General features: G+C 71.0%; 101 protein-coding genes, 2 tRNA genes and 1 pseudogene (1 of these 104 cut by a window edge). 38 read left to right on the top strand and 66 right to left on the bottom strand.

Going from position 1 to position 113,688, the window contains the following annotated elements:
• The 5 genes from folP to ACFVJQ_RS29295 all read left to right on the top strand — a co-directional run.
• On the top strand, positions 1-528 hold the 3' portion of the coding sequence (gene folP, locus ACFVJQ_RS29275; protein WP_385788431.1) for a dihydropteroate synthase. Its footprint begins 333 nt before the window's first position; 528 of the gene's 861 nt are visible here — the last part of the coding sequence; its start codon lies beyond the left edge, outside the window; its stop codon occupies positions 526-528.
• Positions 525-1,028: a nuclear transport factor 2 family protein gene (locus ACFVJQ_RS29280; protein ID WP_129799502.1), complete on the top strand. Its 504-nt coding sequence runs from the start codon at positions 525-527 to the stop codon at positions 1,026-1,028. Before folP ends, ACFVJQ_RS29280 begins: the two co-directional genes overlap by 4 nt.
• A gap of 258 nt (positions 1,029-1,286) precedes the next feature.
• Complete coding sequence (gene folB, locus ACFVJQ_RS29285; RefSeq protein WP_225837660.1) at positions 1,287-1,646, top strand: dihydroneopterin aldolase; 360 nt, start codon at positions 1,287-1,289, stop codon at positions 1,644-1,646.
• Positions 1,643-2,254 (top strand): 2-amino-4-hydroxy-6-hydroxymethyldihydropteridine diphosphokinase, encoded by a 612-nt coding sequence (gene folK / locus ACFVJQ_RS29290; RefSeq protein WP_385788434.1) that lies wholly within the window; start codon positions 1,643-1,645, stop codon positions 2,252-2,254. The genes folB and folK overlap by 4 nt, the downstream gene beginning before the upstream one ends.
• Before the next feature lie 95 nt (positions 2,255-2,349).
• Complete coding sequence (locus ACFVJQ_RS29295) at positions 2,350-2,838, top strand: DUF3180 domain-containing protein (RefSeq protein WP_129799505.1); 489 nt, start codon at positions 2,350-2,352, stop codon at positions 2,836-2,838.
• 60 nt (positions 2,839-2,898) lie between these two features.
• Here the strand turns inward: ACFVJQ_RS29295 and folE are convergent, their stop codons facing one another.
• From folE to dacB, 6 genes are all read right to left on the bottom strand, one after another.
• Complete coding sequence (folE, locus tag ACFVJQ_RS29300) at positions 2,899-3,504, bottom strand: GTP cyclohydrolase I FolE (RefSeq protein WP_129799506.1); 606 nt, start codon at positions 3,502-3,504, stop codon at positions 2,899-2,901.
• A 140-nt stretch (positions 3,505-3,644) separates the two neighbouring features.
• Entirely contained in the window at positions 3,645-5,684 is a 2,040-nt protein-coding gene (gene ftsH / locus ACFVJQ_RS29305; RefSeq protein ID WP_224735565.1) for an ATP-dependent zinc metalloprotease FtsH, read from the bottom strand.
• Positions 5,685-5,870: 186 nt separating this feature from the next.
• Positions 5,871-6,431 (bottom strand): hypoxanthine phosphoribosyltransferase, encoded by a 561-nt coding sequence (hpt, locus tag ACFVJQ_RS29310; RefSeq protein ID WP_094057060.1) that lies wholly within the window; start codon positions 6,429-6,431, stop codon positions 5,871-5,873.
• Between the two features lie 62 nt (positions 6,432-6,493).
• The gene (tilS, locus tag ACFVJQ_RS29315) at positions 6,494-7,519 is read right to left on the bottom strand and encodes a tRNA lysidine(34) synthetase TilS (protein WP_385788439.1); all 1,026 of its coding nucleotides are present in this window, start codon (positions 7,517-7,519) and stop codon (positions 6,494-6,496) included.
• Positions 7,520-7,711: 192 nt separating this feature from the next.
• Complete coding sequence (locus tag ACFVJQ_RS29320) at positions 7,712-8,845, bottom strand: zinc-dependent metalloprotease (protein WP_385513226.1); 1,134 nt, start codon at positions 8,843-8,845, stop codon at positions 7,712-7,714.
• A 98-nt stretch (positions 8,846-8,943) separates the two neighbouring features.
• A complete protein-coding gene (dacB, locus tag ACFVJQ_RS29325) occupies positions 8,944-10,539 on the bottom strand; it encodes a D-alanyl-D-alanine carboxypeptidase/D-alanyl-D-alanine-endopeptidase (protein ID WP_385788442.1) in 1,596 nt (531 codons plus the stop codon).
• 79 nt (positions 10,540-10,618) lie between these two features.
• On the opposite strand from dacB, the gene ACFVJQ_RS29330 reads away from it, so the two are divergent.
• Both ACFVJQ_RS29330 and ACFVJQ_RS29335 read left to right on the top strand, forming a co-directional pair.
• On the top strand, positions 10,619-11,110 hold the full coding sequence (locus ACFVJQ_RS29330) for an inorganic diphosphatase (RefSeq protein WP_053756473.1): 492 nt from the start codon (positions 10,619-10,621) through the stop codon (positions 11,108-11,110).
• A 123-nt stretch (positions 11,111-11,233) separates the two neighbouring features.
• Positions 11,234-12,901 (top strand): threonine/serine exporter ThrE family protein, encoded by a 1,668-nt coding sequence (locus tag ACFVJQ_RS29335; RefSeq protein ID WP_224737358.1) that lies wholly within the window; start codon positions 11,234-11,236, stop codon positions 12,899-12,901.
• Positions 12,902-12,913: 12 nt separating this feature from the next.
• Here ACFVJQ_RS29335 and ACFVJQ_RS29340 read toward each other — a convergent pair whose 3' ends face one another.
• The 9 genes from ACFVJQ_RS29340 to ACFVJQ_RS29380 all read right to left on the bottom strand — a co-directional run bounded on the left by ACFVJQ_RS29340 (position 12,914) and on the right by ACFVJQ_RS29380 (position 21,601).
• Positions 12,914-13,864: a DedA family protein gene (locus ACFVJQ_RS29340; protein ID WP_385788445.1), complete on the bottom strand. Its 951-nt coding sequence runs from the start codon at positions 13,862-13,864 to the stop codon at positions 12,914-12,916.
• A 179-nt stretch (positions 13,865-14,043) separates the two neighbouring features.
• Entirely contained in the window at positions 14,044-14,805 is a 762-nt protein-coding gene (locus tag ACFVJQ_RS29345; RefSeq protein WP_385513229.1) for a MerR family transcriptional regulator, read from the bottom strand.
• A gap of 100 nt (positions 14,806-14,905) precedes the next feature.
• Entirely contained in the window at positions 14,906-16,117 is a 1,212-nt protein-coding gene (locus tag ACFVJQ_RS29350; protein WP_385788449.1) for a WD40/YVTN/BNR-like repeat-containing protein, read from the bottom strand.
• A 113-nt stretch (positions 16,118-16,230) separates the two neighbouring features.
• On the bottom strand, positions 16,231-16,992 hold the full coding sequence (locus ACFVJQ_RS29355) for an ABC transporter permease (protein WP_385513231.1): 762 nt from the start codon (positions 16,990-16,992) through the stop codon (positions 16,231-16,233).
• The gene (locus tag ACFVJQ_RS29360) at positions 16,989-17,939 is read right to left on the bottom strand and encodes an ATP-binding cassette domain-containing protein (protein WP_385788452.1); all 951 of its coding nucleotides are present in this window, start codon (positions 17,937-17,939) and stop codon (positions 16,989-16,991) included. The genes ACFVJQ_RS29355 and ACFVJQ_RS29360 overlap by 4 nt, the downstream gene beginning before the upstream one ends.
• Positions 17,940-18,013: 74 nt before the next feature.
• Positions 18,014-18,655: a PadR family transcriptional regulator gene (locus tag ACFVJQ_RS29365; protein ID WP_385513233.1), complete on the bottom strand. Its 642-nt coding sequence runs from the start codon at positions 18,653-18,655 to the stop codon at positions 18,014-18,016.
• A 235-nt stretch (positions 18,656-18,890) separates the two neighbouring features.
• Complete coding sequence (locus tag ACFVJQ_RS29370) at positions 18,891-19,154, bottom strand: type II toxin-antitoxin system prevent-host-death family antitoxin (protein WP_385788455.1); 264 nt, start codon at positions 19,152-19,154, stop codon at positions 18,891-18,893.
• A 50-nt stretch (positions 19,155-19,204) separates the two neighbouring features.
• A complete protein-coding gene (locus ACFVJQ_RS29375; RefSeq protein WP_385788458.1) occupies positions 19,205-20,665 on the bottom strand; it encodes an aldehyde dehydrogenase family protein in 1,461 nt (486 codons plus the stop codon).
• 111 nt (positions 20,666-20,776) lie between these two features.
• Positions 20,777-21,601, bottom strand: a complete 825-nt coding sequence (locus tag ACFVJQ_RS29380) for a helix-turn-helix domain-containing protein (RefSeq protein ID WP_385788582.1) — start codon at positions 21,599-21,601, stop codon at positions 20,777-20,779.
• Positions 21,602-21,932: 331 nt separating this feature from the next.
• Between ACFVJQ_RS29380 and ACFVJQ_RS29385 the strand changes: the two genes are divergently transcribed.
• Positions 21,933-22,427: an ATP-binding protein gene (locus ACFVJQ_RS29385; RefSeq protein WP_385513237.1), complete on the top strand. Its 495-nt coding sequence runs from the start codon at positions 21,933-21,935 to the stop codon at positions 22,425-22,427.
• Between the two features lie 91 nt (positions 22,428-22,518).
• Here the strand turns inward: ACFVJQ_RS29385 and ACFVJQ_RS29390 are convergent, their stop codons facing one another.
• The 5 genes from ACFVJQ_RS29390 to rpmG all read right to left on the bottom strand — a co-directional run bounded on the left by ACFVJQ_RS29390 (position 22,519) and on the right by rpmG (position 25,009).
• Positions 22,519-22,818 (bottom strand): DUF397 domain-containing protein, encoded by a 300-nt coding sequence (locus tag ACFVJQ_RS29390; protein ID WP_385513238.1) that lies wholly within the window; start codon positions 22,816-22,818, stop codon positions 22,519-22,521.
• A gap of 374 nt (positions 22,819-23,192) precedes the next feature.
• The gene (gene rpsR / locus ACFVJQ_RS29395; protein ID WP_224737353.1) at positions 23,193-23,426 is read right to left on the bottom strand and encodes a 30S ribosomal protein S18; all 234 of its coding nucleotides are present in this window, start codon (positions 23,424-23,426) and stop codon (positions 23,193-23,195) included.
• A 5-nt stretch (positions 23,427-23,431) separates the two neighbouring features.
• Positions 23,432-24,583 carry a CobW family GTP-binding protein gene (locus ACFVJQ_RS29400; protein ID WP_385788462.1) on the bottom strand — a complete coding sequence of 384 codons (1,152 nt, stop codon included), beginning with the start codon at positions 24,581-24,583 and terminating at the stop codon, positions 23,432-23,434.
• Positions 24,584-24,586: 3 nt separating this feature from the next.
• Positions 24,587-24,835, bottom strand: a complete 249-nt coding sequence (locus tag ACFVJQ_RS29405; RefSeq protein ID WP_385513240.1) for a type B 50S ribosomal protein L31 — start codon at positions 24,833-24,835, stop codon at positions 24,587-24,589.
• Between the two features lie 9 nt (positions 24,836-24,844).
• The gene (gene rpmG / locus ACFVJQ_RS29410) at positions 24,845-25,009 is read right to left on the bottom strand and encodes a 50S ribosomal protein L33 (protein ID WP_009192555.1); all 165 of its coding nucleotides are present in this window, start codon (positions 25,007-25,009) and stop codon (positions 24,845-24,847) included.
• Positions 25,010-25,075: 66 nt separating this feature from the next.
• Between rpmG and rpmB the strand changes: the two genes are divergently transcribed.
• From rpmB to ACFVJQ_RS29425, 3 genes are all read left to right on the top strand, one after another.
• Positions 25,076-25,312: a 50S ribosomal protein L28 gene (gene rpmB / locus ACFVJQ_RS29415; protein WP_129799523.1), complete on the top strand. Its 237-nt coding sequence runs from the start codon at positions 25,076-25,078 to the stop codon at positions 25,310-25,312.
• Positions 25,313-25,330: 18 nt separating this feature from the next.
• Positions 25,331-25,636 (top strand): 30S ribosomal protein S14, encoded by a 306-nt coding sequence (gene rpsN / locus ACFVJQ_RS29420; protein ID WP_385513241.1) that lies wholly within the window; start codon positions 25,331-25,333, stop codon positions 25,634-25,636.
• A gap of 72 nt (positions 25,637-25,708) precedes the next feature.
• Entirely contained in the window at positions 25,709-26,224 is a 516-nt protein-coding gene (locus ACFVJQ_RS29425) for a hypothetical protein (RefSeq protein WP_385513242.1), read from the top strand.
• Between the two features lie 49 nt (positions 26,225-26,273).
• Here ACFVJQ_RS29425 and ACFVJQ_RS29430 read toward each other — a convergent pair whose 3' ends face one another.
• A complete protein-coding gene (locus tag ACFVJQ_RS29430) occupies positions 26,274-28,499 on the bottom strand; it encodes an FUSC family protein (protein WP_385788468.1) in 2,226 nt (741 codons plus the stop codon).
• A 76-nt stretch (positions 28,500-28,575) separates the two neighbouring features.
• Entirely contained in the window at positions 28,576-29,709 is a 1,134-nt protein-coding gene (locus tag ACFVJQ_RS29435) for a DUF2786 domain-containing protein (protein WP_385788471.1), read from the bottom strand.
• 85 nt (positions 29,710-29,794) lie between these two features.
• On the opposite strand from ACFVJQ_RS29435, the gene ACFVJQ_RS29440 reads away from it, so the two are divergent.
• Together ACFVJQ_RS29440 and ACFVJQ_RS29445 are read left to right on the top strand one after the other, a co-directional pair.
• A complete protein-coding gene (locus ACFVJQ_RS29440) occupies positions 29,795-30,538 on the top strand; it encodes a Clp protease N-terminal domain-containing protein (RefSeq protein ID WP_385513245.1) in 744 nt (247 codons plus the stop codon).
• Between the two features lie 195 nt (positions 30,539-30,733).
• The gene (locus ACFVJQ_RS29445; RefSeq protein ID WP_385788474.1) at positions 30,734-32,425 is read left to right on the top strand and encodes a bifunctional 3'-5' exonuclease/DNA polymerase; all 1,692 of its coding nucleotides are present in this window, start codon (positions 30,734-30,736) and stop codon (positions 32,423-32,425) included.
• Positions 32,426-32,477: 52 nt separating this feature from the next.
• On the opposite strand, the gene ACFVJQ_RS29450 is transcribed toward ACFVJQ_RS29445, so the two are convergent.
• Entirely contained in the window at positions 32,478-35,873 is a 3,396-nt protein-coding gene (locus tag ACFVJQ_RS29450; protein WP_385788584.1) for a BTAD domain-containing putative transcriptional regulator, read from the bottom strand.
• Between the two features lie 456 nt (positions 35,874-36,329).
• On the opposite strand from ACFVJQ_RS29450, the gene ACFVJQ_RS29455 reads away from it, so the two are divergent.
• Complete coding sequence (locus tag ACFVJQ_RS29455; RefSeq protein ID WP_385788477.1) at positions 36,330-37,289, top strand: D-2-hydroxyacid dehydrogenase family protein; 960 nt, start codon at positions 36,330-36,332, stop codon at positions 37,287-37,289.
• 300 nt (positions 37,290-37,589) lie between these two features.
• Here the strand turns inward: ACFVJQ_RS29455 and ACFVJQ_RS29460 are convergent, their stop codons facing one another.
• The 13 genes from ACFVJQ_RS29460 to bldG all read right to left on the bottom strand — a co-directional run bounded on the left by ACFVJQ_RS29460 (position 37,590) and on the right by bldG (position 56,997).
• Complete coding sequence (locus ACFVJQ_RS29460) at positions 37,590-37,799, bottom strand: hypothetical protein (RefSeq protein ID WP_385788480.1); 210 nt, start codon at positions 37,797-37,799, stop codon at positions 37,590-37,592.
• 596 nt (positions 37,800-38,395) lie between these two features.
• A tRNA-Thr gene (locus ACFVJQ_RS29465) sits at positions 38,396-38,469 on the bottom strand.
• 109 nt (positions 38,470-38,578) lie between these two features.
• The gene (locus ACFVJQ_RS29470) at positions 38,579-40,183 is read right to left on the bottom strand and encodes an alpha/beta hydrolase (RefSeq protein WP_385788483.1); all 1,605 of its coding nucleotides are present in this window, start codon (positions 40,181-40,183) and stop codon (positions 38,579-38,581) included.
• A 198-nt stretch (positions 40,184-40,381) separates the two neighbouring features.
• The gene (locus tag ACFVJQ_RS29475) at positions 40,382-41,587 is read right to left on the bottom strand and encodes a DNA polymerase III subunit delta' (RefSeq protein WP_385513250.1); all 1,206 of its coding nucleotides are present in this window, start codon (positions 41,585-41,587) and stop codon (positions 40,382-40,384) included.
• A 95-nt stretch (positions 41,588-41,682) separates the two neighbouring features.
• Positions 41,683-44,916: a dTMP kinase gene (gene tmk / locus ACFVJQ_RS29480; protein WP_385788486.1), complete on the bottom strand. Its 3,234-nt coding sequence runs from the start codon at positions 44,914-44,916 to the stop codon at positions 41,683-41,685.
• Between the two features lie 137 nt (positions 44,917-45,053).
• Positions 45,054-47,891: a type I DNA topoisomerase gene (gene topA, locus ACFVJQ_RS29485; RefSeq protein WP_385513252.1), complete on the bottom strand. Its 2,838-nt coding sequence runs from the start codon at positions 47,889-47,891 to the stop codon at positions 45,054-45,056.
• A gap of 251 nt (positions 47,892-48,142) precedes the next feature.
• Complete coding sequence (locus ACFVJQ_RS29490) at positions 48,143-48,340, bottom strand: hypothetical protein (protein WP_385513253.1); 198 nt, start codon at positions 48,338-48,340, stop codon at positions 48,143-48,145.
• 164 nt (positions 48,341-48,504) lie between these two features.
• Positions 48,505-50,742, bottom strand: a complete 2,238-nt coding sequence (locus tag ACFVJQ_RS29495; RefSeq protein WP_385788490.1) for a protein kinase — start codon at positions 50,740-50,742, stop codon at positions 48,505-48,507.
• A gap of 255 nt (positions 50,743-50,997) precedes the next feature.
• The gene (locus ACFVJQ_RS29500) at positions 50,998-52,518 is read right to left on the bottom strand and encodes a methyltransferase (protein WP_385513255.1); all 1,521 of its coding nucleotides are present in this window, start codon (positions 52,516-52,518) and stop codon (positions 50,998-51,000) included.
• A gap of 74 nt (positions 52,519-52,592) precedes the next feature.
• Entirely contained in the window at positions 52,593-53,183 is a 591-nt protein-coding gene (locus tag ACFVJQ_RS29505; protein ID WP_385788493.1) for a small secreted protein, read from the bottom strand.
• Positions 53,184-53,375: 192 nt separating this feature from the next.
• Positions 53,376-55,790, bottom strand: a complete 2,415-nt coding sequence (locus ACFVJQ_RS29510) for a sodium-translocating pyrophosphatase (RefSeq protein WP_385513257.1) — start codon at positions 55,788-55,790, stop codon at positions 53,376-53,378.
• A gap of 313 nt (positions 55,791-56,103) precedes the next feature.
• Positions 56,104-56,544 (bottom strand): ATP-binding protein, encoded by a 441-nt coding sequence (locus ACFVJQ_RS29515; RefSeq protein ID WP_385513258.1) that lies wholly within the window; start codon positions 56,542-56,544, stop codon positions 56,104-56,106.
• Between the two features lie 111 nt (positions 56,545-56,655).
• Positions 56,656-56,997, bottom strand: a complete 342-nt coding sequence (bldG, locus tag ACFVJQ_RS29520) for an anti-sigma factor antagonist BldG (RefSeq protein ID WP_024885807.1) — start codon at positions 56,995-56,997, stop codon at positions 56,656-56,658.
• A gap of 79 nt (positions 56,998-57,076) precedes the next feature.
• On the opposite strand from bldG, the gene ACFVJQ_RS29525 reads away from it, so the two are divergent.
• A complete protein-coding gene (locus ACFVJQ_RS29525) occupies positions 57,077-59,590 on the top strand; it encodes a DEAD/DEAH box helicase (protein WP_385513259.1) in 2,514 nt (837 codons plus the stop codon).
• Here ACFVJQ_RS29525 and ACFVJQ_RS29530 read toward each other — a convergent pair.
• The 7 genes from ACFVJQ_RS29530 to ssd form a co-directional block, all read right to left on the bottom strand.
• On the bottom strand, positions 59,496-59,900 hold the full coding sequence (locus ACFVJQ_RS29530; RefSeq protein WP_385513260.1) for an Rv3654c family TadE-like protein: 405 nt from the start codon (positions 59,898-59,900) through the stop codon (positions 59,496-59,498). The two genes, ACFVJQ_RS29525 and ACFVJQ_RS29530, sit on opposite strands and share 95 nt — an antisense overlap.
• A complete protein-coding gene (locus ACFVJQ_RS29535) occupies positions 59,897-60,271 on the bottom strand; it encodes a TadE family type IV pilus minor pilin (RefSeq protein ID WP_385513261.1) in 375 nt (124 codons plus the stop codon). Before ACFVJQ_RS29535 ends, ACFVJQ_RS29530 begins: the two co-directional genes overlap by 4 nt.
• Positions 60,258-60,467, bottom strand: a complete 210-nt coding sequence (locus ACFVJQ_RS29540) for a DUF4244 domain-containing protein (protein WP_385513262.1) — start codon at positions 60,465-60,467, stop codon at positions 60,258-60,260. Before ACFVJQ_RS29540 ends, ACFVJQ_RS29535 begins: the two co-directional genes overlap by 14 nt.
• Positions 60,468-60,593: 126 nt before the next feature.
• Complete coding sequence (locus ACFVJQ_RS29545) at positions 60,594-61,379, bottom strand: type II secretion system F family protein (RefSeq protein ID WP_385513263.1); 786 nt, start codon at positions 61,377-61,379, stop codon at positions 60,594-60,596.
• Positions 61,376-62,236 (bottom strand): type II secretion system F family protein, encoded by an 861-nt coding sequence (locus ACFVJQ_RS29550; protein WP_385513288.1) that lies wholly within the window; start codon positions 62,234-62,236, stop codon positions 61,376-61,378. The genes ACFVJQ_RS29545 and ACFVJQ_RS29550 overlap by 4 nt, the downstream gene beginning before the upstream one ends.
• The gene (locus tag ACFVJQ_RS29555) at positions 62,229-63,593 is read right to left on the bottom strand and encodes a TadA family conjugal transfer-associated ATPase (RefSeq protein WP_385513264.1); all 1,365 of its coding nucleotides are present in this window, start codon (positions 63,591-63,593) and stop codon (positions 62,229-62,231) included. The genes ACFVJQ_RS29550 and ACFVJQ_RS29555 overlap by 8 nt, the downstream gene beginning before the upstream one ends.
• Positions 63,590-64,690 carry a septum site-determining protein Ssd gene (gene ssd / locus ACFVJQ_RS29560; RefSeq protein WP_385788501.1) on the bottom strand — a complete coding sequence of 367 codons (1,101 nt, stop codon included), beginning with the start codon at positions 64,688-64,690 and terminating at the stop codon, positions 63,590-63,592. The genes ACFVJQ_RS29555 and ssd overlap by 4 nt, the downstream gene beginning before the upstream one ends.
• Before the next feature lie 589 nt (positions 64,691-65,279).
• Between ssd and ACFVJQ_RS29565 the strand changes: the two genes are divergently transcribed.
• Positions 65,280-66,113, top strand: a complete 834-nt coding sequence (locus ACFVJQ_RS29565; RefSeq protein ID WP_385513266.1) for an HAD family hydrolase — start codon at positions 65,280-65,282, stop codon at positions 66,111-66,113.
• Positions 66,114-66,468: 355 nt separating this feature from the next.
• On the opposite strand, the gene ACFVJQ_RS29570 is transcribed toward ACFVJQ_RS29565, so the two are convergent.
• Complete coding sequence (locus tag ACFVJQ_RS29570; RefSeq protein WP_385513267.1) at positions 66,469-67,293, bottom strand: oxidoreductase; 825 nt, start codon at positions 67,291-67,293, stop codon at positions 66,469-66,471.
• 101 nt (positions 67,294-67,394) lie between these two features.
• Here ACFVJQ_RS29570 and ACFVJQ_RS29575 point away from each other — a divergent pair, with 101 nt between their 5' ends.
• A complete protein-coding gene (locus ACFVJQ_RS29575; protein WP_385788505.1) occupies positions 67,395-68,375 on the top strand; it encodes an ATP-binding protein in 981 nt (326 codons plus the stop codon).
• Between the two features lie 6 nt (positions 68,376-68,381).
• On the opposite strand, the gene ACFVJQ_RS29580 is transcribed toward ACFVJQ_RS29575, so the two are convergent.
• Positions 68,382-69,644, bottom strand: coding sequence for a hypothetical protein (locus tag ACFVJQ_RS29580; RefSeq protein ID WP_385513269.1), 1,263 nt, complete (start codon positions 69,642-69,644; stop codon positions 68,382-68,384).
• A gap of 295 nt (positions 69,645-69,939) precedes the next feature.
• On the opposite strand from ACFVJQ_RS29580, the gene ACFVJQ_RS29585 reads away from it, so the two are divergent.
• From ACFVJQ_RS29585 to ACFVJQ_RS29610, 6 genes are all read left to right on the top strand, one after another.
• Positions 69,940-72,435: a bifunctional SulP family inorganic anion transporter/carbonic anhydrase gene (locus ACFVJQ_RS29585; protein ID WP_385513270.1), complete on the top strand. Its 2,496-nt coding sequence runs from the start codon at positions 69,940-69,942 to the stop codon at positions 72,433-72,435.
• A 238-nt stretch (positions 72,436-72,673) separates the two neighbouring features.
• Entirely contained in the window at positions 72,674-74,629 is a 1,956-nt protein-coding gene (acs, locus tag ACFVJQ_RS29590; RefSeq protein WP_385788509.1) for an acetate--CoA ligase, read from the top strand.
• 221 nt (positions 74,630-74,850) lie between these two features.
• Positions 74,851-76,281 carry a Na+/H+ antiporter NhaA gene (gene nhaA / locus ACFVJQ_RS29595; protein WP_385788512.1) on the top strand — a complete coding sequence of 477 codons (1,431 nt, stop codon included), beginning with the start codon at positions 74,851-74,853 and terminating at the stop codon, positions 76,279-76,281.
• A 78-nt stretch (positions 76,282-76,359) separates the two neighbouring features.
• A complete protein-coding gene (locus tag ACFVJQ_RS29600; protein WP_385788515.1) occupies positions 76,360-76,866 on the top strand; it encodes a phage holin family protein in 507 nt (168 codons plus the stop codon).
• The gene (locus ACFVJQ_RS29605) at positions 76,863-77,801 is read left to right on the top strand and encodes an alpha/beta fold hydrolase (RefSeq protein ID WP_385513274.1); all 939 of its coding nucleotides are present in this window, start codon (positions 76,863-76,865) and stop codon (positions 77,799-77,801) included. The genes ACFVJQ_RS29600 and ACFVJQ_RS29605 overlap by 4 nt, the downstream gene beginning before the upstream one ends.
• A 127-nt stretch (positions 77,802-77,928) precedes the next feature.
• Entirely contained in the window at positions 77,929-78,108 is a 180-nt protein-coding gene (locus ACFVJQ_RS29610; protein WP_224734534.1) for a hypothetical protein, read from the top strand.
• A gap of 15 nt (positions 78,109-78,123) precedes the next feature.
• Here ACFVJQ_RS29610 and ACFVJQ_RS29615 read toward each other — a convergent pair whose 3' ends face one another.
• From ACFVJQ_RS29615 to nth, 3 genes are all read right to left on the bottom strand, one after another.
• Positions 78,124-79,323 carry a MarP family serine protease gene (locus ACFVJQ_RS29615; protein WP_385788520.1) on the bottom strand — a complete coding sequence of 400 codons (1,200 nt, stop codon included), beginning with the start codon at positions 79,321-79,323 and terminating at the stop codon, positions 78,124-78,126.
• A gap of 78 nt (positions 79,324-79,401) precedes the next feature.
• Positions 79,402-80,097: an NUDIX hydrolase gene (locus ACFVJQ_RS29620; protein WP_385513276.1), complete on the bottom strand. Its 696-nt coding sequence runs from the start codon at positions 80,095-80,097 to the stop codon at positions 79,402-79,404.
• Positions 80,098-80,191: 94 nt separating this feature from the next.
• Complete coding sequence (nth, locus tag ACFVJQ_RS29625; protein ID WP_385788523.1) at positions 80,192-81,265, bottom strand: endonuclease III; 1,074 nt, start codon at positions 81,263-81,265, stop codon at positions 80,192-80,194.
• Positions 81,266-81,543: 278 nt separating this feature from the next.
• Between nth and ACFVJQ_RS29630 the strand changes: the two genes are divergently transcribed.
• The gene (locus ACFVJQ_RS29630) at positions 81,544-82,218 is read left to right on the top strand and encodes a Crp/Fnr family transcriptional regulator (protein WP_133928442.1); all 675 of its coding nucleotides are present in this window, start codon (positions 81,544-81,546) and stop codon (positions 82,216-82,218) included.
• A gap of 130 nt (positions 82,219-82,348) precedes the next feature.
• Positions 82,349-83,170: a nucleotidyltransferase gene (locus ACFVJQ_RS29635; protein ID WP_385513278.1), complete on the top strand. Its 822-nt coding sequence runs from the start codon at positions 82,349-82,351 to the stop codon at positions 83,168-83,170.
• Position 83,171: 1 nt separating this feature from the next.
• Here ACFVJQ_RS29635 and ACFVJQ_RS29640 read toward each other — a convergent pair whose 3' ends face one another.
• The 4 genes from ACFVJQ_RS29640 to ACFVJQ_RS29655 form a co-directional block, all read right to left on the bottom strand.
• On the bottom strand, positions 83,172-84,002 hold the full coding sequence (locus tag ACFVJQ_RS29640; protein ID WP_385788527.1) for an MBL fold metallo-hydrolase: 831 nt from the start codon (positions 84,000-84,002) through the stop codon (positions 83,172-83,174).
• On the bottom strand, positions 83,999-84,868 hold the full coding sequence (locus ACFVJQ_RS29645; RefSeq protein WP_385788530.1) for an NUDIX hydrolase: 870 nt from the start codon (positions 84,866-84,868) through the stop codon (positions 83,999-84,001). The genes ACFVJQ_RS29640 and ACFVJQ_RS29645 overlap by 4 nt, the downstream gene beginning before the upstream one ends.
• Positions 84,869-84,964: 96 nt before the next feature.
• Complete coding sequence (locus ACFVJQ_RS29650; protein ID WP_224734527.1) at positions 84,965-85,432, bottom strand: RidA family protein; 468 nt, start codon at positions 85,430-85,432, stop codon at positions 84,965-84,967.
• Entirely contained in the window at positions 85,429-85,590 is a 162-nt protein-coding gene (locus tag ACFVJQ_RS29655; RefSeq protein WP_003975360.1) for a DUF4177 domain-containing protein, read from the bottom strand. Before ACFVJQ_RS29655 ends, ACFVJQ_RS29650 begins: the two co-directional genes overlap by 4 nt.
• A 105-nt stretch (positions 85,591-85,695) precedes the next feature.
• On the opposite strand from ACFVJQ_RS29655, the gene ACFVJQ_RS29660 reads away from it, so the two are divergent.
• Together ACFVJQ_RS29660 and ACFVJQ_RS29665 are read left to right on the top strand one after the other, a co-directional pair.
• Positions 85,696-86,673, top strand: a complete 978-nt coding sequence (locus ACFVJQ_RS29660) for an ArsA-related P-loop ATPase (protein WP_385788533.1) — start codon at positions 85,696-85,698, stop codon at positions 86,671-86,673.
• Positions 86,670-88,046, top strand: coding sequence for an ArsA family ATPase (locus ACFVJQ_RS29665; protein ID WP_385788536.1), 1,377 nt, complete (start codon positions 86,670-86,672; stop codon positions 88,044-88,046). Before ACFVJQ_RS29660 ends, ACFVJQ_RS29665 begins: the two co-directional genes overlap by 4 nt.
• A gap of 69 nt (positions 88,047-88,115) precedes the next feature.
• Here ACFVJQ_RS29665 and wblA read toward each other — a convergent pair whose 3' ends face one another.
• Positions 88,116-88,454, bottom strand: coding sequence for a transcriptional regulator WblA (gene wblA, locus ACFVJQ_RS29670; protein ID WP_224734524.1), 339 nt, complete (start codon positions 88,452-88,454; stop codon positions 88,116-88,118).
• Between the two features lie 418 nt (positions 88,455-88,872).
• Between wblA and ACFVJQ_RS29675 the strand changes: the two genes are divergently transcribed.
• The gene (locus ACFVJQ_RS29675; protein WP_385513283.1) at positions 88,873-91,152 is read left to right on the top strand and encodes a transglycosylase domain-containing protein; all 2,280 of its coding nucleotides are present in this window, start codon (positions 88,873-88,875) and stop codon (positions 91,150-91,152) included.
• Positions 91,153-91,236: 84 nt separating this feature from the next.
• Here ACFVJQ_RS29675 and ACFVJQ_RS29680 read toward each other — a convergent pair whose 3' ends face one another.
• A complete protein-coding gene (locus ACFVJQ_RS29680) occupies positions 91,237-91,701 on the bottom strand; it encodes a GatB/YqeY domain-containing protein (RefSeq protein WP_224734522.1) in 465 nt (154 codons plus the stop codon).
• A gap of 94 nt (positions 91,702-91,795) precedes the next feature.
• On the opposite strand from ACFVJQ_RS29680, the gene ACFVJQ_RS29685 reads away from it, so the two are divergent.
• The 3 genes from ACFVJQ_RS29685 (at position 91,796) to ACFVJQ_RS29695 (ending at position 93,802) form a co-directional block, all read left to right on the top strand.
• The gene (locus tag ACFVJQ_RS29685) at positions 91,796-92,722 is read left to right on the top strand and encodes a metallophosphoesterase (RefSeq protein ID WP_385788540.1); all 927 of its coding nucleotides are present in this window, start codon (positions 91,796-91,798) and stop codon (positions 92,720-92,722) included.
• A 177-nt stretch (positions 92,723-92,899) separates the two neighbouring features.
• Entirely contained in the window at positions 92,900-93,694 is a 795-nt protein-coding gene (locus ACFVJQ_RS29690; RefSeq protein WP_385788543.1) for a Pr6Pr family membrane protein, read from the top strand.
• A 34-nt stretch (positions 93,695-93,728) separates the two neighbouring features.
• A tRNA-Pro gene (locus tag ACFVJQ_RS29695) sits at positions 93,729-93,802 on the top strand.
• Positions 93,803-94,071: 269 nt separating this feature from the next.
• On the opposite strand, the gene ACFVJQ_RS29700 is transcribed toward ACFVJQ_RS29695, so the two are convergent.
• The 4 genes from ACFVJQ_RS29700 to ACFVJQ_RS29715 form a co-directional block, all read right to left on the bottom strand.
• Positions 94,072-94,479, bottom strand: a complete 408-nt coding sequence (locus ACFVJQ_RS29700) for a PIN domain nuclease (protein ID WP_385788545.1) — start codon at positions 94,477-94,479, stop codon at positions 94,072-94,074.
• Positions 94,476-94,703, bottom strand: a complete 228-nt coding sequence (locus ACFVJQ_RS29705) for a type II toxin-antitoxin system VapB family antitoxin (RefSeq protein WP_151785147.1) — start codon at positions 94,701-94,703, stop codon at positions 94,476-94,478. The genes ACFVJQ_RS29700 and ACFVJQ_RS29705 overlap by 4 nt, the downstream gene beginning before the upstream one ends.
• Positions 94,704-94,954: 251 nt before the next feature.
• Positions 94,955-95,635, bottom strand: a complete 681-nt coding sequence (locus ACFVJQ_RS29710) for a M15 family metallopeptidase (protein WP_385788548.1) — start codon at positions 95,633-95,635, stop codon at positions 94,955-94,957.
• A 131-nt stretch (positions 95,636-95,766) separates the two neighbouring features.
• Positions 95,767-96,273: an ATP-binding protein gene (locus ACFVJQ_RS29715; protein ID WP_385788551.1), complete on the bottom strand. Its 507-nt coding sequence runs from the start codon at positions 96,271-96,273 to the stop codon at positions 95,767-95,769.
• Positions 96,274-96,448: 175 nt separating this feature from the next.
• Here ACFVJQ_RS29715 and ACFVJQ_RS29720 point away from each other — a divergent pair, with 175 nt between their 5' ends.
• From ACFVJQ_RS29720 to ACFVJQ_RS29730, 3 genes are all read left to right on the top strand, one after another.
• Complete coding sequence (locus tag ACFVJQ_RS29720) at positions 96,449-97,363, top strand: Scr1 family TA system antitoxin-like transcriptional regulator (RefSeq protein ID WP_385514768.1); 915 nt, start codon at positions 96,449-96,451, stop codon at positions 97,361-97,363.
• Complete coding sequence (locus ACFVJQ_RS29725) at positions 97,326-97,457, top strand: DUF397 domain-containing protein (RefSeq protein ID WP_385788588.1); 132 nt, start codon at positions 97,326-97,328, stop codon at positions 97,455-97,457. The genes ACFVJQ_RS29720 and ACFVJQ_RS29725 overlap by 38 nt, the downstream gene beginning before the upstream one ends.
• A 284-nt stretch (positions 97,458-97,741) precedes the next feature.
• Entirely contained in the window at positions 97,742-98,602 is an 861-nt protein-coding gene (locus ACFVJQ_RS29730) for a hypothetical protein (RefSeq protein ID WP_385788554.1), read from the top strand.
• Positions 98,603-98,681: 79 nt separating this feature from the next.
• On the opposite strand, the gene ACFVJQ_RS29735 is transcribed toward ACFVJQ_RS29730, so the two are convergent.
• A complete protein-coding gene (locus ACFVJQ_RS29735) occupies positions 98,682-99,731 on the bottom strand; it encodes an aldo/keto reductase (RefSeq protein WP_385788557.1) in 1,050 nt (349 codons plus the stop codon).
• Between the two features lie 133 nt (positions 99,732-99,864).
• Here ACFVJQ_RS29735 and ACFVJQ_RS29740 point away from each other — a divergent pair, with 133 nt between their 5' ends.
• Positions 99,865-103,020: an ATP-binding protein gene (locus tag ACFVJQ_RS29740; protein WP_385788560.1), complete on the top strand. Its 3,156-nt coding sequence runs from the start codon at positions 99,865-99,867 to the stop codon at positions 103,018-103,020.
• Here ACFVJQ_RS29740 and ACFVJQ_RS29745 read toward each other — a convergent pair.
• From ACFVJQ_RS29745 to ACFVJQ_RS29765, 5 genes are all read right to left on the bottom strand, one after another.
• The gene (locus tag ACFVJQ_RS29745) at positions 102,998-103,792 is read right to left on the bottom strand and encodes an ABC transporter permease (protein ID WP_385788563.1); all 795 of its coding nucleotides are present in this window, start codon (positions 103,790-103,792) and stop codon (positions 102,998-103,000) included. The genes ACFVJQ_RS29740 and ACFVJQ_RS29745 overlap by 23 nt on opposite strands.
• Positions 103,789-104,769 (bottom strand): ATP-binding cassette domain-containing protein, encoded by a 981-nt coding sequence (locus tag ACFVJQ_RS29750; RefSeq protein WP_385788566.1) that lies wholly within the window; start codon positions 104,767-104,769, stop codon positions 103,789-103,791. Before ACFVJQ_RS29750 ends, ACFVJQ_RS29745 begins: the two co-directional genes overlap by 4 nt.
• Before the next feature lie 158 nt (positions 104,770-104,927).
• A complete protein-coding gene (locus ACFVJQ_RS29755; RefSeq protein WP_385788569.1) occupies positions 104,928-105,794 on the bottom strand; it encodes a potassium channel family protein in 867 nt (288 codons plus the stop codon).
• A gap of 258 nt (positions 105,795-106,052) precedes the next feature.
• Complete coding sequence (locus ACFVJQ_RS29760) at positions 106,053-106,751, bottom strand: TIGR03943 family putative permease subunit (RefSeq protein ID WP_385788571.1); 699 nt, start codon at positions 106,749-106,751, stop codon at positions 106,053-106,055.
• Positions 106,748-107,764 carry a permease gene (locus ACFVJQ_RS29765; protein WP_385788573.1) on the bottom strand — a complete coding sequence of 339 codons (1,017 nt, stop codon included), beginning with the start codon at positions 107,762-107,764 and terminating at the stop codon, positions 106,748-106,750. Before ACFVJQ_RS29765 ends, ACFVJQ_RS29760 begins: the two co-directional genes overlap by 4 nt.
• Positions 107,765-107,944: 180 nt before the next feature.
• Here ACFVJQ_RS29765 and ACFVJQ_RS29770 point away from each other — a divergent pair, with 180 nt between their 5' ends.
• A complete protein-coding gene (locus ACFVJQ_RS29770) occupies positions 107,945-109,870 on the top strand; it encodes an NAD-binding protein (RefSeq protein ID WP_385788575.1) in 1,926 nt (641 codons plus the stop codon).
• 78 nt (positions 109,871-109,948) lie between these two features.
• Here ACFVJQ_RS29770 and ACFVJQ_RS29775 read toward each other — a convergent pair whose 3' ends face one another.
• Positions 109,949-111,784 (bottom strand): prolyl oligopeptidase family serine peptidase, encoded by a 1,836-nt coding sequence (locus ACFVJQ_RS29775; RefSeq protein WP_385788577.1) that lies wholly within the window; start codon positions 111,782-111,784, stop codon positions 109,949-109,951.
• 135 nt (positions 111,785-111,919) lie between these two features.
• Between ACFVJQ_RS29775 and ACFVJQ_RS29780 the strand changes: the two genes are divergently transcribed.
• Positions 111,920-112,294, top strand: coding sequence for a nuclear transport factor 2 family protein (locus tag ACFVJQ_RS29780; RefSeq protein WP_385788590.1), 375 nt, complete (start codon positions 111,920-111,922; stop codon positions 112,292-112,294).
• A gap of 54 nt (positions 112,295-112,348) precedes the next feature.
• Positions 112,349-113,143, top strand: coding sequence for an SURF1 family protein (locus tag ACFVJQ_RS29785; protein ID WP_385788579.1), 795 nt, complete (start codon positions 112,349-112,351; stop codon positions 113,141-113,143).
• Between the two features lie 45 nt (positions 113,144-113,188).
• Here the strand turns inward: ACFVJQ_RS29785 and ACFVJQ_RS29790 are convergent.
• Positions 113,189-113,688, bottom strand: a pseudogene (locus ACFVJQ_RS29790) (hypothetical protein); the annotation flags it as partial.

Consider the following 113,688-nt stretch of genomic DNA (forward strand, 5'->3'; position numbering starts at 1 on the left):
GCCGGCGCCGCCCTCGTCAACGACGTCAGCGGCGGCCTCGCCGACCCCGCGATGATCCGTGTCGTCGCGGAGACCGGCGCCCCCTTCGTCGTCATGCACTGGCGCGGCTTCCTGGAGGGCGGCAACGTCAAAGGCGTGTACGACGACGTCGTCACCGAAGTCGTCGACGAGCTGCACGCGCGCGTGGAGGCCGTCCTGGAGGGCGGTGTCGCACCCGACCGCATCGTCGTCGACCCCGGCCTCGGCTTCTCCAAGGAGGCCGAGCACGACCTCACTCTGCTCGCCCACCTGGACCGCCTGCGCGCCCTCGGCCACCCGCTGCTGGTCGCCGCCTCCCGCAAGCGGTTCCTCGGCCGTGTCCTCGCCGGTCCCGAGGGCGCCCCGCCGCCGGCCCGGGAGCGCGATGCCGCAACGGCAGCTGTCTCCGCACTGGCGGCGCACGCCGGCGCCTGGGCGGTGCGGGTGCACGAGGTGCGGGCAACGGCCGACGCGGTACGGATCGCGCGCGCCGTGGAAGGAGTCCGGTGAGCGCCCCCCACACCGACGTCGAACAGGTCGAACTCGCCAACACGGCCTTCTACGAGGCACTGGAGCGGGGCGACTTCGAAGAGGTGTCCTCGCTCTGGCTCACCCCGTCCGACCTGGGCGTCGACGAGACCTACCACGACCCCGCGGACACCGGGGTGGTCTCCTGTGTGCACCCCGGCTGGCCCGTGCTCACCGGCCGCGGCGAGGTCCTCAGGTCGTACGCGCTGATCATGGCGAACACCGACTACATCCAGTTCTTCCTCACCGACGTCCACGTCTCCGTCACCGGCGACACCGCCCTGGTCACCTGCACCGAGAACATCCTCAGCGGCGGCCCCGCCCCCGAGGACGGCGACGGACCCGGCCCGCTCGTCGGCCAGCTGGTGGTCGCCACGAACGTGTTCCGCCGCACACCCGCCGGCTGGAAGCTCTGGTCACACCACGCCTCACCCGTTCTGGCCGAAACCGACGAGGCCGAGGACGACGACACACCCGCCTGAGTGGGTAGGCGCCCCACAAGGGCCCGAAGGGACCAAGGAGTGGTTGGAATCACCTACTCCGGGGTATGCGCGGCTACCACCCCATGAGCTGCCGGGTTCCCCAGGGAAAACGCTCGATGAAACCTCCTGGCCCCGCCCCGGGCCCACGCCCCCGTGGCCCGGAGCTGTCAGCGCCCGCAGGTAGATTCGGTTCAGGCCGGTGTGCCGCCCGCACCCGGTACGAACCGGCCGCAACCGACGATTGCAGGAGTGATTCGCGTGGATCGTGTCGCGCTGCGCGGCCTGAAGGCCCGCGGGCACCACGGTGTGTTCCCCAAGGAGCGCGAGGAGGGCCAGACCTTCATCGTGGACCTCGTCCTGGGCCTGGACACCCGGCCGGCCGCCGCCGACGACGACCTGGCGAAGACCGTGCATTACGGCATCGTGGCGGAGGAGGTCGTGGCCGTCGTCGAGGGCGAGCCCGTGAACCTCATCGAGACGCTCGCCGAGCGCATCGCCCAGACCTGTCTGAAGCACGAAGGGGTCCGGGAGGTCGAGGTCTGCGTCCACAAGCCGGACGCGCCGATCACCGTCCCCTTCGACGACGTGACCGTCACCATCACCCGGAGCCGAGTATGACTGCCTCGTTCACCGAGGGTCACAGCGACCCGACCGTACAGCCGGTACCCGCCTCCGTCGTCGAGAAGGTCGACGCCGCCGACACAACCCTGCACAACCCCAAATGGGCCGTGATCTCCATCGGCTCCAACCTCGGCAACCGCCTGGAGACCCTCCAGGGCGCCATCGACGCCCTCGAGGACACGCCGGGCGTGCGCGTCAAGGCGGTCTCCCCCGTCTACGAGACCGAGCCGTGGGGCGTCGAGCCGGGCAGCCAGCCCTCGTACTTCAACGCGGTCGTGGTCCTGAAGACCACCCTGCCCCCGTCCTCCCTCCTGGAGCGGGCGCACGCGGTCGAGGAGGCCTTCCACCGGGTCCGGGACGAGCACTGGGGCCCGCGCACCCTCGACATCGACATCGTCTCGTACGCGGAGATCGTCTCCGACGACCCGCACCTCACCCTCCCCCACCCGCGCGCCCACGAACGCGCCTTCGTCCTCGCCCCCTGGTACGACCTCGACCCCGATGCCCAGCTCCCCGGTCGCGGCGCCGTCGCCGACCTCCTCGGCACGGTCACCCGCGACGGCGTGGCACCCCGTGCGGACCTGGAACTCCGGCTGCCCGAGTAGTCGTTAAGGTCAAGGCGACCACGTCGCGACGACACAGGGACGACCTGACCGGCCGGGTCACCACAGACCACGGTCCGGGGAGCTGAAGGGACACCGTGAGAGAGCTGCGCATCAGGGTGCTGATCGGCGTGTTCGTCGTCGCGGGGGTGCTGTCCTGGGCGGGCGCCCGCCTGTGGAACTCGATCGGGACGCTCCCCAGCGTCCCTCTTGCCGCCCCCGTCGTCCTGGCGGTGATCGCGGCGATCCTGCTCGCCACGGCGCTCTCACTGCGCGCCCGCCTGAAGGCCCAGCGCGAACGCCGCCCCGGCGCCAAGGGCGTCGACCCCCTGATGGCGGCCCGCGCGGTCGTCTTCGGCCAGGCCAGCGCCCTGGTCGCCGCCCTCGTCGCCGGGATGTACGGCGGCACGGGTGCCTTCCTGCTGGAGTCCCTCGACATCCCCGCCCGCCGCGACCAGGCGTTCTACGCCGGCTTCTCGGTGCTGGCCGGCATCGGTGTCATAGCGGCCGCCATCTTCCTGGAGCGCGTCTGCAAGCTCCCGGAGGACGACGACCACGACAACACGGGAGCGGCACCGGCGGCCTGAGCACTCCGCTGGAAGTGCTTCGCCAAGGCCGCTCGGCGGCGAAGTCGGCGTACGAAACGGTCAGCGGGCCATGATGAGGCTCATGGCCTCGTTCCGCGTCGCAGCGTCCCGCAGCTGACCCCGCACCGCGGACGTGATGGTCATCGCGCCGGGCTTGCGGATGCCCCGCATCGACATGCACATGTGCTCGCACTCCACGACGACGATCACCCCGCGCGGCTCCAGGATCTCCATCAGGGAGTCCGCGATCTGTGTGGTGAGTCGTTCCTGCACCTGCGGCCGACGGGCGTAGACGTCCACGAGACGGGCCAGCTTGGACAGTCCGGTGATCTTGCCGCTGGTGGCCGGAATGTATCCGACGTGGGCGACGCCCCGGAACGGCACCAGATGGTGCTCACAGGTCGAGTACACCTCGATGTCCTTCACGAGGACCATCTCGTCGTGCCCGATGTCGAACGTCGTCGTCAGCACGTCCTCGGGCTTCTGCCACAGCCCCGCGAACATCTCCTTGTACGCCCGCGCCACCCGCCCCGGGGTCTCCCTGAGCCCCTCACGGTCCGGGTCCTCGCCGACCGCGATCAGGAGTTCGCGTATGGCGTTCTCGGCGCGCTTCTCGTCGAACTCGCCGATGATGCCCTCGCCGTCCAGCGTCACGGGGTCGGTCATGTGGTGCCTCGTTCCTGTGCTGTCACGTGTGGGGACACGCGTCCTCTCTGCGGGCATACGACGATGCCGCGCCCCCAGGCTAGAACCTGGGGAACGCGGCATCCATTCCGGGCCTGCGGGACCGCCGGGACGGCCCGGGCTCAGACTTCGGGGCGGTCCTCCGGGGCGGCCGGCTCGGCCGCCGGGGCGGGCTCCGCCGCCGTGGTCTTCGCGGTGATCGCCGCCGTCGCGCCGTTGGCGCCGTTCGTCAGTGCGAGCTCCTTCGGGGAGAGCACCGGCGGACGGGTGGAGGGCGTCCGGCGGGAGGAGCCGGTCCACGCGGGGCGCGGCGGCCGCTTGACGATCGGGGCGAAGATCTCGGCGATCTCCTCCTTGCCCAGGGTCTCCTTCTCGAGGAGGGCCAGGACGAGGTTGTCGAGGACGTCGCGGTTCTCGACCAGGATCTCCCAGGCCTCGTTGTGCGCGGTCTCGATGAGCTTCTTGACCTCTTCGTCGACCAGCGCGGCGACCTCTTCCGAGTAGTCGCGCTGGTGAGCCATCTCACGTCCGAGGAACGGCTCGCTGTTGTCGCCGCCGAACTTGATCGCGCCCAGACGCTCGGTCATGCCGTACTGCGTGACCATCGCGCGGGCCAGGTTGGTGGCCTTCTCGATGTCGTTCGCAGCACCGGTGGTCGGGTCGTGGAAGACCAGCTCCTCGGCCGCGCGGCCGCCCAGCATGTAGGCCAGCTGGTCGAGCATCTCGTTGCGCGTGGTCGAGTACTTGTCCTCGTCGGGCAGCACCATCGTGTAGCCGAGGGCGCGGCCGCGGGACAGGATCGTGATCTTGTGGACCGGGTCGGAGTTCGGAGAGGCCGCCGCGACCAGGGCGTGACCGCCCTCGTGGTACGCGGTGATCTTCTTCTCCTTGTCCGACATGATCCGGGTCCGCTTCTGCGGGCCCGCCACGACGCGGTCGATGGCCTCGTCGAGCATCTTGTTGTCGACCAGCTTCTGGTCGCTGCGGGCCGTCAGCAGCGCGGCCTCGTTCAGCACGTTCGCCAGGTCGGCACCGGTCATGCCGGGCGTGCGCCGGGCGACGGCCGACAGGTCGACGTCGGGTGCGACCGGCTTGCCCTTCTGGTGGACCTTGAGGATCTCCAGACGGCCCTGCATGTCCGGACGGTCGACCGCGATCTGCCGGTCGAAGCGGCCGGGGCGCAGCAGCGCCGGGTCGAGGATGTCGGGCCGGTTGGTGGCGGCGATCAGGATGACGCCGCCCTTCACGTCGAAGCCGTCCATCTCGACGAGCAGCTGGTTCAGGGTCTGCTCGCGCTCGTCGTGACCGCCGCCGAGGCCGGCGCCGCGGTGGCGGCCGACCGCGTCGATCTCGTCGACGAAGACGATCGCGGGGGCGTTCGCCTTGGCCTGCTCGAACAGATCACGGACCCGGGAGGCACCGACACCGACGAACATCTCGACGAAGTCGGAACCGGAGATCGAGTAGAAGGGGACGCCGGCCTCGCCCGCGACGGCACGCGCGAGCAGCGTCTTGCCGGTGCCGGGCGGGCCGTAGAGGAGCACACCCTTGGGGATCTTGGCGCCCACGGCCTGGAACTTCGCCGGCTCCTGCAGGAACTCCTTGATCTCCTGGAGTTCCTCGACGGCCTCGTCGGCACCCGCGACGTCCGAGAACGTCGTCTTCGGGGTGTCCTTGGTGATGAGCTTGGCCTTGGACTTCCCGAAGTTCATCACTCGGGAGCCGCCGCCCTGCATCTGGTTCATCAGGAACAGGAAGACGACCACGATGAGGACGAAGGGGAGCAGGGAGAGCAGGATCCCGACCAACGGGTTCTGCTTGGACGGCGAGACCGTGTAGCCGTCCGGGATCTGCTTCTGCTGGTACTTGTTCTGCAGCGTGTTGGCGATGTCCACGCCCTGGTCGCCGATGTAGCTCGCCTGGATCTTCGAGCTGCCCTCGACCTTTTCGCCGTCCTTGAGCGTGACCTTGATGGTCTGCTCGTCGCCGGTGGTCAGCTTGGCTGCTTCGACCCTGTTGTTATTGATCGCCTGGACGACCTGGCCGGTGTCCACCGTCTTGTAGCCGCCGGACGAGCCGACGACCTGCATCAACACGACCACGGCAAGGACGGCCAGCACGATCCACATGACCGGCCCACGGAAGTATCGCTTCACGTCCATCCATACGGAGCGGTGCCGCCCCGTCCCTCCTGCCACAGTGAGTTTGATAAGACAGTTCTTCTGACGGTACCCCAGCATTGTTGCGCGAAGCCGCACAGGACGGCTGGCGTTCCCGTCTGCATGCTCCAACGGCGCGAGGCCCGCCGGGGTTCCCGATCATCCTGCGGGGCTTCGGCCCGGGTGGGCTCAGCCGCCGTAGACGTGGGGCGCGAGCGTACCGACGAACGGGAGGTTGCGGTACTTCTCGGCGTAGTCGAGGCCGTAGCCCACGACGAACTCGTTGGGGATGTCGAAGCCGACCCACTCCACGTCGATGGCGACCTTGGCGGCCTCGGGCTTGCGCAGCAGCGTGCACACCTTCAGGGAGGCGGGCTCGCGGGAGCCGAGGTTGGACAGCAGCCAGGACAGGGTCAGGCCGGAGTCGATGATGTCCTCGACGATGAGGACGTGCTTGCCCTTGATGTCGGTGTCGAGGTCCTTGAGGATCCGCACCACACCGGAGGACTGGGTGCCCGCGCCGTAGGAGGAGACGGCCATCCAGTCCATGGTGACGGGGGTGGACAGTGCCCGGGCGAGATCGGCCATCACCATCACCGCGCCCTTGAGGACGCCGACGATCAACAGGTCCTTGCCCGCGTACTCCGCGTCGATCTTCGCGGCCAGCTCGGCCAGCTTCGCGTCGATCTCTTCCTTGGTGATGAGCACCTGCTGAAGGTCGGCACCCATGTCTTTCGCGTCCACCCGCATCACTTTCGGTCGTCCCACCGGCTGCCCGATCCCTCGCCCGAGCCGTCGGAGGGGGTCCGGATTCAGCCTTGCCGAATCACCAGTCTGCCACCCTGCCGCTGAGCGATGACTTTGCCCGGGAGATTGATGGCTCCCTGACCGCGCCAACCGGTGATCAGCCGGTCGACTTCCTCGATGTGGCGGGCGAACAGCGAACCGGCCGGGGCACCGGCCTCGATGGCCGCCCGGCGCAGGATCCGGCGGCGTACGGCGGGCGGGAGGACGTACAGCTTGTCGCACTCCAGACGGCCGGCGGCGTCCCGGACGGAGGCCTCGACCTGGCCGGCCCAGGCGTCGAGGGCGTCGGCGTCGTCGCGGGAGAGCTGGGCCGTACGGGCGAGCGCCTCCACGACGCCCTTGCCGAGCGCCTTCTCCAGGGCGGGCAGGCCCTCGTGGCGCAGCCGCGACCGGGTGTACGCCGGGTCCGCGTTGTGGGGGTCGTCCCAGACGGGGAGGGACTGGACCATGCAGGCCTTGCGGGCGGTCTGCCGGTCGAGCTGGAGGAAGGGGCGGCGGTAACGGCCGCCGGCCCCCGAGACCGCGGCCATTCCGGACAGGGAGCGGATGCCGGAGCCACGGGCGAGGCCGAGCAGGACGGTTTCGGCCTGGTCGTCGCGGGTGTGGCCGAGCAGGACGGCGGCGGCGTCGAGGCGCACGGCAGCGGCGTCGAGGGCGGCGTAGCGGGCGTCGCGGGCCGCGGCTTCCGGGCCGCCCTCGCGGCCGACGGTGACGGTGACGGACTCGACGGGGTCCAGGCCGAGTTCGCGCAGGCGCAGGACGACTTCCTCGGCGCGCAGGCTGGAGCCGGGCTGCAGGCCGTGGTCGACGGTGATGCCGCCCGCGCGGATGCCGAGTTTGGGTGCCTCGAACGCGAGAGCGGAGGCGAGCGCCATGGAGTCGGCGCCGCCTGAGCAGGCCACGAGCACGAGCGGCGACGGTGGACGCTCGTGTGCGGTCCGGTCGGTGGTGGGGGTGTGTTCGCTGAGGATGTCGTGGAGTACGCGGCGGACCGCCAGGCGTATCGCCGCGACCGCAGGATGGGGACCCATGTCCGGTTCCCTTCATGAAGTTGTCGGGGGTTGAGCCCGAGTCCGGTCACTCAGAGTGTGTAGATGGTGACAGAACCGGGCCGTTCCCCGAGCATTGCACGCCTACCCATGCCTCACGGTCCCTCGGACGGGTGATTGGAGGGGCGTTTGCCTGCCGTCGGCCGGCTCCGGCTCACGACCTCTCCCCGGGTTTCACGCCTCGCTCCGGCGGTGCACCCGTGCGATCCAGTCCGCCGGTTTGGCGATCTCCGACTTCGTGGGGAGGGTGTTCGGGGAGGTCCATACGCGGTTGAAGCCGTCCGTACCGACCTCGTCGACGACGGCCCGTACGAAGCGTTCGCCGTCCCGGTACTGCCTGAGTTTGGCGTCCAAACCGAGCAGCTTGCGCAGGGCGAGATCCAGCCGGGAGGCGCCCTTGGCGCGGCGCTGCTGGAACTTCTCCCGGATCTCCGCGACGCTCCCCACGACCTCGGGACCGACCCCGTCCATCACGAAGTCGGCGTGGCCCTCCAGGAGGGACATCACCGCGGTGAGACGGCCGAGGATCTCCCGCTGCGACGGCGTCTGCACGAGGTCGACCAGCGACCGGCCGCCGTCGTCCTCCTCGCCCTCGGGACGGCCCCCGACGAGGGACTGGGCGGCCTCCCGGATGCGTTCCAGGACGGTCATGGGATCGACATCGGTCTCCCCCAGGAACGACTGGATTTCGCCCTCCAGGTGATCGCGCAGCCAGGGCACCGCGGAGAACTGCGTGCGGTGGGTCTCCTCGTGCAGGCACACCCACAGGCGGAAGTCGTGGGGCTCCACGTCGAGTTCACGCTCCACGTGCACGATGTTCGGGGCGACGAGCAGCAGCCGGCCGCCGCCGTTCGCGCCGGCCGGGAGCTCGCGGGTGGCCGGGGCGAAGGTCTCGTACTGGCCGAGGACGCGGGAGGCCAGGAAGGACAGCAGCATGCCGAGTTCGACGCCGGTGACCTTGCCGCCGACGGCGCCGAGGACCGCGCCGCCCGGGCTGCTGCCACGGCGCTCCTGCATCTTGTCGAGGAGCGGCCGGAGGATCTCCCGGAACCCGGCGACGTTCGCCCGCACCCAGCCGGGGCGGTCGACGACGAGGACCGGGGTGTCGTGGGTCTCCTCGGTGCCCATCCGGGTGAAGCCCCGGACGTGTTCCTCCGAGGCCTTGGCGTGCCGGCGGAGTTCCGCGACGACGGCCCGGGCCTCGTCACGGCTCACCTCGGGGCCCGGCCGTACGAGCCGGGTCGCGGTCGCCACCGCGAGATTCCAGTCGACCATCCCAGCAGATGCGGCACCACCGATGCTCGTCATGCATCAACGGTACGTGAGCGCTCCCCCTTGGGGCAGGCCGTAGGGGCCGGCAGCGGCTGAGGCTCGTTCCGGCGCTGTGGTGCACGGCCGTGCAGGGCTCAGCGGCAGCCGCATGCCGCCAGGGCCGTCGCTGCGCGGTCCAGGGCTGTCTGGGCCGCCGTCGGGTCCGTGGTGCCGGTGGCCAGGAAGGCGAAGGCGAGCAGGCGGCCGTCCTGGTTCACGACCGTTCCGGCGAGGGCGTTCACGCCCGTGAGGGTGCCGGTCTTGGCGCGGACGATGCCGGCCGCGCCGTCGCCGTAACGGTCGGACAGTGTGCCGGTGAAGCCGGCGACCGGGAGGCCCGTGAGGGTGGGGCGCAGTGCGGGGCGGGCGGGATCCGCCGCCTTCAGCAACAGGGCGGTGATCAGGTCCACGGTCAGCCTGTTGTCGCGGTTCAGACCGCTGCCGTCCCTGAGGACGGTGCCCTTCAGCGGCAGGCCGAGCTTCCTCAGCTGGGCCTGCATCGCCCGGCCCGCTCCGGCGAAGTCGGCGCGTTCGCCGGTCGCGACGGCGGTGTGGCGGGCGAGGGCCTCGGCGATGTCGTTGTCGCTGTTGGTCAGCATCCGCTCGACCAGCGCCGAGAGCGGGGGTGAGGAGACCGTGGCGAGGGCGTCGGCCCGGTCCGTCGCCTTGGACGGGCCCGGGGATGTTGTCCTGATGCCGTGGTCCCGCAGGAAGCCCGCGAACGTCCGGGTCGCCTCCGCCGCCGGGTCCGTCACCCGGGGTGCCGGGCCGCTCGTCGAGCCGTCCGTACGGGCCTCGTCGGCCATCAGGGCGGTGACGGGGGCGAGGTTGTCGTTGACGCCGATGGGGTGACGTTCGGGTCCGGCGTAGAGGGTGGTGTCGTACGAGAGGGTCACCTGGCGTACGTCGCGCTGCTTCAGGGCGGCGGCCGTCTCGCGGGCGAGCGTGCGCAGGTCGGCCAGGCCCCGGCTGCCCTTGCGGGCGGTGAGCGTGGGGTCGCCGCCGCCGACCAGGATGAGTTCCTCGGTGTCGGGTTCGTAGACGGTGCGGGTGGTGAGGCGGTGGTCGGGGCCCAGGGCGGAGAGGGCGGCGACAGCGGTGGCGATCTTCGTGGTGGAGGCGGGGGTGAGCGCGTCGTGGGTGCCGGTGCCGTACAGGTGCTTGCCCGTGGTCACGTCGACGACCGCGGCCGCGTGGCGGGCGCCGAGCGCGGGGTCGTTCAGGAGGGGGTTCAGGACACCGGCCAGGGCCTGGCCGGCGGGGGCCGACTTGACCGTGTTCGCGGCGCCGCCCAGGCCGGTCAGGACGGAGGCCGCACTGGGGGCGGGCTGGGGCGCGCCAGCCGCCGCGTCGGACGTACCCGAACGGCTGCCGTGATCTGCGCCACCCCCGCCCTCCTGGGCGGCGGCCCAGTCCCGCTCCGCCGTACGCTGGCCTGAGGAGTCCCAGGGCCCCGCGGCGGTCACCACAACAACGGCCAGCGCCAGGCCGACGGTGGCGGCGCCCGTGGTGTACTGCCAGGTCTTCGCCGTCGCGACCCGTGTGACCTGCGGTTTCGTGGCGCGTACCAGCCGCGTGACCCGCGGACCGGTCACGGCCGTGACCCGCGCAAAGCAGGGGCGTACGGCGTTCGCGACCCGTGCCAGACGCGGTTTCGCGGCTCGCCAAGGCCTCAGCTCAGGCACGACCACCAGCCCCTTTCGCGATCACACAGCTGCGTGAGGGACACTTAACCACCAGAACTGTGTGCTGATCATGGAGGAGCCACCGGTGGAGTTCGACGTCACGATCGAGATTCCGAAGGGTTCGCGGAACAAGTACGAGGTGGACCACGAGACCGGTCGTATCCGCCTGGACCGCCGCCTGTTCACTTCGACCAGCTACCCGGCCGACTACGGCTTCGTCGAGAACACTCTCGGCGAGGACGGCGACCCGCTGGACGCGCTGGTCATCCTGGACGAGCCGACCTTCCCCGGCTGCCTCATCCAGTGCCGTGCGATCGGCATGTTCCGCATGACGGACGAGGCCGGCGGCGACGACAAGCTGCTGTGCGTGCCCGCCCACGACCCGCGCGTGGAGCACCTGCGGGACATCCACCACGTGTCCGAGTTCGACCGCCTGGAGATCCAGCACTTCTTCGAGGTCTACAAGGACCTGGAGCCCGGCAAGTCCGTCGAGGGCGCCAACTGGGTGGGCCGGACCGAGGCCGAGGCCGAGATCGAGCGGTCGTACAAGCGGTTCAAGGAGCAGGGCGGTCACTGAGCCTCGCATCCCCGTAACGGGCCGCACGCGCACGTGTGCGGCCCGTCCGCGTGTCCGTGCGCATACTGAGGCCTGTTGGGTGTCGTACGCCTGCTGGATGTCGTACAGGGAGCACTGCTTCAAGTGACGGACGCGGAGGACCGCAAGCCGCTGTCGGACGAGGCGCGGACGACGTTCGATCCCGAGGTCACCTCGGAGTTCGCGATCCCCGAGGGCCTGGACGTGCCCAGGCAGGGGACAGAGTCGGAGACCTCGTCCGAGTTCGCCGTACCCGATGGGCTGGACGTCCCGTCGCCGGCCGACGCCGAGCCGGAGGGGTCGGCGTTCAGTCCGCCGAGCACCTACAGCGCCCGCGGTGCGCCGGCCGCGTTCACGCCGGCGACCGGTGTGCCCGTGGTCCGGCTGACCAAGGACGTGCCCTGGCAGGACCGGATGCGCACGATGCTGCGGCTGCCGGTGGCCGAGCGGCCCGCGCCCGAGCCGGGACCGAAGGCGGAAGAGGGCGGTCCCGCCGTTCCGCGTGTGCTCGACCTGACGCTGCGTATCGGCGAGCTGCTGCTCGCGGGCGGTGAGGGCGCCGAGGACGTGGAGGCGGCGATGTTCGCGGTCTGCCGCTCCTACGGGCTGGACCGCTGCGAGCCCAACGTCACCTTCACCCTGCTGTCGATCTCGTACCAGCCGTCCCTCGTCGACGATCCGGTGACGGCGTCGCGGACGGTACGCCGCCGGGGCACCGACTACACCCGGCTGGCGGCCGTGTACCAGCTCGTGGACGACCTGAGCGACCCGGAGAGCCACATCTCCCTGGAGGAGGCCTACCGGCGCCTCGCGGAGATCCGCCGCAACCGGCACCCCTACCCCACCTGGGTGCTGACCGGGGCGAGCGGGCTGCTCGCGGGCGCGGCCTCGGTGCTCGTCGGCGGTGACGCGATCGTGTTCTTCGCGGCCGCGCTCGGCGCGATGCTCGGCGACCGGCTGGCGTGGCTGTGCGCGGGGCGCGGGCTGCCGGAGTTCTACCAGTTCGTGGTCGCCGCGATGCCGCCGGCCGCGATGGGGGTCGCGCTCACGCTGGCGCACGTCGACGTGAAGGCGTCGGCGGTCATCACCGGTGGGCTGTTCGCGCTGCTGCCCGGGCGGGCGCTGGTGGCAGGCGTGCAGGACGGCCTGACCGGCTTCTACATCACCGCGGCGGCACGGCTGCTGGAGGTCATGTACCTCTTCGTCGGCATCGTCGTCGGCGTGCTGGTGATGCTGTACTTCGGCGTCCAGCTGGGCGCCCAGCTCACCCCCGACGCGGCGATGAACATCGCCGAGCGGCCGGTCGTGCAGATCGCCGCGTCGATGCTGCTGTCGCTGACGTTCGCCGTGCTGCTCCAGCAGGAACGGGCCACCGTGCTCGCCGTGACCCTCAACGGGGGTGTCGCGTGGTCGGTGTACGGCGCGATGCACTACGCCGGTGGGCTGTCGCCGGTCGCCTCCACGGCGGTGGCGGCGGGGTTGGTGGGGCTGTTCGGGCAGCTGCTGTCCCGGTATCGGTTCGCGTCCGCGCTGCCGTACACGACGGCGGCGATCGGGCCGCTGCTGCCCGGTTCCGCAACGTACTTCGGTCTGCTGTCGATCGCGCAGAACGAGGTCGACGAAGGGCTGGGGTCGCTCACCAAGGCCGCCGCGCTTGCGATGGCCATCGCCATCGGGGTGAACCTCGGGTCGGAGATCTCGCGGTTGTTCCTCCGCCTGCCGGGCGGCTCCGCCGAGGGGCGGAAGGCCGCCAAGCGGACGCGGGGTTTCTAGGGCCGGGCTCTTTCAGCTCTGCCTGTAGGGGTCGTACGGGTACTGCTGCCGGCCCTGCTGGTAGTCCTGCTGTGCACCGTAGGGCTGCTGCTGGTAGCCCTGCGGGTACTGCGGGGCGTACGGCTGCGGGGTCTGGCCGTATCCGTACTGCTGCTGGTTCTGTCCCTGCTGCGGGTAGCCCTGGTCGCCGTAGGGCTGGTCGCCGTAGGGCTGCTCTCCGTAAGCCTGGTCGCCGTAGGGCTGGTCCTGGTGGTTCGGCTCCACGCGGCGCAGCTGGGTCGTCGCGTCGTCCATCAGGGGCTGCTGCTGGACCGGGGACTGCGGCTGCTGGTGCGGGTTCTTCTTGTTCTTCGAGCGTGCGCGCCAGAACTCGATGATGATCGGGAGCACGGAGACGAAGACGATCAGGATGAGAATCGCTTCGATGTTGCTCTTGACGAAGTCGATGTTGCCCAGCCAGGCGCCGAGCAGTGTGACACCCGCGCCCCACAGGATGCCGCCGACGACGTTGAAGATGAGGAACGAGCGGTACCGCATGCCGCTGACGCCGGCGATGATCGGCGTGAACGTCCGCACGATGGGCACGAAGCGGGCCAGGACGAGGGACTTCGGGCCGTACTTCTCGAAGAATTCGTGCGCCTTGGTGACGTTCTCCTGCTTGAAGAGCCGGGAGTCCGGGCGGGTGAAGAGCGACGGGCCGACCTTCTTGCCGAACATGTAGCCCGCCTGGTCGCCGAGGATCGCGGCGATGCAGATCAGGACGATCGCGGCCCACAGCGGAAAGTCCAGCTGATTCGACGTGATCAGCAGGCCCGCCGTGAACAGCAGCGAGTCACCCGGCAGGAAGAAGCCGATGAGCAGGCCCGACTCGGCGAAGACGATGAGGAGCAGGCCCCAGATCCCGAAGTTGTCCAGCAGATAGTTCGGATCCAGCCAGCTCGGTCCGAGGGCAAGCGTCGTCACGGTTCCGGGCTCCTGTGGGGTGAGGGAAGTACGGCGTTCGGTTCGGCCGGACAAAGCTATCAACGCAAGATGTCCACCCCAGGTTCCACCGGTGTCTCCGGGATCCGCTGTGCACCGGCCAGGACACAGCTGTGGGTCGGCGGTGGTCCTGGCCGGGAGCGGGGCTCCCGGCCAGGGTCTTACGAGGTGTGCCGGGCCGCGTTGGCGAGAATCGCGTTGCGCAGGTACGCCGCCAGGCCGGGCCGGATCTTCTCGTACGTCGCGGTGAACCGGGCGTCGGCGACGTACATCTCGCCGAGACAGCTGTGCATCTCGTGCGAGCAGTCGTAGTACGAGCGGGAGATGAACCGGCGGTGTTCCTCCGCCGTGTCCATGGCCGCCTCGGAGTCGGCCGGCGTGCCGGAGGCCATCAGGTCGGCCATGCGCCGGTGGATGGCGTCGAACTCCTCGGTGACGCGCTTCCAGTCCTCCTTGGTGTAGGAGGCCGTGCGCCGCTGCGACTCCCGGTAGGCGTCGGTACTGCCCCAGCGCTCCTGCACCTCGTCCTCGTACTGGTCCGGGTCGAAGTCCCCGAACACCTCGAACTTCTCCTCGGGCGTGAGGTTGATGCCCATCTTGCGTGCCTCCATGGCGTGCTCCACGGCCGCCGCCATCTTCTGCAGCTTCTCGATCCGGGCGGTCAGCAGCTCGTGCTGGCGGCGCAGATGCGCGCGCGGGTCCGCGTCCGGGTCGTCGAGCAGGGCGGCGACCTCGTCGAGCGGGAAGCCGAGCTCGCGGTAGAACAGGATCTGCTGCAGCCGGTCGAGGTCGGCGTCGTTGTAGCGCCGGTGGCCCGCGTGGCTGCGCTCGCTCGGGACGAGCAGGCCGATGTCGTCGTAGTGGTGCAGGGTGCGCACCGTGACTCCGGCGTACCCGGCGACCTGTCCCACGGAGTAGCTCACTTCCGCTCCCTTCTCGGTACGCCCTCCACGGTCCGCCCTCACGCCACGTGAGGTGCAAGTCGTTTGTGCCGGGCGGGTTCGGCACACCGAGGACCGGTGCTCAATCCTCGCCGAGGTGGAAGATGTGCCAGGTGAGGCCGTCGGACGATATGCGGTAGGTGCCCTTGCCGTAGCTGTCGGCCCACAGCCAGCCGATCGGGGTCTTGTGTACCGAACCCGCCGGGCCGCGCGTGGGACTGTCGGCTCGGAAGGTGCGGGCCTGATCGGTGCTGCGCCATACGCCGGTCTCGCCGTACACGACGAGGCTGTTGTCGTCGGCCACCAGAAGGTCGCCGAGGATGGAGAGCGGCTCGACTCCCTCCCGGTAGCGCCATATCCGGGTCCAGGTGGTGCCGCCGTCGGTGCTGACGTGGAGGGCCCTCAGGCCGTTCTTCACTTCCTCGTGGCTGGGCAACTGGCCCGGCTGGACCGCGTACAGCGCGCTCCGGCCGGCGACCACCTTCAGGGCCCACGCCCGCTCGGCGACGCCGGTCATCTGTGTGGAGCGCCAGGTGCGGCCACGGTCCTCGCTGAGGACCAGGGTGGGCAGGCCGGAGTCGGGATCCAGGCCCGTTGCGAACAGGGCGTTCTCGGCGATGTCGCCGGCCGGTGCCAAGGTCCCCTTGAGCGGCGGCTGATGCGCCAGGATCCGGTGCTCTCCGGTGTCCGGCATGACGACGAGCAGTCTGTTGCGGGCGCATTCGTTGCCGTCGGCCGCCAGTGCCAGGCATTCGGTGACGAGGGGGGCGCTCTCGGGCACGGTCGGCGTGGTGCCCGTCGGCTTCGCCGTGCCGCGTTTCCAGGTGTGGCCGTTGTCGCGGGTGAACCAGGTGCGGCTGGGAACGCCGGTCCGCTCGGAACTGTCGGTGATCAGGACGCGGCCCGGGCCGAGCACGGTGAGACCGGCGGTGAGGCCCCGGTCGCCCGTGACGTCCGGCAGCGGGGACTCGGCCAGGCGCCACAGCCCGGCGTTCGCCTCGAGCACGGCGACGTACTGACGGCAGCGGTCATCGCCGCAGTCTGCGCGGAGGGTGAAACCGCTGCCGTCCGCGGCGAAGGCGACGTCGTAGGACGCACCCGGCAGGTCGGTGGCCGACGGTATGTTCGGGGGCGCGGCGAAGGGGGACCCCGACGACGCAGGCGCGTGCGTGTTCTTCTTCGCGGGTGCCCCCGCCGGCTCCTCGTCCACGCTCTCCGTGCCGACACTGCACGCTGCCAGAAGGCAGACGAGCAGGGCTCCCACAAGGAGCAGCCGCCATCGACGTACATCCATGGATCCTCCGATCCGCGGTGACCGGTATCTGCTTCTGGTACACCGCGGACCGGCTTCGGGTTCCACTCCCCGGCGAACTTTCTGCCGGACGCGCTGTGCCGGGGCGCGGCGCCCTACTTGCTCAGGCGGGCGAACCGGCGCAGGGCCAGCGGGAAGAACACCGCGAGCAGCGCCAGCGGCCAGACGACCGCGGGCCAGACGTGCCCCGCCTCCCCGCCCTGGTTGCCGAACAGATCGCGGACGGCCGTCGCCGTGTGGGACATCGGGTTCCACTGGACGACCGTGCCGAGCCAGTCCGGCATGGCCCCGGGTGTGGCGAAGGCGTTGGACAGGAAGCCGACCGGCCAGACCAGGATCTGCACGGCCTGCACCAGCTCCGGCTTCCCGGCCACCAGGGCCAGCTGGATGCCGATCCACAGCATCGCGAAGCGGAACAGCAGCAGCAGGCCCAGCGCCCCCAGGAAGGTCGCCGCCCCGCCGTGCGCACGCCAGCCGAGCGCGAGCCCGACGCCGATGAGGACGGTCAGGGCGAGCGCCGACTGGAGCATGTCGGCCACCGAACGGCCCACCAGGATGGCGCCGTTGGCCATGGGCATGGACCGGAAGCGGTCGATCACGCCTTTGTTGAGGTCCTGGGTGACGGCGATCATCGTGCCCTCCAGGCCGAAGGCCATGGTGAGCGCGAGCATGCCGGGGACGAGGTAGTCGACATACTCGCCGCTGACGCCGCGGCCGCCGCCGACCAGGTAACCGAACATCAGCAGCAGCATCACGGGGAACGCCACGTTGACGACGACCTGGACCGGTTGCCGTGCCCAGTGGGCGAGTTCACGGCGGGTCATCGTCCAGGAGTCGGTCAGTGCGTACGTGGTCACGCGGCCTCCTTCACACGGTCTGCGGTGAGATGCAGGAACACCTCGTCGAGCGTGGGCCGGCGCAGGGCGACGTCCTCTGCCTCGATACCGGCCTCCTCCAGGGCTCGTACGACGCCGGAGAGTGCCGCCATCCGGTCGGTGACCGGTGCGCTGAGCAGCCGCCGGTCGGTGTCGACCGTGACGTCGTCCTTGGGCATCGGCAGCACGGCCACTGCGGCGCCGAGGTGGCCGGCGTCGCGCAGGACGACGTCGATGCGGTCGCCGCCGGTCAGCGCCTTCAGGGCGTCGGCCGTGCCGTCGGCGACGACCCGGCCGCGGTCGACGACCGAGATGCGGTCGGCGAGCTGGTCGGCCTCCTCCAGGTACTGGGTGGTGAGCAGGACCGTCGTGCCGCCGCCGGCCAGGGAGCGGACGGAGGCCCACACCTCGGCGCGGCCGCGTGGGTCGAGGCCGGTCGTCGGTTCGTCCAGGAAGAGCACCTCCGGTTCGGTGATCAGAGAGGCGGCGAGGTCGAGGCGGCGCCGCATGCCGCCGCTGTACTGCTTGACCGCCTTGCGGCCGGTGTCCGTGAGGCCGAAACGCTCCAGGAGTTCACCGGCCCGCACGCGCGCGTGGCGGGCGCCCAGGTGGTACAGGCGGCCGAACATCTCCAGGTTCTGGTAGCCGCTCAACTCCTCGTCGACGGCGGCGTGCTGGCCGAGCAGGCCGATCCGCAACCGTACGTCGTACGCCTCCGTGACGACGTCGTGGCCCGCAACCACGATGCGGCCCGCGTCGGGGCGCAGCAGTGTGGACAGGATGCGGACCAGGGTGGTCTTGCCGGCGCCGTTCGGGCCGAGCACTCCGTGCACCGCGCCGCGCGCGACCGTGAGGTCGAGCCCGTCCAGTGCGGGTTTGTCGCCGTACTTCTTGCGTGCCCCTTCGACGGTGATCGCCGTGTCGGCCACTGAGACTCCCTCGCTAGTCAAGTTTGACTACCAGCGGGAGGCTAATGCCCGGCTCACCCTCTAGTCAAACTTGATTAACGGTTGTCCTCGGGATGCCGGTCCGCCGTCGCAAAGGGGTTCTCCTGACCCTCGGCCAGGACGCCGACGAAAGGGTCGCCTTCCCCGGCGAAGGTGTACGCGCCGCCCTCGATCCGACCGATCAGGCCCAGGGTCCATTCGGCTTCGGCATCCGCGGTGTGGATCCAGAGGTTCATGATCTCGCCGATGTGGCCGAGCTGTTCGGGGCCGTCCTCGGGGACGTAGTGCTCGGTGACGGCGGCGCGCCACTCCTCGATCCGCCGGGTCCGCTCCTTCAGGAGCGCCACCGCCTCCGCCCTCGGCAGGTCGACGATGAACCCGATGGCCGCCGACTTCATGTCCATCTTCTGGTCGTACGAGGTCAGCGCCTCGCGCAGGAGCCGGAAGTACTCCTCGGTGCCCCGGTCGGTGATCTCGTACTCGGTGCGCGGCGGGCCGCCCGCGGTGGACGGGGCGATCTCGTGCGCGTGGAGCAGGCCCTGCTTAGCCATCTGCTTCAGGGCGTGGTAGATCGAGCCGGGCTTGGCGTTGGACCACTCGTGCGCGCCCCAGTACTCCAGGTCGTTGCGCACCTGGTAGCCGTGGGCCCGCCCGTGCTGGCGGACGGCACCCAGCACGAGGAGACGGATCGCTGACATGCCGTCCAGGTTATGACCTCAGGTTCCGGCGAGGGCAACCAGCTCGAAGGCGGTCTTGCCGTCCAGGGACTCACGGTCACGTCATATGGCCGTGCGGCCTACGTGCTCGATGCTGGCCGCCCGTTTTCGGCGAGTTGGTCGGTGACCTGCAGAAGTGCGTCGACGCTGAGCGGGTCATCCTTGAGGTGACCCGCGGCGGCATCGAGGGCCGCGGGCTCCCAGACGACCTGCCAGGTCACTCACTCCTCCCCGCCGCTTCGAGCAGCGCGCGCCGCGCCTCATCATGCGGAATGGGCGCCTTGGCGCGCCCCAGGGCCCTGTCCCGCTCCAGGCGGGCAAGCGCGAGGGCGTCCTCCAGATCTTCCAGCTCGGCGGGGGAGATCAGCACTGCAGCCGGGACACCTCGGTCAGTCAGGGTGATGTGCTCGTGCTGCGCAGCCCGGCGAGCCAGCTCGCCGAGTTTGCCCCGCGCCTCCCCAATGGGATACGTAGCAGACATGCATCTACTGTGCACCTGGATGCATGCCTGCTGTGCCCGGAACCGCCTCCCTAGAACGGAAACCCGCTCCGCCCCCGCTGCACCGAGATCCACTTCAGCGTCGTGAACGCATCCAGCGTCGTCTCGCCGTTCAGGCGGCCCACGCCGGAGTTCTTCTCGCCGCCGAAGGGGACGAGCGGCTCGTCGTGGACAGTGCCGTCGTTGACGTGAAACATGCCGGTGTCGATGCGCTGGGCGAAGCGGATGCCGCGTTCGACGTCACCGGTGTGGACGGCGCCGCTGAGGCCGTACGGGGTGTCGTTGACGAGGCGTACGGCCTCCTCCTCGCCGTCGAAGGGGATGAGGAAGGCGACCGGGCCGAAGACCTCCTGACGCAGCAGACCGGAGTCGGCGGGGATGTCCGTCAGGACCGACGGCTCGACCAGGTTGCCGCTCGTCGTGCCCCGCACCAGGGCCGTGGCGCCCTCGGCGAGCGCCTGCTCGACCGTGCCCGAGATCGACTCCGCCTGGGAGGCGTTGATGACCGGGCCGATGACCGTCTGCGGGTCGCGCGGGTCGCCCGCCTTGAGGGACTTCACCTTGGCGACGAACTTCGCCGTGAACGTGTCGGCGATCGAGCGGTCCACCAGCACGCGGTTGGCGGCCATACAGACCTGCCCCTGATGGACGTACCGGCTGAAGACGGCGGCGTCGACCGCGTAGTCGATGTCGGCGTCGTCGAGGACCACCAGCGCGCTGTTGCCGCCCAGTTCGAGGACCGACCGCTTGAAGTGCTGCGCGCAGACGGTGGCGACGTGGCGGCCGACCTTGTCGGAGCCCGTGAAGGAGATGACCTTGGGGACCGGGTGCGCGAGGAAGGCGTCGCCGATCTCCGCGATGTCCGTGATGACGACGTTGAGCAGACCGGCCGGGAGTCCCGCGTCCTCGAAGAGCTTCGCGATGGCGGAGCCGCCGGCGACGGGCGTGTCCTGGTGGGGCTTGAGCACGACGGCGTTGCCCAGGGCGAGGGCCGGGGCGACCGACTTCAGCGACAGCAGGAACGGGAAGTTGAACGGGCTGATGACACCGACGACGCCGACCGGGAGGCGATAGAGGCGGTTCTCCTTGCCGGGGTCCGGGGAGGGGATGAGGCGGTCCTCGGGGCGCATCGTGAGGCTCGCGGCCTCGCGCAGGAACTCCTTGGCGAGGTGGAGTTCGAAGCCCGCCTTCACATGAGTACCGCCCAGCTCGGCGATGATCACCTCGGTGAGCTCCTGCTCGCGCTCCTCGAGCAGGCGCAGCGCCTTCTCCAGGACGGCACGCCGGGCGAACGGGCCGGCCTCGGCCCACTCCTTCTGGGCCCGGGCGGCCGCACGGTAGGCCTGATCTATCTCGTCGACCGTGGCTATGGTGATCGCCGCGAGCTTCTCACCGTCGTACGGGTTGAAGTCGATGATCTCCCAGGAGCCGGTGCCCGGACGCCACTCGCCGTCGATGTACTGCTGAGCCAGGTCGGTGAAGTAGGACGACATGTGATCCCTCAATCCCCTGCCGCAGGACCAGTCGGAGGCGGCCCGGACGGCACGGCCGTCGTGGACACCCGATCGACTTGTGATCTGATCTCACGTCATCGTACTGATGTCTTACGACAGTTGGAGCAGACCTCGGAGAAGATCCCGGCTCTCGGCCGGACCCGGGCTGTCCCGCTGCAGCTCCTTGAGGGCCTTCTCGTACTGGGCGACGTCCTCGGCCTTGTCGAGGTACAGCGCGCTGGTGAGCTGTTCCAGATACACGACGTCCGACAGGTCGGACTCCGGGAAACCGAGGATGGTGAAGGCGCCGGACTCGCCGGCGTGGCCGCCGAAGCTGAACGGCATGATCTGCAGCCGTACGTTGGGCCGCTCGGAGAACTCGATGAGGTGCTGGAGCTGCCCGCGCATCACCTCGCGGTCGCCGTAGGGGCGGCGCAGGGCGGCCTCGTCCAGGACGATGTGGAAGTCGGGGGCGTTCTCGGAGACGAGGTGCTTCTGCCGCTCCAGGCGCAGCGCCACCCGCTTCTCGACGTCGGACTCGCTCGCGCCCTTCATGCCGCGCCGGACGACCGCGCGCGCGTACGCCTCGGTCTGCAGCAGTCCGTGCACGAACTGCACCTCGTAGGCGCGGATCAGGGAGGCCGCGCCCTCCAGGCCGACATACGTCGGGAACCAGCTCGGCAGGACGTCCGAGTAACTGTGCCACCAGCCCGCGACATTGGCCTCGCGGGCGAGCGAGACCAACGAGGTGCGCTCCGTCTCGTCATTGATCCCGTACAGCGTCAGCAGGTCCTCGACGTCCCTCGTCTTGAAGCTCACCCGGCCCAACTCCATCCGGCTGATCTTCGACTCGGAGGCGCGGATGTGGTATCCCGCCGCCTCGCGCGTGATGCCGCGCGCCTCACGCAGTCGCCTGAGTTGCGAGCCGAGCAGCATCCGCCGCACCACCGATCCGGGCTCTCCCGCGCTCACGTTCGCCAGCCTCCCCAACCGTCTTCAGGGCCCGCAGTCTGCCACTAAAACACTCCGAGCAGTACTCGTCCGATTACACAGACGGAAAGAAGCCGAAGATTCCGCGACCGTCGGGGGAAGGAGAGGGCAAGCGGACGGCCCGAAGTTGGCGGAAAAAATGGCCAACAAGCGGTACGGGAGGGGCCAATTCGGTCGCGTGCACGTGCATCTGCCCTTGCATCTGCTGTACGCATCCGAAACCATGGTCCCGCGCCACCGCTGCATCGCTGACCGCGAATTCCCGGGAGTGCCTCGCATGGGGACGAATGGATCGACCATGCTCGAGCCGTTACGGCAGGGCCTTCCGCCGCTGGATCCCGCGGCCGTGTCCAACGCCGCCTCCTGCGCCCTGCCCGGCCGCTACGAAGCGGTCCGCGAGGCACGGCGGTTCACGCGCGGAACACTCGACCAGTGGGACATCGGGGAACGCTTCGACGACGTCTGCCTGGTGGTCTCCGAACTCGTCACCAACGCCCTGCGCCACGCGCTGCCGACGGCGGGCCCGCGGGCAGCGGAGGAGCCGGCCGTACGGCTGCACCTGATGCGGTGGACCGAGCGGCTGGTGTGCGCGGTGCGCGACCCCAGCAACGACAGTCCGGTCGCGCGCGAGGCCGACGACTTCTCGGCGGAGTCGGGGCGCGGACTGTTCCTGGTCGACTCCTTCTGCGACAGCTGGGGCTGGCATCCGCTCGCGGGCACGCTCAGCGGCAAGGTCGTCTGGGCGCTGTTCCGGCTTCAGCCCGACGGGTGACGAACCGCGGCACTTCTTCGTGCCGCGGTTCTACGCGCGTTACGGAGCGCTGCGTACCGATACGTGTGAGTTGCCCCGGTGGTGGGGCGGGTCAGCCCGCTATCAGGTGATCGAACTCGCCGTCCTTGATGCCGAGGAGCATCGCCTCGATCTCCGCGCGCGTGTAGACGAGGGCAGGGCCGTCCGGGAAGTTCGAGTTGCGCACGGCCACCCGTCCGCCCGGCAGCCGCGCGAACTCCACGCAGGAACCCTGCGAGTTGCTGTGCCGGCTCTTCTGCCAGGCCACGCCGTGCAGCCTCGTGGCGGCCATGCCGTTGTACACGCCGGACGCCGCGGCGCCGTGGTGCACGTCAGCGTCGTACACGTCACCGTCGTACACGTCGTGATCCACAGGTCGCTCCCCGGTGGTGCACTGGCTGGTATGGCCATGGATGCAATGGTCAACTGTGCCGGATCATAACCCTGTTCACGTGCAGATGCATGGGCAGATGCACGTGCACGGGGGGTGTTCCTGCGGTTACAGCTTTGACGACCGCTTTACCGAAACCGTTCCAGCGTCTGCCCCAGGGATCGCAGGACATGCGACCACCGCCCCCCGTCCATGACCTTCGCGCCATCAACTGCGCCGGATCGTCCGGATCGAATCCTTCGTGCACCGGAAGAGACGCGTTCCGCGGCCTTCCTGTTCCAAGACGGCCGACAGAAGAGAGATAGGCGATTCCCTGCGCGTCGGACGCGGGGAATCGCCTACCTGTACGGGTGTGCTCAGCGGCTGGAGTACGGCAGCAGCGCCATCTCCCGTGCGTTCTTGATCGCACGGGCCAGCAGCCGCTGCTGCTGGGCGGTAACGCGCGTGACGCGGCGGCTGCGGATCTTGCCTCGGTCGGAGATGAACTTCCGCAGCAGGTCGGTGTCCTTGTAGTCGATGTACGTGATCTTGGCCTGGTCGAGCGGGTTGGGCCGGTTCTTGGCCGGCTTGCGCTCGGGCTTGCGGGGCATCGGAGTCAGACCTCCAGGAGGGTGTCGAAGGCGGGCGGCAGCCGCTTCCAGGCGTCGCGCCCGGCGGCGTACTCGGCATCGGTCAGCAGGCAGGACTCCAGCAACTGCTCGAGTCCCTCGCGGTCGAGGCCGGGGGACGTGAAGACCAGGTGCTGGCAGCAGTCGCCGTGCTCGGGGTGCCAGTCCAGCGCTGCGGCGGCACGGCGCACCGGCGGCACCATCTCCCAGGCCGCGTCGGGCAGGGAGGCCAGCCATGGGCCCGCGCTCTCCACGCACAGGGCACCGCCGGCCGCGTCCCAGTGCAGCAGCGTGTCCGGTCTGTCGGCGAGCCAGAACCGGCCCCGGCTGCGGGCGGCGGCGCAGGTCAGGTCCTCCAGCGCCTGATAGAGCCGCTCCGGGTGGAAGGGGCGGCGCCGGTGCCATACGAGCGTGGAGACGCCGTGCGCGTCCGCCTCGGCGGGCAGCAGGGCGCACGCCGGGTGCTGGGCCGCGGCGGCCGCCTCGACGTCGAAGCCGGCGAGGGCGGCGTGCGCCAGCAGGGAGCGCGCGCCCGTCAGGTCGCCGTGGCCGATCGGGACCTGACGGGCCGTCGGGTGGAGTTGGGCGAGCAGCTCGCGGTCCTCGTCGTCGGCCTCCGGGGAGTCCAGGACGGCGAGGACGGGGGCGTACTCCAACTGCCGCGCGAAGGTGTCGGCGACGGTGCGCTGGTCGGTGGCCGCGGCGGCGAGGCCGCGCTCGGCGAGGTCGTCGCCGTTGCCGAGGTACGGCAGCAGCAGCGCCGGGTCGACGGCGGTGATCACGCCGGTGACCGTGAGCCCGCCGGACGTGACCACCTCGGCCATGGCCTTCGGTTCGACGGAGTCCCACAGCTCGACGACCGCGAGCGGGGTGCCGCCGGCGTCCGCGAGCCGCCGCAGCTCGGGCACCAGGTCCTCGCGCAGCGCGCAGCACGCGCAGTCGTTGACGAGCGGGGCTTCGCCGGCGTCCCGGATGCCGATGGCGTCGCGGACGGTCCGTACGACCGTGCCGGCCGCGGCCGTCGCCAGGTCGTGGTGGAGTACGACGCTGCCGGACACGTCGGCGAGCAGTTGCTCGACGGCCGCCTTGCGGGCGTCGGCGTGCAGCCCGCCGACGATCACGACGGAGAGCTCGGGCATGGGCTAGCCCTGCTTCCCGTACCGGCGTTCGAAGCGCTCGACGCGTCCGGCGGTGTCCAGGACCCGGGCGGTGCCGGTGTAGAAGGGGTGGCTGACGTTCGAGATCTCGACGTCGACGACCGGGTAGATGTTGCCGTCCTCCCACTCGATCGTCTTGTCGCTCGTCATCGTCGAGCGGGTCAGGAAGGCGTAGTTCGCGGCACGGTCACGGAAGACGACGGGACCGTAGTCCGGGTGGATTCCCTTGCGCATGGCGGCTGGTCAGCGCTCCTCTCGGAAGTCGACGTGGCGGCCGACGACCGGGTCGTACTTGCGCAGGGTCAGGCGGTCCGGGTCGTTGCGGCGGTTCTTGCGGGTGACGTACGTGTAGCCCGTGCCGGCTGTGGACCGGAGCTTGATGACCGGGCGGAGTTCGTTGCGTGCCATGCTGGTACCTTACTGAAAATGAATTCCATTTACACACCCTGAGAGCAGAGAGGTACGTCACCACCGATGTCCGCCCACTGCATGCTGACCGGCGCACAGCCCGGCTTCGGCAACCGCATCTCCCACTCGCACCGGCGCACTTCGCGCCGCTTCGACCCCAACATCCAGACCAAGCGCTACTGGCTGCCCACCGAGGGCCGGTACGTACGCCTGCGGCTGAGCGCCAGGGCGATCAAGACGGTCGACACGATCGGCGTCGAGGCGGCGGTGGCCCGCATCCGCGCGCGCGGAGTGAAGGTCTGAGAGGGCGAGGGAACCGAGATGGCGAAGAAGAGCAAGATCGCGAAGAACGAGCGGCGGCAGGAGATCGTCGCGCGGTACGCCGCACGACGGGCCGAGCTGAAGGAGATCATCCGGCGGCCGTCCTCCACGGAGACCGAACGGCTCGCCGCACAGCGCGAGTTGCGCAAGCAGCCGCGGGACGCCAGCGCCACGCGCGTACGCAACCGGGACCAGGTGGACGGCCGTCCGCGCGGCTACTTCCGAGCGTTCGGGCTGTCCCGGGTGAGTCTGCGGGAGCAGGCGCACGCGGGGTATCTGCCGGGGGTGCGGAAGTCGTCCTGGTAGGGACCGATCCGGTTACGGGCTGGTAGCTTGCTGCGGTCGTACGGCTAACCGGCTCACCACTGGGGGCATGCAGTGACTTCGGCGACCTACGCGCGCGTGCTGGTGCGTCGGCGGGTGCGGATTGCGGCCGCTGCGCTGACGGGCGTGCTCGCGCTGACCGCGTTGACCGCGTGCAGCGACGACGGCTCCACGGACGACTCCGCGCCCAGCCCCAGCGCCTCGTCGGCCGACACCGGCGGTGGTACGGGCGGTGGCGGCAGCAGCGGGTCGCCGTCCGCGGCCGGCGACCTGCAGGGCAGCTGGCTCGCCACGACCGACGGCGAGGCGGTGGCGCTGGTGGTCACCGGTGGCGACGCCGGGCTGTTCGCCACCGGCGGGACCGTGTGCAGCGGGCGCGTGGGCAAGGCCTCGGGCACGCCGACCATCCGTCTCACCTGCCCGGACGGGAGTGATGAGCGCGGGACCGGCACGGTTGACTCCGTCGACGCCACGACTCTGAAGGTGACGTGGGAGGGCGGTCTCGGCGCGGAGACCTACACCAAGGCAGAGGGCGGAAAGCTGCCGTCGGGTCTGCCGACGGCAGGCTGACGCCCGGACCGCTGCGGCGGTCTGCCACGGCCGGATCCGGGTCGTGAGGTCACGTCCCCGACCGCTGCGGTGGGCCGCGGTCGTCCGACGAGGGCGGCGTCGGGTCCAGGGCCTCGGACAGTTCCGTGAGGCAGCGGTGCAGCATGCGGGAGCCGTGGCGTACGACGGGGTCGTCGGCGATGCTCCACATCGGGTCGTCGAGGGCGTCGCGTACGGCGTCCCAGCGTGGGACCCGGCGCTCGCGGACGGCCTTCGCGCCCTTTTCCGTGGCCGTACGCAGAGCGTCGGCGAGGCGGGCGGCAGGTGGGACGGGGCGGGCGTCGCGCTCCGGGAGATGGGCCTCCATCAGCATCGTCACGCGGCCCATCTGCATCAGGGCGTCTTCCGCGTCGTCGGCGGCGACCCGGGACAGGCCGCGCTGGCGTACGGGCTCGTCCGCGGCCCGGGCCACCGCCGCGTGCCAGGCCGCGCGGGCATCGCGCGCGGACAGGAGGGCCTCGCGGACGTCGGGGGCTGCCTTGCCGACGGGTTCGGCGTAGTGCCGTACGACCGCGGCGGTGTACCGGCCCTGCGCGGCCAGCCAGTCGGCGAGGAGGGTGCGCAGGCGCGGTGTCTCCCAGGCCGGGTAGACGGCGTACGCGACCATCGCGAGGAGACCGCCGACAACGGTGAGCAGGATGCGTTCGGGGGCGGTCTGGGTCCATTGCTCGCCGGCCGTGCCGAGCAGGAACACGACGTACGCGGCGATGCAGGCCTGGGCCACGAACTGGGCGGAGCTCATCAGGAGGTACATCAGCCCGGCGCTCGCCACGGCCAGCGCGGCGGAGAGGTGCGGGCCGGCGTGAGTGGCCTGGAGTGCGCCGGTGGCCACGCCCACGCCGATGACCGTACCGGCCAGGCGGGCGACCGCACGGCTGTAGGTCTGGGAGAAGTCCGGGCGCATGATCATGACCGCGGCGAGCGGCGCCCAGTAGCCGTGGCCGAGCGGGAGGGCGGCGCCGAGGAGGTAGCCGGTGGCGGTGACGGCAGTGGAGCGGGTGGCGTGGCGGGTGACCGGTGAGTTCGGGCGGAGTTCCTTGCGGATGGACCTGAGGGCAGCGGGGATCAGTTCCGGGAAGGTGGGGCGGAGGAGGGTCTTCGGGGAGGAGGAAGGGCCGGTCGACGCCTGGGGCGTCGACACGGGTGGGCGTTGCCGGGTGCCTCTGCCGCTCTCGGATGTCGCTACGGGCGGGCGTTGCCTGGTGCCTCCGCCGCCCTTGAGCGTCGATACCTGCTGGAGTCGCCCGGCGCCTCCCCCGCTCGCCGTCTCCACCACGTCCCCCAGCAGACGGCCCAGTCGCGACGCCGCGCGGCGGGCCGGGCCCGTCAGGACGGCGCCCGTGGCCGCGGTGCCGAACGCGGTCACCGCGGCCGGGGGGAGCTCGACCGGGTCGCCGCGGCGGATGGCACCGGCGGCGGCGTCGAGGATGGTGGCCGCCGCACCGAGGAGTTCGCGGACGAGGTCGCGCGCCCGGCCCTTCTCGGGTACGCCGACGGCCGGGTCGGCGAGGGAGGCGAGGACCGGGCGGATACGCTCGGCCAGGCCGCGGGCGCCGTGCAGTTCGGCGGGGCGGCGGCGGGCCTGGCGGGGGGTCACGGCGGCCGCTTCGCGGGCCACCATCAGGGGCAGCGGATCGAAGGGCGCGACGGGGTCGTGGCGCAGCCGACGCGCGTAGTCGGCCTCGGCGGCCAGGGCGTCCGCGAGCGCGTCGCGATGGCGGCCCCAGCGTCGTACCGGAACAAGCACGATCAGTGCCGCCTGCACCAGACCACCGAAGATCATCATGGCCGCATGCCCCGCGGCCTGGGCGACCGAGGTCGGCAGGGTGACCGTCACCAGCATCATCGCCACGTTGGACGAGGCGATCAGGCCGGCCGTCGGGCCCGCGGCCCAGGTCAGGCCGGCCGCGAAGGTCCACAGCACCAGCAGGGCCACGAAGAGGGCGAGGTGGCTGATGGTGAGGTAGCCGAGGAAGGTCGAGACGGCCAGGCTGGTGCCGGAGGCCAGGGCCAGCTCGGGGCGCGGGCGCCAGCTGCGCTGGAAGGTGGCGATCGCCGCCTGGAACGCCCCAAAGGCCGAACTGACCGCCGCCTCGGGCCCCAGCGCCCACATGCTCACCCAGACGGTGATCGCGAGTCCGGCAGCGCCGCGCAGCGCGAGCAGCGGTTCCAGCCGGGTCCGCTGCACACTGAGCCCCGAGCGCGCGGTCTCCCTCAGCGCCCGAAACCAGCTCATTCCGTCAGCGTACGGGACATATTGCGCATGTCAGACGGAACATGTGGGGGTGCCCTCCGGGTGCGCGATCGACGAGTCAGTCCAGGCGGCGGCGCGACCTGACCTCCGCCCGGTCCGCGGCGTGTGCCCCCTCCGTCCAGCCGACCGCGTCACTGACTCCGCGCAGCCGGGTCGTGGTCGTCTCCGGGAACATGCTCTCCAGACGACCGGTGACCGCGACCTCGCGGGAGGCCAGAACCGGGAGCAGGTCGTCGGTCACCTGGGTCTCGGCGGCGACCTCGAGACGGGTGCCGATGCGGTGGGCGTAGGCGGCGAGGAAGGACTGCCGGAACGTTTTCGTGCGCTTGCGGCCGCCCTTACGCTGGGCCGCCTCCGCCTTCGTCATCGCCGTCGTGGCCTGCACGAGGAGCGAGGTGTAGAGGAGGTCGACCACCTCCAGGTCGGGTTCGAAGCCGACGACGGTGGAGAAGCCGAGGGGCTCGTTCCACACCGCCCGGCAGTGGTTTGCGGCGGCGACCGCGTCGAGGAGGACCGCCTTGGCCTGCTCGTACGGCGGGTCGACACCGATCCGGCAGGCGGCGGGCTCGTCGGCGGCCGGCGCGCCCGCGGCGAGCAGCGCCTCGTCGATGCTGTGCCGGGCCATCAGCTCCTGCGCCTTCGCGCTGAGCGCCTCCGCCTCGTCCGGGTAGCCGGTCGCCTCCGCCTTGGCGAGCAGGGCGCGGATGCGGGTCAGCGCGCGTGACTCGGGCCTGGACCGTCGCGGCTCGTCGAGAACTTCCAGGGTGGGCAGGCGGAGCAGCAGGCGGTACAGCTCCAGGACGGCGGTGGCGTACGTGAAGCGGTCCGAGCCGGGCGGGGTGACGGTGGGCCGGTCGGTACGCCGGCCCTCCGGCTCGGCCAGCCGGGCGAGCTGGGCGGCCCAGCGGGGGCCGCGCGGGCGGTCGTGCGGTGCCTGCTGGAGGATCAGCGCCGATACGAGTCGTACGTGCACGTCGTCCAATTCGCGGCGGACGATCCGCACGACGTCGGCGGGCTGCCATCCGCGCCGCCAGGCCGCCGCGACGAACTCCGCCCCGCGCCGGGCCAGTTCCGCGTCCGCCGCCGGGTCGGCCGCGAGCAGCGACGCGCCGGTGTCGAGGGCGGTGTCGTCGTCCGTACGGGCGTACAGGGCGGCCTCGAAGGCGCGATCGACGGTGCTGCTCTTGTCCACGCGCCTGATCGTGTCACGCGCGTGGGGTTCCCTATGATGTCAACTCGGGGTTGACGCCCGAGAGGCGTCAACCTACGGTTGACACATGGCGACGAACCCCAACATCACGTCATCCATTCGTCTCGACGATCTGATCGCGGCCATCAAGAAGGTCCACGACGAACCCCTCGACCAGCTCCAGGACGCCGTGATCGCCGGGGAACACCTGGGCGACGTGGCCGACCACCTGATCGGCCACTTCGTCGACCAGGCCCGGCGTTCCGGGGCGTCCTGGACGGACATCGGCAAGAGCATGGGCGTCACCCGGCAGGCCGCGCAGAAGCGCTTTGTACCCAAGGAGTCGACCGACCTCGACCCCAGCCAGGGCTTCAGCCGCTACACCCCCCGGGCCCGCCAGGTGGTCGTGGCCTCGCACACCGAGGCCAAGGTCGCGCAGCACGCCGAGGGCCTGCCCGCCCATCTGATCCTGGGCCTGCTCACGGAACCGGAAGGGCTGGGCGCACAGGCGATCACCGCGCTGGGCGTCTCTCTGGACACCGTCCGCGACGCGGCCAGGGCGACACTCCCGCCCGCCGTCGAGAACGCCCCCGAGCTCGTCCCGTACGGCTCGGACTCCAAGAAGGTCCTGGAACTCACCTTCCGCGAGGCCCTCCGCCTCGGCCACAACTACGTCGGCACCGAGCACCTCCTGCTGGCCCTCCTGGAGTTCGAGAACGGCGAGGGCGTCCTCTCCGGCCTCGGCATCACCAAGCCGGCGGTGGAGACGTACGTCACCGAGGCCCTCGCGAAGCTGGTGAGGGAGCGGCAGGGGGGTGGCGAAGCGGAGTGAGGCCCGGGGCCGGCGCGCGAAGGCCGTCCGGCTCCCGAGCCCCGAGGGCCGGCGGCCGATACCGAGGGCCGGCGCCCCGCTGCCAGACCCGTGCCCAAAAGCCCTCCTGCCGCCAAGCCCCGAAGGCCGGTGTCCGAAAGCCGTCCGATCGCCGGGGCGGCCGCGTTGTCAGACCCTGCTGCCACACTCGCAAGCATGGCCGAACGTTGGGCGCTCGCTCCGGCCGAGGACGGCGGTGTGGAGCTCGCCTCCCTCGGTCCGGACGGGCTGCCCGTCGGGGCGGTGCGGCGGGAGCCGGACCTCGTGGCGGCGGTGCGGACCCGGCCGGACGTCACGCGGTGGGTGTGGCGGTCCACCGCCGAGGTCTATCCGCGTCTGCTCGCCGCGGGGGTGCGAGTGGAGCGGTGCTACGACATCGAGGACGCCGAGACCCTCCTCCTCGGCCATGAGGGGCGGTACGGCGAGCCACGCTCGGCCGCCGCGGCCCTGGCCCGCCTGCGCGGCGGCCCCGTACCGCCCGATCCGCCCCTGCGGTCCGCCGAACCGGGCGCGCAGTCCCCGCTGTTCGAGCCACAGGGCGTCCGGCTGCCGCTCGACGACCTCCTCGCCGTGTACGCCGAGCAGCAGCGGCGGCATGACGCAGCCGCGCATCCGGACCGGATGCGGCTGCTCACGGCAGCCGAGTCGGCGGGCATGCTGGTGGCGGCCGAGATGAACCGCGCGGGGCTGCCGTGGAGCGCGCAGGTGCACCGCGAGGTGCTGCACGACCTGCTCGGCGAGCGGTACGCGGGCGGTGGCGAACCCCGCCGGCTGGCCGAGCTCGCGGACGAGGTGTCCGCCGCCTTCGGCCGCCGGGTGCGCCCCGATCTGCCCGCCGACGTGGTCAGGGCCTTCGCACAGGCCGGGATCAAGGTCGGTTCCACGCGGCGCTGGGAGATCGAGTCCCTCGACCACCCGGCGGTGAAACCGCTGGTCGAGTACAAGAAGCTGTACCGCATCTGGGTCGCCCACGGCTGGTCCTGGCTCCAGGACTGGGTGCGCGACGGGCGCTTCCGGCCGGAGTTCCTCGCGGGCGGCACCGTCACCGGACGCTGGGTCACCAACGGCGGGGGCGGGCTCCAGATCCCCAAGGTCATCCGCCGTGCCGTCGTCGCCGACCCCGACTGGCGGCTCGTCGTCGCAGACGCCGACCAGATGGAGCCGCGCGTGCTGGCGGCGATCTCGCGCGACCCCGGCCTCATGGAGGTGGCCGGCCGGGAGACCGACCTGTACCAGTCCGTCTCCGACCGCGCCTTCTCCGGCGACCGCGCCCAGGCCAAGCTCGCCGTGCTCGGCGCCATCTACGGCCAGACCTCCGGCGACGGCCTGAAGAACCTCGCCGCCCTCAGACGCCGCTTCCCCAAGGCGGTGGCGTACGTCGACGAGGCTGCCCGGGCGGGCGAGGAGGGCCGACTGGTGCGGACGTGGCTGGGGCGGACCTGCCCGCCGGCCGCCGGGGCGAGCGACGCCGCCGAGGAGGCGGGCATCCCCCAGGACGACCCGGGCGAGGCCGTCGCCGGCGGCCAGGAATGGGTCCCCGGCTACGCCTCCACCAACGCCCGCGCCCGCGGTCGCTTCGCCCGCAACTTCGTCGTCCAGGGCAGCGCCGCCGACTGGACCCTGCTGCTGCTCGCCGCACTGCGGCGAACCTGCGCGGACCTGGCCGCCGAACTGGTCTTCTTCCAGCATGACGAGGTGATCGTGCACTGCCCTCAGGAGGAGGCCGAGGCGGTCGTGGCGGCGATCCGGGAGGCGGCGGAGCTGGCCGCGCGGCTCACCTTCGGGGAGACACCGGTGCGGTTTCCGTTCACGACGGCGGTGGTGGAGTGCTACGCGGACGCGAAGTGACGTCAGGTGGCAAAACTCGAATGCGCCGGGCGCTTCGGCAGACTCGGCCTGCTCACTCGACCGGGTCCGCTCCTGCGCCTGAGGAGATCAGCTCCCTGAGCTCCCCGACGATCGCCCGTTCGTCCGTTCCGTCCAGGGCGGCAAGGGCCGAGCGCCACTCCTCGTACGCCTCCTCGGCCCGCCCCTGGTCACGCAGCAGCAGACCGTGCTGGTGGCGGGCGAGGCCGCCGGTGTAGCAGTCGGCGCGGGCCTCCGCGCGGCGCAGCAGCTCCGCGCACTCGCGACCGGCGCGTTCGGCGTGACCGAGCAGCCGCAGGGCGCGGACCAGGCCGAGCCGGGTCTGGGACTCGCCGTGCCAGTCGCCGTGACCGCCGAGGATGCGCAGGCTCTCCTCGAAGTGCTCCGCGGCGGCGGCCGGTTCACCGAGCGTGAGGTGGGCGTAGCCGATGTTGCAGTGCGCGGAGTGCTGCACGATGACGGCGCCGACCTCGACGCCGATGGCGAGCGAGCGCCGGTGCTGTTCAATGGCGGCGCGGGGGTCTGTGTGCTCGTACAGGTTGCCGAGATGGCTGTAGGTGACGGCCTCGCCGTACGGGTCGTCCAGCTGCCGGGAGTACTCCAGGCTCTGCCGCAGCGCGTCCTCGGACTCGGCGTACCGGCCCAGCCCCTCCAGCAGCAGCCCGCGGTTGTTGAGGCAGCGCCGGATCCAGGAGACGGTACCGAGCCGCCGCCAGATCTCCAGCGCCCGGTCGTTGAGCGCGAGCGCCTCGCTCTGACGTCCGGTCAAGAAGTGCAGCCCGGCGAGGTCGCCCAGCGCATACGCCTCGGCCGCCGCGTCCTCGAGCCGCCGCGCCAGATCGAGCGCGGCCCGCCCGAGCAACTCCATCTCGGCGACGCGACCGCTGCGCTGGACGTAAGGGAAGAGCAGACGGAGGAGGGTGGAGAGCCAGGCCGGTCGGTTGTCCGGGCGTCGGCTGCGGTCCGGGCCGCGGTCGCCCGAGCCTCGACGCCGCGCGTCCAGCCGCCGATCAGCCGGCCGTCGGCCATCCAGGCGTCCGTCGTCCGCGCCCGGGTCAGCCCCCGCGTGCGCATGGCGCTCGACCAGCGCGACGACATTGGCGAGCTCGGCATCCCCCCAGGCGAAGGCCGTTTCCGGGCTGTCGAACGGAGGAACCGTTCCCACCTGGGAGGCGTGTTCGGCGGGCTGGGCCGCGGTCGGGCGGCGGCGGTCGTCCTGGTCGAGGCCAGGTTCGACGATGGCGGTGAGGATGCGCTCGGCGACGGCGGCGTACCAGCGCAGGGCGGTCTCGGCCATGTCGTCGCCCTGGTCCGCCGCCGCAAGCTCACGGGCGAAGTCCCGGACGAGGTCGTGGGGTGCGTAGCGGCCGTACGCCGTCTCCTCCAGGAGCGCCACGTCGACCAGCCGGTCCAGCGCGGCCTCGGCACGCCGCTCGTCGGTGCCGGTGAGCCGGGCGAGCAGCGGCGCACCGTAGGCGGGCAGATCCAGCGCGCCGATGCGCCGCAGCGCCAGCGCCGCGTCCCGGTCGGCTTCTCGGTCGGAGGCGGCGAGCGCGTCGTGCGCGACGGCGAGGGAGCGGCGCACGCTCAGGTCGTCGTACTCCAGATGGTGCAACCGCCCTTTGGTGGCGGCCAGTTGCCCGGCGAGCACGTCCGGGGTGAGCGCCCGGCGGGCGGCGAGCCGGGCCGCGACGACGCGCAGGGCGAGCGGGAGCCGTCCGGTGAGTTCGACGAGCGGGTGGGCGGCGTCGAGGCCGTCCCGTCCGGAGACTGCGCGCAGCAGCTCCGCGCTCTCCGCGTCGGTCAGCGGCGCGAGCGGGAAGCGGCGGGCACCGTCGAGGGCGGTCAGCGGGGACCGGCTGGTGACGATCACCGCGCAGCCGGCGCCGGCCGGCAGCAGCGGCCGTACCTGCGCAGCGCTCGCGGCGTCGTCCAGCACCATCAGCGTGCGCGTCGGCGCGAGCAGGGAGCGCAGCAACGCTGCTGCCGCATCGGGGTGTTCGGGGATACGGCGGGGCTCGGTACCGAGGTCGCGGAGCAGGGCGGTGAGCGCCTGGCCGGGGGGAAGGGGGGTCATGCCCGGAGTGGCGCCGTGCAGGTTGACGTAGAGCTGCCCATCGGCGAAACGTTCCGCCAGCCCATGCGCCACATGCAGCGCGAGCGCACTCTTGCCGACACCGGCCATACCGCTGACGACGGCCACGGCGGCCGGCGCAGCGAGAGCTCGACGCAGTGCGTCCCGTACGCCGTGTCGGCCGGTGAAATGCCCGGGAAGGGGCGGGAGTTGGGAGGGACGGGGAACGCGAGGCCCGGCGTCGGCCACCGGCCCGTCCCCCACGGACGGATCACCGGCACCGGCGGAACCACCGTCGCACACCCCGCCGCCGTGCCGCTCCTCACCACCCACGGCCGTACCCCCCGTAACCTCGTCGGACGGCCCCCGCGAACCGCCCTCCGCAGCCCCCCGCAACACCTCCATATGCGCCTCCCGCACCCCTGCCCCCGGCTCGACCCCCAGCTCCTCGACGAGCCGGGCGCGAAGATCGCGATGGACGGCCAGCGCCTCCGCACGGCGGCCGGTGCGGTGCAGGGCGAGCATCAGCTGGCGGTGGTACGCCTCCCGCAGCGGATACTCGGCGGCCAGTGCCGCCAACTCCGGTACGACACCGGCGAGTCGCTCACCCCCGAGGGCCAGCTCGGCGTCGTACCGCCACTCCAGCAGGAGCAGCCGCGCCTCGATCAGCCGCTGCACGAAGGCGTACCCGCCCACCTCGGGCGGCAGCCCGCTCAGCGGCGCACCCCGCCACAGCGCGAGCGCCCCCGCGCACTCGTGCACCGTGCGCTCCCAGTCCCGCCCGGCGTGCGCGGCGCGCGCCGCGGCGACATGCGCCTCGAAGACATGGACGTCCAGCTCGCCCTGTTCGACCCGCAGCAGGTACCCCGGCTGCACTGCGCGCAACCGTTCGGGATCGTCGAGCAGCCGGCGCAGCCGGGCGACATGGTTGTGCAGGGAGGCGTGCGCGGAGGCAGGGGGCGCCCCGCCCCACAACGCGTCCTTCAGCGACTCGACCGGAACGACCCGACCGGCTTCCAACAGCAGCGCGGCGAGCAGAACACGCACCTTGGCACTACGGACGGCGCGCACCGCGAGCGCCGGCCGCCCGGCGCCCACACCCGCGCTCCGCGCTCGTGCCCCACCTGCGCTCGCACCCCGCGCACCCACGCGCCGAGCAGCAACCGCACTCCCCGCGGCCCTGGCGCTGCCGACACCACCAGCGGCTCCAGCTGCTCCAAGCTCCCCAGCGCCTGCGGCGTCGTCCGCCCCACAGGGCTCGCAGTACTCCGCCTCACAGGGCTCGTACAGCACAGGCGGCCCCAGCAAACCGAACCGCAGTCCGAACCGAGGCCCGCACCGCAGTTCGTCCCGCATCACACCGCCCACAGCCTTCCCGCGCGCCCGCGCCGCCCGACCGCGCTCCACGACGGAGGACCACCATTCCTGGCGGATTTCCGCCCTCGTCACGGCGGTTTCCCGCCACCCGCACCATGACGGCCTCCGCCGGAGTCCGCTACCGTTCCGGCCGTTTCCCGGTACCGATCCCGGCACCGCCTGGCGACTTCACGCCAATTGGCCGACAACGACATGGAGAACCGTTGGCCATATGTTAGCGATCCGTTGGTGGGGCCTGATGTGATCACTACAACGGATCTGGCCCGACGGTGCGCGCGTCACGCGCCGCTCGGGGGAGTGTCGCCGCCGCGGCCGGATCCGGGGACGCCCGTGGGCTCCGGTCGGCTGAGGTGAACGACCGGGGCCCGCGTCCCTCCACGCGGGATCGCCCGCCACCCTTGGGTGAGACACCGAAAACCCGGGGAGAGAACCGACATGCGATTCCGCTGCGCCGTGCTCGACGACCACCAGAACGTCGCGACCTCCGTCGCCGACTGGTCACCGGTGAGCGACCAGGTGGAGGTCGTCGCCTTCTCCGATCACTTCGCCACCGAGGACGAACTCGCCACGGCCCTCGCGGACTTCGACTTCGTGGTGACCCTGCGCGAACGCGTCCCCTTCCTGGCCACGCTCCTGAACCGCCTCCCCCGGCTGAAGCTGCTGATCGCCTCCGGCATGCGCAACTCGGTGATCGACTACGCCGCCGCCCGCGCAGGCGGCGTCACCGTGTGCGGCACGGAGAGCTCCTCCACTCCCCCGGTCGAACTCACCTGGGCCCTGCTGCTGGGCCTGGCCCGCGGAATCGTCCAGGAGAGCAACGCCCTGCGCGCCGGCGGCCCCTGGCAGTCGACGGTCGGCGCCGACCTGCACGGCCGCCGGCTCGGCCTGCTGGGCCTCGGCAAGATCGGCAGCCGGGTCGCCCGGATCGGCCTCGCCTTCGGCATGGAGATCACCGCCTGGAGTCAGAACCTCACCAAGGAGCGGGCGGACGAGGTCGGAGTGCACCGGTCCGCCACCAAGGAGGACCTCCTGGCGACCAGCGACTTCGTCTCCGTCCACCTGGCCCTCGGTGACCGCACCCGCGGCCTGCTCGGCTCCGCCGAACTCGCCCTCCTGAAGCCGACCGCCTACCTGATCAACACCTCCCGCGCGGCGATCGTCGACCAGGACGCCCTTCTCACCGCCCTGCACGAGGGCCGCATCGCCGGCGCGGCCGTCGACGTCTTCGACACGGAACCCCTCCCCACCGACCACCCGATGCGCACGGCCCCCCGCCTCCTGGCCACCCCGCACCTCGGCTACGTCACCCGGGCCAACTACGAGCGCTACTACGGCCAGGCCGTCGACAACATCCGTGCCTACCTCGCCGGAACCCCGGTACGCCTCCTCGGCTGACCCGCCCCGGCCATCTGACACAGCCAGGGCTCGAGGACAAGGCCATCCGTTCGATGCCTGTGCGCGGGCAGATCAGGTGGTGCAGGGCCGTGCCACGCAGGACCGCCCCGCAGATGGCCGGTCGCACCCTTGTACGCCGACGGGCAGACGAGCACACGAAGCTCCTGGCGGGCGCCGGTGCTCTCAGTCAAGAGCCCGTTGCCGCCAGGAGCTTCGTCGTTCGTACAGCCTGCGTCCGCCAACGCCCCGACCACACCGTTGGGCAGGAAGGGGCTCACCGAGTGGCGTTCAGGCCGCCGGTCAGAGGGAGACGCTGACGCTGGCGTGCTGGAACTGGCCGACGGTGCCGAGGACCTCGTTCTGGGCGGCGGCGGCCTGGGCCAGGAGAGACGAGTCGCTGACCGCCACGGAGCCGACGACGACGCTGGCGTGCGGGTTCAGGCCGCCGGAGACGTTGTCGAGCTCGGCGTCGGAGATCTCGACGGTCTCAACCTGGTGAGCGGAGTTCATGTTGATTTCCCTTCGTATGGATGATCCACAAGGGGGGTGGCCCCGCTGGGGACTGCTGGCGGGCCTCGACCGCAGGCACGCGGCGCCCGTTTCCGGAAACCGGTCGCGCGACCTCGCGGCGCAAAGGATCAAAGCACGGAGAGCGCCGGGCATCCAATCAACCGATGCTCTCATCAGGACAGTTGAACGTGCGGACTACGGCATCCGTGCAGGCATCCACACGAGTTGGGGACGGCTTCTCCACATGCTGCGCGACACCGGGACGTCACCGGTATTGCCACCGTGATCCGGAACGGGACACTCCACACGAACGGAGCGCCGTCCGGCAGGGGCATGTGCAGATTTCTCGCACACTGTGCCGCGGTAGCGCATTCGATGTGCAGATCCACAGAACCCGGAGTGGCACCGGCGTGGGCGACACCTTCATGCCCCGCCCGGAAGCCAGCGCGGAGCGTCAGCCGGACCCCGGTCCCGAACCGTCAATCGAGACCAGAATTGAGACCACGGACAGCCGAGCGGCCCGCGCCCGCCGCCGTCGCCGTATCCGCTGAACGAAAAAGCCCAGCTCAGACCGTGTCTGAGCTGGGCTTCACCGGAGCCGCCTTCGGGATTCGAACCCGAGACCTACGCATTACGAGTGCGTTGCTCTGGCCATCTGAGCTAAGGCGGCGCGCTGTCCGCACTATGGTGCGATCAGCAACGTCGGTAAGTCTACACAGATTCCGGCGGTGCTCCGTACCAGCCCCGGAGCCCGAGGATGCCGGGGCTGGTGACGTGCGTTATGAGCAGCGCTTTCCCTCCGCCGGAGGGGTGCCGCGCAGAAGGTACGCGTTGATCGTGCGGTCGATGCAGTCGCTGCCGCGGCCGTAGGCGGTGTGTCCGTCGCCCTGGTAGGAGAGGAGGCGGCCGGAGGAGAGCTGGCGGGACAGGGACTGGGCCCAGCGGTACGGAGTCGCCGGGTCCCGGGTGGTGCCGACCACGACGATCGGGGCGGCGCCCTTCGCCTCGATGCGCCTCGGCTCGCCGGTGGCCGCGACCGGCCAGTACGCGCAGTTCAGGGCGGCCCAGGCGAGGGTCTCGCCGAAGACCGGGGACGCCTTCTCGAAGGCGGGGAGCGCCGCACGGACCTGGTCCGGGGTGTCGAAGGCGGGCGGAAGGTCCAGACAGTTCACGGCGGCGTTGGCGAACATCAGGTTCGAGTATTCGCCGTCGGGGTCCCGCTCGTAGTACGTGTCGGACAGGGCCAGCAGACCCGCGCCGTCGTTCTCCTTCATCGCCGAGGTCAGCGCCTCGCGCAACTGCTGCCAGGCCCCCTCGTCGTACATCGCCGTGATCACGCCGGTGGTGCCGAGGGACTCGGTGAGCCTGCGGCCGTCCGCGTCGCCGGTGGGCAGCGGCCTCGCGTCGAGCTTGTCGAAGAACGCCTTCAGGTTGCGTCCGATCTGCTCCGGTGGCGTCCCCGGCCTGCCGAGAGGACAGTCGGTGTGCCGTACGCAGTCCTTCGCGAACGCGGTCAGCGCCGTCTCGAAGCCCGCCGTCTGGTCGAGGTTCAGCCGGCGTGCGGGCAGCGACGGGTCGATCGCGCCGTCCAGGACGAGCCGCCCCGCCCGCTGTGGGAAGAGCCCGGCGTACGTCGCTCCGAGGAACGTGCCGTACGACGCCCCCACATACGTCAGCTTCTCGTCCCCGAGGGCCGCCCGCAGGACGTCCATGTCCCGGGCCGCCTCGACTGTCGAAATGTGCCGCAGCAGCTCGGGCGACTGCTTGCCGCACCCTTCCGCGAACTCCTTGTAGGCGTCCACGAGTCCGTCGACCTCCCGCTTGTCGTCGGGCGTGACGTCGGTCTGCGTGTACCTGTCCATCTCTCGCGCGTCGAGACACTCGACGGGCTCGCTGCGGGCGACGCCGCGCGGATCGACCGCGACCAGGTCGTAGCGGGCGCGGACCTCCGCCGGGTAGCCGACACCGGCGTACGACTGGAGGTAGGTGATCGCGGAGCCGCCCGGTCCGCCCGGGTTCACCAGCAGCGAGCCCAGCCGTTTGCCCGGGCCTGTGGCCTTCTTGCGGGCCACGGCCAGCCGCACGTCGCCCTCGGCCGGCTCGGCGTAGTCGAGTGGCGCGCGCAGGGTGGCGCACTCGAAGCCGGAGACACCGCAGGCACGCCATTTCAGTTTCTGCCCGTAGTACGGAGCCAGGTCGGACGGGGTGGCCCGGGGCAGCGCGGTCAGCTCCGCCGCCCCGGCCGCGGAGGTCGCCGAACTCGTCGAGCTCCCGGAGGAACAGGCGGAGAGGAGCAGCGCCGCGACGGCGACGAGGGTGACTCCGGTACGGGACCTGGCACTGGACATGGTCCTTGACCAGCGGTGGGTGCGCCTTGTGTACATTTAGCGAGCGTAACGCTGTGCGATGAATTGGGCACGGCGTGTGCAGCTTGCGCCACGGACGAGTGCAGGCTGTCCCTCGAACGAGGTACGCCGTCAACACGACGCCCACGGCAAAGGGCTTCCCTCGTCGTGACCGGCACGCGGCAGGTGCGCCACCGCGGCCGGCCCACGCGGCCCACGGCAGGGCGGCCCACCCCGTCACCCCGATCTGAGCGCCAGCGTCATCGCCTCCACGGCCAGCAGAGGCGCCACATTGCGGTCGAGGGCGTCGCGGCAGGCGGCGATCGCCTCGATGCGGCGCAGGGTGGACTCCGGGGAGCTGCCGCGGGCGAGCCGCTCCAGGGTGTCCTCGGCGTCCGTGTTGGCGAGCGCGATCCGGGAGCCGAGCTGGAGGGCGAGGACATCGCGGTAGAAGGCGGTGAGGTCGGTGAGCGCGAGGTCGAGGCTGTCGCGCTGGGTACGCGTTCTGCGGCGCTTCTGCTTGTCCTCCAGCTCCTTCATCACGCCCGCCGTACCGCGCGGCATCCGGCCGCCCTGAGCCGCGCCCAGCGCTGCCCTCAGCTCCTCGGTCTCCTTGACGTCGATCTCCTCGGCGAGCTGTTTGGCGTCCTCCGCGGCCGCGTCGACCAGCTCCTGGGCGGCCTTGAGGCAGCCGCCGATGTCATCGATGCGGAGCGGCAGCTTCAGCACAGTGGCCCGGCGTTCTCGGGCAGCCGGGTCGGTGGCGAGTCGGCGGGCCCGGTCCACGTGCCCCTGCGTCGCACGGGCCGCCGCGGCCGCGACGTCCGGCTCGACGCCCTCGCGTCGTACGAGCATGTCGGCGACGGCGTCGACGGAGGGCGTGCGCAGGTTCAGGTGGCGGCAGCGGGAGCGGATGGTGGGCAGGACGTCTTCGAGCGAGGGGGCGCACAGCAGCCAGACCGTGCGGGGGGCGGGCTCCTCGACGGCCTTGAGGACGGCGTTGGCGGACTTCTCGTTCAGCCGCTCGGCGTCCTCGACGAGGATCACCTGCCAGCGGCCGTTCGCCGGTGAGGTGAACGACTTGCGCACCGTGTCCCGCATGTCGTCGACGAGGATCTGAGCGCCCACGGCCACGACGGTGGTGACATCGGCGTGGGTGCCGACCAGCGCCGTGTGACACCCGTCGCAGAAGCCGCAGCCGGGGGCGCCGCCCAGCGCGCGGTCGGGGCTCACGCACTGCAACGCGGCGGCGAACGCCCGCGCCACCTGCGTCCGCCCCGCCCCGGGCGGCCCGGTGAACAGCCAGGCGTGCGTCATTCTGGACGCCTCGGGCAGCGGGGCGTCGGCCGCGGCCGCAGTGACCAGGGCATCGGCGTCCCGGGCAGCGGCGGTGAGCTGCTCGCTCACCTTCTCCTGCCCGACGAGGTCGTCCCACACGCTCATGGGTCACGCCGCCCTTCCGTCACACTCCGCGGTACGCCATCCATTGTGGCGGCGACCACTGACAACGGAGCCCGCGCCGGCCGCCACCCCGCAGTTCAGCGGTCCCTGCCCCGCCCTCGACGGCCCTGCTCGTCGTCGTACGCGTCCTCGCGGGGCCCGAGCAGCTCGTCCGCCAGGGTGGGCAGATCGTCCAGCGGGGTCTCCTCGGCCCAGTCCGGCCGCGGGCGCCGCTGCGGCGTCCCCTCGGCGTCGACCTGGGGCAGCTCCCGCGTACGGTCCTCACCGCCGTCCGGTCCGGCCCCCGGCCGCTCGTCCCGGAAGAATCCCGGCGGAACCCGGTCCACGGGGTTCTCGCCCGGCACGGGAGGCAGCACCGCGGTCTCGTCCTCGGCGCCGGGCGCCACCGGCGGCAGCACAGCCGTCTCATCCGCCGAACCGACCGGCGGCAGCACAGCCGTCTCGTCCGCGGCACCCACCGGCGGCAGTACGGCCGTCTCGTCCGCCGCACCCTGAGGCGTGGACGGCTGCGGCAGTTCGGCAGTCACCTCGGAGTCACCGGAGGGCTCGTCAGCGCCCGGCGTTTCGTCCCGTACCGGCCGCAGGACCGTCGTCTCCTCCAGCGGTCCGCCCGTGGGCTTCACGACCGGCGTCGGGACGGTCGCCGCCTCCGGCGGGACCGATGGCGCGGCCGGAACCGTCGGCGGCCGGGGGCCCGCCGCGGCCGCCGCAGCAGCCTGCTCGGCCGCCCGCCGGGCCTCCTCGGCCCGCAACAGCGCATCCTCGGCCTTGCGCTGCTTCTCCAGTCGGCGTTCCTCAGCCTCGGCCCGCAGCCGGGCCTCCTCCTCGGCCTGCCTGCGGCGCCGTTCCTCCTCGGCCTTGCGCCGGGCCTCTTCCTCGGCCCGCGCCTTCTCCTCGGCCAGGAGCCGCACCCGCTCCTCCTCCGCCCGGCGGCGCGCTTCCTCGGCCCGCTGCCGGGCCTCCTCCGCCTGCCGTTCGGCCTCGCGCCGCTGCGCCTCCTCCAGCTCGCGCCGCTTGCGCTCCTCCTCCTCGGCGCGCAACCGCTCGAGCTGCTCCTGGCGCTCGCGCTCCAGGCGCTCCTCCTCAGCCTTGCGGGCGGCTTCTTCCTCGGCCTTGCGGCGGGCCTCCTCCTCGGCCTTCTTCCGCGCCTCCTCCTGGGCCTTCACCTCGGCCTCGGACAGGGGCAGCATCTGGTCCAGCCGGGCCCGGATCACCGTCGTCACGGCCTCGGGCTCCTGCCCGGCGTCGACGACCAGGTACCGCCCGGGGTCGGACGAGGCCAGCGTCAGGAAACCGGACCGCACGCGCGTGTGGAACTCGGCCGGCTCCGACTCCAGCCGGTCCGGCGCCTCCGTGAACCGCTCCCGCGCGGCCTCCGGCGAAACATCCAGCAGAACGGTCAGGTGCGGTACGAGCCCGTGCGTCGCCCACCGGTTGATGCGGGCGATTTCGGTCGGGGACAGGTCACGGCCCGCGCCCTGGTATGCCACCGAGGAATCGATATAGCGGTCGGAGATGACGACCGCGCCGCGCTCCAGCGCAGGCCGCACCACCGTGTCCACGTGTTCGGCGCGGTCCGCCGCATACAGCAGCGCTTCCGCCCGGTGCGAGAGCCCGGCGCTCGACACGTCCAGCAGGATCGACCGCAGCCGCTTGCCCACCGGGGTCGCCCCGGGCTCGCGGGTCAGCACGACCTCGTGGCCCTTGGCCCTTATCCACTCGGCGAGCGCCTCGGCCTGGGTGGACTTTCCGGCGCCGTCGCCGCCTTCCAGGGCGATGAAGAAACCGGAGGGCGTCGGAGCCTGCACCGGGTCGTCGCCGCCGAGCAGGGCGTCCCGCAGGTCGTGCCGCAGCGGTACGCCGGAGCGGTCGTCGAGCTTGGCCAGCACCAGCGCGGCCACCGGCAGCAGCAGCGCGCCGACCAGCATCAGCGTGAACGCCGCCCCGCCGTGCGCGAACACGAACTTGCCGTTCTCCAGCCGGTGCGGCCCGATCAGCGCCGCCACCAGGGGCGCGATCAGCGCGCCGAGCGCCACACAGACCCGTACCACCGCGTGCAGGTGCTCAGTGGTCCGGGCCCGCCGGAAGTCCTCGGTCTCCTGGTCGAGGAGCGCATGCCCGGTGTTGGCGGCCATGCCCGCGCCGATGCCGGCCAGCGCGGCGATCAGCAGCACAGTGGTGACGTCCGGGACGAGCCCGGCGGCCAGCAGCGCCACGCCGGTGAAGGCGATCGCCAGCGCGAGCATCCGACGCCGCGACAGTGACGTCAGCACCTTCGGTGCTGTACGGATGCCGACGGCGACACCGCCGGTCAGCGCGAGCACCAGCAGCCCGTACGTCACCGGGCCGCCGCCCAGGTCCTTGGCGTGCAGCACGGCGACGGCCACAGCGGCGGCGACCGCTCCGGCAACAGCGGCGCAGGCGAGCACCAGCAGCGGGATCGCGCCGGTGCGGCCCTTGTCGGCACCCGTGCCCGTCCTCGGGCGGCGCAGTCCCTCGAGCGGCGACCGCGCGCGCGGGGTACGCGTGCCGGGCAGCTCCAGGAAGGTCAGGACGGACAGGGACGCGGCGAACAGACCGGCCGCGACGTACGAACCGAGGGCCGCCTGGTGCTGGCCGAACCAGTCGATCCCCGCACCCAGCAGATTGTTGAACAATCCCGCGACCACGAGTGCGGCACCCGCCAGGGGGACCGTCACGAAGGTGGTGCGCAGCGACAGGCGGCGCAGCGCGTCCATGTGGTCCGGCAGCGGTCGTACGGTCGCGCCCTCCGGGGGCGGGGCCGGCAGCAGCGCGGGGGCGGCGCTTTCGCGGCAGACCGTCCAGAAGCGCTCGGCGACACCGGTGACGAAGACGGTCACCAGGAGCACGGCGAGAGCGTCCTGGGGCATCCAGTCGATCCACAGCGGCGCGACGATCAGCAGCGCGGCCCGCAGACCGTCCGCGCCGACCATGGTCCAGCGCCGGTCCAGCGGGCCGTCCTGGGAGGTGAGCGCGGTGAGCGGGCCGAGGAGCACGGCTCCGAAGAGCAGCGTCGCAAGGATGCGCACCCCGAACACGGTCGCCACTGCGAACGCCACGCCCCGGTAGCCCCCGCCGAACGACCCCTCGGCGATCGCCGCCTGGAGGACGAGGACGACCAGCACGAGAAGCGCGAGGACGTCACCGACCCCGCTCACCAGCTGCGCGCTCCACAACCGCTTCAGTTGCGGTCGGCGCAGCAGCGCACGGACGGCACGCTCGCGGGAGTCCGCGACCAGCGTGTCGTCGGGGGCGGGGTGATGGGCCGTTGGCTGCTCGGCTCGCGTCATGCGTTCAGCCTATCGGGCCGCGCCGACACTCCAGTGCGCATGCCCGAACGTCCGCACGCCCCGACACCGAAGTGATGCCGGGGCGTTCGTTTCGCGAATCCGCGGTGAGGGGCGGCCCGTTGCCGGCCGGCCTCGGTTCAGTCGTCCGACGCCGTCTTGGAAGCCGTCGCCTTCTTGACGGCCGTCTTCTTGGCCGTCGTGGTCTTCTTCGCGGCGGTCGTCTTCGCCGCGGTCGCCTTCTTGGCGGCGGTCTTCTTCGCGGCCGTCGCCTTCTTCGCAGGAGCCTTCTTGGCGGCCGCCTTCTTGGCCGTCTTCTTGGCGGGCCCCTTCGCACGCTTCTCGGCGAGGAGTTCGAAACCGCGCTCCGGGGTGATCCTCTCGACACTGTCGCCGGAGCGCAGGGTCGCGTTGGTCTCGCCGTCGGTGACGTACGGGCCGAAGCGACCGTCCTTGACGACGACCGGCTTGCCGCTGACCGGGTCCTCGCCCAGCTCCTTCAGCGGCGGCTTGGCGGCCGCACGGCCACGCTGCTTCGGCTGGGCGTAGATCGCCTGCGCCTCCTCCAGCGTGATCGTGAAGAGCTGGTCCTCGGACTGCAGCGACCGCGAGTCCGTGCCCTTCTTCAGATACGGGCCGTAGCGGCCGTTCTGCGCGGTGATCTCGACGCCGTCCGCGTCGGTGCCGACGACCCGCGGAAGCGACATCAGCTTCAGCGCGTCCTCAAGCGTCACCGTGTCCAGCGACATCGACTTGAACAGCGAGGCCGTACGCGGCTTGACGGCGTTCTTGCCCGTCTTCGGGGTGCCCTCGGGCAGCACCTCGGTGACGTACGGACCGTAGCGGCCGTCCTTGGCGACGATCGTGTGGCCGGTCTCCGGGTCCGTGCCCAGCTCGAAGTCGCCGCTCGGCTTGGCGAGCAGCTCCTCCGCGAGCTCGACGGTGAGCTCGTCCGGAGCCAGGTCGGACGGGATGTCGGCGCGCTGGTGGCCCTCGGAGTCCTTCTCACCGCGCTCGATGTACGGCCCGTAGCGGCCGACGCGCAGCACGATGTCGTTGCCCACCGGGAACGAGGACACCTCGCGCGCGTCGATCGCGCCCAGGTCGGTCACCAGCTCCTTGAGGCCGCCGAGGTGGTCCCCGTCGCCGTTTCCGGCGTCCGCGGCACCGCCCGCACCCGTGCCTTCGCCGAAGTAGAACCGCTTCAGCCACGGCACAGCCTGCGCCTCGCCGCGTGCGATGCGGTCGAGATCGTCCTCCATCTTCGCGGTGAAGTCGTAGTCGACGAGCCGCCCGAAGTGCTTCTCCAGGAGGTTGACCACGGCGAAGGACAGGAAGGACGGGACGAGTGCCGTGCCCTTCTTGAACACATAGCCGCGGTCGAGGATCGTGCCGATGATCGACGCGTACGTCGACGGGCGGCCGATCTCGCGCTCTTCCAGCTCCTTGACCAGCGAGGCCTCGGTGTAGCGGGCCGGGGGCTTGGTGGCGTGCCCGTCGACCGTGATCTCCTCGGCCGACAGCGGGTCGCCCTCGCCGACCTGCGGCAGCCGGCGCTCGCGGTCGTCCAGCTCGGCGTTCGGGTCGTCGGCGCCCTCGACGTAGGCCTTCAGGAAGCCGTGGAAGGTGATCGTCTTGCCGGACGCGCTGAACTCGACGTCCCGGCCGTCGGCCGCGGTGCCGCCGATCTTCACCGTGACGGAGTTGCCCGTCGCGTCCTTCATCTGGGAGGCGACCGTCCGCTTCCAGATCAGCTCGTACAGCTTGAACTGGTCACCGGTCAGCCCCGTCTCGGCCGGCGTACGGAAACGATCACCCGAGGGGCGGATCGCCTCGTGCGCCTCCTGCGCGTTCTTGACCTTTCCTGCATACGTCCGCGGCTGCGGCGGCAGGTAGTCGGCGCCGTACAGCTGCGTGACCTGGGCGCGGGCGGCGGCGATCGCCGTGTCGCTCAGCGTCGTGGAGTCCGTACGCATGTACGTGATGTAGCCGTTCTCGTACAGCTTCTGCGCGATCTGCATTGTGGCCTTCGCACCGAAGCCGAGCTTGCGGCTGGCCTCCTGCTGCAGCGTCGTCGTACGGAACGGGGCGTACGGCGAGCGGCGGTACGGCTTGGACTCGACGGACCGGACGGAGAACCGGGTGTCCTCCAGGGCGGCGGCGAGGGCGCGGGCGTTCGCCTCGTCGAGGTGGAGGGTGTTCGCGCTCTTGAGCTGTCCCAGCGAGTCGAAGTCGCGGCCCTGCGCAACCCGCCTGCCGTCGACGGTCTGGAGACGGGCGACCAGCGACGAGGGGTCCGACGAGTCCCCTGCGCGGCCGGTCGCGAAGGTGCCCGTCAGGTCCCAGTACTCAGCCGAACGAAACGCGATGCGCTCGCGTTCCCGCTCCACCACGAGCCGGGTCGCGACCGACTGGACGCGGCCGGCCGACAGGCGCGGCATGACCTTCTTCCACAGGACCGGCGACACCTCGTAGCCGTAGAGGCGGTCGAGGATGCGGCGGGTCTCCTGGGCGTCGACCAGCTTCTGGTTGAGCTGGCGCGGATTGGCCACGGCCTCCCGGATCGCGTCCTTGGTGATCTCGTGGAACACCATGCGCTTGACCGGGATCTTCGGCTTGAGGACCTCCTGGAGGTGCCAGGCGATGGCCTCGCCCTCCCGGTCCTCATCGGTGGCGAGGAAGAGCTCGTCGGAGTCCTTCAGCAGGTCCTTGAGCTTCTTGACCTGCGCCTTCTTGTCGGCGTTGACCACATAGATCGGCTGGAAGTCGTGCTCGACGTCCACACCGAGGCGCCGGACCTCGCCGGTGTACTTCTCCGGCACCTCCGCGGCGCCGTTGGGGAGGTCGCGGATGTGCCCGACGCTCGCCTCGACGACGTATCCGGGGCCGAGGTAGCCCTTGATCGTCTTCGCCTTGGCAGGCGACTCGACGATGACGAGTCGGCGGCCGCCCTGTGCGGTCTCGCTGGTCGGGGACAACTTCGCTCTTCTCTCCGGTCGACGCTGGGCCTCCCCAGGCCTTGCTCCCGGGGTCGGGGCACCTCTCATGGCTGACGCTGCGGAGTGTGACGGTACATCCCGCCCCCGTGTCAAACGGGAAAAGCCCACAACGGCCACTCGAACGGTAACCCGACTACCGCCATTCCTGCCGCCCGGAGTGTCCACCGATCCGATCCGCCGATCCGGAGCGTGACCTCTCAATTACCCAGGTGAACGCGCCACCGGCGGCCTCAGAGGCGGGTGAAGCACCACGTCCCGAGGGCCAGCGCGATCACCGCGACGACACTCGCGACGGTCGCCGATGCGACGGGACTCACACCGTGAGCGACGGGCTCGCGGCGGTGCACCCGGGTCGCCGTCCACACCAGCAGTCCGCCTCCGAACAGGGCGAACACCAGTCCCGCGAAGATCACCGGTCCGCTCTCCATGGCTCCCCGTGCCCCTTTTCTCCCGTTCGCGAGTGTGCAGTCCCGGGAGGTTGACACGCGCAGGCTGCGCCCAGGCGAACCTGACGTGAACGCGGGGCCGACGGACCCGTGCATCCGCCTTCAGTTGACCCCGGGGATATTTTTTCGGCTGATTTCAGCCGATCTCAGACTTCGCCGGGTGGCGGTATCTTTCCGGTCGTCTTCTTGTCGTCGATCCGGCTCACGGTGCACACGACCTTGTTGAAACCGGCCTCCCAGTCCTCCTCGTCGGCCACCCAGCCGTAGACGGTCCGCTCCGCGCCGGGCGCCCAGGTGGATTCGAACTTGTTCTCGCACAGCTCGGTCGCGTTGTCGCTGCCCTTGGCGTAGCTCATGCTCGCGGGGGCCTGCACGGTCCCGATGACCTGTTCCGTGTGCGGCTTGTCGCAGTCGGTGAGGGGCGCCTCGTAGCCGTCGTCCAGTTCCTTGTAGGTCCAGCAGTCGCCGATGCTCATCTGGCCGACCCACAGGTCCGTGCCCGCGTCGCGGAACCGGCCCACTTCGCCGCCTATCGCGGCATGACGGCCGAGTACGAGACATGCCGTACCACTGCCCGCCGTGGTGAAGCCCTCCTCGGTCGGCAGCACGGCGTAGACGTCCGCGTCCGGCAGCGCGTCGACGACCGTGCGGCTCTGCTCCTCGCACCGTTTCGCGCCGTTGGCGCGCGCGTCGGCGTGGTCCGTGGCCGTCTCGATGCTCAGGACTTGGCCATCCGGCCAGTCCTCGGCGCAGTCGACCACGCCTAGATTCGGGGACGACTTGAACGGCGCCCCCGTCCAGACCGCCTGCACACAGTCACCGGCTTCCAGCGGCCTGGTCAGGCCGACCACGTCCCCGTACGGCAGCACGGGCTCGGTCGGCGACGGCGACCCCTTCGTGCTGGGCGACGGCGACTTCCCCGCCGCGTTGTCGGTGCCCTTCTCGTCTCCGCCGGTCAGCGAGACGGCCGCCCAGGTGCCGCCGGCGATCACGAGGACGGCGGCGACGACGAGGGCGACGAGCGCGAGGCGCTTTCGGGCGCCTTTGGGTGCCGGTGCCGAAGGCCCGTCGCCGCCGCGACCTGGGTCGGCCGGCCCCCAGGAACCGCCCGTGTACGTCGGGGAACCGCTGCCCGCCGCGTACGGCGGCTGCCCGCCGCCGACGTAGAGGGAGCCGGGCGCCTGCGCGTAGGGGTTGCCCCGGTCGTAGGGACCCTGCGGGGCGGGCGGTGGCCAGGCGCCGTGCGCCGACCCGCCGGGTGTGGCCGCACCGCCGTCCTGGGCGCCGGACCCCGGCGTGTCCGGGCCCCAGCCGCCGCCGGGAGCGCCCGCGGGAGTATTCGGCGTCGGTGGCGCGCCCGGCGTCTGCGGAGCCGACGGCGTACCAGGGTTCCCGGGACCGCCCGCACCCTCCGCGGGAGGCGGTCCGAACGCGCCCGGCGGTGGGCCGAAGGCGCCGGCTCCCGCCAACGCGCCCGCGCCCTGCCCTGCCGACCCTGCAGGACCGGCATCCGGCATCCCCTGTGCCACGCGCTCCAGGCTGCGCGCGACCACGTCCGGCGCGGACCTGCGCAGCGGGTCCTTGACGAGCAACCCGTGCAGGACGGGCGCCAGTTGGCCCGCACGGGCCGGCGGCGTCGGTTCCTCCCCGAGCAGGGCCGTCAGAATCGCGTACTCGTCATCGCGGTCGAAGGGGCCGCGCCCCTCCACGGCGGTGTACAGCGTGGCGCCCAGGGAGAACAGGTCGGCGGCCGGGGTGGGCGGCTCACCGCGGGCACGCTCGGGGGCGAGGTAGCCAGGGGTGCCGAGGATGCCCGCGGTCGCGGTGATCCTGGGCTCGCGGGATCCCGGTTGCAGCGCGATGCCGTAGTCGGTGAGCAGCACGCGCGCGTACGGGTCGCCGGAAGAGTTGGGGGCCAGAAGGATGTTGGCCGGTTTCACATCCCTGTGGAGGATGCCGATGCGGTGCCCGGTGTTGAGCGCGTCGAGCACGGCGAGGCCGATACGGGCCGCCTGCGCGGGCGGCATCGGCCCCGAACTCCGGATCACCGCCTGCAGATCGACCGCGTCAGGCACGTACTCCATGACGATCCACGGCAATCCCTCGTGCTCCACCACGTCGTGCACCGTCGCCACATGCGGATGACCGCGCAGGCGTGCCGCGTGCCGGGCCTCGCTGCGGGCCCGTGCGATGCGCTGGGCGGGCTCGCTCGCGTCCATCGGCACATCCGGAAGCGCGATCTCCTTCATCGCGACTTCGCACGCCAACTCCTCGTCGTGCGCGAGCCATACGCGACCCATGCCGCCCGCGCCGAGTGTGCGCAGCAGCCGGTACCGGCCGTTGATCACCCGGCCCTCACCCTGGTCCGGCGTCTCCCCCGCCATCACGCCTCCCCCGAGACAGCGCGCCTCCCCGAGGACGCGTCCGAGTCTGTCTCTCGAAGGTAGCTTCGCACGCGCCACTGACAGGAGACCTTCACAGGATCAATCCCGGAAGATCTGCTCGCACCAAGTCCACGCGCCTCATGAGTCACTCAAACCTCAGAGGCAACACACCAAGCAACTCACGCCCGCCGTCACTCCGGCGTACGCCCCACCCTCACGCGCCCCCGAGCGGGGCGTACGGCCCCGGGCCGACGATCACCCCGCCGGCTCAAGAAACCCCTGCTCCACCAGCAACCGAATCTGTGCCGGTGTCCGATCCCGCAGCAACACCGGGTCCTCACCCACCAGTTGGGCGATGGCGTCCAGGATCCGGCCCGCGGTCAGGGAACCGTCGCAGACGCCCGCGAAGCCCGCACCGACCGTGTCCACCTTCGTGGCCCGGCGCATACCGCGGTTCTGACGCAGCACCACATGCTCCGGGTCCTCGGCGCCGGGGAGCCCGACCTGCTCCTGGACGACCTCCGCGGCGAGCCGGAAGCGCTCTTCGAGCAGGGCGGCGTCATCGCGTGCCCGCAGGTAGTCGAGACGTTCGAAGTGCGCCCGGACCGTGTCACCGAGCGGCTGTTCGACCGGATGCGGCCACTCCTCCACGGCGATGGAGGGCACCGCGGCCCCCGACTTGCGCAGGGTGATCCACCCGAACCCCACGGCCTTCACCTTGCGCGCCTCGAACTCGTCCAGCCAGGCGTCGTACCGCGCCTCGTACTCGGCCACGTCACCGCGGTGGTCGCCCGCATCCCGCAGCCACAGCTCGGCGTACTGCGTGACGTCCTGCACCTCGCGCTGCACGATCCACGCGTCGCACCCGAGCGGCACCCACGACCGCAGCCGCTCCTGCCAGTCCTCCTCCTCCACGTGCTGCCAGTTGGCGAGGAACTGCGCGAATCCGCCCCTGTTCAGGCGGGCGCCCGCCTGTTGAACGAGCGAGCGGCACAGATCGTCCCCGCCCATTCCGCCGTCGCGGTACGTCAGCCGGGCGCCGGGAGAGATCACGAAGGGCGGATTGGACACGATCAGGTCGTACTTCTCGTCGTCCCGGATCGGCTCGAAGAGCGATCCCTCGCGCAGGTCCGCGGCGGGGGCGCCGGACAGCGCGAGCGTGAGCGCGGCGATGTGCAGCGCCCGTGGATTCACATCGGTCGCCGTCACGCGCGTGGCGTGCTGGGCGGCGTGCAGGGCCTGGATGCCGGAGCCGGTGCCCAGGTCGAGGGCCGTGGCCACGGGCGTACGGACGGTGAGCCCGGCCAGGGTGGTGGAGGCACCGCCCACGCCCAGGACGACGCCTTCGTCCCGTCGCCCGATCCCCCCTGCCCCACCGACCGCGCATCCCAGGTCGGACACGATGAACCAGTCCTCGCCGGCCGACCCGCCGTACGGCCGTACATCCACGGTCGCGGCGAGCTCGTCCCCGCCGACCCGCGTGAGCCACCCGCTCTCCAGGCACTCGGCGACGGGCAGAACCCCCTCCACGCGCGCGTGCGGCACGGGCTGCTGGAGCAGGAACAGCCGTACGAGCATCTCCAGCGGCGTGTCCCCGCGGGTCGCCCGGAGTGCGGGCACGGTCTCGCCGCGGGCCAGCGCCGCGTACGCGGGGGCGCCGAGCAGTTCGAGCAGTCCGTCGGCGGTGAAGGCGGACCCCAGCAGGGCGTCGCGCAGCCGAGCGGTGACGTCGGGACGGTCGGCGGAGGGCAGCGGGGAGAGGCTGGCGTTACTCACATCCCCCATTGTGACCGCGTCGGACGGTCACCGCGCACGGCTCACCGCGGTGACACAGCGGCGGCAGACGAACGTCAGCCCTGCGTCACGGACGGCGAGGCGGATGCGCCCTGGCAACTCTCCTGCTGGGCCATCGCCTGTCCGACCTCGCCCTCCTCCAGGGTCCTGAGCGCGTCGTTGCCGCTCTGGCTGAGCTTGTCCAGCTCGGTGGCGATGCCCTTGAGGCCGTCGGCGAACTTGGCCTGGTCCTTGGTGTCGAGCGCGTCGACCTGCTTCCTCAGGGAGGCGTACGACGAGGAGATGCCGTTGAGCTCCTTGACCGCGTCCTGCTGCTTCTTCTCGCCGTTCTCGACGTCCGGCGGGCCGGCCTTGTTCACGGCGGTCCCGATCGCCTTGTAGGCGTCGGACATGTCCTGGAAGGCCTGCGCGTCGGTCTTCTGGACCTCCGCCGGCGTGCTGCGGTCCGAGGTCTCCTTCTGGATCGCGGCGTTCGCGGCCGCGATCTTCTTCGCCTGCGGCTGCACGGCGTCGCAGACCTGCTTGGCCCAGGCATCCAGCTTCTCGTTGCCGTCGTCGCCGCCGCATCCCGACAGCGCCAGTACCAGTACCGCACCGCCGGACAGTGCGGCCGCGAGCTTCTTGTTCACCGGATTGGTCCCTTCCATGGCTCTCGGCCCCGGAACATACACGCCAAGCGGGCGACAACCGCATGACGAGCGTCCAATATGACCATAATTACGTCATTCGCGCCAGGAGAGAGAAGGCTCACGGCGAGAGCGTGAACACAGCGGGGCGGGCGGGCGGCGCGTCAACACGCGCCTCCCGCCCGCCCTTTGAGCTGGGCTTTGTCCGACAGCCTACGAAACCACCGCAGTGTCGGCCGACTTGGAGCTCCGGTCGGGCTCTTCGTCCCCCATGGCGATGCCGCGCCGCTTGGAGACGTACACCGCGCCGACGATCACCACAAGGGCGAGCACCGCGATCAGAATCCGTACGCCGAGGTTCTCGTCGTCGCCGTAGCTGAACTTGATGACGGCGGGCGCGATGAGCAGCGACACCAGGTTCATCACCTTCAGCAACGGGTTGATCGCGGGACCGGCGGTGTCCTTGAACGGGTCGCCGACCGTGTCACCGATCACCGTCGCGGCGTGCGCCTCGCTGCCCTTGCCGCCGTGGTGGCCGTCCTCGACGAGCTTCTTGGCATTGTCCCAGGCGCCGCCGGAGTTGGCGAGGAACACCGCCATCAGCGTGCCGGCCCCGATCGCGCCCGCCAGATACGCGCCGAGGGCGCCGACGCCGAGCGTGAAGCCGATGAAGATCGGCGCCATGACCGCGAGCAGACCCGGCGTGGCCAGCTCCCTGAGCGCGTCCCTCGTGCAGATGTCGACGACTTTTCCGTACTCCGGTTTCTCGGTGTAGTCCATGATCCCGGGCCGCTCACGGAACTGCCGCCGCACCTCGAACACCACCGAACCCGCCGACCGCGACACCGCATTGATCGCCAGCCCGGAGAAGAGGAAGACGACCGCCGCCCCCGCAATGAGGCCGACGAGGTTGTTGGGCTGCGAGATGTCCATCGCCAGCGTCATCGGCGAGCCCTCACCGCTGAGCTTCTCGCCCACGTCCCGTGCGCCCGTGGTGATCGCATCGCGGTACGACCCGAAGAGCGCCGACGCCGCCAGGACGGCGGTGGCGATGGCGATGCCCTTGGTGATGGCCTTGGTGGTGTTGCCCACCGCGTCCAGGTTGGTGAGCACCTGTGCGCCCGCGCCCTTGACGTCCCCGGACATCTCGGCGATGCCCTGGGCGTTGTCGGAGACCGGCCCGAAGGTGTCCATGGCGACGATCACGCCGACCGTGGTGAGCAGGCCGGTGCCGGCCAGCGCGACCGCGAACAGCGCCAGCATGATCGACGTACCGCCGAGCAGGAAGGCCCCGTAGACGCCGAGGCCGATCAGCAGAGCGGTGTAGACGGCCGATTCGAGGCCGACCGAGATACCGGCGAGGATGACGGTGGCAGGGCCGGTGAGCGAGGTCTTGCCGATGTCCTTCACCGGGCGCCGGTTGGTCTCGGTGAAGTAGCCGGTGAGCTGCTGGATCACGGCGGCGAGCAGGATGCCGATCGCCACCGCGACGAGCGCCAGGATCCGCGGGTCGCCGTCCTTGGCCCGGATCGCGGCGTCGGTGACGCCGTCGAGGTCGGCGTACGACGACGGCAGATAGACGAACACGGCGATCGCCACCAGGACGAGCGAGATCACCGCGGAGATGAAGAAGCCACGGTTGATCGCACTCATCCCGCTGCGGTCGGCGCGGCGCGGCGCCACGGCGAAGATGCCGATCATCGCGGTGATCACGCCGATCGCGGGGACGAGCAGCGGGAACGCCAGCCCGGCGTCGCCGAAGGCCGCCGTGCCCAGGATCAGCGCGGCCACCAGGGTGACGGCGTACGACTCGAAGAGGTCGGCCGCCATCCCGGCACAGTCGCCGACGTTGTCGCCCACGTTGTCGGCGATGGTCGCGGCATTGCGCGGATCGTCCTCCGGAATGCCCTTCTCGACCTTGCCGACCAGGTCGGCGCCGACGTCGGCGGCCTTGGTGAAGATGCCGCCGCCGACACGCATGAACATGGCGATGAGCGCGGCCCCGAGGCCGAAGCCCTCGAGCACCTTCGGCGCGTCGGCTGTGTACACCAGCACCACACAGGAGGCGCCCAGCAGACCGAGCCCCACCGTGAACATGCCGACGACGCCGCCCGTACGGAAAGCGATCTTCATGGCTTTGTGCGAGACGAGGGTGAGATCCTTTTCCGGCTCACCCTCCGCCGGAGTCGCTTCCCGGGCCGCCGCGGCGACCCGCACGTTACTGCGTACGGCGAGCCACATGCCGATATAGCCGGTGGCTGCCGAGAACGCCGCGCCGATCAAGAAGAACACCGATCGTCCGGCGCGCTGATTCCAGTCGTCCGCGGGCAGCAGCATGAGCAGGAAGAACACGACGACGGCGAATACGCCGAGCGTGCGCAGCTGCCGGGCCAGATAGGCGTTCGCGCCTTCCTGGATGGCCGCTGCGATCTTCTTCATGCTGTCGGTGCCCTCGCCCGCCGCGAGCACCTGGCGCAACAGCACGCCGGCGACCACGAGCGCAGCCAACGCGACGGCCGCGATGACCATCACCATGACGCGGTTGTCGTCGGTCAGCACTGCGGCTGCGAAGGTTGTGGTGTGGTCTGCGGTGTGGTCCAACCGATGAGGGGTAGAAAGCCCCGCCATTCGTCCTCCTTGACGCTTGGGCTGAGCTCAAGATGTGGACGGATTGTAGGGAGCCGGACCTGATCAAAACAGGGCGCGGCAAACGGAATTCGCCTTCACATGCTCTGGAGCAAATGATCGCAGGAGACCGAGGAACCCGAAAGTCGTAATGCCCCAGACGCGTTGGACGCTTGATCAAATTCCGTCCACTGATCAAGGCCGCGGAGCAGCGATTGATCGTGAATTCCTTCACGAATTCCGGCGCCTTTTGCGAAAAACACCCGAGGGCCCTGCTCAGCAGGGCCCTCGGGTGTACGGCTGTTCGGGTTGTGTGTCAGGGGAGCGCCGCGGCCGGCGGCGGAGTGGTCGGCCACGTCATACGGATCAGGCCACCGTGCTCCCCGGTGGAAACCTCCACATCGTCGACCAGGCCGCTGATGACGGCGAGGCCCATCTCGTCCTCCTCGGCCTCCGCGTCGGGGTCGTCGGCGGCGGCTCCGGGTTCTCCGCCCCCAGGGACGGCGTGCGGCGCCTCGTCGCCGACCTCGATGGAGAACTGTTTCTCCTCTTCGATCAGCGCCACCTTCACCGGCGCCGTGATCCCACTGCTCTGGTGCAGGCCCACGGCACGGGAGCAGGCCTCGCCGACAGCGAGCCTGACCTCGTCGAGGACGGCCTCGTCCACCCCGGCCCTGCGCGCCACCGCCGCCGCCACCAGTCGGGCGGTCCTGACGTGCTCGGGCAGCGCGCTGAAGCGGAGTTCGACGGTGGCCATGCATCCCCCTCGGAGCTACGGGCGTGCTGTCAGAGGGCCGGGCCGCCGACAGCCCAGCCCCCGTCTTCAACTCTCTCTTCCGCCCCGGGCACACGGCGCCCGGGGCGGTGATCAGTCGGTGGCCGCCACCGCTTCCTCGACCGAGGTGTGGATCGGGAACACCTTGGTGAGGCCGGTGATACGGAAAATCTTGAGAATGCGCTCCTGGTTGCAGACCAGGCGCAGTGAGCCCTCATGGGCCCGCACTCGCTTCAGGCCGCCGACCAGCACGCCGAGCCCGGTGGAGTCGAGGAAGTCCACGCCCTCCATGTCGACGACGAGGTGGAAACTGCCGTCGTTCACCAGCTCGACCAGCTGCTCGCGCAGCTTGGGCGCGGTATATACGTCGATTTCGCCACCGACCCTGACGATCGTGCGATCGCCGATGGTCTCGGTCGACAGGGACAGGTCCACGGATCCTCCAGCACCTTGCTATCGAGCGGTCGTCCTCGGGACATCTCGGCAGAGCCCCCTGGACGGTTCGCCAGCCGCGATGGCATTCAATCACTTACCGGCAGGCGTGCACGACGCCTTGGACCCATTGTCCGTCACGCCGGTGACACACTCGGTGCCGATGGCCAAGAATCACCGATCCGATCGAACCCCGACGGACACCGCCTCCCGCCCCGCGCCGGGCACGGTCCTGGACCGGCTCGCCTCGGGGCCGAGCCGGGCTTCGCGCATCACTCATACGGAGCACTTGCCCCCGCGGGCGGGCCGCCATGCAGTCTGGCCCGACCGGATCCGCTCCGAGGTCATCGCGGCGGTGCAGGCCGCGGGCATCGAACACCCCTGGGCCCACCAGGCCCGGGCGGCCGAGCACGCCCTGGACGGCGACTCGGTCGTCGTCGCCACCGGCACGGCGTCGGGCAAGTCCCTGGCCTACCTCGTCCCCGTTCTCTCGACGCTCCTGGACGGCTCGGCGGCTCCGAACGGCCGCGGCGCCACGGCCCTCTATCTGGCCCCCACGAAGGCACTTGCGGCGGACCAGTGCCGAGCCGTGAAGGAACTTTCACATCCCCTGGGCCAGGCGGTACGGCCAGCCGTGTACGACGGCGACACCCCGTTCGAGGAACGCGAGTGGATCCGCCAGTACGCCACGTACGTCCTCACCAACCCCGACATGCTGCACCGCGGCATATTGCCGTCCCACCCACGCTGGGCCTCCTTCCTGAAGTCGCTGAAGTACGTCGTCATCGACGAGTGCCACACCTACCGCGGCGTCTTCGGCTCGCACGTCGCCCAGGTGCTGCGCAGGCTGCGCAGACTGTGCGCGCGCTACGGCGCGTCGCCGGTCTTCCTGCTGGCCTCCGCGACCGCCGCCGAGCCCGCCGTGGCCGCCCGCCGCCTCACCGGCCTCCCGGTGGTGGAGGTCGCCGACGACGCCTCCCCGCGCGGTGAGCTGGTGTTCGCCCTCTGGGAGCCCCCGCTCACCGAGATGCGGGGCGAGAAGGGCGCGCCGGTACGGCGCACGGCGACCGCCGAGACGGCCGACCTGCTCACCGACCTCACCGTGCAGGGCGTGCGCTCCGTCGCCTTCGTACGCTCCCGGCGCGGCGCCGAGCTGATCTCCGTGATCGCCCAGGAGCGGCTCGCGGAGATCGACCGCTCGCTGTCCCGGCGCGTGGCCGCGTACCGCGGCGGCTACCTCCCGGAGGAGCGCCGTGCCCTGGAGCGCGCCCTGCACTCCGGCGAGCTCCTCGGACTGGCCGCGACCACCGCCCTGGAACTGGGCGTCGACGTCTCGGGCCTGGACGCGGTCGTGATCGCCGGATATCCCGGCACGCGCGCGTCCCTGTGGCAGCAGGCCGGCCGGGCGGGCCGCTCGGGCCAGGGCGCCCTGGCCGTCCTGGTCGCCCGTGACGACCCACTGGACACGTTCCTGGTCCACCATCCGGAGGCCCTGTTCGACCAACCGGTGGAATCCACGGTCCTCGACCCCGACAACCCCTACGTCCTCGCACCCCATCTGTGCGCCGCCGCCGAGGAGCTCCCCCTGGTCGAGGACGACCTGGAGCTGTTCGGCCCCGCATGCGCAGAGCTGCTCCCGCAGCTGGAGGCCGCGAAGCTGCTGCGCCGCCGGACGAAGGCCTGGCACTGGACCCGCCGGGAGCGGGCGGCCGACCTGGCCGACATCCGCGGCGAGGGCGGCCGACCCGTCCAGATCGTCGAGGCCGGCACCGGCCGGCTGCTGGGCACGGTGGACGCCGCCGCCGCGCACACGACCGTGCACGAGGGCGCCGTCCACCTCCACCAGGGCCGTACGTATCTGGTCCGCTTCCTCGACCTGGACGACTCGGTCGCCCTGGTCGAGGAGGCCGACCCGCCGTACTCGACGGTCGCCCGCGACACGACGTCGATCTCCGTGCTGGAGACGGACCTCGAGATCCCCTGGGGCGAGGGCCGCCTGTGCTACGGCTCCGTCGAGGTCACCAACCAGGTCGTCTCCTTTCTCCGCCGCCGCCTCATCACCGGCGAGGTCCTGGGCGAGACCAAACTCGACCTCCCTCCTCGTACGCTCCGCACGCGCGCGGTGTGGTGGACGGTCACCGAGGACCAGCTGGACGAGGCCCGCATCAGCCCGGAGATCCTCGGTGGCGCGCTGCACGCCGCCGAGCATGCGTCCATCGGCATGCTGCCGCTGTTCGCGACCTGCGACCGCTGGGACATCGGCGGCGTGTCCGTCCCGCTGCACCCGGACACGCTCCTGCCGACGGTCTTCGTGTACGACGGCCATCCCGGCGGCGCGGGCTTCGCGGAGCGCGCCTTCCACACCGCCCGCGCCTGGCTCACCGCCACCCGCCAGGCCATCGCCTCCTGCGAGTGCGACGCCGGCTGCCCGTCCTGCATCCAGTCCCCCAAGTGCGGCAACGGCAACGATCCGCTGCACAAACGGGGAGCAGTGCGGTTGCTCACGGTGCTGTTGCGGGGGGCGCCTTGGGAGAAGGCGGGGGAGCCGGAAGGTCCGTCGGCGGGACCGGCCCCGCAGGACCCGCCCGCGCCCTGACCTCCGCCGCGAACGGCCCCCGCCCGGCCGCCGCCGTCACGTCCGAGACCTCACCCACGAGCACGCACCGCACCAGCCGCGTGCCCTGCGCCCGCGCCACCCGGTCCGCCCGGGCGCAGGCCGCCGTGCCGCCCTGCGCCCAGTGGTCCGCTGCGGCAAGGGCCGCGAGGTCAGCGCCGCCGGCCGCGCGATGCCGGGTCACGACGGCCTGCCCCAGAGCGAGTACGACGCCGAACACCACACACAGGACGGCGATCGCACCGACGCTCCAGACGGTGGCGGACCCGCGGTCCGATTCACCGCCCCTCATCCGCCCACCTCCGCCGTCTCCTCGGCGGCCGCGACGGCCTCCTCCCGTACCTCGTAGGACAGACCGCCCAGCGCCGGCGCCTCGGCCACCACGACGACCCGGACCTGATCGCCCTCCCGGCTGAGCGTGACCTTCGCCCCGGGCGGGGCAGCCTCGCGGGCCACTTCGACGACCGCGTCGTGCGGGTCCTGCCGGGCCGCCGCACGGGCGCCCGTCCGTGCCGCGTCCACGCACTGGATCTGCGCGGCCACGACGAGCAGCCCCCACACCAGTCCCATCGCAAACATCACCAGCACGGGCAGCACCACGGCCGCTTCCGCCGTCACGAACCCCTGGTCCGCACGCCGCGCACGCCGCTCACATCCGCGCATCGAGGGCATCCTTCACGATCTTCTGCAGCTCCGCGCTGACCTGCCCGCTCGTCACCACCTTGTAGAGAAGCACCGCGAAGGCCACCGCCGCGACAATTCCCACCGCGTACTCGGAGGTGACCATTCCGGCCTCCTTCCGCCCGCCGCGCATCCCGCACCCCAGTGCGCGCACACGCGCCCGTACTGCCTTGTTCATCTCAACCCCCGTGAGGTTCCTTGTCGTTGATCGCTTGCCGACCATTGGTTGATCATTGGTTGAGCGCTCAGCGCTCACTGCTGTGGTCAATTGCCGTCCGCCGTACGTCCACACCCGCGCCGCCCCTCAACCACCACCCCCTCCCAGCACCCCGCCCGCCAGCCCGATCACCACGGGCAGCACGCCGACCGCGATGAACGAGGGCAGGAAGCACAACCCGACGGGCGCGGTGACCATGACGGCCGCCCGCCGGGCCCGAGCCGTCGCGGTGCGGGACCATTCGGCGCGGGCGTCCGCGGCGATCTTCGCGACGGGTCCGGCCGCGGGGAGCCCGGAGACGCCGGCCCGTTCCAGCAGCCGTGCCAGGGCGGCGGCGCCCGGTGTCGCAGCCAACCTCCGCCAGGCTTCGGCCGGTTCGCCACCGAGCCGTACCTCCGCAGCACCCCGGGCGAGCGCCTCCCCGACCGGGCCGCCCAGGGCCTCGCCGACGGCCTGTGCGGCGATCGCCGGACCGGCGCCGGCCGCGATGCAGGCCGCCAGCAGATCGGCGGCGAGCGGGAGTTGCCGGGTGGCCGTATGAGCGTCGGACTCCTCGCCCCGGTCCGGCACTGCTCGCCGGTGACGCCACCGCCACCACCCGACCGCACCGACGAGTCCCACGAGGACACCCGCGGCCCCACCGACCAGGACCCATCCGGCGCCCACCGCACCGACCGTCGGCCACCACCGCCGCACCACGCCCGCCACCTCGAATCGCGGGCCGGCGACCGTGGTGTCCAGGGCCAGCAGTCCGGCCAGCCGCCGCCGTACCCGGCGTTCCCGCCGCGCGACCTCCATCCGCCGCAGCAACCACGCCAGGACCAGCGCGACCCCCAGTGCCACCCCCAGCCTGTGGACAACGTCCGCGCTCATGCCGACTCGGCTCCCTTCACGATCCGCAGCGCCCACCACAACCCCACGCCCTCCAGCACCCCGCCGATCAGCAGGCAGCCCAGCCCGGCGCCGGTGTGCAACAGGACGTGCAGCGGGTCCGCGCCCAACGCAGCGCCGAGGAGCAGGCCGAGGGCGGGCAACGCGGCGAGCATCACCGCCGTGGCGCGGGAACCGGCCAACTGGGCACGCAACTCGACACGTTGGTCCCGTTCGGCGCGCAGCGCCGCTTCGAGCCGGTCGAGCCCGGCCGCGAGGCCCGCGCCCCGGTCCACGGCGACCCGCCAGCACGCCGCGAGGCCCAGCAGCCCGTCGGCCCCCGGCTGCCGTGCCGCGGCCGCCAGTGCCCCCGGCACGTCCCCGCCGAACCGCGCCGCCGCCAGCACGGCCGCCTGCGCGTCTCCGAGCCCTCCGGAGTCACGCGCGGCCCTCAGCAACGCCTGTCCCGGCTGCCGTCCGGCCCGCACCTCGCCGGCGAGCGTCCCGCACAGGACGATCACCTCGTCCGCCCGGAGCTCCCGTGTCCGTCGCGCCTCCCCGGCCAGCCGTGCCCGGCGCAGCAGTGGCACTCCGGCCGCCCCCGCGACGACCGGCAGCACCGACGACCCCAGTACCGCGAGCAACGCCCCGACGACCACCGCCCACCACTCGGCCCGCAGCCGCCCCCGCACCCGCCGCAGCTCGCCGGCCAGCCGCCGCCACCCGGGAGGCCCACTGCCCACCACCCCGCCGCCGGCAAGCAGCAGTTGCGCCCGCCGCGCTCCGGAATACCGGCCACCCATCAGCCATACCGCCGCCCCGGCACACACGACGGCCGCACTCAACGCCGTCTCACCCATACCGCTCACCGCCCCTCTCGTTCCTGCTGCGAAACAGCTCCCGCTCATTCCCACCGCCAAGCAGCCCCCGCTCATCCCTGCTGCCGAGCAGCCCCCGCTGGCCCCTGCCGTAGAGCACCCCCTCCTCATCCCTGCCGCAGGCCGACTCCCGCTCGTCCCCGCCGGAAAGCAGCTCCGCCTCACCCACCCCGCCGGAAAGCACCCCCGCCCCGCCGAGCAACGCCCACAACCGCTCCCAGCCCCGCTCGCGGACAAACGCCTCCGCGCCCCACCGCAGCGCCGGTACCGTCCTGACCAGCCCCGAAAGGTCCCGCTCCAGTACATGGACCTCGGCGATCCGCCGCCGCCCGGTCCTGTCGCGGACGAGGTGCAGTACGACCGACAGGGCAGCCGCCAACTGGCTGTGCAGCGCGGCCCGGTCGAGCCCGGCCGCCGTGCCGAGCGCTTCCAGGCGGGCCGGTACGTCGGCCGCCGCGTTGGCGTGGACGGTCCCGCAGCCACCCTCGTGTCCGGTGTTCAACGCGGCCAGCAGATGCACCACTTCGGGTCCACGCACCTCTCCCACGACCAGCCGGTCCGGCCGCATCCGCAACGCCTGCCGCACCAGGTCCTGGAGCGTGACGAGCCCGGCGCCCTCCTGGTTGGCGGATCTGCTCTCCAGGCGTACGACATGCGGGTGGTCCGGCCGCAACTCGGCCGAGTCCTCGGCGAGCACGATCCGCTCACCCGGCCCGACCAGCCCCAGCAGCGCGCTCAGCAGCGTCGTCTTGCCGCTGCCTGTACCGCCGCTGATCAGGAAGGACAGCCGCGCCCGGAGCAGTGCCCGCAGCACGCGGTCCCCGCCCGGCGGCACCGTGCCCGCCGCCACGAGCTCGTCGAGCGTGAACGCGCGCGGGCGCACGACGCGCAGGGACAGGCACGTACAGCCCACGGCGACCGGCGGCAGAACCGCATGCAGTCGTGTGCCGTCCGGCAGCCGGGCGTCGGCCCACGGCCTGGCGTCGTCCAGGCGCCGCCCGGCCACCGCGGCCAAGCGCTGCGCGAGCCGTCGTACCGCCGCTGCATCCGGGAAGGAGACGGACGTCAGCTCCAGACCGCCACCCCGGTCCACCCAGACCCGGTCGGGAGCGGACACCAGTACGTCGGTCACGGACGGATCGGCGAGCAGCGGCTCCAACGGCCCGCTGCCGATCAGTTCGCACCGCAACTGCTCGGCGGCCCCCAGAACTTCGGCGTCTCCGAGCACCCGCCCCTGCTCGCGCAGCGCCTGCGCCACGCGCGCGGGGGTGGGTTCGGCGCCGCTCTCGGCCAGCCACTGCCGCACGCCGTCCAGCAGTGGCCCGGTGACGGTGTTCATGCGGCACCCGCCTCGACCAGCGCCCGCTCCCAGAACCCCGTGCAGAAGCGCGCCAGCGGACCGCGGGCCGCGCCGGGCGGCGCCTTGCCCTCGCGGGCGCGCAGCAGCCCCATCTCGACGGGCACCTCGCCGGCCAGCGGCAGTCCGAGCAGCCGGGCCACCTCGCGGTCGTCCAGCCCGGGCGCGTACGGCCCCCGTACCGCCACCCGCAGATCCCGCAGCACCATGCCGGCCGCGGACGCCACCCGCCCGGCCGCCGCGACCGCGCGGAGCTCGGCCGGGACCACGAGGAGCCCGATGTCGACCTGGGCGAGGGCCTCGGCGACCGAGTCGTCGATGCGGCGCGGCAGATCGACCACGACGGTGCCGCCCCGGCGCCGGGCCGCGGCGAGCACCGCCCGTACGGCCTGCGGCGGGATGGCGACGCAGTCGCCGCGGTCCCAGCTCAGCACCCGCAGCGAGTGCAGTCGGGGCAGTGACTCCTCCAGGGCGCCGCTGCCCACCCGCCCGCGCGAGGCGGCGAAGGCGGGCCAGCGCAGTCCCTCGGCGGTCTCGCCGCCGAGGAGCACGTCGAGTCCGCCGCCGAGCGGATCGGCGTCCACCAGGAGGGTGCGCAGTCCCTCGCGCGCGGAGGTGACGGCGAGTGCGCAGGCCAACGTGGACGCTCCGGCGCCGCCGCGGCCGCCGATGACGCCGACGGTGAGCGCGGGCCAGCCGACGCCCTCGGCGACGTCGGCGATGCGGTCGACCAGCCACTGCTCGCCGTCGGGCAGCATCAGGACGTGGTCGGCACCGATCCGGACGGCCCGCTTCCACACGCCGGGGTCGTCCTGATCACGGCCGACCAGCACCACTCCGTGTCTGCGCGCGGCCCCTCGCACCCGCCGCGCGGCATCGTCCCCCACGAGAACGAGTGGCGCAGCCTCCCAGCCGCCGCCCCGCTCCGGCACACAGTGGTGGACCTCGGGTGTGGCTCCGGCCGCCGCGCACAGGCGCAGCAGGTCGTCGAGGAGTTCGGCGTCCTCGGTGATGATCAGCGGTCGGCTCTGCCGCCCTCCGGCGGCCGACGGCGGATCGTGTGTGAAGGTTCCGGTCACGGTTTCCTCCCCCTTCGCTGCTTGTCTGCTTCGTTCGCGCAGCCCCTGCGGCCCCGCGATTCCCGAACGTGTGAAGAACTGGTCGGCGGCCTCCATATGAACAGCCGACAGAAACCGGCCATACGCGTCCGGCAAACGGAACCGGTCAGGAACTCGCCGCGAGCGGCTGCGCAGGAATCACGGTGCAGCGATCCCGGAAATCGTGTGGATCTTGGTCGATAACTGTGGACAACTCGATGGTTGTGAATATCGCCGTCACCCATACCGGTGAGCCCTGCACCATCTCCTGTGCGACTTCCGGAGAGCAGTCCGATGACTACTGACAGTGACGGATCATGGGCATGCAAAAGAGGCGGCCGCAGCCGCCTCGAGGCCGCACCGCGGCCACAGGGAGAACGAGAAAACCCACCCGGACATGCGACGACCCCCGCCGGGGGGGAGAGCGGGGGTCGTCCCCACGGCCGACTCGGGGGGGGAGGAGTCGGACCGGGTTAGCACGGTCGCGAACGATCCGTGACTTCCATGGTGTACCCGAGAGCCCTCTCAGGCAAACCCACGCGCCCCACCTTACGCCGAATGGGCTGCCCCTATGCTCTGGGTCGTGGAAAACCACTCCTTGCCCCGCACAGCGGCCTTCTTTGATCTGGACAAGACGGTCATTGCGAAGTCGAGCACGCTCACCTTCAGCAAGTCGTTCTACCAAGGCGGACTGATCAACCGCCGGGGTGTCCTGCGATCCGCATATGCCCAGTTCGTGTTCCTCGCGGGCGGCGCCGACCATGACCAGATCGAGCGTATGCGCGCATACCTGTCCGCGCTGTGCCGCGGCTGGAACGTCCAGCAGGTCAGGGAGATCGTCGCCGAGACGCTGCACGACATCATCGACCCGATCATCTACGACGAGGCCGCCTCCCTCATCGAGGAGCACCACACCGCCGGACGCGATGTGGTGATCGTGTCCACGTCGGGTTCCGAAGTGGTCGAGCCGATCGGCGAACTGCTCGGCGCCGACCGCGTGGTCGCCACGCGCATGGTCGTGGGCGACGACGGGTGTTACACGGGCGAGATCGAGTACTACGCCTACGGCCCGACGAAGGCGGAGGCCGTCAGGGAGCTGGCCGCGTCCGAGGGGTACGACCTGTCGCGCTGCTACGCCTACAGCGATTCGGCGACCGACCTGCCGATGCTGGAGTCCGTCGGCCGTCCGCACGCCGTGAACCCGGACCGCGCACTGCGCCGTGAGGCACTCGCGCGCGGGTGGCCGATTCTCGACTTCCACCGCCCGGTCCGGCTCAAGCAGCGGCTGCCCACCCTCTCCGTACCGCCGCGTCCGGCGCTCGTCGCGGCCGCCGCCATAGGGGCCGCCGCGGCCACCGCCGGCCTTGTCTGGTACGCGAACCGGCGCCGGGCGGCGGCCGTCTGAGCTGGCCACACCCACGTCGGGAAAACCGGCGCCCGTTTAATACGGCTTTAGGGCTAAAAGTAAAGAAGCACAGCCACCACTTCCACTCACTCCGGACCTGGAGTACAAAGGACTTAACGGCCCGCGAGACCAAGGCCATCCGAAGGGATCAACCTAAATTCGCACACTGGCCCCACGGACCGAGCATGAACACCGGGCACCCACGCGACGTCGACCCGTCGATTACGGGCCAGCCGCACCAGGTGACGGGCAAAGTTCCCGACCTGATGGGCGACATATCGAGGACGCTTGGTAACCCGGTGCTCATGCCAGCGGCGGTACGAGAACTCGTACCGCCGCAACCCTTTTCGGACGGTTACGCCGCCCCGCGCTGGAGTGCCTCGCACACCGCCGTCGACTCGCGCACACCCAGCTCGACCGCCCTGCCACAGTGGGCGATCCACGCCGCCATGCCCTCCGCAGTGCCGGAGAGGTAGCCGTCGAACGCCTCCTGATAGGCCGTACGGCCCAGCTCGGCGTGCCCCACCTCGGCCGGGCAGACGGACTTCGGGTCGAGGCCGCTGCCCACCAGGACGATCCGCTCGGCCGCGCGCGCGACCAGACCGTTGTGCGAGACGAAGGGGCGCAGCGCGAGCAGCTCACCGTGCACGACGGCCGCCGTGACCAGGGCGGGAGCCGAACTGCCCGCGATGATCAGCTCGGCCAGGCCTTCCAGGCGCCCCGACACCTCGGCCGCATCCGGCAGCGGCTGCTCGATCAGCGGCTCGTCGACGGGCTCGCCCGGCCGGCGGGGCCGCCCCACCTGCTCGGCCTTGTCCGCGGCGGCCACCAGGTGCAGCCGGGCCAGCACACGCAGGGGCGACTGCCGCCAGATGGACAGCAGTTGACCGGCCTCGGCGGTCAACCGGAGCGCCGCACCCACGACCCGCGCCTCGTCGTCCCCGCTGAAGTCGGTGCGCCGACGCACCTCCTCCAGGGCCCAGTCCGCGCCGGACAGCGCCGCGGAACCGCGAGCGCCACGCAGCGCCGCCTCAGAGGTGATCTCGTTGCTCCGCCGGCGCATGATCCGGTGCCCGTAGACCCGGTCCACGGCCTTGCGCACGGACTCCACCGACTCGGCCACACCGGGCAGCGCACCCAGGGCCGCGAACGGATCGGCGGTCCCACCTGTCGTACTCATGAGTACGACCCTAGCCACCCCGGGCGCACACCCCACGATGGAGTGGTCTTCTTCACCTGCACCTGCCACGCACCGCCAGTACGCCACTACCCTTGGTGAACATGAAAATTGCTTTCGTCGGGAAGGGCGGCAGCGGCAAGACCACCCTGTCCTCCCTGTTCATCCGCCATCTGGCGGCCTCGGGCGCCCCGGTCATCGCGATCGACGCCGACATCAACCAGCACCTCGGGACCGCGCTCGGCCTGGAGGAGGCGGAGGCCGCCCGACTGCCCGCGATGGGCGACCGGCTCGCCCTGATCAAGGACTACCTGCGCGGTTCCAACCCGCGCATCGGCTCGGCCGATTCGATGATCAAGACCACGCCGCCGGGCGAGGGCTCGCGGCTGCTCCGGGTGCGCGAGGACAATCCGGTCTACGACGCCTGCGCCCGGCCGGTGGAACTCGACGGCGGGGCCGTCCGTTTGATGGTCACCGGCCCCTTCACGGACGCCGACCTGGGGGTCGCCTGCTACCACTCCAAGACCGGAGCGGTGGAGCTGTGCCTGAACCACCTGGTGGACGGCCGCGACGAGTACGTCGTGGTCGACATGACCGCAGGCTCGGACTCCTTCGCCTCCGGCCTGTTCACCCGCTTCGACATCACGTTCCTCGTCGCCGAGCCGACCCGGAAGGGGGTCTCCGTCTATCGCCAGTACAAGGAGTACGCCCGCGACTTCGGCGTTGCGCTGAAGGTCGTCGGCAACAAGGTTCAGCGCCAGGACGACCTCGACTTCCTCCGCGCCGAAGTCGGGGACGACCTGCTCGAGACCGTCGGTCACTCGGACTGGGTGCGCGCCATGGAGAAGGGCCGGCCGCCCCGGTTCGAGCACCTGGAGGACGTCAACCAGCGCGCCCTGCGCACGTTGCGTACGGCCGCCGACGCGACGTACGAACTGCGCGACTGGGAGCGCTACACCCACCAGATGGTGCACTTCCACCTGAAGAACGCCCAGTCCTGGGGCAATGAGCGCCTCGGGGTCGACCTGGCGGCGCAGGTCGACCCCGGGTTCGTGCTCAGTGAGAGTGTCGCCACCCCTGCGTGACGACTCCTACTGTCTGTCCGCAGGCGCCCCGGGGACTCCCTTCGGGGCCGGGGCGGGGCGCACGGACAGGAAGGACGCCCAGCCGTGCTTCGGGGCCTGACCGACCTTCAGCGTGCGCAGTTTCGCGAGGGTCTTCGGGTCCTGGGCGTCCAGCCAGTCCGCGAGCTGCCGGAAGGAGACACAGCGCACCTCGGGTTTGGTACACACCTGCTCGATGACCTCCTCGACGGCGCGCATGTAGGCGCCACCGTTCCAGGACTCGAAGTGGTTGCCGATGATCAGCGGTGCGCGGTTGCCGTTGTATGCCCGCTGGAAGCCCTGGAGCAGGCCGTCGCGCATCTGGTCGCCCCAGAACTCGTACTTGTCGGGGTCGCCCTGGGTGGTGGTGCCCGACTGGTTGACCATGAAGTTGTAGTCCATGGTCAGCTGTTCGTAGGTGTGTCCGGGGAATGGCACGAGCTGCATCGACAGGTCCCACAGGCCCTCCTTCTTGCCGGGCCAGACCTGGTTGTTGACGCCGCTGGTGTCGTAACGGAAGCCCAGCGCGCGGGCGGCCTTCATGAAGTTCTTCTGGCCTTCCAGGCAGGGAGTGCGCGCTCCGATCAGCTCCTTGTCGTAGTCGAAGGGCAGGGGGGAGGCGTCCTTCATGCCGGCGTTGGTCTTCCAGGACTTCACGAACTTCTTCGCCTGGGCGATCTCCTCCTTCCACTCCTCCACCGACCACTCACCGACGCCACCGCTGCCGCAGAAGTGACCGTTGAAGTGGGTGCCGATCTCATTGCCCTCCAACCACGCCAGCCGCAGTTGCTTCACGGTGTCGGCGATGCCCTGGCGGTCGTTGAAGCCGATGTCGGAGCGGCCGGGCGAGTGCTGCGGTGGGCGGTAGAGGTCCTTCTTGTCCTCGGGCAGCAGGTACACGCCGCTGAGGAAGTACGTCATCGTGGCGTTGTTCTCCCTGGCGACCCTGCGGAAGTGGGAGAACAGGTGCTGGCTGTCCTCGCCGGCGCCGTCCCAGGAGAACACCACGAACTGCGGTGGTTTCGCACCGGGCTTCAGCCGCTCGGGCCGGGGCAGATGCGGCTGCGCCCCGGTGAACGCGGTGGAGCCGTCACCGATCAGGCGGACCGGGCTCCTGGGTACCCCGGCGCCCTGCTGCGGGCCGGGGGCCCCCTCCTCCGAACTGTCGGAGCCGGTCGTGCAACCGGCGAGTGATGCGGCACAGGCCGCGGCGGCCACGGCGACCGCGGCGATCCTCTGGGTGGCGGCCATGTTCCGCCCACCTTCCTTCTCCAGTCGACGAGTTGGCAGCGCGGCCAAGGTCGCATGAGAAGGAGAAGGAATTAGTACGACAAGCCGATCAAAAGCCCATTTCACTCACTGAGGCGATGGTTTAACCCATTTGCCGGGAAAATCCATGCCTGACCTTTACCCTGCATTACGATTCATTTACTGAGAGTTGCCACATCCCGCCGCTGCACGCCGTGACCCACGGCCGCGCCCCAACCCCGCCGCCGGGCGGGACCACCTGTTCCGCGACCGCGCTGCCCCGGAGGAGACGGGAAACATGTCAGCCTGCGTCCCCACTCGCGCCACCGACCCCCACGGCCCCGAACACACTCGCCCACCGCACAGCCCGCCACCGCCCCGGCACCGCCGCTTCCCCGTCGCCGGCGCCGACGTGTCGGCCTCCATCGCCGTCTTCCTGATCGCCCTGCCGCTGTCCCTCGGCATCGCCCTCGCCACCGGCGCGCCCCTGCAGGCCGGCCTCGTCGCCGCCGCCGTGGGCGGACTCGTCGTCGGCCGGCTCGGCGGCGCCCCGCTCCAGGTGAGCGGCCCCGCAGCCGGCCTGACGGTGGTCACCGCCGACCTCATCCAGCGCTACGGCTGGCGCACCACCTGCGCCATCACCGTCCTCGCCGGCCTCACCCAACTCGGCCTGGGCTTCCTGCGCGTGGCGCGCACCGCGCTCGTCGTCAGCCCCGCCATCGTGCACGGCATGCTCGCGGGTATCGGCGTCACCATCGCCGTGGCCCAGCTGCACATCGTCCTCGGCGGCGCCCCGCACAGCTCCGTCGTCGACAACGTGCGCGAACTTCCCGCCCAGCTGGCCGACCTGCATCCGACTGCTCTGTCCATGAGTGTCCTGACCCTGGCCGTCCTGCTCGTCTGGCCGCGGATTCCCGGGCGAGTGGGGCGAGTCGTACGGCTGGCCCCGGCGGCGCTGGCCGCGGTGGCGGCGGCCACCGCTGTTGCCGCACTCGGCGGGCTGCGACTGCCCCGGGTCGACCTGCCGTCGTGGAGCAGCCATGCCCTGGCCGGGATGCCGGAAGGACCCGTGGCGGGACTCATCGCCGCCGTACTGACCATCACGCTGGTCGGCGGCGTCGAGTCGCTGCTGTCCGCCGTGGCCGTGGACAGGCTGGCCGCCTCCCGTCCCGGGGGGCCGCCCGTGCCGCGCGCCGACCTCGACCGCGAGCTGCGCGGCCAGGGCGCCGCCAACATGGTCTCGGGAGCGCTCGGCGGACTGCCCGTCACCGGGGTCGCGGTGCGCAGCGCGGCGAATGTGCGAGCCGGTGCCGTCAGCCGGAACTCCACGATGCTGCACGGCGTTCTCGTAGTAGTCGCCGCGCTGCTGATGGTCCCGATCCTGGAGCTCATCCCGCTCGCCTCGCTCGCCGCCCTGGTGATGGCCGTCGGCATCCAGATGGTGTCCCTGCACCACATCCGCACGGTGACCCGCCACCGAGAGGTGCTGGTGTACGCCGTCACCACCGCCGGCGTGGTGCTCCTCGGCGTCCTGGAGGGTGTGGCGCTGGGGATCGCCGTGGCCGTCGGTGTCGCCCTGCACCGCCTCACCCGCACACGTATCACGCACTACGAGAGGGAAGGAGTCCATCACGTCCATGTACGAGGGCAGTTGACGTTCCTCGCGGTGCCAAGGCTGAGCCGGGCCCTGCACCTCGTGCCCCACGGGGCGGACGTGGTCGTCGAGTTGGACGGCTCGTTCATGGACCACGCGACGTACGAGACCCTGCACGACTGGCAGAAGACGCACACCGCGCGGGGCGGTTCCGTCGAACTGACGGGCCGCCGTGCCGGGGTCCGGATCGCCGAGCCCACCGGTGCCTCCGGCCGCCACGGAGGTTCCTGGACCGCCGAGCCGGCCGACTCGGGCGGCTGCCGATGCCGGCCCTGGACGCCCTGGCGCAACCACCAGTGCGAGCGGGACCGCCCGCAGACCGCGCAGCCGGCCGGTGAGCACCCGGGCGGAACCGACGGCCCCGAGACCGTCGGGGTTGGTTCCGGCACGTGCGGTGAGGGAGTCCACGTCAGCGTCATGCCCGACCGGGAGGGGCTGCCCGGGCCGGGCGACACCGGCGGTCACGAGCCGAGCAGTCACCAACTGGTACGCGGAATCAGCGCGTTCCAGCGCAACACCGCTCCCCTGGTACGGGGCGAGCTGGCCCGACTGGCCCGAGAGGGGCAACGACCGTCCCAGCTCTTCCTCACCTGCGCCGACTCACGCCTGGTCACCTCGATGATCACCTCCAGTGGTCCCGGGGACCTGTTCGTGGTGCGCAATGTGGGCAACCTTGTGCCGCTGCCCGGCGAGGAGAGCGGAGACGACTCGGTGGCGGCGGCGATCGAGTACGCGGTGGACGTGCTGAAGGTGCGGTCCATCACGGTGTGCGGGCACTCCGGGTGCGGGGCCATGCAGGCACTGCTCAACTCCGAGCCGGACGGCGCGCGGACGCCCCTCAGGCGGTGGCTGCGGCACGGGCTGCCCAGCCTGGAGCGCATGGCCGACGCCGGGCGGCCCTGGGCCCGGCTGGCCGGGCGCGCGCCCGCCGACGCGGTCGAGCAGCTTTGCCTGACCAACGTCGTGCAGCAACTGGAGCACCTGCGCGCCCACGAGTCGGTGTCCCGCGCGCTGCGCGAGGGCGCGCTGGAGCTGCACGGGATGTACTTCCACGTGGGGGAGGCGCAGGCATATCTGCTCGTCGATGCGGAGGAGGAGAAGGTGTTCGACACCGTGCGGCCGATGGACCTGACCGCATGACGCGTGGCCCGGTGCGGCCCGGAGGTGTGAGGGGCGTTACAGGACTGAACCGGGTCCGCGCGCGGCCCGTGGGAAGGGATGACCGGCGTCGGAAGCGGTTCGAGGCCGGCCCGGTCACCCCATGGGCACGACCTTCGACAGGTCTAAACCAATATTCAGTCGACCCTTGTCATCGGACCACCAGGTCTGATGAGCTGTGGCCTGGGACACAACGGACACCCTTCGAGAGGGAGATGTCGTGAGCAACGAGAGCCTGGCCAACCTGCTTCGTGAGGAGCGTAGGTTCGCACCCCCCGCCGACCTGGCCGCCGACGCCAACGTCACGGCGGAGGCGTATGAACGGGCCAAGGCTGACAGGCTCGGCTTCTGGGCCGAGCAGGCCCGTCGGCTGACCTGGGCCAAGGAGCCGAGCGAGACACTGGACTGGTCGAACCCGCCGTTCGCCAAGTGGTTCAAGGACGGCGAGCTCAACGTCGCGTACAACTGCGTCGACCGGCATGTCGAGGCCGGGCAGGGCGACCGGGTCGCCATCCACTTCGAGGGCGAGCCCGGCGACAGTCGCGCCATCACCTATGCCGAGCTCAAGGACGAGGTATCCAAGGCGGCCAACGCCCTGCTGGAGCTGGGAGTTCAGAAGGGCGACCGGGTCGCGGTCTATATGCCGATGATCCCGGAGACGGCGGTCGCGATGCTGGCCTGCGCCCGGATCGGCGCCGCGCACTCCGTCGTCTTCGGCGGGTTCTCGGCGGACGCCCTCGCCACCCGTATCCAGGACGCGGACGCCAAGGTCGTCATCACCTCCGACGGCGGCTACCGGCGGGGCAAGCCGTCCGCGCTCAAGCCGGCCGTCGACGACGCGATCGCGCGTGTGGACAACGTCGAGCATGTGCTCGTGGTGCGCCGCACCGGTCAGGAGGTCGCCTGGAACGACGAGCGGGACGTGTGGTGGCACGAGCTCGTCGAGCGGCAGTCCGCCGAGCACACCCCGGAGGCGTTCGAGGCCGAGCACCCGCTGTTCATCCTCTACACATCCGGTACGACGGGTAAGCCGAAGGGCATCCTGCACACCTCCGGCGGCTACCTCACCCAGGTGGCGTACACCCACCACGCCGTCTTCGATCTCAAGCCGGCCACCGACGTGTACTGGTGCACCGCCGACGTCGGCTGGGTGACCGGGCACTCGTACATCGTGTACGGGCCGCTCGCCAACGGGGCGACACAGGTGATGTACGAGGGCACGCCGGACACCCCGCACCAGGGCCGGTTCTGGGAGATCGTGCAGAAGTACGGGGTGACGATCCTGTACACGGCGCCGACCGCGATCCGTACGTTCATGAAGTGGGGCGACGACATCCCCGCGAAGTTCGACCTGTCCTCCCTGCGTGTCCTCGGCTCCGTCGGTGAGCCGATCAACCCCGAGGCGTGGATCTGGTACCGCAAGCACATCGGCTCCGACCGCACGCCGATCGTGGACACCTGGTGGCAGACCGAGACCGGCGCGATGATGATCTCGCCGCTGCCGGGCGTCACCGAGACCAAGCCGGGTTCCGCGCAGCGTCCGCTGCCCGGCATCTCCGCGACCGTCGTGGACGACGAGGCGAACGAGGTCCCCAACGGCGGCGGTGGCTACCTGGTCCTCACCGAGCCGTGGCCGTCCATGCTGCGCACCATCTGGGGCGACGACCAGCGGTTCCTCGACACGTACTGGTCGCGGTTCGAGGGCAAGTACTTCGCCGGTGACGGGGCGAAGAAGGACGACGACGGCGACATCTGGCTGCTGGGCCGGGTGGACGACGTGATGCTGGTGTCCGGCCACAACATCTCCACGACCGAGGTGGAGTCGGCGCTCGTGTCGCACCCGTCGGTCGCCGAGGCGGCCGTGGTGGGCGCCGCCGACGAGACGACCGGGCAGGCGATCGTCGCCTTCGTGATCCTGCGGGGTACGGCGGCGGAGACCGAGGACCTGGTGGCCGAGCTGCGCAACCACGTGGGCGCCACCCTCGGCCCGATCGCCAAGCCGAAGCGGATCCTGCCCGTGGCGGAGCTGCCGAAGACCCGCTCCGGCAAGATCATGCGCCGGCTGCTGCGGGACGTCGCGGAGAACCGCCAGCTCGGCGATGTCACGACACTGACCGACTCCACGGTCATGGATCTCATCCAGGCGAAGCTCCCGGCGGCGCCCAGCGAGGACTGAGAACCGTCGAGGGCTGAGGGCGACCCAGCAGGGCACCCGGCGACAGACGCCTGACAGGCGCGCCGGGTGCCCTTTTTGCACCTACCGTGAAGTTCACCGGACCGGTCCGCCGCATCTTAGGTAAGCTAAGAAAAGCGTCAACAACGCAACAGTGATCTCAGGTGCGCCGGGAAGTCTGGTCGGCATGTGTTCCGTGCTGCCCACCGACCGGAGGTCTCGCCGTGACCGCGCCCACCACCCCCCGCAAGGTACTCGGACGCCTGTCGCTGCCCGAGCGGACCTTCGTCGTGGACGCGCTGCGCACCGAGACCGTCGGCGGTGTGCTGCTGCTCCTCGCCGCCGTCACCTCGCTGCTCTGGGCGAACATACCCGCGCTGCACGGCAGTTACGAGACCGTCAGCCACTTCCACCTGGGCCCCGCGGCCCTCGGCCTCGACCTCTCGATCGAGCACTGGGCCGCCGACGGCCTCCTGGCGATCTTCTTCTTCGTCGCCGGTATCGAGCTCAAGCGTGAGCTGGTCGCCGGCGATCTGCGCGACCCCAAGGCGGCCGTCCTGCCCGTGGTCGCCGCACTGTGCGGCATGGCCGTACCGGCGCTCGTCTACACGCTCACCAACGTCCTCGGCGGCGGCTCCCTCGACGGCTGGGCCGTGCCCACCGCCACGGACATCGCCTTCGCACTCGCCGTGCTCGCCGTCATCGGCACGTCCCTGCCGAGCGCGCTGCGCGCCTTCCTGCTCACCCTCGCCGTCGTCGACGACCTCTTCGCGATCCTCATCATCGCGGTCTTCTTCACCGAGACGATCAACTTCGCGGCGCTCGGCGGCGCGGTCGTCGGCCTCAGCGTCTTCTGGCTGCTGCTGCGCAAGGGAGTACGCGGCTGGTACGTGTACGTCCCGCTCGCCCTGGTGATCTGGGCGCTGATGTACAACAGCGGCATCCACGCCACCATCGCCGGCGTCGCCATGGGCCTGATGCTGCGCTGCACCACCCACAAGGGTGAGGACCACTCCCCCGGCGAGCACATCGAGCACCTGGTGCGCCCCCTGTCCGCGGGCCTGGCCGTACCGCTGTTCGCCCTGTTCAGCGCAGGCGTCTCGCTCTCCGGCGACTCCATGAAGGACGTGTTCACCAAGCCGGAGACCCTGGGTGTCGTCCTCGGTCTGGTCGTCGGCAAGACGATCGGCATCTTCGGCGGTACCTGGCTCACCGCCCGCTTCACCCGCGCCACCCTCAGCGACGACCTCCAATGGGCCGACGTCTTCGCCGTCGCGTCGCTCGCCGGCATCGGCTTCACCGTCTCGCTGCTCATCGGCGAGCTGGCCTTCGAGGGCGACATGGTCCTGACGGACGAGGTGAAGGCGGCCGTACTGACAGGCTCCCTCATAGCGGCGCTGGTCGCCGGCACGCTGCTGAAGGTGCGCAACGTCAAGTACCGCCGGCTGTGCGAGGCCGAGGAGCGCGACGACGACCTCGACGGCATCCCGGACATCTACGAGGAGCACGACCCGGCGTACCACCTGCGCATGGCGGAGATCTACGACCGCAAGGCCGCGGAGCACCGCAGGCTCGCCGCAGTCAGGGAGGCGGAGCGACGCGAGCTTGCCGAAGTCGCGGGCGGGGCAGGCGAGGAGAACGACGGTCCGGCATGATCTGACGGGACGGTACAAAAGTCGGGACCGTACGCAATCAGGCATGGACGGACCCGTACGCAGAAGAGGGAGACCGCGATGAGCGCACCCGACGGCAGCCCGGTCGGCGCCGAACGCAGCATCGGCCAGTTGTTCGCCTCGGCGACGACCGAGATGTCGGCGCTGGTGCACGACGAGATCGCACTGGCGAAGGCGCAGATCAGGCAGGACGTCAAGCGCGGAGCGACGTCCGGCGGCGCGTTCGTCGCGGCCGCCGGACTCCTCGTCTTCTCCCTGCCGATGCTGAACTTCGCCCTGGCGTACGGCATCCGGACCTGGAGCGACTGGAACCTCGCGATCTGCTTCCTGCTGTCCTTCGCGGCGAACGTCCTCATCGCCCTCGTCCTCGCCCTGATCGGCGTCGTGTTCGCGAAGAAGGCCAAGAAGGGCCGGGGCCCGCAGAAGGTCGCCGCGTCGGTGAAGGAGAGCGCGGGCGTCCTGCAGAAGGCCAAGCCGCATCCGCGACCGGAGCGGCCGGAGCTTCCCGAGCTGCCCCAGGACCGCGTGCCCGAGGCCATCGAGGCTGTGGCACGCTCGTCGTCATGACGGAACCCGACACCCCTTCGGCGCAACCCGCCTCGGTCGTACGTCCCGAAGGTCCCTGGCTGCACCGAGACGTCGCGGCGAACGGCGCGCGGTTCCACATCGCGGAGCTGGGCGACGGACCGCTGGTGCTGCTGCTGCACGGCTTCCCGCAGTTCTGGTGGGCCTGGCGGCACCAGCTGGTGGCGCTCGCCGACGCCGGGTTCCGGGCCGTCGCCATGGACCTGAGGGGCGTCGGCGGCAGCGACCGCACGCCCCGGGGTTACGACCCGGCCAACCTCGCCCTCGACATCACGGGCGTCGTACGGTCCCTGGGCGAACCGGACGCCGCGCTCGTCGGCCATGACCTGGGCGGTTATCTGGCGTGGACGGCGGCCGTGATGCGCCCGAAGCTCGTCCGGCGCCTGGCGGTCGCGTCGATGCCGCATCCGCGGCGCTGGCGCTCGGCGATGCTCTCCGACGTCAAGCAGACGGCCTCGAGTTCCCACATCTGGGGGTTCCAGCGGCCGTGGATCCCGGAGCGGCAGCTCGTCGCGGACGACGGGGCGCTGGTGGGCCGGCTGATCCGGGACTGGTCCGGCCCGCGGCTGCCGGAGGACAGGGCCGTGGAGACGTACCGGAGGGCGATCTGCATCCCTTCGACCGCGCACTGCTCCATCGAGCCGTACCGCTGGATGGTGCGGTCCCTCGCCCGGCCCGACGGCCTCCAGTTCAACCGGCGCATGAAGCGGCCCGTGCGGGTGCCGACGCTGCATCTGCACGGCTCCCTCGACCCGGTGATGAGGACCAGGAGCGCAGCCGGTTCCGGAGAGTACGTCGAAGCACCGTACCGCTGGCGGCTGTTCGACGGTCTCGGCCATTTCCCGCACGAGGAGGATCCGGTGGCGTTCTCCTCCGAGCTCGTCAACTGGCTGAAAGACCCAGAACCCGATCGGTGACCGAGCCGATGCGCCCGGTATGCGGTTCTGAACGCCTGTACTACGAACAGCCAAATGCCTGGCGCATAGGCCAATTGGGCGCTCCAGGGGCGGTTATCGACCTTGGGCCAGGGGCACACGTCGGGGTATGGGCTGGACGCACGACTACAGTGACGCAGCACGCACTCGCCGCTCGGGCAATGGCCTGAGCTCCCACCAGCGGGGCACCCCGCAACTGGCGGGCACGGAACTCAGGGTGGGCATCCCACGCATTCTGCGTCGGCGTGCGCGCTGGGTCTCGATGCGCCTGCGTCACCCGCGCGGCTGATCACTCAAACGGCCCTCACAAGGCGCAGCTGTCGCTGCCCACCTGCTGGTTGGCCGTACGCCCCTTGGTGATGTCCTCGCTGATCTCGTCCACGGTCAGCGCGTACCCCGTCTCGGCGTCGTCGAGGGACTTCGCGAAGACCACGCCGTAGACCTTGCCTTCGGGCGTGAGCAGCGGGCCGCCGGAGTTGCCCTGGCGGACGATCGCGTACAGCGAGTAGACATCGCGGCGGACCGTGCCCCGGTGGTAGATGTCCGGTCCGTTGGCCGTTATGCGCCCGCGTACGCGCGCGGAGCGCACGTCGTACGCGCCGTTCTCCGGGAAGCCCGCGACGATCGCGCTGTCGCCGCTGGCCGCGTCCTCGGAGGTGAACTCGAGGGCGGGCGCGTCCAGGTCGGGTACGTCGAGTACGGCGATGTCGCGCTCCCAGTCGTACAGGACGACCGTCGCGTCGTACCGCCTGCCCTCGCCGCCTATCTGGACGGTGGGCTCGTCGACGCCTCCGACGACATGCGCGTTGGTCATGACCCGGCGCTCGTCGAAGACGAAGCCGGTGCCCTCCAGGACCTTGCCGCAGCTCTGGGCGGTGCCCATCACCTTGACGATGGAGCGCTGGGCGCGGGCGGCGACGGCACTGTTCGCGAGGGCGGGGTCCGGGGGCTGGACGTCGGTGATCGGCTCGTTCGAGAACGGGCTGAAGACCTGCGGGAAGCCGTTCTGCGCGAGGACCGAGGAGAAGTCCGCGAACCAGGTGTCGGCCTGTGCGGGCAGGGCCCGGGACACCCCGAGCAGCACCTTGGAGTTGCGCACTTCCTTGCCGAGGGTCGGCAGCGTGGTGCCGGCCAGCGCCGAGCCGATCAGCCACGCCACCAGCAGCATGGCGACGACGTTGACCAGGGCGCCACCGGTCGCGTCCAGGGCGCGGGCCGGAGACCAGGTGATGTAGCGGCGCAGCTTGTTGCCGAGGTGAGTGGTCAGGGCCTGGCCGACCGAGGCACAGACGATCACGACGACGACGGCGACCACGGCGGCGGTTGTGTTCACCTCGGAGTTGTCGGTGAGCGCGTCCCAGATGACGGGCAGTGTGTAGACGGCGACGAGACCGCCGCCCAGGAAACCGATCACCGACAGGATGCCGACGACGAAGCCCTGGCGGTAGCCCACGATCGCAAACCACACGGCGGCGACCAGCAACAGGATGTCCAGCACGTTCACCGCTTCAAGCCTCGCCTCATCACTTCGCGGTCACTCCAGGTCGGCCGGGGGCCCGGCAACAGCACGAGGGCCACCCTGTCATGACCGCCAGTCCAGCGGGACCTGCTTGTCGCGGTCCCACGGCTTCTCCCAGCCCGCGAAGTGCAGCAGGCGGTCGATGATTCCGGCGGTGAAGCCCCACACCAGGGCCGATTCGACCAGAAATGCCGGGCCCCGGTGACCGCTGGGGTGGATGGCAGTCGCGCGGTGGGCGGGGTCCGTGAGATCCGCCACGGGAACCGTGAAGACCCGCGCGGTCTCGTTCGGGTCCACGACGCCGACCGGGCTCGGCTCGCGCCACCAGCCGAGCACCGGCGTGACGACGAATCCGCTGACCGGGATGTAGAGCTTGGGCAGCACGCCGAACAGCTGTACACCGGACGGATCGAGGCCGGTCTCCTCCTCGGCCTCGCGGAGAGCGGCCCACAGCGGCCCGTCCGCCGTGGGGTCGCCGTCCTCGGGGTCGAGGGCACCGCCGGGGAAGGAGGGCTGGCCGGCATGCGAGCGCAGTGAGCTCGCCCGCTCCATCAGCAGCAGCTCGGGGCCGCGCTCGCCCTCGCCGAACAGGATGAGTACGGCGGACTGGCGGCCGGCGCCGTCCGCCGGGGGCAGGAAGCGGCTCAGCTGCAACGGCTCGACCGTCTCCGCGGCGTGCACCACCGGGTCCAGCCAGGCGGGCAGACCTTCCTTGCTGAGCGTCACCGAACCGCCCTGAGTATGACTCGCACGTGTCATCGCCACCCCCGTCGTCCGCTTACGTCCAACGCCGGACGGCACCGAGATCGTTCCGGCCATGCCGAGGTCTGTGCAGTGTGCGCCGCTCGTCCCGTCATCCGGCCCCCAGCGGCGGGGCCGGCTTGCCGCCCGCGTCCAGATAGGCCTGCGGGGGCTTCAGCCGCTGGCCGGGGTAGCCGCCCTTCTCGTACTTGAGCAGCTTCTTCGCCTTCTCCGGGTCCGTCTCGCCCTCGCCGTACGCCGGGCAGAGCGGGGCGATGGGGCAGGCGCCGCAGGCGGGCTTGCGGGAGTGGCAGATACGGCGGCCGTGGAAGATCACATAGTGCGAGAGCATCGTCCACTCGCTCTTGGGGAAGAGCGCGCCGACGGCGGCCTCGATCTTGTCCGGGTCGGTCTCCTCGGTCCACTGCCAGCGTCGCACCAGCCGCTGGAAGTGCGTGTCCACGGTGATGCCGGGACGGCCGAAGGCGTTGCCGAGCACGACGAACGCGGTCTTGCGGCCGACGCCGGGCAGCTTCACAAGGTCCTCGAGCCGTCCGGGAACCTCGCCGCCGAACTCCTCCACCAACGCCTTCGACAGCCCCATCACCGACTTGGTCTTGGCCCGGAAGAAGCCGCACGGCCGCAGGATCTCCTCGACCTCCTCCGGGTTGGCGGCGGCCAGGTCCTCGGGGCCCGGGTACTTGGCGAACAGGGCCGGGGTCGTCTGGTTGACGCGCAGGTCCGTGGTCTGGGCGGACAGGACCGTGGCGACCAGGAGCTGGAAGGGATTCTCGAAATCGAGCTCCGGGTGCGCGTACGGGTAGACCTCGGCGAGCTCGCGGTTGATCCGGCGGGCGCGGCGGACCAGGGCCGTACGGGACTCGTTGCCGGGCGGCTTCGGGGCGACGGCCTTCGCGGGCGGGGCCTTCTTCACGGCGGCGGAGGCCTTCTTGGGGGCGACGACGGCCTTCTTCCGCCCGAGCGTCGCCTTCCGGGCCACGGCGGTGGCCGTCCCGGCGTCCGCGGACTTCTTCGCCGTGGGCTTCTTCGCCGTGGCCTTCTTAGCCGGCGTCTTCTTGGCCGGCGTCTTCTTCGCGGTCGCCTTCTTCTCGGTCGCGCTTTTTACCGACGCCCCTTTTGTCGTTTTTGCCGCTTTCTTTCCGCCACCGGGCTCCTGTTCGCCCACGGCAGAATCCCGACGTACAACCACCCGTGCAGCCCCCTAGGCCTGTGCTCTCACCGGCTATTTGGACACTCGGCCAGCCTAAGGCCCTGCACCGACATCCGCCCCGGACCCCGAAGATCGGCGCCCAATTGGACCCCTGCCACTTACCTGGGGACAGCAGTGCGGCATCCTTGTGACAGATCACACTGTTTGGTCCGTCCGGCAAAATGGGCACCAGGGTCCCCTGGTACACACGGGGGAGCAAGATTCCCCTGAGCAGGTCGACAAGGAGAGAACTCGTGGACGACGTTCTGCGGCGCAATCCGCTCTTCGCGGCGCTCGACGACGAGCAGGCCGCGGAGCTGCGCGCCTCCATGAGTGAGGTGACCCTCGCAAGGGGTGACTCCCTGTTCCACGAGGGCGACCCGGGCGACCGGCTCTACGTGGTCACCGAGGGCAAGGTCAAGCTTCACCGCACGTCCCCCGACGGCCGCGAGAACATGCTGGCCGTCGTCGGTCCGAGCGAGCTCATCGGCGAACTGTCGCTCTTCGACCCGGGCCCGCGTACCGCGACCGCCACCGCCCTCACCGAGGTCAAGCTGCTCGGCCTCGGCCACGGCGACCTCCAGCCCTGGCTGAACGCCCGCCCCGAGGTGGCCTCCGCGCTGCTGCGCGCCGTCGCCCGTCGGCTGCGCAAGACCAACGACGCGATGTCCGACCTCGTCTTCTCGGACGTCCCGGGCCGTGTGGCCCGCGCCCTGCTGGACCTCTCCCGCCGGTTCGGCGTGCAGTCCGAGGAGGGCATCCACGTCGTCCACGACCTGACGCAGGAGGAGCTGGCCCAGCTGGTCGGCGCCTCCCGCGAGACGGTCAACAAGGCGCTGGCGGACTTCGCCCAGCGCGGGTGGCTCCGCCTGGAGGCGCGTGCGGTGATTCTGCTGGACGTGGAGAGGCTGGCGAAGCGCTCGCGCTGAGCGTCGGCAGGCCTCGTTGTGGTCGTCGTCCCGGGGGCTGCCCGCCCCCGGACCCCCACGACGGCCTGCTTGATACCGGCCACAACAAAAATCCAGCGCACGCATAGGCCGGCCACGGCACAGTGACCCCATGGCCGGAACCGTTCCCCCCAAAGGCCTCGACCCCCAGGGCTACCTCTCCCGCGAGGGCTCCCTCGGGCGTGTCCAGTCCCCCTTCCGTCCCGTCGTCGCCGCCGCCCAGGACCGGCTGCCGGACGTCTTCGGGACGCGGCTGCACAGCGCGTACCTCTACGGGTCGATTCCACGCGGCACCGCGCGCGTGGGGCGCAGCGACCTGGATCTGCTGCTCGCCCTGCGGGAGGAGCCCGGTGACGCGGACCGCGCCGCCGCCCGTGCCCTGGGCGAGGCCCTCGACAAGGACTACGCCGAGATCGACGGGGTCGGGACGCTGCTGTACAGCCGTACGCGGCTGCTGAGCGAGCTCGAGACCCACGACCTGGGCTGGTTCGTCACCTGTCTGTGCACGCCGCTGCTCGGGGAGGATCTCGCCGAGTACCTGCCGCGGTACCGGCCCGACAGCCTCCTCGCCCGCGAGACCAACGGCGATCTCGCCCTCCTCCTGCCCCGCTGGCGCGAGCGGATCGCCACCGCCGACGACACCGACGAGGCCCGTCGGCCGCTCGTGCGCTTCATGTCCCGGCATCTCGTCCGCACCGGCTTCACGCTCGTCATGCCCCGCTGGGGCGGCTGGACCAGCGATCTGACGGAGATGGCGGAGATCTTCGGCGCGTACTACCCCACGCGCGCGGAACAGATGAAGACCGCGGCCGTCGCCGGGTACGAGCCAACCGGAGACCCTGCCCTTCTCAGGTCGTACGTCGACGACCTCGGGCCGTGGCTCGCCGGGGAGTACGCGCGTGTGCACGGCATCAAGGCGCCCCGCCCCGACTGAGCTAGATGAGCCCGTGCTCCTCGAGATAGTCCAGCTGCGCCCGTACCGACAGCTCCGCGGCCGGCCACAGGGAGCGGTCCACGTCCGCGTACACGTGGGCGACGATCTCGGCCGGCGTCCGGTAGCCGTCCTCGACGGCCGTCTCCACCTGGGCGAGCCGGTGGGCACGATGGGCGAGGTAGTACTCCACGGCGCCCTGAGCGTCGTCCAGGACGGGTCCGTGGCCCGGGAGCACCGTGTGGACGCCGTCGTCGACCGTGAGGGACCTCAGGCGCCGCAGGGAGTCCAGATAGTCGCCCAGGCGGCCGTCGGGGTGCGCCACCACCGTCGTACCGCGCCCCAGGATGGTGTCACCGGTCAGGACGGCCCGGTCGGCCGGGAGGTGGAAGGAAAGGGAGTCCGCGGTGTGGCCCGGCGTCGGTACCACCCTGAGCTCCAGGCCGCCGACCGTGATCACGTTCCCGGCGGCCAGGCCCTCGTCGCCCAGCCGCAGCGCCGGGTCCAGCGCCCGCACCTTGGTGCCGGTCAGTTCGGCGAAGCGGGCGGCGCCCGCCGCGTGGTCCGGGTGACCGTGGGTCAGGAGGGTCAGAGCGATGCGCCGGCCGGCCTGGTCGGCGGTGTCGATGACGGTGCGCAGGTGGCCCTCGTCCAGGGGGCCCGGGTCGATCACGACGGCCGCCGAGGAGTCGGGTTCCGCCAGGATCCAGGTGTTGGTGCCGTCCAGGGTCATCGCGGACGCGTTGGGCGCGAGGACGTTGACCGCCCGCGGGGTGGCGGGGCCGGAGAGGACCCCGCCGCGCGGCTGGCCGGGAAGGGCGCTTGCGTCCGTCATGCGGGGGCTCCACCGGTCGGGATGTGCTTGGTGAACTCGTCGTGCCCCGGCCAGGCGAGCACGATCTCGTCGCCCTCCAGACGGGCCTGCGCCAGGACGGGCGTCAGGTCGCGGTCCGGGGCCGAGGCGAGCGCCTCGGCGGCCGTGCCGTACGCCGTCAGCTGCCGCAGGGTCGCGATCGTGGGCGGCATCATCAGCAGCTCGCCCTTGTCGTACGACGCGGCCGCCTCCGCGGGCCGGATCCACACCGTGCGGTCCGCCTCCGTGGAGGCGTTGCGGGTGCGCTGGCCCTCGGGGAGGGCGGCGACGAAGAACCAGGTGTCGTAGCGGCGGGCCTCGAACTCCGGGGTGATCCACCGGGTCCACGCGCCGAGCAGGTCGGAGCGCAGGACCAGGCCCCGGCGGTCCAGGAACTCCGCGAAGGAGAGGTCGCGGGCGACGAGGGCGGCGCGGTCCGCCTCCCAGTCCGGGCCCGTGGTGTCGCCGACGACCGAGTCGGGGGTCGGTCCGGCCAGAAGGACGCCTGCCTCCTCGTACGTCTCCCGTACGGCCGCGCAGACGATCGCCTGGGCGGCCGTCTCGTCGACGCCCAGCCGTTCCGCCCACCACGCGCGCGTGGGGCCCGCCCAGCCGACGTGGTGCTCGTCGTCGCGCGGGTCGACGCCGCCGCCCGGGTACGCGTACGCGCCCGCGGCGAAGGCCATGGACGCGCGTCGGCGCAGCATGTGGACAGCGGGGCCGGTGCCGGTGTCCTTCAGGAGCATGACCGTGGCCGCGCGCTTCGGGGTCACCGGCGTGAGCGTGCCCGCCGCGAGCGCGCGGATACGGTCCGGCCACTCCGCGGGGTACCACTGACCGTTCGCCATGGGCGCGAGGCTATCCCGTGGTGAGCGGATGTTCGAGAGGCAGTGATCACCTCGGCTGCCAGACCCCGCGATTCCGGCATGATCCGCCGACACGCCCTACGGCTGGGTGAGCTCCACCTGGATCTCGACCTCCACGGGCGCGTCCAGCGGCAGTACCGCCACGCCGACCGCGCTGCGCGCGTGCACGCCCTTGTCGCCGAGGACCTCGCCGAGCAGCTCGCTCGCGCCGTTGAGGACGGCCGGCTGCCCCGTGAAGTCCGACGCCGAGGCCACGAAGCCGACGACCTTCACGACGCGCGCGATGCGGTCCAGGTCGCCTGCGACGGACTTGACGGCCGCGAGGGCGTTCAGGGCGCAGGTACGGGCGAGTTCCCTGGCCTCCTCGGGGGTGACCTCCGCGCCGACCTTGCCGGTGACCGGAAGCTTGCCGTCCACCATCGGCAGCTGGCCGGCGGTGTAGACGTACGGCCCGCTCTGCACAGCCGGCTGGTAGGCGGCCAGCGGCGGGACGACCGCCGGCAGCGCAAGGCCCAGCTCGGCGAGCTTCGCCTCGACCGCGCTCACGCCTGCTTCTCCCGCTTCAGGTAGGCCACGAGCTGCTCGGGGTTGTTCGGCCCGGGCACCACCTGGACGAGCTCCCAGCCGTCCTCGCCCCAGGTGTCCAGAATCTGCTTCGTTGCGTGGACGAGCAGCGGCACGGTTGCATATTCCCACTTGGTCATGGGCCGACTGTATCCGCTGTGGTCGGCGGGGTACGCGGTCGCCGGGGCCGCCGTTGTCCACAGGCCCCGGATTGGTTCCGGCGCGGACTGGTTACGCTCGAAGACGTGAGCAGGCTCCAGGTCGTCAGCGGTAAGGGCGGGACCGGTAAGACGACGGTCGCCGCAGCCCTCGCGCTGGCTCTGGCCACGGAAGGGAAGCGGACGCTTCTCGTCGAGGTCGAGGGTCGGCAGGGCATCGCACAGCTCTTCGAAACGGAGGCGCTGCCCTATGAGGAGCGGAAGATCGCCGTAGCTCCGGGCGGCGGGGAGGTGTACGCCCTCGCCATCGATCCCGAACTGGCCCTTCTGGACTACCTCCAGATGTTCTACAAGATGGGCAGTGCCGGACGGGCCCTGAAGAAGCTCGGCGCCATCGACTTCGCCACCACCATCGCGCCCGGTCTGCGCGACGTACTCCTGACCGGCAAGGCGTGCGAGGCGGTCCGGCGCAAGGACAGGTCGGGGCGGTTCGTGTACGACTACGTCATCATGGACGCGCCGCCCACCGGGCGCATCGCCCGCTTCCTCAACGTCAACGACGAGGTCGCCGGGCTCGCCAAGGTCGGGCCGATACACAATCAGGCGCAGGCCGTGATGCGGGTGCTGAAGTCGCCGGAGACGGCGGTTCATCTGGTGACGCTCCTGGAGGAGATGCCCGTCCAGGAGACGGCGGACGGGATCGCCGAGTTGCGGGCTGCGCGGCTGCCGGTCGGGCGGGTCATCGTGAACATGGTGCGGCCCGGGGTGCTCGGCGCGGCCGACCTGGAGTTCGTACGGACCGTTCCGCGGACCGACATCGCGCGGTCGCTGTCGGCCGCCGGACTCGGCGGGGCGCGCCGGGGGCAGAACGCCGAGAAGCTCGTGGACCCGCTGCTGACGCAGGCCGAGGAGTATGCCGAGCGCTACCTGCTGGAGCACGAACAGCGCGCCGCCCTGGGCGAGCTGGGCCTGCCACTGCACGAACTGCCGCTGCTCGCCGAGGGCATGGACCTGGCGGGCCTGTACGAACTGGCCAACGAACTGCGGAAGCAGGGGATCGTATGAGTCCGGACCCGGCCCACACCGCGGAAGGCGCCCGCCATCTCTCCCCCGCGCGCGTGCTCGACGTCGATCCGCTCCTCGACGACCCGCAGACCCGCATCGTGGTGTGCTGCGGCTCGGGCGGGGTCGGCAAGACCACCACGGCGGCGGCGCTGGGCCTCAGGGCCGCCGAGCGCGGCCGGAAGGTCGTCGTCCTCACCATCGACCCGGCGCGCCGGCTGGCGCAGTCCATGGGCATCGACTCCCTCGACAACACCCCGCGCCGGGTGAAGGGCATCGACGGCGAAGGCGAACTGCACGCCATGATGCTCGACATGAAGCGCACCTTCGACGAGATCGTCGAGGCGCACGCGGATCCCGACCGGGCGGCCGCGATCCTGTCGAACCCCTTCTACCAGTCGCTCTCGGCGGGCTTCGCGGGCACGCAGGAGTACATGGCGATGGAGAAGCTGGGCCAGCTGCGGGCCCGGCACGAGTGGGACCTGATCGTCGTCGACACGCCACCGTCCCGTTCGGCGCTGGACTTCCTGGACGCGCCCAAGCGGCTCGGTTCCTTCCTCGACGGCAAGCTGATCCGCGTCCTGCTGGCCCCGGCGAAGGTCGGCGGCAGGGCAGGGATGAAGTTCCTGAACGTCGGCATGTCGATGATGACCGGCGCCCTGGGGAAGCTGCTCGGCGGTCAGCTGCTGAAGGACGTACAGACGTTCGTGGCGGCGATGGACTCCATGTTCGGCGGCTTCCGTACCCGCGCGGATGCGACGTACAAGCTGCTCCAGGCACCGGGCACGGCGTTCCTGGTGGTGGCGGCCCCGGAGCGGGACGCGCTGCGCGAGGCCGCGTACTTCGTGGAGCGGCTGGCCGCCGAGGACATGCCGCTGGCCGGTCTGGTGCTCAACCGGGTCCACGGCAGCGGCGCTTTCCGGCTGTCGGCCGAACGGGCGCTCGCCGCCGCGGAAAATCTTGAGGAGCCCCGCATTGTGGATCAGGGGGGAGGGAAAGCTGGTCTTCGTAACTCTCCCGACACGTACGGCAGTTCAGAATCTCCCGCTTCCGACTCACCGGCTGCTCCGGACGAAGGTTCCCCCACCGTCACGGACGACGGCTCCCCCGCCGACCCGGACCCGGAGCGATCCGTCGACCAGCTCACCGCGGGCCTGCTGAGGCTGCACGCGGAGCGTATGCAGCTGCTCGCCCGCGAGCAGCGCACGCGTGACCGCTTCACGGCGCTCCACCCCGAGGTGGCGGTGGCCGAAGTGGCCGCGCTGCCCGGCGATGTGCATGACCTCGCGGGACTGCGGGACATCGGTGACCGGCTCGCGGCCAACCGGCCGGAGCTGCCCGACAGCGAGCTCCGCGTGTCTGACGGCGGCGCATGAGTGCCTGACGGCGGCACATGAGGAGAACAGCCCCCGACCGCCGGAGGGAAACCCCCGGAGGGGACGCCCTCAGCTCACCGCCGCGTAGTTCTCGTACACCTCGTCGTCGTCGAGGGGAACGAGGCCGGCCCCACGCTCGTACTCCGAACGCGCGGTCTCGAGGAGCCGGCGCCATGAAGTGACAGTGGGCCGCCTGCGCAGCAGTGCGCGGCGCTCTCGTTCCGTCATGCCTCCCCACACGCCGAACTCGACGCGGTTGTCGAGCGCATCGGCCAGACATTCGGTGCGTACCGGACATCCGGTGCACACCGCCTTGGCCCTGTTCTGCGCTGCTCCCTGAACGAACAGTTCATCCGGATCGGTAGTGCGGCAGGCCGCCTGCGCACTCCAGTCGGTTACCCAGCCCATACCGGCGCCGTCCTCTCCCGAATCGAGGCTCCCCCACGGCGGCAGCGGCATATTCACCGCCGCCAGTTGAGGACGTTACGGAAGGTGGGCACAGCGCAACACCCCCTTCGGGCCCAATCTTGAATGGCCCGAACGGACTATGGGTAAGCGGCAGATCACCCGGGGGAGTGAGCCCGCGACATGCGCGACAATCCCGGCAATCCGGGACGGTTCAGCTGAGTCACAACGGACGCCAGGTGACACACAAGGCGGATTCGGACACGCGCCCAACACACCTCGGCAAAAAAGACCGAGAGGATCCGGAACGATTCGGGGTCGCCGGACGTATTGATACGTGGCCCTACTGCTGTGACAGTTGAGAGCAGCTTAGGCCAAGGCATATACGCGTGTCCGGCGAATGAGAACGTAGGCTGCCCTCATGCCAAAGAAGCGCTCGGGCGGTGGTCTGTCGCCAACACAGCAGGCCGCCAAGTTCCTCGGTGTCAGTGTGCTCGCGGGAGCCGTCATGGCCGGCATCGCGCTGCCCGCCGTCGGCGCGCTGGGCCTTGCGGCAAAGGGCTCGGTGGAGAGCTTCGACGAGCTCCCGGCGAACATGAAGACCCCGCCGCTCAGCCAGCGCACCACGATCCTGGACGCCAAGGGCGACCGCATCGCCACGGTGTACTCGCGCGACCGCACGGTGGTCGACCTCAAGGACATCTCGCCGTACATGCAGAAGGCGATCGTCGCCATCGAGGACGCCCGCTTCTACCAGCACGGCGCGGTCGACCTGAAGGGCGTCCTGCGCGCCCTCAACCGCAACGCACAGAGCGGCGGCGTGGCCGAGGGCGCGTCCACGCTCACCCAGCAGTATGTGAAGAACGTCTTCGTGGAGGAGGCCGGCGACGACCCGACGAAGGTCGCGCAGGCCACCCAGCAAACCCTCGGCCGCAAGATCCGCGAGCTGAAGTACGCGATCCAGGTCGAGGAGGAGCTGGGCAAGAAGAAGATCCTCGAGAACTACCTGAACATCACCTTCTTCGGCCAGCAGGCCTACGGCGTCGAGGCCGCCGCCCAGCGCTACTTCTCCAAGTCGGCCAAGGACCTCGACCTCCAGGAGTCGGCGCTCCTCGCCGGCATCGTCCAGTCGCCCAGCCGGTACGACCCGGTGAACGACGAGGCGGAGGCCACCAAGCGGCGCAACGTGGTGCTGCAGCGGATGGCCGATGTCGGCAACATCTCCCAGGCGGAGGCCGACGAGGCCATGGAGCAGCCGCTGGACCTGAAGATCAGCCGGCCGCAGAACGGCTGCATCACCGCGGTCAAGGGCGCCAGCTTCTTCTGCAAGTACGTCGAGAAGGTCTTCAAGAGCGACCCGGTCTTCGGCAAGACCAAGGAGGAGCGGGCGAAGATCTGGAACCAGGGCGGCCTGACGATCCGTACGACCCTCGACCCGCAGGCGCAGGAGTCGGTCCAGGACTCCCTCAAGGACCACGTCAACAAGGACGACCAGGTCGCCGCGGCCACCACCCTGGTCGAACCCGGCACCGGCAGGATCCTCGGCATGGGCCAGTCGAAGCCGTTCGGCTACGGCAAGAACGAGACCGAGTACAACTACTCGGTCGACGCCTCCATGGGCGGCTCGAACTACGGCTTCCCGACCGGTTCGACCTTCAAGCCGTTCGTCGCGGCGGCCGCGCTGGAGGAGGGGCGGCCGGTGACGCAGGAGTACTCGGCGCCGTACGACATGGACTACCCGAGCCCCGTCCAGACGTGCTCCGGCAAGCCGTGGGTGAACGGGGGCCCGCAGAAGGCGACCGTCGAGAACGAGGACGAGTCGGAGGTCGGCCCGTACCGCCTCAGGGAGGCGATGGAGAAGTCGGTCAACACCTACTTCGTCCAGATGATCTCCGACATCGGTCTCTGCCCGGTCGTGAAGATGACCGACAACCTGCACGTCGTGCAGGGCAACGGCGAGAAGCTCCCCGAGGTCCCCGCCATCTCCCTCGGCTCCAAGGGCATCTCCCCGCTGACGATGGCAACCGCGTACGCCGCCTTCGCCTCGCGCGGTATGTACTGCACGCCGATCGCCATCGAGTCGATCACCCAGAAGATCGGCCAGGAGCAGAAGTCGCTGGAAGTGCCGAAGTCGACCTGCTCGCGGGCCATGTCCGAGAAGACGGCCGACACCGTCAACACCCTGCTGCAGGGTGTGGTCGACTCCGGTACCGGCCAGGAGGCCGGCCTCACCGACCGGGACAGCGCCGGTAAGACGGGTACGACGGACGAGCGCAAGAACGCCTGGTTCGTCGGCTACACACCGAACCTGTCCGGCGCGGTCTGGGTCGGCAGCGCCACCCAGCAGGTCCAGATGGAGGGCATCTCCATCGGCGGCGTCTGGCACGACAAGGTCTACGGCGGCCGGGTGCCGGGCCCCATCTGGCGGGACGCCATGTCCGGCGCCCTCGTCGGCAAGGAAGCCGGGTCCTTCAACCTCGTTGAGATCCCCGAGGACGAGGACGAGGACGAGGACCGCGGTGACGGCAACGACGAGGACAACGACAACGGCAACGGCGACAACGGCAACGGCGGCCTGATCGGCGGCGGCGCGGACGGCGGCACCTTCCCGACGCCCTCCTTCTCCATCCCCGAGGGCTGGATCCGGGGCGGCGACAACGGCGGTGGCAACGGCAACGGCAACGGGGGGAACTGGCCGTGACGGGCCGGCCCAGGCGGTAGTACGGCGATGGGGGCGCCCCTCCTAGGAGGGGCGCCCCCATCGCCGTACAGCCCGTTTACGACCTCAGCCCGCGAGGAGCTTCTTCACCACGGCGGCGACGCGGCCGCCCTCCGCCTGCCCGGCGACCTTCGGGTTCACGATCTTCATCACGGCACCCATCGCCCGCGGCCCCTCCGCGCCGGCCGCCTTCGCCTCCTCGACCGCCTGGGCGACGATCCGGTTCAGCTCCTCGTCGGACAGCTGCTTGGGCAGGTACGCGGCGAGCACCTCGCCCTCCGCCTTCTCCCGCTCCGCCTGCTCGGGGCGACCGCCCTGCGCAAAGGCGTCGGCGGCCTCGCGCCGCTTCTTCGCCTCGCGGGTGATCACCTTCGTGACCTCCTCGTCGGAGAGCTCGCGCTTCTCCTTGCCCGCGACCTCCTCCTTGGTGATCGCGGCGAGCGTCAGCCGGAGCGTCGAGGAGCGGAGCTCGTCGCGCTCCTTGATCGCGGCGTTGAGGTCTTCGTGCAGCTTCGACTTGAGCGTGGTCATGGGGTCGATTGTCGCAGGCGTGGGCGGCCGGACGCCTGTTGATTTAAGGGACGGCCGGGCGCGGCGCCCGGGCCGGGTCTGACACGATGGAGCCATGCGCGCGCGATATGGAGTCCCCCTCGGCATCACGGCGGTCGCGGCCGCCGGTCTCCTCTATTCGGCCGGGTTCGAGGCCCGTTCCTTCCGCCTGCGACGGATCACTGTCCCGGTACTGCCCGAGGGCATGCGCCCGCTGCGTGTGCTGCACGTCTCCGACATCCACATGGTCAGCGGGCAGCGCAAGAAGCAGCGCTGGCTGCGCTCGCTGGCGGGGCTGCGCCCCGACTTCGTGATCAACACGGGCGACAACCTCTCGGACCCGGAGGGCGTACCGGAGGTCCTGGACGCGCTCGGGCCGCTGCTGGACTTCCCGGGCGCGTACGTCTTCGGCTCCAACGACTACTACGGCCCCAAGCTTCGCAACCCCGCCCGCTATCTGATCGAGAAGGCGCAGGGCCGCCACGGCCTGAACGGCAACGCGCCTGCCGTCGGCGTGGTCCACAACCCGTGGGAGGACCTGCGGGACGGTTTCGACGCGGCGGGCTGGCTGAACCTGACGAACACACGGGGCACACTGAAGGCCGACGGCGTCTCGGTGGAGCTGACGGGCGTGGACGACCCGCACATCAAGCGGGACCGTTACGCCCAGGTCGCCGGCGGCCCCTCGGGCTCGGCGGACTTCTCGATGGGCGTGGTCCACGCCCCGTACCTGCGCAGCCTGGACGCCTTCACGGCCGACGGCTACCCCCTGATCCTGGCCGGCCACACCCACGGCGGCCAGCTCTGCCTCCCCTTCTACGGCGCCTTCGTCACCAACTGCGACCTGGACACCGACCGCGTGAAGGGCCTGTCGACGCACACGGTGGAGGACCGCACCGCCTTCCTGCACGTCTCAGCAGGCTGCGGCACCAACCGGTACACCCCCGTCCGCTTCGCCTGCCCACCGGAGGCGACGTTGCTGACGCTGGTGGGGCGGGCGTAGGTCGAGACGTGGCAGGGCGGGCGGGTGCCCCACGTAGGCGCCGGGCGGGTGTCCCACGTATGGGCCAGTCGGCGGAGTAACCCACCCACCCCACACCCCACACGGCACCGGGCGGCGAAGTAACCCACACAGGCCACCCGCAATGCCCCATTTGCCCGATCTGCTTAGCGTGAGGGCATGACCGCCCCGCTGCCGAGGGACATCCCGGACCTCCCCGCGATCCCGCGCATGCCCGCGCTGCTGCCCTCCCCCGTCCCCGCCACGGCGGTGGTGGCGCCCGCACCCCGCCCCCTGACGGCCGTCTTCCGCCTGCTGACCGCACTGGCGGCAACTGCCGGCGTGACGATCCACCTGCTCCTCGGCAGCCCACCCCGGGTCCTGAGTCACTTCACGATCCAGAGCAGCATCCTGCTGGCGCTGGTCTTCACCCTCTCCGCCCGCCGATCCTGGACCGCCCGCCGCCCGTTACCGGCCACCCTGACCGGCGCGACCCTCCTCTACGTCACGATCGCGGCGCTGGTGCACCACCTGCTCCTGACAAACGAGGCGAGCCCCTTCGCGATGCCGGCCTCGATCACCGGTGACGCCACCCTGACGCCCCTACAGACCATCGCCGGCCACATCCTCCACACGGCGGTCCCGATCGCGGCCCTGCTGGACTGGCTGCTCCTGACCACCCCCGGCCGCCTGCACCTCCGCCAGGCGAGCGGGTGGCTCCTCTACCCCCTGGCCTACCTGGCCTTCTCCTTCACCCGAGGCGAGTTCCTGCTCCCCGGCGCCCCCGGCCGCTACCTCTACTCCTTCCTCGACGTCGATCGGCACGGCTACAAGAGCGTCCTCGGCAACGCCCTCCTCCTCGGCCTCTCCATCTACGCCGTGGCCGTCCTCCTCATCGCCCTCGACCACGCCCGCCCGAACCCCATCCGTCACCGCGCGAAAACCGGATTTCGTCTCCAGCCGCCGGTGGGCTAAAGTAAACGTCGTCGCCGCGACAAGCGGCGACGATCGGGGTGTAGCGCAGCTTGGCAGCGCGCTTCGTTCGGGACGAAGAGGTCGTGGGTTCAAATCCCGCCACCCCGACAGTGAAGTACCAGGTCAGGGGCCTGATCCGCGCAGCGGGTCGGGCCCCTGAGTGGTTGTGGGGGCCAGTTTGGGAACCATTGGGAGCCGACCCCAACTGGGGCCGGGTCCTGATAACCGTCGGCAAGAACACCGGCGACAACGGCATCCCACCGAGCAAGGTCACCGTGAGGTTCGGCGACTTCGAGATGAGAGAGCTGAAGGTGCGCCATCGGGACGGCGGAGGTTGGGACGTCTGCGGTGGCGGTGGATCTCGGGGAGCTGACCGGCTACTTGAGGTCGATCATTCGGACCGGCTGCCCGGTGGTGCGGGCGATGGTTTCGAAGTCGCGGTCGTAGTGCAGCAGGGTGAGTCCTGCTTCTTCCGCGGCTGCGGCCACGAGGAGGTCGACGGCTCCGGCACGGCGGTGCTCACCCTTGGCGGTGAGCTCGCGCTGGACGACGCGGGCGCGCCGGTAGATGCCGTCGGGCATGGGGCACCAGGTGAACTGGTTCAGTCGTTCCTGGATCGCCTCACGGTCCTTCGCGGAACGTGCGGAGTAGATGATCTCCAGTTCGGTGAGGTCGCACAGGGCGATCAGCCCGGCGCCCATCCGCTGTTCCCACTCTTCGGTTGCCTGACGCAGCAGAACGCGAGCCAGGGCCGACGTATCAACGAGGTAGTCGGCCACCCTCACCGGGCGGAACCACCTCGATAGTTGCGCTTGTCCAGGAGGAGTTCGACATCGAGGGCGCCTTCATCCGCAAGATCCTGCAGTTCATGCAGGGCGCGCAGGCGACGGTTGCGGGCCACGATCTCACGTAGGGCGGTGTTGATGGTGTCCCGTTTCGTGGAAGTGCCCAGCTCCTTCGCTGCGGCTTCCAGGGCGTCGTCGTCGAGATCGATGACGGTTCTGCTCATGAGGCCCACCTCCGTATACACTGGACAGTGTATCAATATACATGATCGAATGTATCACAGGGGTGGGTCGACCCAGTCCTGACGCTTACGGACCGACGAGCACGCCATAGGCAGTAGGGGGCGCGACAGAGCTCGACTCAGCCCACGTTGCGACGGGCCACGTCATGTCGAGGTGAGTTCGTCTCAGGGAGCGTGTCATTTCCTCGGGCACTTCACTGTCCCAGTTCAGCACGCCTCGTGAAGACCTCCGCTCAAGCATCTCCAGAGGTCTGCGACCAGTCGAGCTCCTTGGCCCCGTAGTGGGCGGCTTTCGCTCCTGTCATCAAGGCCCAGTAGCGGTCTCCGTATGACCAGTGCCACCACTCCGTGGGGTAGTTGACCAGGCCAGCGGCGGTAAGTGCCGTACTCAAGATGTTCCGATGGGAGCGGGCCTCGGTGCTGATGTTGTCGGCTTGCGTGTAACAGCTGCCTGCACTCTCCTCAGGAGTCGCATTCATGCGGGTGCCCATGTCGAGTTCGCGACCGTCCGTATCAGCCAGCGTCAAGTCGACGGCTGCGCCCGCACTGTGTGGTGCGATCTCAGGCGGGGAAACATAACGGCTGGCTGCCGAGCGAACCTGGTCAACGGACCATTCCGGGTGATCGGCCCGCAGCTGGGCTGCGTATTTGTCGAAGTAGAGACGTTGAAGGGATGGTGGGCGATACCCCTCGACGAACAGCAGACGCATTCCTTCGGGCAACAGCGCCTGTGCTTTGAGAAGTCGGTCAAGCACTCCTTCTCGCAGGTGAGCTAAGGCGCCAGCGGAGTCCTGCCACTTCCGCTCATCGACCCGCAGGGGGCTGTCTCGTCGCACATCCACGAGCCGTTCACCGCATTCCTGAACAGGCACGGCTGCGACCCTCGGGTCGGACATCAGGACGATTTCAGTCATGACGCGATCATCTTGCGGACCTGCGGAGCCGCAGCTGTTTCGAGCCACCTCGTGCCGCGAAGGGTCTGTCCCGCCCCGGTCAGAGGCGTGGAGCGGTGGCTCTCAGCTGTTGGTTGTCTTCATCGCAACTCTCATTCCCTCAGTCGAGTTGGCGCACCAATGGGTACCTCCGCCCATACCGTCTTGCCCACGGGGCGGCGAGGCGCCGACCCCCACCGCACGGCCAGGACGTCCACCAGGAGCAGGCCTCGACCGGACTCACCCTCGGGGTACGACGAGGGCGGAGCGGTGGGCGGCCGCTTCGCGGAAGCGGCGTCCGCGACCTCGATGCGCACCAGGCCCGCAGCCGCGTCGAGGGCGAGCAGGAGGCCGAAGTCGCGTCCGGGAACTCGGCCGTGCCGTACGGCGTTCGCGGCGAGTTCGCCGACGATGAGGGCGACCGTGCACGACGCGTCGGACGCCGGCGGATAGCCCCACTCCTCCATACGCCGGACGGCGAGACGCCGGGCGAGCTGCGCACCTCGCGGTGAGGAGACGAACTGCTCGTCGAGTAAGGGCAGTTCGGGGGCCGTGTCCGCCGCGAGGGGTGCGGTGCTCCGCTGGTGCTCATCTCCCGGGGTGTTCGTTCCTGTCAGCACGGTTCGTACGTCCTCCTCTGTGGAGCTGAGAAATCCGTGACGCACACGAGTCGTCACGTTCCGTGCCCAAGACTCGTCTGATCGCCCTACGCTCGACAGGTGACACAGCCTTACTTTTCAGTCCGTAAGGAACGGAAGTGACGCTTTGGCCAATGGAATTGACCCCAGTGCGTCGATGGCGGCGCTGTTCGGCGCGCGGGTGCGCAGGCTCCGCATGGCGGCCGGACTGACCCAGGCCGAGCTCGGTGACAAGACGCACGTGGTGAGCACGCGGATCACGCAGATCGAGCGGGCGTCCGGAGCGAAGCCGACGCTGGAGCTGGCGCGTGCGCTGGACGCGGCCCTCGGCGCGGACGACCTGCTGGTCGAGTTGTGGCCGTACGTGTACCGGGAGGCGTTTCCGGACTGGTCGCGGAGGTTCATGGAGTACGCGGAGCGGGCGGTGGCCATCCGCGAGTACGCGGCTCATGTGGTGCCCGGCTTGTTGCAGACGGAGGACTACGCGCGGGCGGTGCTGAGCGTCGGTCGAACCCTCGGCAGCGAGGAGCAGTTGGAAGAGCGGGTCGCCCTTCGCATGGGACGACAGGAGCGTCTCGGCACGCCCGATCGTCCCGAGCTGTGGGTGGTCCTCGACGAGGCGGTGCTCAGGCGTCCCGTCGGCGGCCAGGTGGTGACGCGTGAGCAGTTGGCGCGGCTGCTCAGGACCGCGGCGGAACCTCACGTCACCGTGCAGGTACTGCCGTTCGACCAGGGCGAGCACGATGTCATGGGTGGCTCGCTCACGGTGCTCACCATGCCGGACGGCTCGGAGATCGCCTACACGGAAGGCGCTCACTACGGCCAACTCATCGAGGATCCGGACGAGGTCAGGAGCTTCGCACTGACCTACGATCGGCTGCGGGCGGCAGCTCTGCCCCCGCTCATGTCGCTCGACATGATCCGATCCGTGATGGAGGACAACCACCGTGGAGCGAAGGTCCCGTCCCGATCTGAACGGCGCCGCCTGGCGCAAGAGCAGCTACAGCAATCAGGAAGGCGGCAACTGCGTGGAGGTGGCCGACGGGTTCCGGGCCGTCGTCCCCGTCCGTGACAGCAAGGTCCCGCACGGTCCGGCGCTGTGCTTCGAAGCCGCCTCCTGGGCCGCATTCATAGGCGAGTTGAAGGCCGGGCACCACCGTCCCTGAGGCAGCCGGGCCCCGGCCGCCGTCCGCCTTCCGGGCTCACCGGGCCCTTGTCCGCGAGGGTCCGGCGGGCCACTGACCTCCTCAAAGAACCGGGGGAAAGAACTACCCGCCCACCCACCCTCCCTGCCGCCAAGAGCCCACGTCACCCGTCCGAGTGACCGGCTTGCAGGCGCGGGATACGGACGGTTACGTTCGCCGCGACAACCGCACACAGACGACGGCCCCCGGCCGGGACGGCAATCCCGATCGAGGGCCTGACCGATCAGGAAGCTCCAACCTTCCCAATGGCTGACCCGCAGTCTAACGCGCCCCTGCGCGCCGCCGCCGGAGCACCGACCTCCGGCGTGATCCACGTACGCACCCGCCTCACGGCCGACTTCACCGTGATCTCCAACGCCCTCGCCCAGCGGCGCGGCAGCGCGGTCACGGTCGGCGTCGCGGCGTACATCTCCTCCCTGCCCGACGGCTCCTCCGTGAGCATCGCCGCCCTGTGCGAGCACTTCAGCGAGGGCGAGATCCTCATCTCGCGGGCGCTCAGGGAACTCGAAGCCGCCGGATACCTGGAGCGCCGCCGCGAGCGACTGTCCACCGGGCAGATCCGCACCCGGACGTACTTCTACGACATCCCCGGCGGCGATCCGGATCCGGACGGGCCGCCCGCGCCGCCGAAGCCGCGTCGGCCCCGAAAACAGCCCGCCGCTGCGGCGACCGCGACCGCGCAGGAAACGGCGCACGCGCCCGCACAGGCCGAGGCACCGGTCCCGCTCACCGATGCCGACCCACAGGCCGTCGCTGTACTGACCGCCCTGCGCCGGGTCGATCCACGCCTGATCCTCTCCGAACAGGAGGCCGCACGACTCGCACCGGCCGTCTCCCAATGGCTCGCGGCCGGCGTCGAGGCACCCCAGATCACCGAGTTCCTCACCGCAAGGCTCCCCGACCGATTCCGCGCTCGCCCGGCAGGCATCCTCGCCTTCCGCCTGCGCGAGACGCCCCTGCCCACCCCACCCCCGCCGGCGCGCACGGACCGCCCGGCTGTCCTGCCCTTCCGGACCTGCGACGGCTGCGACCGGGCATTCCGCGCGCCGGAACCCGGACGCTGCCGGGACTGCCGATCCGGGAATCATCTCCGTGCGGCCGGCTGAGGCCCGCCTGCTCGGTCGAATCCCCGTCCACTTCTTGATCACATCGTCGGGCGCCGCCCTCAGGTGACCCGGGCCCGCTTCAGGCGGCGGACCTGGACTCGACCGTGCGTCGCCGGAGCGCCGGCGTGGTGAGCGACGGCGGGGTCCAGACGCCGTCCGGGGGGTAGACGTCGGTTCCGGGCGGCACGATTTCGTCGATCCGGTCGAGGGCGGCGTCGTCCAGCAGCACGGACGTGCCCTTGAGTGTGCTCCGCAGTTGCTCCATCGTGCGCGGGCCGATGATCACCGACGTGACGGCCGGATGCGCGAGCGGGAAGGCGATGGCCAACTCCGGCAGCGAGCAGCCCACTTCCTCGGCCACGGCAACGAGCTGCTCGACCACCTCCAGCTTCGCGGCAGTGAGCGGCGCCGACGGATCGAAGCGGGCCGGGTGCAGGGTGGGACGTCCTCTGCTCAGATCGAGAGCCCGGCCCTTGCGGTAGCGGCCGGTCAGGAATCCCGAGGCCAGGGGGCTCCAGGTAAGCACCCCCATGTCGAGGCGCTGCGCCACCGGCAGCACATGCTTCTCGACTCCTCGGGCCAGCAGCGAGTAGGGCGGCTGCTCGGTGCGGAAGCGGTGGAGCCCACGGCGGTCGGCCACGTGGTACGCCTCGACGATCTCGTCCGCGGGGAACGTGGAGCAGCCGAAGGCTCTGATCTTGCCCTGGTGCACAAGATCGGTCAGGGCGGAGAGCGTCTCCTCGATGTCGGTCGTGTGGTCCGGCCGGTGCACCTGGTACAGGTCGATCCAGTCCGTTCCCAGGCGCCGCAGGCTGTCCTCCACCTCCCGGACGATCCAACGCCGCGAGTTGCCGCCCCGGTTGGGACCGTCCCCCATGGGGAAGTGGACCTTGGTCGCAAGGACCACGTCGTCGCGGCGGTCCTTCAGGGCCTTGCCGACGACGGTCTCCGACTCTCCGGCCGAGTACATGTCGGCGGTGTCGATGAAGTTGATCCCCTCGTCGAGCGCGGCGTGGATGATCCGGACGCAGTCGTCGTGGTCGGCATTGCCGACGGAGCCGAACATCATGGTGCCGAGGCAGTAGGCGCTGACCTCGATGCCGGTTCCGCCCAGAATGCGGTAGCGCATGCAACTCTCCTTGAACGTCGACCTGTTGGGAATGCCGCGACCCTACGAGTTGGAGTCGGCTCCAGGGCAAGCGTGGATTGTCGAGGACGGCGCCCCACGGGTGCGTCCGCGCGCCGCTGGCTAATCTTCATGCGTGACGACCGAGTTGGCCCTGCTGTCCCAAGTCGCCCATCGCGGGCGGGAGATCACCGCGCCGCGACTGCGCGGGTTGTTGGCGTTGCTTGCGGAGGATCTGCGTGCCGGGTGCAGCACGGGCCGACTGGTGGAGGGGCTGTGGCCGGACGAGCAGCCGGAGCGGCCGGGCAAGGCGGTGCAGGTGCTGGTGTCGCGGCTCAGGTCGCAGTTGGGTGCCGATCTGGTCGTGAGCACACCGACGGGGTACCGGCTGGCGCTGGCGGAGACGCAGGTCGACAGCTCCGCGCTCCTGCTGTACGACGCGACGGGCGCCGAGCGTGCGAGGGCCGGGGATCATGAGGGCTCCCTCGCGCAGGCCGAGGCCGGGTTGGCGTTGTGGGACGGGAGCGTGGGTGCCGGGGCGGGTGAGGACCTGCACGATCCGGTGGTGGCGCTGCGTGCCGATCGGGTGCGGGTGTTCCGTTCGCTGGTTCGCTGCCGGGCGCTCGCCCTCGCCCGGCTGGGGCGGCGGGAGGAGGCCGCGGCGCCGCTGGCCGAGCTGGCCCGGGAACTGCCGCGGGACGAGGAGGTGTTGGCGGAGCTGCTGCGCTGTGAGGCGGCCACCGCGGGCCGGGCCGCCGCGCTGACCCGGTACGACGCCTATCGCCGCGGGCTGCGCGATGAGTTGGGTACCGATCCGGGGCCCGGACTCCGGTCCGTGTACCAGGAGCTGCTCCGCGCCGATGCGCCTGCGGTCCGCCACGGGGTGCCGCACGAGCCGAACCCTCTGCTGGGGCGGGACGCCGACATCGCTGCCGTGGCCGCGCTGCTGCGCGACGCCCGGGTGGTCACCGTCGTCGGTCCCGGCGGGCTGGGCAAGACCCGCCTCTCTCACGCGGTGAGCCGGGCGGCCGAGCAACCTGTGGTCCACTTCGTCACCCTGGCCGGTGTCACCGCCGACGACGACGTGGCCGGCGAGGTGGCCTCGGCCGTCGGCGGCGGGGAAGGCTGGCAGTTCGCCGGCGGCGGGGATGCGGTGAGCGGCATCGTCGCCGCACTGGGTGCCGGGCCCGCGCTGCTGGTTCTGGACAACTGCGAGCACGTGGTCCGTGGTGCGGCCGGTCTCGTCCAGGCGCTGGTGTCGCGGTCGAAGGAGCTGCGGGTACTGGCCACCAGCCGGGCCCCGCTGGGGCTGGCCTCGGAGTCCGTGTACGCCCTGCCGGAGCTTGCCCTGGCGACCTCGGTCGAGCTCTTCGAGCAGCGGGCGCGAGCCGCCCGGCCCGGCGTGGAACTGCCCGCCGACCGGGTGGCCGAGATCTGCCGTCACCTGGACGGGCTGCCGCTCGCCGTGGAGCTGGCCGCGGCCCGCGTGCGGGTGCTGTCCGTGGCCGACATCTCGCGTCGGCTCCGGGACCGTTTCGCGCTGCTGCGTGGCGGCGCGCGCGACGCGCCCGAGCGGCATCGCACGCTTCAGGCCGTGGTCGAGTGGAGCTGGAATCTGCTGGAGCCCGACGGCAGGGCGGCACTGCGGGCGCTGTCGGTGTTCCCCGGCGGTTTCACCGAGGATGCGGCCGAGTACGTGCTCGACGGGACGGGGGACGCCCTCGATCTGCTGGAGCAGCTGGCCGGGCAGTCCCTCGTCAAGGTCGGCGACAGCCCCTCCGGGGTGCGCTTCCACATGCTGGAGACGCTGCGGGAGTTCAGCGCCGCCCGGCGGGCGGAGACGGGCGAGGACGAGGCGGTGACCGGCCGGTTCCTGTGCTGGGCCCGGGAATTCGGCCGCGCCCACCACGATGTGCTGTTCGGCGACGCGCCGTTGGCCTCCTGGAACCGCGTCCGGGCCGAGCAGGACAACCTCGTCCTGGCGCTGCGCCACGCGCTGGCCCGTACGGACGGTCCCACCACCGCCGCCGTCACCGCCGTGCTGTCGTCGTTGTGGGCCACCGGCAGCAACTACGCCCGGCTCGCGGGCCTCGCCGCCGAGACCGGCGGGCCGCTGTCGCATTTCCTTCCCGGCCCCGAGAACCCCGAGGACGTGGAGCCGGCCCGCAGCGCGGCGGCGGTGTGCGCCGCCAGCCTCTTCATGGGCCTCGGCCCGCACGCCGTACGCCAGCTCGTGACGCTGCGCCGGCTGCCGCCCGCCCGGCCGGACACCCTGGTGCGGGCGATGGCCGTCGTGCTGTGTGCCGTCCCGGACATGCGCCCGCCGGAGTACACGCGGCTGCAGGAACTCTGCGACGCCGACGAGCCCTTGCTGGCGGGGATCGCGTCCGGCGTCGCCAGCTACGTATGGGAATCCGAGCACCGGCCGGAGCGCGCGCTGGAGTGCGCCCGGCGGATGCTCGACGCGCTGGCGCCGGTCGCGAATCCGGCCATGCAGCTGCTCGGTCACGGACGGATCAGCGAGTTGTGCCTGCAGTCCGAGCGGGGCGCGGAGGCGTACGACCATCTGCGGGCCGCGCTGGACGCGCTCGGCGGGTTCGGCGACTGGCTGGACTCGGGTGGCATCCGCTGGGGGCTGGTCCTCGCCTGTCTGCACCGCGGGGAGGTCGACGAGGCGGAGTACTGGCTGCGGCTGCCCGCATCGGCCCCGCAGCCCGAGGACGCCCAGATCTACACCTCCGATCTGCCGGCCCGGGCGGAGATCGCGCTGGCCCGGGGGCTGACGGAGGTCGGGCTCGGGCTGTGGCGCCAGGCTGTGGAGCGGATGCGGGAGGCCAGCCTGCTCTCCGCCGACGATCCGTTCGTGGACACGTGGTTGCTGCGGATGCAGTCGGCCGCGGTGGCGGCGCACGCCCAGCACGGCCGCCTGGAGCCGGTGACCGAGCTGGCCGAGCGACTGCGGGAACGGCTGCTGGAGATGCTGACCGACTCTTCGGACTCCTCCCATGACAGGGCTCCGGTGGAACTGCCGGTGTACGGCACGGTCCTGCTCGCCCTCGGCTTCGTCGGGCTCGCCCGGGGCGACGCGTCGGCGGTGCGGCTGGTGGCGCTGGCGGACCGGATGCCGGTGGTGCGGGACTTCCCCACCTTCTCCGCGGCCCGGTCCCGGCAGGCGGCCGAGAAGGCCGACAGGGCGGCGTACACCGACGCGGGGTCGGAGTACGCCGCCCTGGGGCGGGAGGAGCTGAGGGCCGAGGCCCTGCGGGAGCTCACCGCTGGGGTTCGCGGTTGAACTGGGCCTTGGACCACCAGTAGCCCAGCAGGGTCAGGCCCACGCACCAGGCGAGGGTGAGGACGGCGTTCCTGGTGCCGATCTCCGTGCCCATGAGGAGGCCGCGCAGGGTCTCGATGGCGGGTGAGAAGGGCTGGTACTCGGCGAACCAGCGGAACCAGCCCGGCATGGCGTCCACCGGCACGAACGCGCTGCCCAGGAGCGGCAGGATCATCAGGGGCTGGGCGAGGTTGCTGGCCCCCTCGGCGTTGGGGGACGCCAGGCCCATGCCGACCGCGAGCCAGATCAGCGCCACGCTGACCAGCACCAGCAGCCCCGCCGCCGCGAGCCACTCCAGCGGCGACGCGTCGGGCCGGAAACCGATGGCCAGCCCGACGCCGAGGACCACGGCCAGGGCCATCAGCGACTGGATCACGCTGCCGGCCACATGGCCGATCAGCACGGAGGCGCGGGAGACGGCCATGGTGCGGAACCGGGCGATGATGCCCTCGGTCATGTCACTGGCCACGGACACCGCGGTGCCGATCGCGATCCCGCCGATGGTCATGAGCAGGATGCCGGGGACGATGTAGGCGATGTACTGGGAGCGGTCCGCCGTACCGCCGTTCATGCCGGCGCTCATCACGTCGCCGAAGACGTACACGAAGAGCAGCAGCAGGATGACCGGGGAGAGGAGCAGGTTGAGGGTGAGGGAGGGATAGCGGCGGGCGTGCAGGAGGTTGCGCCGCAGCATGGTGAGGTTGTCGCGGAGTGCGTAGGCGGGGGTGCTCATCGAACGGTCTCCTTCTCGGCGGAATCGGTGGTCTGTGCGGGAACGGGGCTGCCGGTCAGGGCGAAGAACACGTCGTCGAGGTCCGGGGTGTGCACGGACAGTTCGTCGGCCTCGACGCCGGCTGCGTCGAGCCAGTCGAGGATGGCGCGCAGCTCGCGCTGGCTTCCGTCGCTGGGGATCTGCAGGGTGAGCGCCTCGTCGTGGCGGGTGGTCTCGCGCAGGGCGGTCGCCGCCTGCTCGTACGCCACCGGGTCGGAGAAGCGCAGTCGTACGTGGCCGCCGGGGACGAGCCGCTTGAGTTCCTCGGCACTGCCCTGGGCGACGAGCTTGCCGCCGTTGAGCACCGCGATGCGGTCGGCGAGCTGGTCGGCCTCCTCCAGGTACTGGGTGGTGAGGAAGACGGTGGTGCCGCCGGAGACCAGCTCGCGGATGATCGTCCACATGTTGTGGCGGCTGCGCGGGTCGAGGCCGGTGGTCGGCTCGTCGAGGAAGATGATCCGCGGGTTGCCGACCAGGGTCATGGCGATGTCGAGGCGGCGCTTCATGCCGCCGGAGTAGGTGGAGGCGGGCTTCTTCGCGGCCTCGGTGAGGTCGAAGCGCTCCAGCAGCTCGGCGGTCACCCGCCGTCCCTCGCTGCGGGTGAGGTGGTGCAGGTCGGCCATGAGGAGCATGTTCTCCTCGCCGGTGATCAGCCCGTCCACGGCGGAGAACTGCCCGGTGACACCGATGGCGGCCCGTACCGCCTGGGCCTCTGCGGTGAGATCGTGCCCGGCGATCCGCGCCTGCCCGCCGTCGGCGGAGATCAGCGTGGACAGGATGTTGACCGCCGTGGTCTTGCCCGCACCGTTCGGCCCCAGGAGAGAGAAGATCGTGCCCGCGGGCACCTGGATGTCGATGCCGTCGAGGACGGTCTTGTCCCCGTAGGACTTGCGCAACCCTGTGGCTGCGATCGCGAGTTCCTGATGCGTCGTCGTCATGCCGCAGAGCTTGCGGCCGGGGCGGTTCAGAACGCTTTCAAGCCGGTTTCAGCGCCCCGGAGAAGGCTTCAGAGCGTTGAAACTTGCAGGTCAGGGCATATGCCGAGGTAGGCATCGGGTCCGTCCCCGATGGCGCCCCGCCGTGGTGCGGGCCCGGCTCAGCGGTTGCCGTGGTCGTGGGCGTAGGAGGCCAGGATCTGCTGCCGGGTGCCTGCGGTGTGCAGGAAGCGTTCGTCCAGTACGGCGGCGAGGTCGTCGAGTGAGGTGGCGAGCACGGCCCCGGCGTTTCGCGCGCCCGGGTGCCCGGTCAGCCGTGCCTGCTCGGCGAGTTCGGCGGCGTAGCCGAGGTTGAGGGCCAGCGAGATGTCACCGGGGCCATCGTGGAAGTAGTACGACTCGGGGTACTGGAGGAAGTCCACACAGGCGCGTGCGATGTCGGCGGCGAGTCCGTCGAGGAGGGCGGCCCCCGCATCGGAGGCCAGGTTTCCGGCCGGCGGGCCGGCCCGGCGCAACTGGGAGACGCGCAGTGCGAGGGCCCGTCGCCGCGCGAGGGCGGGATAGATGCCGAGGATCCAGGAGACGGTGGCGCTCAGCAGCGCGAAGCCGACCAGCGCCTCCAGGGGCGCGACGATGCGCAGCCAGTCGGCGGAGGGTGCGATGTCGCCCAGGCCGAGCGTGGCGACGGTCACCAGGGAGAGGTACAGGGCGTCCACCGGCCCGGAGTGCTCGGACGGTTTCAGCGCGCCGGAGAAGGCGAACGCCCCCGGCATGTGCGGCCAGTACACCAGCGCCCAGCCCACGGCCACGGTGCAGGCCCATGTGGCCACCACGGTCACCATGCCGAGCGGCCCGGCCAGGCCCGCGGCCTGCCGAGCCTTGCGGCCCCGGGTGGACAGCCGCCACAGCAGACTCATGACGAACCTGCTCAGGCCACCGTGGCGGGTGGGATGCCACAGGGTGTGGAACACGTCCCGCAGGATGATCAGCACCACCGCCGCGCCGATCAGCGTGACCAGCCATTCCATGCGACCTCCCCGGTTCACCCGCCTCGGGTCCAGCATGCGGCGGCCCTCGCCGACCCGCAGCGAACCGGCCGGGTTCCTGGAGCCGAGCGAGCGGTACCGGCCGGTCCGCTCTGGTGGACCGGCCGCGGACGTGGTGTGCTGGGAATTGACGGGAAGGACCCGATTCGAGACGCGGGGAAGCGGTCCCGAGCCGCGCACCGCGCAATCCGGATCCGCGAGAAGCGGATAGAGCCCTTCCCGTCCTTCATGTCCGGCGGGTCAGCTGTTCCAGCTCTCGTCGTACGGATCGGCGGGCTCCGGGACCGGCCTTGCGGTCGTGACGTCGAGGAAGGGGATCGGGCCGCCGTTGACCGGGTCCTTCGTCCGGCGGGCGGTGTACGTGCCGGTGACCTCCAGCCAGGCGTCCGGCTGCAGGACCGGGGGTATGCGCCCGGTCAGGCCGATCTTGACCGGGAGGCCGTCGGCGGCGCAGCAGTTGAGGGCGATACGGACCAGGTACGGCGTGCCGGCCCGGTCCAGCGCGACGAAACCGGTGATCTTCACCCTGCGGTCGCGCAGCGAACGTCCGTCGTCGTACACCGCGCGGGCCGCGTAGTCGGCGACACCCAGGCGGACCGGATCCCCGGCGGGCAGCGGCGCGTAGGCCGGAGGCTGCTGCAGGGCCGTTCCCGTGCGCATGGCGCTGTACGAGCCCAGGGCCGGCGGCGCGATGAGGATGAGGGCGAGGACCGGCAGCAACAGGAGCCAGGAGACGCGGGGTTCGTGGTGCCGCGGTGCCGGGTTCCGCCGCTCGTACCACACCGTCGCCACCGCCGCCGCGACCAGTACGGCACCGGCGGCCAGCAGCAGCGGCCGCAGCCCCGCCTTGACGTACCGCAGGGACAGGTCGGTGGCACCCGCGTGCAGCAGGGAGGCGCCCAGCAGGAACAGCACCGCCGCCTGCGCCTGCCGGTTCACAGCAGCACCACCCCGGTCAGCGCGGCCACGGCCACGGCGACGGCGAAGGTCGCCGGGGCGAAGCGCAGGGCGAAGCCGCGGCCGAAGGTGCCTGCCTGCATCGCGAACAGCTTCAGGTCCACCATCGGCCCGACCACCAGGAACGCCAGCCGGGCCGTCGGCGAGAACTGGGTCAGCGACGCGGCCACGAACGCGTCCGCCTCCGAACAGATCGACAGCAGTACGGCGAGCACGGCCAGGGCGAGCACCGCCACCACCGGGTGGTCGGCCGCCGCGCGCAGCCACTGCTCGGGAACGACCGCCTTGAGGGTCGCCGCCGCCATCGCGCCGATCACCAGAAAGCCGCCGGCGTGCATCACGTCGTGCCGCACCGAGCCCCAGAAGGCCGCTCCCCGGCCCTGACCCTCGTACGACGGACGGGCCGGCGGACGCAGCCAGTCGGTGCGGCCGAGCCGCTGCCACAGCCAGCCCATCGCGCACGCCACGACCAGGCTCGCGACGAAACGGGCCAGCACCATCTCCGGTTCGCCGGGGAAGGCGACCGCCGTCGCCGTCAGCACGATCGGGTTGATCGCGGGCGCGGAGAGCAGGAACGCCAGTGCGGCGGCCGGGGTGACACCGCGCCGCATCAGCGCGCCGGCCACCGGCACCGACGCGCACTCGCAACCGGGGACGACCGCGCCCGCCAGCCCCGCGACCGGTACGGCCGCGGCGGGCCGGGCGGGCAGCGCACGGGCGAAGAGCGACGGCGGCACGAACACGGCGACGGCCGCCGACAGCAGCACGCCGAGCACCAGGAACGGCAGGGCCTGCACGACCACCGCGACGAACACCGTCGTCCAGCTCTGCATCACCGGCGCGGACAGGGCGCGGCGGATCGGCGCCTGGGCGAGGAGCAGCAGGAGCAGGGTCACGGTGAGGACCAGGGGGGAGCTGAGGTGCCAGCCCTCCGGGTCCGGCGGACCCGCCCGTTCATCGGGCCGCGGGGCTGCTTCGGTGACGGTGTCGGCCACGGGTCGGGGTCCCTCCGTTGTGCCGGGTGCGCAGTGCCAGGTGCGAGGCCTCCCCTTCAGTACGGCGGGCGAGGAACGGATGTTCAGTCGGCTGCTGGAACCATCCGTCCCGGTGGGGCAGTCTTTCCCCTCGTGGGGAGCGTTCCGAATCAGGGTCAGCCGGATGGCGCGACCGCGCACATGGTGGTGTGCGGTGACGACGGGCTCGCGCACCGGCTCGCGGCCGAACTACGGGGGGTGTACGAGGAGCAGGTGACGCTCGTCGTACCACCCGCCGGGCGCCGGGTGCGCCAGCCGGTCGTCGGACGGGCCCGGGCCGCGTCGGCGGCGCTGCTCGACCGGATGGTGAACGCCGCCAACCGGGCCGCCGGGAACGGCAACGGCACCTCCGGTGGCGAGGGCGGCGGGAACGAGCGGCTGGTGGAGGCCGCCGAGCCGACCGAGAGCGTGCTCGCCGATGCGGGCGTGGAGCGGGCGACCGCGCTGGCGCTCGTGTACGACGACGACGAGACCAACATCCGCGCCGCCCTCACCGCCCGCCGCCTCAACCCCCGGCTGCGCCTCGTTCTGCGGCTCTACAACCGGCGGTTGGGGCAGCACATCGAGGAACTCCTCGACCAGGCCGCCGCGTTGGCGGTCGGTGGTTCGGCCGCCTCCGTAGACGCCTCCACGACCGTGCTGTCCGACGCCGACACGGCCGCACCGGCGCTTGCGGCGACCGCGCTCGCCGGGACCAGCAAGGTCGTACAGACCGACGGGCTGCTGCTGCGGGCCGTGGAGCGGACACCTCCGGCGCCGGGTCAGGTGGCCGATCCCGGGCTGTGCACGCTGGCGCTGCTGTCGACGACGAGCAGTGACCCGGCCGGTGCGGACGGGTCGGAGGGCAGCGGGGAGCGCGGGCCGCGGCTGCTGCCGGACGAGGCGGAGGTGGCCGCGGCGACCGGGCGCGGCACGGTCGTGCTGGAGCATGTGTCGTACTCCGGGTCATCGCAGTCCTCGGGGCGCGGGGTCGGTGTCGTACCGCCGTTCGCCTCGCTGTTCTCCCGGCGGCTGCGCTGGTCGCTCGCGGGCCTGGTGGGTGCCGTGCTCGCGCTGGCGATCGCGCTGACGATCGTCACCGGGGACCATCCGCTGCGCGCGACGTATCTGACGCTGCTCGACATCCTCGGCATCGACGAGCCGGCCACCGGCGCGAGCACCGGACGGCAGATCCTCCAACTGCTGTCCGCCGTCGTCGGACTGCTGCTGCTGCCGGTGCTGCTGGCGGCCGTACTGGAGGCGCTCGGCACGTTCCGGAGCGCGTCCACGCTGCGCAGGCCGCCGCGCGGACTCGCCGGGCACGTCGTGCTGCTCGGGCTCGGCAAGATCGGCACCCGCGTGCTGACCCGGCTGCGGGAACTGCACATCCCGGTGGTGTGCGTCGAGGCCGACCCCGAGGCGCGCGGCATGGCGACGGCCCGGCGGTTACGGGTGCCGGTGGTGCTCGGGGACGTCACGCAGGAGGGCGTCCTGGAGGCCGCCAAGGTTCACCGGGCGCATGCGCTGCTCGCGCTGACCAGCGTGGACACGACGAACCTGGAAGCCGCGCTGTACGCCCGGTCCGTGCGGCCCGATCTGCGGGTCGTGCTCCGCCTGTACGACGACGACTTCGCGGCCGCCGTATACCGCACCCTGCGGGCCGCGCACCCGCGTGCGCTCACCCGCAGCCGCAGTGTCACCCATCTCGCGGCGCCCTCCTTCGCCGGGGCCATGATGGGCCGTCAGGTGCTGGGGGCCATCCCGGTCGAGCGGCGGGTGCTGCTCTTCGCGGCCGTGGACGTGCGCGGGATCCGGCAGTTGGAGGGGAAGACGGTGGCCGACGCCTTCCAGGCCGGGTCGTGGCGGGTGCTGGCCCTGGACGCCGCGGCTCCGGAGGAACGCCGGCCGGACCTTGCGGCGGGCCCGTCCTCCACCGGCCCCGGCGACACCCCGCCCACCTCGGACCTCGTGTGGGACCTCCCGCCGACGTATGTCCTGCGGGCCGACGACCGGGTGGTACTGGCGGCGACCCGGCGGGGGTTGGCGGACCTGCTGGGGAGGCGGCCGCGGGCACGGGCGGCGAGGTGACGGGCGACGGCGGGATGGCGGTCGTACGGTCGCGCCCGACCCCGCCATCCGTCTCCTGCCGTAACGGCGACGCGGCCGTCAGGCGCCCGCGCCGCCCAGGTGTCTCTCCGCGAAGTCCAGTTCCAGCTTCACCTGCTTGATCCGCTCGTCGACGACCAGTGAGCCGTGTCCCGCGTCGTACCGGTAGACCTCGTGGATCGCGCCGCGCGCCTGAAGGCGCTTGACGTAGTTCTCGATCTGGCGGATGGGGCAGCGCGGGTCGTTCACACCGGCCGAGATGTACACCGGGGCCTTGACCTGGTCGACGTAGGTGAGGGGGGACGACGCCTCGAAACGCTCGGGGACCTCCTCCGGGGTGCCGCCCAGGAGGGTGCGGTCCATGGCCTTCAGGGCCTCCATCTCGTCGTGGTACGCGGTGACGTAGTCGGCCACCGGGACCACCGCGATGCCCAGCGTCCACGCGTCCGGCTGGGTGCCGAGGCCGAGGAGCGTGAGGTAGCCGCCCCAGGAACCGCCGGTCAGGATCAGCCGGTCGGGATCGGCAAGGCCCGAGGTGATCGCCCACTCCCGGACCGCCGCGATGTCCTCCAGCTCGATCAGGCCGACCCGGTGCTTCAGCGCGTCCGTCCAGGCGCGGCCGTAGCCGGTGGAGCCGCGGTAGTTGACCCGCACGACCGCATACCCGTGATCCACCCAGGCAGCCGGGCCCGCGGCGAAGGAGTCGCTGTCGTGCCAGGTCGGACCGCCGTGGATGTCGAACACCGTGGGGAGCGGGCCGGACGCACCGGCCGGCTTCTGGACCAGGGCGTGGATACGGCCGCCGGGGCCCTCCACCCACACGTCCTCCACCGGCACCGAACCCGGGGACTTCATGCCGGGCGGGTCGAGGACCACCCGGCCCGCCGTCGAGCGCACCGACGACGGCTCGGCCGCCGACGACCACAGGTACTCCACGCTGCCGTCCGGTCGGGCGGTCGCGCCGGAGACCGTGCCGGGCGGGGTCGGGACCTTCACCAGCTCGCGCGTGCCGAAGTCGTAGCGGAACAGCTCGCCGCGGGCCTCGTGGCTGTGCCCGATCAGCAGACCGGAGCCGTCCGGGTACCACTCGGCGCTGACGTCACCGGGCAGGTCCAGCGCCAGGTCCGTCTCCTCGCCCGTCGCCACGTCCCACACCAGCGGCTCCCAGCGGCCGCGCCTCTGGTGGCCGATGAGCAGGCGCGTGTCACCGTCGACCGGCGCGAAGCCGAGGACCTCCAGGCCCAGCTCGACGGAGCCGCCCTTGGTGTCGTCGAGCTCGGCGACCGGCGTGCCGTCGGGGCGCAGCACGCGCAGCGCCGAGTGCATCGCGTCCCCGTGCTCGGTGTGCTCCACGGCGATCAGCGAGCCGTCGTGGGAGAGGTCGCCGACGCCCGCCGACTCGCGGTGCCGGTAGATCTCCGCCGGCGCCTCGCCCAGGCGCGCGATGTGGATCGTCGTACCGTCCTCGTCGGTGGAGCGGCCCACCACCGCCGTACGCCCGTCACGGCCCAGGGCGAGGCCCGCCGGGTAGGACGGGTCCAGGCCCGGTACGGCGAGCTCGTCCTCGCCGCCGGTGAAGGGCTGGCGGCGCCACACGCCGAACTCGTCGCCGTCCTTGTCGTCGAACCACCAGATCCACGCGCCGTCCGGGGAGAGCACGCCGTCCGTAGTGCCGTTCGGCCGGTCCGTCACCTGGCGCTGCTCACCCGTCGAACGGTCCCAGGCGTACAGCTCGTACGTCCCCGTCGCGTTCGACACGAACAGGGAGCGGTCGGGTGCGTCCTCCGCCCAGTCGGGCAGCGACACCCGCGGCGCCCGGAAGCGCTTCTCCCAGTCCGGCATGTTCTCGCTCTGCTTGCGCTGATCCTGCGCGGCGGACCCGTTGCTCTCAGTCATGGCCCCATACTGCCTGGTCCGACGGACAATCCGCCGCCGAGGTCCTCAGCCTGTGGAAAACCTCCACCGATCCCCTTCCGGCCGGACCGGGGCCGAGTGTCAGTGGCGGGGTGCACACTCCTTCCCATGACTGCGATGACCGATCCGCGCAAGACCGTCGAGAGGTTCTGGGCCACCGCCGAGGCCCGGGACTGGGACGCATTCGCCGAGACCCTGGCCGAGGACGTCGTGTACACGCTGCCGCAGACGCGGGAGAAGATCAGCGGCCGGGACCGGTTCGTGCAGTTCTACAAGGAGTACCCCGGCGACTGGCACCTGCGGACCGAACGGCTCGTCGCCGAGCCGGATCACGTCGTCTCCTGGATCCACGCCACCGTGGGACCGGAGGAGATGTACGCCATCTCGTTCTTCACCTTCACCGGTGACGGGCGGATCGACTCCATAACCGACTTCTGGCCGGAGCCGTACGAGCCCCCGGCCGGCCGCGAGCACCTGACCGAGCGGTACTGACCCACAGCCACCCCGCGGCCGGGCGCTCCGTGGGAGCCCCGTACCGTTGGTGGTGTGTACCGGTTTCTGCTGACGCCCCGTTGGTGGGGGATCAACGTCTTCGTGCTGCTCGCCATCCCCTTCTGCATCTTCATGGGGTCCTGGCAGCTGAGCCGGTTCGAGGACCGGGTCGAGGACCACCGCAGCGCGGGTGAGCAGGCCGCGTCGGACAGGACCAAGGCGGCCCGGCCGCTCGCCGAGCTGCTGCCCGTGGACAAGGAGACCTCCGGCGACCGGACCACCGCGACCGGCACGTACGGCGAGCAGTTGCTCGTCCCGGACCGGGAACTGGACGGCAGGCGCGGCTACTACGTCCTGACCCTGCTGCGCACCGACGACGGCAAGGCTCTCCCGGTCGTCCGGGGCTGGCTGCCCGGCGCCGCCGACCCGGCCGAGGCCCCGGCCCCGCCGTCCGGCGAGGTCACGGTCACCGGGGCGCTCCAGGCGTCCGAGAACCCGGGCGAGAACGGCGTCAGTGCGCAGGGCGGGCTGCCGTCCGGGCAGACCGCGGCGATCAGCGCGGCGTCGCTGGTGAACCTGGTGCCGTACGACGTCCACGACGCGTGGGTCACGCTCGACAAGGGTGACTCCGGAATGCGGGCCGTGCCGGTGAGCGCGGCGCCGGACACCGGACTCGACCTCAAGGCCTTCCAGAACCTCGGCTACACCGGCGAGTGGTTCGTCTTCGCGGGCTTCGTCGTCTTCATGTGGTTCCGGCTGTTCCGTCGCGAGGTGGAGTTCGTGCGGGACGCGGAGATGGGGCTGCTGCCGGAGGACGAGCAGCGCGTCTCCAGCCCGTCCGGAGTCTGAGGACGACGAGGACGACGGACGACGAGGACCACGCCGGGGGCCGGCCTACGAAGTGGACAGCACCCCGGTCCGGTACACGGTCCCCGCACACGCGTCGGCCACCGTCACGGAAACCGTCGGCGCCCCCGCCTCCGCCGTGTAGGAGACGACGACGCTCCCGTCGGCCGTACCGTCCTCCGTGACCAGCTGGGTGGACGTGCCGGTGTCGCCGCCGGTGGAGCTGCCGTCGGTCGTGGTGCCGGGGTCGGTGGTGGGCGTCGGGTCGGGCGAAGGACCGCCCGTGCCGCTGCCGCTGTCACCGCCGGAGTCGATGGGGCAGGTCTCCGAAGGCACCCAGGCGAACTTCACCTCGTACGCGGAGCCCGGTTGCAGCACCAGCTGCGGGACCTCGAGGGACGGGTCCGGCAGGCCGGCCGCCGCGTCGCCGGACGTGTGGGCGACCACGGTGATCTTGGTGGGGTCCGCCGCGCCTTGGGCGAGGGGACTGACCGTGCCGGCGCCGCCGACCGTACAGCCCGCGGAGGAGACGTTCATGATGCGGAAGG

Origin of the sequence: Streptomyces sp. NPDC127197 (assembly GCF_042672405.1) — a bacterium.
Classification (GTDB): domain Bacteria; phylum Actinomycetota; class Actinomycetes; order Streptomycetales; family Streptomycetaceae; genus Streptomyces; species Streptomyces flavusporus.

Coding starts and splice junctions, on each gene's coding strand:
- ACFVJQ_RS29440 (WP_385513245.1), top strand. CDS start 29,795: ATGGCGACGAACCCCAACATCACGTCATCCATTCGTCTCGACGATCTG.
- ACFVJQ_RS29550 (WP_385513288.1), bottom strand. CDS start 62,236: ATGGGTGAGACGGCGTTGAGTGCGGCCGTCGTGTGTGCCGGGGCGGCG.
- ACFVJQ_RS29460 (WP_385788480.1), bottom strand. CDS start 37,799: ATGAACTCCGCTCACCAGGTTGAGACCGTCGAGATCTCCGACGCCGAG.
- tilS (WP_385788439.1), bottom strand. CDS start 7,519: ATGGGTCCCCATCCTGCGGTCGCGGCGATACGCCTGGCGGTCCGCCGC.
- ACFVJQ_RS29755 (WP_385788569.1), bottom strand. CDS start 105,794: ATGGAATGGCTGGTCACGCTGATCGGCGCGGCGGTGGTGCTGATCATC.
- ACFVJQ_RS29505 (WP_385788493.1), bottom strand. CDS start 53,183: ATGGAAGGGACCAATCCGGTGAACAAGAAGCTCGCGGCCGCACTGTCC.
- folE (WP_129799506.1), bottom strand. CDS start 3,504: ATGACCGACCCCGTGACGCTGGACGGCGAGGGCATCATCGGCGAGTTC.
- wblA (WP_224734524.1), bottom strand. CDS start 88,454: ATGGGCTGGGTAACCGACTGGAGTGCGCAGGCGGCCTGCCGCACTACC.
- ACFVJQ_RS29380 (WP_385788582.1), bottom strand. CDS start 21,601: ATGCTGCTCGGCTCGCAACTCAGGCGACTGCGTGAGGCGCGCGGCATC.
- ACFVJQ_RS29370 (WP_385788455.1), bottom strand. CDS start 19,154: ATGTCTGCTACGTATCCCATTGGGGAGGCGCGGGGCAAACTCGGCGAG.
- ACFVJQ_RS29685 (WP_385788540.1), top strand. CDS start 91,796: ATGCGCGCGCGATATGGAGTCCCCCTCGGCATCACGGCGGTCGCGGCC.
- ACFVJQ_RS29405 (WP_385513240.1), bottom strand. CDS start 24,835: ATGCGCAAGGGAATCCACCCGGACTACGGTCCCGTCGTCTTCCGTGAC.
- ACFVJQ_RS29680 (WP_224734522.1), bottom strand. CDS start 91,701: ATGACCACGCTCAAGTCGAAGCTGCACGAAGACCTCAACGCCGCGATC.
- ACFVJQ_RS29510 (WP_385513257.1), bottom strand. CDS start 55,790: ATGGCGGGGCTTTCTACCCCTCATCGGTTGGACCACACCGCAGACCAC.
- ACFVJQ_RS29515 (WP_385513258.1), bottom strand. CDS start 56,544: ATGGCCACCGTCGAACTCCGCTTCAGCGCGCTGCCCGAGCACGTCAGG.
- ACFVJQ_RS29565 (WP_385513266.1), top strand. CDS start 65,280: ATGCTCTGGGTCGTGGAAAACCACTCCTTGCCCCGCACAGCGGCCTTC.
- ACFVJQ_RS29610 (WP_224734534.1), top strand. CDS start 77,929: ATGGGCTGGACGCACGACTACAGTGACGCAGCACGCACTCGCCGCTCG.
- ACFVJQ_RS29640 (WP_385788527.1), bottom strand. CDS start 84,002: ATGACGGACGCAAGCGCCCTTCCCGGCCAGCCGCGCGGCGGGGTCCTC.
- ACFVJQ_RS29655 (WP_003975360.1), bottom strand. CDS start 85,590: ATGACCAAGTGGGAATATGCAACCGTGCCGCTGCTCGTCCACGCAACG.
- ACFVJQ_RS29620 (WP_385513276.1), bottom strand. CDS start 80,097: ATGACACGTGCGAGTCATACTCAGGGCGGTTCGGTGACGCTCAGCAAG.
- rpsN (WP_385513241.1), top strand. CDS start 25,331: ATGGCGAAGAAGAGCAAGATCGCGAAGAACGAGCGGCGGCAGGAGATC.
- rpmG (WP_009192555.1), bottom strand. CDS start 25,009: ATGGCACGCAACGAACTCCGCCCGGTCATCAAGCTCCGGTCCACAGCC.
- ACFVJQ_RS29665 (WP_385788536.1), top strand. CDS start 86,670: ATGAGTCCGGACCCGGCCCACACCGCGGAAGGCGCCCGCCATCTCTCC.
- ACFVJQ_RS29575 (WP_385788505.1), top strand. CDS start 67,395: ATGAAAATTGCTTTCGTCGGGAAGGGCGGCAGCGGCAAGACCACCCTG.
- ACFVJQ_RS29490 (WP_385513253.1), bottom strand. CDS start 48,340: ATGGAGAGCGGACCGGTGATCTTCGCGGGACTGGTGTTCGCCCTGTTC.
- ACFVJQ_RS29775 (WP_385788577.1), bottom strand. CDS start 111,784: ATGACTGAGAGCAACGGGTCCGCCGCGCAGGATCAGCGCAAGCAGAGC.
- ftsH (WP_224735565.1), bottom strand. CDS start 5,684: ATGGACGTGAAGCGATACTTCCGTGGGCCGGTCATGTGGATCGTGCTG.
- ACFVJQ_RS29535 (WP_385513261.1), bottom strand. CDS start 60,271: ATGCGCGGATGTGAGCGGCGTGCGCGGCGTGCGGACCAGGGGTTCGTG.
- ACFVJQ_RS29745 (WP_385788563.1), bottom strand. CDS start 103,792: ATGAGCACCCCCGCCTACGCACTCCGCGACAACCTCACCATGCTGCGG.
- ACFVJQ_RS29400 (WP_385788462.1), bottom strand. CDS start 24,583: ATGCCCGAGCTCTCCGTCGTGATCGTCGGCGGGCTGCACGCCGACGCC.
- ACFVJQ_RS29555 (WP_385513264.1), bottom strand. CDS start 63,593: ATGAACACCGTCACCGGGCCACTGCTGGACGGCGTGCGGCAGTGGCTG.
- folK (WP_385788434.1), top strand. CDS start 1,643: ATGACTGCCTCGTTCACCGAGGGTCACAGCGACCCGACCGTACAGCCG.
- ACFVJQ_RS29635 (WP_385513278.1), top strand. CDS start 82,349: ATGGCCGGAACCGTTCCCCCCAAAGGCCTCGACCCCCAGGGCTACCTC.
- ACFVJQ_RS29475 (WP_385513250.1), bottom strand. CDS start 41,587: ATGAGCGTGTGGGACGACCTCGTCGGGCAGGAGAAGGTGAGCGAGCAG.
- hpt (WP_094057060.1), bottom strand. CDS start 6,431: ATGCGGGTGGACGCGAAAGACATGGGTGCCGACCTTCAGCAGGTGCTC.
- ACFVJQ_RS29350 (WP_385788449.1), bottom strand. CDS start 16,117: ATGGATGTACGTCGATGGCGGCTGCTCCTTGTGGGAGCCCTGCTCGTC.
- ACFVJQ_RS29495 (WP_385788490.1), bottom strand. CDS start 50,742: ATGGCGGGGGAGACGCCGGACCAGGGTGAGGGCCGGGTGATCAACGGC.
- ACFVJQ_RS29585 (WP_385513270.1), top strand. CDS start 69,940: ATGTCAGCCTGCGTCCCCACTCGCGCCACCGACCCCCACGGCCCCGAA.
- ACFVJQ_RS29675 (WP_385513283.1), top strand. CDS start 88,873: ATGCCAAAGAAGCGCTCGGGCGGTGGTCTGTCGCCAACACAGCAGGCC.
- ACFVJQ_RS29365 (WP_385513233.1), bottom strand. CDS start 18,655: ATGTCAGCGATCCGTCTCCTCGTGCTGGGTGCCGTCCGCCAGCACGGG.
- ACFVJQ_RS29570 (WP_385513267.1), bottom strand. CDS start 67,293: ATGAGTACGACAGGTGGGACCGCCGATCCGTTCGCGGCCCTGGGTGCG.
- ACFVJQ_RS29385 (WP_385513237.1), top strand. CDS start 21,933: ATGGGGACGAATGGATCGACCATGCTCGAGCCGTTACGGCAGGGCCTT.
- ACFVJQ_RS29455 (WP_385788477.1), top strand. CDS start 36,330: ATGCGATTCCGCTGCGCCGTGCTCGACGACCACCAGAACGTCGCGACC.
- ACFVJQ_RS29705 (WP_151785147.1), bottom strand. CDS start 94,703: ATGAGCAGAACCGTCATCGATCTCGACGACGACGCCCTGGAAGCCGCA.
- ACFVJQ_RS29720 (WP_385514768.1), top strand. CDS start 96,449: ATGGCGGCGCTGTTCGGCGCGCGGGTGCGCAGGCTCCGCATGGCGGCC.
- ACFVJQ_RS29525 (WP_385513259.1), top strand. CDS start 57,077: ATGGCATTCAATCACTTACCGGCAGGCGTGCACGACGCCTTGGACCCA.
- ACFVJQ_RS29470 (WP_385788483.1), bottom strand. CDS start 40,183: ATGTACACAAGGCGCACCCACCGCTGGTCAAGGACCATGTCCAGTGCC.
- tmk (WP_385788486.1), bottom strand. CDS start 44,916: ATGACGCGAGCCGAGCAGCCAACGGCCCATCACCCCGCCCCCGACGAC.
- ACFVJQ_RS29545 (WP_385513263.1), bottom strand. CDS start 61,379: ATGAGCGCGGACGTTGTCCACAGGCTGGGGGTGGCACTGGGGGTCGCG.
- ACFVJQ_RS29530 (WP_385513260.1), bottom strand. CDS start 59,900: ATGAGGGGCGGTGAATCGGACCGCGGGTCCGCCACCGTCTGGAGCGTC.
- ACFVJQ_RS29540 (WP_385513262.1), bottom strand. CDS start 60,467: ATGAACAAGGCAGTACGGGCGCGTGTGCGCGCACTGGGGTGCGGGATG.
- ACFVJQ_RS29605 (WP_385513274.1), top strand. CDS start 76,863: ATGACGGAACCCGACACCCCTTCGGCGCAACCCGCCTCGGTCGTACGT.
- ACFVJQ_RS29580 (WP_385513269.1), bottom strand. CDS start 69,644: ATGGCCGCCACCCAGAGGATCGCCGCGGTCGCCGTGGCCGCCGCGGCC.
- rpmB (WP_129799523.1), top strand. CDS start 25,076: ATGTCCGCCCACTGCATGCTGACCGGCGCACAGCCCGGCTTCGGCAAC.
- rpsR (WP_224737353.1), bottom strand. CDS start 23,426: ATGCCCCGCAAGCCCGAGCGCAAGCCGGCCAAGAACCGGCCCAACCCG.
- ACFVJQ_RS29735 (WP_385788557.1), bottom strand. CDS start 99,731: ATGCGCTACCGCATTCTGGGCGGAACCGGCATCGAGGTCAGCGCCTAC.
- ACFVJQ_RS29645 (WP_385788530.1), bottom strand. CDS start 84,868: ATGGCGAACGGTCAGTGGTACCCCGCGGAGTGGCCGGACCGTATCCGC.
- ACFVJQ_RS29430 (WP_385788468.1), bottom strand. CDS start 28,499: ATGAGCTGGTTTCGGGCGCTGAGGGAGACCGCGCGCTCGGGGCTCAGT.
- ACFVJQ_RS29450 (WP_385788584.1), bottom strand. CDS start 35,873: ATGCGGGACGAACTGCGGTGCGGGCCTCGGTTCGGACTGCGGTTCGGT.
- ACFVJQ_RS29730 (WP_385788554.1), top strand. CDS start 97,742: ATGGCTGACCCGCAGTCTAACGCGCCCCTGCGCGCCGCCGCCGGAGCA.
- ACFVJQ_RS29600 (WP_385788515.1), top strand. CDS start 76,360: ATGAGCGCACCCGACGGCAGCCCGGTCGGCGCCGAACGCAGCATCGGC.
- ACFVJQ_RS29770 (WP_385788575.1), top strand. CDS start 107,945: ATGGTGGTGTGCGGTGACGACGGGCTCGCGCACCGGCTCGCGGCCGAA.
- ACFVJQ_RS29320 (WP_385513226.1), bottom strand. CDS start 8,845: ATGACGAGCATCGGTGGTGCCGCATCTGCTGGGATGGTCGACTGGAAT.
- ACFVJQ_RS29445 (WP_385788474.1), top strand. CDS start 30,734: ATGGCCGAACGTTGGGCGCTCGCTCCGGCCGAGGACGGCGGTGTGGAG.
- ACFVJQ_RS29710 (WP_385788548.1), bottom strand. CDS start 95,635: ATGACTGAAATCGTCCTGATGTCCGACCCGAGGGTCGCAGCCGTGCCT.
- ACFVJQ_RS29375 (WP_385788458.1), bottom strand. CDS start 20,665: ATGTCGTCCTACTTCACCGACCTGGCTCAGCAGTACATCGACGGCGAG.
- ACFVJQ_RS29780 (WP_385788590.1), top strand. CDS start 111,920: ATGACCGATCCGCGCAAGACCGTCGAGAGGTTCTGGGCCACCGCCGAG.
- ACFVJQ_RS29750 (WP_385788566.1), bottom strand. CDS start 104,769: ATGACGACGACGCATCAGGAACTCGCGATCGCAGCCACAGGGTTGCGC.
- ACFVJQ_RS29690 (WP_385788543.1), top strand. CDS start 92,900: ATGACCGCCCCGCTGCCGAGGGACATCCCGGACCTCCCCGCGATCCCG.